The 115343-nt window shown below is 39.1% G+C and carries 120 protein-coding genes, 20 tRNA genes, 4 rRNA genes, 1 pseudogene and 1 other annotated feature (2 of these 146 only partly in view); of the genes and pseudogenes, 124 read left to right on the top strand and 21 right to left on the bottom strand.

From position 1 onward, the window contains the following. The 44 genes from rpoC to nhaC form a co-directional block, all read left to right on the top strand. Positions 1-2622, top strand: the 3' portion of a protein-coding gene (rpoC, locus tag RCG25_RS25560) for a DNA-directed RNA polymerase subunit beta' (protein WP_308081573.1). It extends 978 nt beyond the left edge of the window; the window shows 2622 of its 3600 coding nt (coding positions 979-3600); the start codon falls outside the window, past its left edge; it ends in the stop codon at positions 2620-2622. Between the two features lie 163 nt (positions 2623-2785). Continuing rightward, positions 2786-3034 (top strand): 50S ribosomal protein L7ae-like protein, encoded by a 249-nt coding sequence (locus RCG25_RS25555; protein ID WP_308081572.1) that lies wholly within the window; start codon positions 2786-2788, stop codon positions 3032-3034. 103 nt (positions 3035-3137) lie between these two features. Beyond that, positions 3138-3560 (top strand): 30S ribosomal protein S12, encoded by a 423-nt coding sequence (rpsL, locus tag RCG25_RS25550; RefSeq protein ID WP_026565517.1) that lies wholly within the window; start codon positions 3138-3140, stop codon positions 3558-3560. Positions 3561-3601: 41 nt separating this feature from the next. Then, positions 3602-4072, top strand: a complete 471-nt coding sequence (gene rpsG, locus RCG25_RS25545) for a 30S ribosomal protein S7 (RefSeq protein WP_308081571.1) — start codon at positions 3602-3604, stop codon at positions 4070-4072. 53 nt (positions 4073-4125) lie between these two features. Next, positions 4126-6207, top strand: coding sequence for an elongation factor G (fusA, locus tag RCG25_RS25540; RefSeq protein WP_308081570.1), 2082 nt, complete (start codon positions 4126-4128; stop codon positions 6205-6207). A gap of 128 nt (positions 6208-6335) precedes the next feature. Continuing rightward, the gene (tuf, locus tag RCG25_RS25535; RefSeq protein WP_308081569.1) at positions 6336-7523 is read left to right on the top strand and encodes an elongation factor Tu; all 1188 of its coding nucleotides are present in this window, start codon (positions 6336-6338) and stop codon (positions 7521-7523) included. Positions 7524-8121: 598 nt separating this feature from the next. Then, complete coding sequence (gene rpsJ / locus RCG25_RS25530) at positions 8122-8430, top strand: 30S ribosomal protein S10 (protein WP_066094693.1); 309 nt, start codon at positions 8122-8124, stop codon at positions 8428-8430. A 38-nt stretch (positions 8431-8468) separates the two neighbouring features. Beyond that, complete coding sequence (rplC, locus tag RCG25_RS25525; RefSeq protein WP_308081568.1) at positions 8469-9095, top strand: 50S ribosomal protein L3; 627 nt, start codon at positions 8469-8471, stop codon at positions 9093-9095. Positions 9096-9124: 29 nt separating this feature from the next. Next, a complete protein-coding gene (gene rplD, locus RCG25_RS25520; protein WP_308081567.1) occupies positions 9125-9748 on the top strand; it encodes a 50S ribosomal protein L4 in 624 nt (207 codons plus the stop codon). Continuing rightward, positions 9748-10032 carry a 50S ribosomal protein L23 gene (gene rplW / locus RCG25_RS25515; RefSeq protein ID WP_308081566.1) on the top strand — a complete coding sequence of 95 codons (285 nt, stop codon included), beginning with the start codon at positions 9748-9750 and terminating at the stop codon, positions 10030-10032. The genes rplD and rplW overlap by 1 nt, the downstream gene beginning before the upstream one ends. 29 nt (positions 10033-10061) lie before the next feature. Further along, positions 10062-10892, top strand: coding sequence for a 50S ribosomal protein L2 (gene rplB / locus RCG25_RS25510; RefSeq protein ID WP_308081565.1), 831 nt, complete (start codon positions 10062-10064; stop codon positions 10890-10892). Positions 10893-10952: 60 nt separating this feature from the next. Then, on the top strand, positions 10953-11231 hold the full coding sequence (rpsS, locus tag RCG25_RS25505; protein WP_026565526.1) for a 30S ribosomal protein S19: 279 nt from the start codon (positions 10953-10955) through the stop codon (positions 11229-11231). A 17-nt stretch (positions 11232-11248) separates the two neighbouring features. After that, the gene (gene rplV / locus RCG25_RS25500) at positions 11249-11590 is read left to right on the top strand and encodes a 50S ribosomal protein L22 (RefSeq protein ID WP_308081564.1); all 342 of its coding nucleotides are present in this window, start codon (positions 11249-11251) and stop codon (positions 11588-11590) included. A 3-nt stretch (positions 11591-11593) separates the two neighbouring features. Then, complete coding sequence (gene rpsC / locus RCG25_RS25495; protein ID WP_308081563.1) at positions 11594-12250, top strand: 30S ribosomal protein S3; 657 nt, start codon at positions 11594-11596, stop codon at positions 12248-12250. Positions 12251-12252: 2 nt separating this feature from the next. Then, positions 12253-12687: a 50S ribosomal protein L16 gene (gene rplP / locus RCG25_RS25490; protein ID WP_307282803.1), complete on the top strand. Its 435-nt coding sequence runs from the start codon at positions 12253-12255 to the stop codon at positions 12685-12687. Beyond that, the gene (gene rpmC / locus RCG25_RS25485) at positions 12677-12877 is read left to right on the top strand and encodes a 50S ribosomal protein L29 (protein ID WP_040203247.1); all 201 of its coding nucleotides are present in this window, start codon (positions 12677-12679) and stop codon (positions 12875-12877) included. Before rplP ends, rpmC begins: the two co-directional genes overlap by 11 nt. Before the next feature lie 22 nt (positions 12878-12899). After that, positions 12900-13163, top strand: a complete 264-nt coding sequence (gene rpsQ, locus RCG25_RS25480; protein ID WP_308081562.1) for a 30S ribosomal protein S17 — start codon at positions 12900-12902, stop codon at positions 13161-13163. Positions 13164-13202: 39 nt separating this feature from the next. Then, the gene (rplN, locus tag RCG25_RS25475; RefSeq protein WP_308081561.1) at positions 13203-13571 is read left to right on the top strand and encodes a 50S ribosomal protein L14; all 369 of its coding nucleotides are present in this window, start codon (positions 13203-13205) and stop codon (positions 13569-13571) included. Positions 13572-13607: 36 nt separating this feature from the next. Beyond that, entirely contained in the window at positions 13608-13916 is a 309-nt protein-coding gene (gene rplX / locus RCG25_RS25470; RefSeq protein WP_308081560.1) for a 50S ribosomal protein L24, read from the top strand. 28 nt (positions 13917-13944) lie between these two features. Further along, the gene (gene rplE / locus RCG25_RS25465) at positions 13945-14484 is read left to right on the top strand and encodes a 50S ribosomal protein L5 (RefSeq protein ID WP_308081559.1); all 540 of its coding nucleotides are present in this window, start codon (positions 13945-13947) and stop codon (positions 14482-14484) included. Positions 14485-14508: 24 nt separating this feature from the next. Beyond that, positions 14509-14694: a type Z 30S ribosomal protein S14 gene (locus tag RCG25_RS25460; protein ID WP_034676107.1), complete on the top strand. Its 186-nt coding sequence runs from the start codon at positions 14509-14511 to the stop codon at positions 14692-14694. A 29-nt stretch (positions 14695-14723) separates the two neighbouring features. Beyond that, a complete protein-coding gene (rpsH, locus tag RCG25_RS25455; RefSeq protein ID WP_283921071.1) occupies positions 14724-15122 on the top strand; it encodes a 30S ribosomal protein S8 in 399 nt (132 codons plus the stop codon). A gap of 31 nt (positions 15123-15153) precedes the next feature. Next, positions 15154-15690, top strand: a complete 537-nt coding sequence (rplF, locus tag RCG25_RS25450; RefSeq protein ID WP_308081558.1) for a 50S ribosomal protein L6 — start codon at positions 15154-15156, stop codon at positions 15688-15690. A 32-nt stretch (positions 15691-15722) separates the two neighbouring features. Continuing rightward, entirely contained in the window at positions 15723-16085 is a 363-nt protein-coding gene (rplR, locus tag RCG25_RS25445) for a 50S ribosomal protein L18 (protein WP_308081557.1), read from the top strand. Positions 16086-16109: 24 nt separating this feature from the next. Further along, positions 16110-16610, top strand: coding sequence for a 30S ribosomal protein S5 (gene rpsE, locus RCG25_RS25440; RefSeq protein ID WP_215047081.1), 501 nt, complete (start codon positions 16110-16112; stop codon positions 16608-16610). A gap of 13 nt (positions 16611-16623) precedes the next feature. Further along, positions 16624-16806 (top strand): 50S ribosomal protein L30, encoded by a 183-nt coding sequence (gene rpmD, locus RCG25_RS25435; RefSeq protein WP_308081556.1) that lies wholly within the window; start codon positions 16624-16626, stop codon positions 16804-16806. Positions 16807-16838: 32 nt separating this feature from the next. Beyond that, entirely contained in the window at positions 16839-17279 is a 441-nt protein-coding gene (gene rplO / locus RCG25_RS25430) for a 50S ribosomal protein L15 (RefSeq protein ID WP_308081555.1), read from the top strand. Then, on the top strand, positions 17279-18574 hold the full coding sequence (secY, locus tag RCG25_RS25425; protein WP_308081554.1) for a preprotein translocase subunit SecY: 1296 nt from the start codon (positions 17279-17281) through the stop codon (positions 18572-18574). Before rplO ends, secY begins: the two co-directional genes overlap by 1 nt. Before the next feature lie 56 nt (positions 18575-18630). Further along, positions 18631-19284, top strand: a complete 654-nt coding sequence (locus tag RCG25_RS25420; RefSeq protein WP_308081553.1) for an adenylate kinase — start codon at positions 18631-18633, stop codon at positions 19282-19284. Beyond that, positions 19281-20027: a type I methionyl aminopeptidase gene (gene map, locus RCG25_RS25415; RefSeq protein ID WP_308081552.1), complete on the top strand. Its 747-nt coding sequence runs from the start codon at positions 19281-19283 to the stop codon at positions 20025-20027. Before RCG25_RS25420 ends, map begins: the two co-directional genes overlap by 4 nt. A 183-nt stretch (positions 20028-20210) precedes the next feature. Beyond that, complete coding sequence (infA, locus tag RCG25_RS25410) at positions 20211-20429, top strand: translation initiation factor IF-1 (RefSeq protein ID WP_007085268.1); 219 nt, start codon at positions 20211-20213, stop codon at positions 20427-20429. A gap of 37 nt (positions 20430-20466) precedes the next feature. After that, positions 20467-20580, top strand: a complete 114-nt coding sequence (rpmJ, locus tag RCG25_RS25405; protein ID WP_000868344.1) for a 50S ribosomal protein L36 — start codon at positions 20467-20469, stop codon at positions 20578-20580. A gap of 22 nt (positions 20581-20602) precedes the next feature. After that, positions 20603-20968, top strand: a complete 366-nt coding sequence (gene rpsM, locus RCG25_RS25400; RefSeq protein ID WP_133371731.1) for a 30S ribosomal protein S13 — start codon at positions 20603-20605, stop codon at positions 20966-20968. A gap of 21 nt (positions 20969-20989) precedes the next feature. Further along, positions 20990-21379 carry a 30S ribosomal protein S11 gene (gene rpsK / locus RCG25_RS25395; protein ID WP_026574109.1) on the top strand — a complete coding sequence of 130 codons (390 nt, stop codon included), beginning with the start codon at positions 20990-20992 and terminating at the stop codon, positions 21377-21379. 177 nt (positions 21380-21556) lie between these two features. Then, positions 21557-22501 (top strand): DNA-directed RNA polymerase subunit alpha, encoded by a 945-nt coding sequence (locus RCG25_RS25390; RefSeq protein WP_308081550.1) that lies wholly within the window; start codon positions 21557-21559, stop codon positions 22499-22501. 54 nt (positions 22502-22555) lie between these two features. Next, on the top strand, positions 22556-22918 hold the full coding sequence (rplQ, locus tag RCG25_RS25385) for a 50S ribosomal protein L17 (RefSeq protein ID WP_307282758.1): 363 nt from the start codon (positions 22556-22558) through the stop codon (positions 22916-22918). Between the two features lie 361 nt (positions 22919-23279). After that, positions 23280-24119, top strand: coding sequence for an energy-coupling factor ABC transporter ATP-binding protein (locus RCG25_RS25380; RefSeq protein WP_308081549.1), 840 nt, complete (start codon positions 23280-23282; stop codon positions 24117-24119). After that, the gene (locus RCG25_RS25375) at positions 24095-24964 is read left to right on the top strand and encodes an energy-coupling factor ABC transporter ATP-binding protein (RefSeq protein WP_308081548.1); all 870 of its coding nucleotides are present in this window, start codon (positions 24095-24097) and stop codon (positions 24962-24964) included. The genes RCG25_RS25380 and RCG25_RS25375 overlap by 25 nt, the downstream gene beginning before the upstream one ends. Then, on the top strand, positions 24961-25758 hold the full coding sequence (locus RCG25_RS25370) for an energy-coupling factor transporter transmembrane component T family protein (protein WP_308081547.1): 798 nt from the start codon (positions 24961-24963) through the stop codon (positions 25756-25758). The genes RCG25_RS25375 and RCG25_RS25370 overlap by 4 nt, the downstream gene beginning before the upstream one ends. A gap of 12 nt (positions 25759-25770) precedes the next feature. Continuing rightward, positions 25771-26508, top strand: a complete 738-nt coding sequence (gene truA, locus RCG25_RS25365; protein WP_308081546.1) for a tRNA pseudouridine(38-40) synthase TruA — start codon at positions 25771-25773, stop codon at positions 26506-26508. Positions 26509-26768: 260 nt separating this feature from the next. After that, positions 26769-27206, top strand: a complete 438-nt coding sequence (rplM, locus tag RCG25_RS25360; RefSeq protein WP_308081545.1) for a 50S ribosomal protein L13 — start codon at positions 26769-26771, stop codon at positions 27204-27206. A 20-nt stretch (positions 27207-27226) separates the two neighbouring features. After that, positions 27227-27619: a 30S ribosomal protein S9 gene (gene rpsI, locus RCG25_RS25355; protein WP_098533175.1), complete on the top strand. Its 393-nt coding sequence runs from the start codon at positions 27227-27229 to the stop codon at positions 27617-27619. A 272-nt stretch (positions 27620-27891) separates the two neighbouring features. Next, positions 27892-28599, top strand: coding sequence for a hypothetical protein (locus RCG25_RS25350; protein ID WP_308081544.1), 708 nt, complete (start codon positions 27892-27894; stop codon positions 28597-28599). A gap of 699 nt (positions 28600-29298) precedes the next feature. Continuing rightward, positions 29299-30711 carry a Na+/H+ antiporter NhaC gene (nhaC, locus tag RCG25_RS25345; RefSeq protein WP_308081543.1) on the top strand — a complete coding sequence of 471 codons (1413 nt, stop codon included), beginning with the start codon at positions 29299-29301 and terminating at the stop codon, positions 30709-30711. Positions 30712-30768: 57 nt separating this feature from the next. Here nhaC and RCG25_RS25340 read toward each other — a convergent pair whose 3' ends face one another. Genes RCG25_RS25340 through RCG25_RS25330 form a run of 3 tightly spaced genes read right to left on the bottom strand, consistent with a single transcriptional unit; the run spans position 30769 to position 34420 of the window. Beyond that, the gene (locus RCG25_RS25340) at positions 30769-31830 is read right to left on the bottom strand and encodes a Ger(x)C family spore germination protein (RefSeq protein ID WP_308081542.1); all 1062 of its coding nucleotides are present in this window, start codon (positions 31828-31830) and stop codon (positions 30769-30771) included. Continuing rightward, positions 31827-32915, bottom strand: coding sequence for a GerAB/ArcD/ProY family transporter (locus RCG25_RS25335; RefSeq protein ID WP_308081541.1), 1089 nt, complete (start codon positions 32913-32915; stop codon positions 31827-31829). Before RCG25_RS25335 ends, RCG25_RS25340 begins: the two co-directional genes overlap by 4 nt. 17 nt (positions 32916-32932) lie before the next feature. Next, entirely contained in the window at positions 32933-34420 is a 1488-nt protein-coding gene (locus RCG25_RS25330; protein ID WP_308081540.1) for a spore germination protein, read from the bottom strand. Positions 34421-34604: 184 nt separating this feature from the next. On the opposite strand from RCG25_RS25330, the gene RCG25_RS25325 reads away from it, so the two are divergent. The 3 genes from RCG25_RS25325 (at position 34605) to RCG25_RS25315 (ending at position 37106) form a co-directional block, all read left to right on the top strand. After that, positions 34605-35048, top strand: coding sequence for a YbaK family protein (locus tag RCG25_RS25325; protein WP_308081539.1), 444 nt, complete (start codon positions 34605-34607; stop codon positions 35046-35048). A gap of 133 nt (positions 35049-35181) precedes the next feature. Then, positions 35182-35910, top strand: coding sequence for an N-acetylmuramoyl-L-alanine amidase CwlD (cwlD, locus tag RCG25_RS25320; protein ID WP_308081538.1), 729 nt, complete (start codon positions 35182-35184; stop codon positions 35908-35910). Between the two features lie 143 nt (positions 35911-36053). Continuing rightward, the gene (locus tag RCG25_RS25315) at positions 36054-37106 is read left to right on the top strand and encodes an Mrp/NBP35 family ATP-binding protein (protein ID WP_308081537.1); all 1053 of its coding nucleotides are present in this window, start codon (positions 36054-36056) and stop codon (positions 37104-37106) included. 55 nt (positions 37107-37161) lie between these two features. Here the strand turns inward: RCG25_RS25315 and gerD are convergent, their stop codons facing one another. Next, positions 37162-37797 carry a spore germination lipoprotein GerD gene (gene gerD, locus RCG25_RS25310; RefSeq protein WP_308081536.1) on the bottom strand — a complete coding sequence of 212 codons (636 nt, stop codon included), beginning with the start codon at positions 37795-37797 and terminating at the stop codon, positions 37162-37164. Between the two features lie 151 nt (positions 37798-37948). Here gerD and RCG25_RS25305 point away from each other — a divergent pair, with 151 nt between their 5' ends. Continuing rightward, a complete protein-coding gene (locus tag RCG25_RS25305) occupies positions 37949-38620 on the top strand; it encodes a KinB-signaling pathway activation protein (RefSeq protein WP_308081535.1) in 672 nt (223 codons plus the stop codon). Between the two features lie 32 nt (positions 38621-38652). Here the strand turns inward: RCG25_RS25305 and pdaB are convergent, their stop codons facing one another. Further along, on the bottom strand, positions 38653-39405 hold the full coding sequence (gene pdaB / locus RCG25_RS25300) for a polysaccharide deacetylase family sporulation protein PdaB (RefSeq protein WP_308081534.1): 753 nt from the start codon (positions 39403-39405) through the stop codon (positions 38653-38655). A 136-nt stretch (positions 39406-39541) separates the two neighbouring features. On the opposite strand from pdaB, the gene RCG25_RS25295 reads away from it, so the two are divergent. The 15 genes from RCG25_RS25295 (at position 39542) to rocF (ending at position 47407) form a co-directional block, all read left to right on the top strand. Next, positions 39542-39772: a hypothetical protein gene (locus tag RCG25_RS25295; RefSeq protein ID WP_308081533.1), complete on the top strand. Its 231-nt coding sequence runs from the start codon at positions 39542-39544 to the stop codon at positions 39770-39772. Positions 39773-40025: 253 nt separating this feature from the next. Next, a 16S ribosomal RNA gene (locus tag RCG25_RS25290) occupies positions 40026-41561 on the top strand. A 208-nt stretch (positions 41562-41769) separates the two neighbouring features. Beyond that, positions 41770-44703 (top strand): 23S ribosomal RNA (locus RCG25_RS25285). A gap of 126 nt (positions 44704-44829) precedes the next feature. Then, positions 44830-44946, top strand: a 5S ribosomal RNA gene (rrf, locus tag RCG25_RS25280). The 16S, 23S and 5S rRNA genes sit together here with 10 tRNA genes alongside, the layout of an rRNA operon. Before the next feature lie 14 nt (positions 44947-44960). Next, positions 44961-45035 (top strand) — tRNA-Asn (locus RCG25_RS25275). Positions 45036-45064: 29 nt separating this feature from the next. Continuing rightward, positions 45065-45137 (top strand) — tRNA-Thr (locus RCG25_RS25270). Positions 45138-45157: 20 nt separating this feature from the next. Further along, a tRNA-Glu gene (locus RCG25_RS25265) sits at positions 45158-45232 on the top strand. A 4-nt stretch (positions 45233-45236) separates the two neighbouring features. Further along, positions 45237-45312, top strand: a tRNA-Val gene (locus RCG25_RS25260). A gap of 18 nt (positions 45313-45330) precedes the next feature. Continuing rightward, positions 45331-45406: transfer RNA gene (locus tag RCG25_RS25255), tRNA-Thr, on the top strand. A 19-nt stretch (positions 45407-45425) separates the two neighbouring features. After that, positions 45426-45510: transfer RNA gene (locus RCG25_RS25250), tRNA-Tyr, on the top strand. A gap of 47 nt (positions 45511-45557) precedes the next feature. Beyond that, positions 45558-45632: transfer RNA gene (locus RCG25_RS25245), tRNA-Gln, on the top strand. A 1-nt stretch (position 45633) separates the two neighbouring features. Further along, positions 45634-45706, top strand: a tRNA-Lys gene (locus tag RCG25_RS25240). A 53-nt stretch (positions 45707-45759) separates the two neighbouring features. Continuing rightward, positions 45760-45834, top strand: a tRNA-Gly gene (locus RCG25_RS25235). A 5-nt stretch (positions 45835-45839) separates the two neighbouring features. Then, positions 45840-45915, top strand: a tRNA-Ala gene (locus tag RCG25_RS25230). A 592-nt stretch (positions 45916-46507) separates the two neighbouring features. Continuing rightward, on the top strand, positions 46508-47407 hold the full coding sequence (gene rocF / locus RCG25_RS25225; RefSeq protein WP_308081532.1) for an arginase: 900 nt from the start codon (positions 46508-46510) through the stop codon (positions 47405-47407). A gap of 41 nt (positions 47408-47448) precedes the next feature. Here the strand turns inward: rocF and RCG25_RS25220 are convergent, their stop codons facing one another. Next, a complete protein-coding gene (locus RCG25_RS25220; protein ID WP_308081531.1) occupies positions 47449-47634 on the bottom strand; it encodes an aspartyl-phosphate phosphatase Spo0E family protein in 186 nt (61 codons plus the stop codon). Between the two features lie 169 nt (positions 47635-47803). Between RCG25_RS25220 and sigW the strand changes: the two genes are divergently transcribed. The 14 genes from sigW to RCG25_RS25150 all read left to right on the top strand — a co-directional run bounded on the left by sigW (position 47804) and on the right by RCG25_RS25150 (position 67387). Continuing rightward, entirely contained in the window at positions 47804-48367 is a 564-nt protein-coding gene (sigW, locus tag RCG25_RS25215; RefSeq protein ID WP_308081530.1) for an RNA polymerase sigma factor SigW, read from the top strand. Between the two features lie 18 nt (positions 48368-48385). Further along, positions 48386-49009, top strand: coding sequence for an anti-sigma factor family protein (locus RCG25_RS25210; RefSeq protein WP_308081529.1), 624 nt, complete (start codon positions 48386-48388; stop codon positions 49007-49009). A gap of 190 nt (positions 49010-49199) precedes the next feature. Continuing rightward, the gene (gene cdaA / locus RCG25_RS25205; protein WP_308081528.1) at positions 49200-50027 is read left to right on the top strand and encodes a diadenylate cyclase CdaA; all 828 of its coding nucleotides are present in this window, start codon (positions 49200-49202) and stop codon (positions 50025-50027) included. Further along, positions 50020-51237, top strand: coding sequence for a CdaR family protein (locus RCG25_RS25200; RefSeq protein WP_308081527.1), 1218 nt, complete (start codon positions 50020-50022; stop codon positions 51235-51237). The genes cdaA and RCG25_RS25200 overlap by 8 nt, the downstream gene beginning before the upstream one ends. A 35-nt stretch (positions 51238-51272) precedes the next feature. Beyond that, positions 51273-52622 carry a phosphoglucosamine mutase gene (gene glmM, locus RCG25_RS25195; RefSeq protein ID WP_308081526.1) on the top strand — a complete coding sequence of 450 codons (1350 nt, stop codon included), beginning with the start codon at positions 51273-51275 and terminating at the stop codon, positions 52620-52622. Between the two features lie 498 nt (positions 52623-53120). Continuing rightward, the gene (gene glmS / locus RCG25_RS25190) at positions 53121-54923 is read left to right on the top strand and encodes a glutamine--fructose-6-phosphate transaminase (isomerizing) (protein ID WP_308081525.1); all 1803 of its coding nucleotides are present in this window, start codon (positions 53121-53123) and stop codon (positions 54921-54923) included. A gap of 516 nt (positions 54924-55439) precedes the next feature. Further along, positions 55440-57308 (top strand): TnsD family Tn7-like transposition protein, encoded by a 1869-nt coding sequence (locus tag RCG25_RS25185; protein ID WP_308081524.1) that lies wholly within the window; start codon positions 55440-55442, stop codon positions 57306-57308. A gap of 30 nt (positions 57309-57338) precedes the next feature. Continuing rightward, on the top strand, positions 57339-58151 hold the full coding sequence (locus RCG25_RS25180) for a TnsA endonuclease N-terminal domain-containing protein (RefSeq protein WP_308081523.1): 813 nt from the start codon (positions 57339-57341) through the stop codon (positions 58149-58151). Then, on the top strand, positions 58148-60301 hold the full coding sequence (locus RCG25_RS25175) for a Mu transposase C-terminal domain-containing protein (RefSeq protein ID WP_308081522.1): 2154 nt from the start codon (positions 58148-58150) through the stop codon (positions 60299-60301). Before RCG25_RS25180 ends, RCG25_RS25175 begins: the two co-directional genes overlap by 4 nt. Further along, entirely contained in the window at positions 60294-61886 is a 1593-nt protein-coding gene (locus RCG25_RS25170) for an ATP-binding protein (RefSeq protein ID WP_308081521.1), read from the top strand. Before RCG25_RS25175 ends, RCG25_RS25170 begins: the two co-directional genes overlap by 8 nt. Positions 61887-61895: 9 nt before the next feature. Further along, the gene (locus RCG25_RS25165) at positions 61896-63725 is read left to right on the top strand and encodes a TnsD family Tn7-like transposition protein (RefSeq protein ID WP_308081520.1); all 1830 of its coding nucleotides are present in this window, start codon (positions 61896-61898) and stop codon (positions 63723-63725) included. Positions 63726-63975: 250 nt separating this feature from the next. Then, complete coding sequence (locus RCG25_RS25160; protein ID WP_308081519.1) at positions 63976-65271, top strand: tetratricopeptide repeat protein; 1296 nt, start codon at positions 63976-63978, stop codon at positions 65269-65271. 291 nt (positions 65272-65562) lie between these two features. Further along, the gene (locus tag RCG25_RS25155; RefSeq protein ID WP_308081518.1) at positions 65563-67011 is read left to right on the top strand and encodes a ribonuclease H1 domain-containing protein; all 1449 of its coding nucleotides are present in this window, start codon (positions 65563-65565) and stop codon (positions 67009-67011) included. A 13-nt stretch (positions 67012-67024) separates the two neighbouring features. After that, the gene (locus tag RCG25_RS25150; RefSeq protein WP_308081517.1) at positions 67025-67387 is read left to right on the top strand and encodes a type II toxin-antitoxin system RnlB family antitoxin; all 363 of its coding nucleotides are present in this window, start codon (positions 67025-67027) and stop codon (positions 67385-67387) included. Positions 67388-67715: 328 nt separating this feature from the next. On the opposite strand, the gene RCG25_RS26140 is transcribed toward RCG25_RS25150, so the two are convergent. Continuing rightward, positions 67716-67823 (bottom strand): hypothetical protein, encoded by a 108-nt coding sequence (locus RCG25_RS26140; protein ID WP_374121097.1) that lies wholly within the window; start codon positions 67821-67823, stop codon positions 67716-67718. Between the two features lie 276 nt (positions 67824-68099). Between RCG25_RS26140 and RCG25_RS25140 the strand changes: the two genes are divergently transcribed. The 3 genes from RCG25_RS25140 (at position 68100) to RCG25_RS25130 (ending at position 70040) form a co-directional block, all read left to right on the top strand. After that, positions 68100-69155 (top strand): toll/interleukin-1 receptor domain-containing protein, encoded by a 1056-nt coding sequence (locus tag RCG25_RS25140; RefSeq protein WP_308081515.1) that lies wholly within the window; start codon positions 68100-68102, stop codon positions 69153-69155. A gap of 344 nt (positions 69156-69499) precedes the next feature. Continuing rightward, positions 69500-69754, top strand: a complete 255-nt coding sequence (locus RCG25_RS25135; protein WP_308081514.1) for a DUF7660 family protein — start codon at positions 69500-69502, stop codon at positions 69752-69754. A 55-nt stretch (positions 69755-69809) separates the two neighbouring features. Continuing rightward, entirely contained in the window at positions 69810-70040 is a 231-nt protein-coding gene (locus RCG25_RS25130) for a hypothetical protein (RefSeq protein WP_308081513.1), read from the top strand. A gap of 71 nt (positions 70041-70111) precedes the next feature. Here the strand turns inward: RCG25_RS25130 and RCG25_RS25125 are convergent, their stop codons facing one another. Then, entirely contained in the window at positions 70112-70315 is a 204-nt protein-coding gene (locus tag RCG25_RS25125; protein WP_308081512.1) for a helix-turn-helix transcriptional regulator, read from the bottom strand. 1 nt (position 70316) lies between these two features. After that, positions 70317-70619, bottom strand: a complete 303-nt coding sequence (locus RCG25_RS25120) for a hypothetical protein (RefSeq protein WP_308081511.1) — start codon at positions 70617-70619, stop codon at positions 70317-70319. A 204-nt stretch (positions 70620-70823) separates the two neighbouring features. Here RCG25_RS25120 and RCG25_RS25115 point away from each other — a divergent pair, with 204 nt between their 5' ends. From RCG25_RS25115 to RCG25_RS25105, 3 genes are all read left to right on the top strand, one after another. After that, complete coding sequence (locus RCG25_RS25115) at positions 70824-71087, top strand: hypothetical protein (RefSeq protein WP_308081510.1); 264 nt, start codon at positions 70824-70826, stop codon at positions 71085-71087. A gap of 86 nt (positions 71088-71173) precedes the next feature. Next, positions 71174-71548, top strand: coding sequence for a hypothetical protein (locus RCG25_RS25110; protein WP_308081509.1), 375 nt, complete (start codon positions 71174-71176; stop codon positions 71546-71548). A gap of 202 nt (positions 71549-71750) precedes the next feature. Beyond that, the gene (locus tag RCG25_RS25105; RefSeq protein WP_308081508.1) at positions 71751-72566 is read left to right on the top strand and encodes a lipid II flippase Amj family protein; all 816 of its coding nucleotides are present in this window, start codon (positions 71751-71753) and stop codon (positions 72564-72566) included. A 74-nt stretch (positions 72567-72640) separates the two neighbouring features. Here RCG25_RS25105 and RCG25_RS25100 read toward each other — a convergent pair whose 3' ends face one another. The 3 genes from RCG25_RS25100 to RCG25_RS25090 all read right to left on the bottom strand — a co-directional run bounded on the left by RCG25_RS25100 (position 72641) and on the right by RCG25_RS25090 (position 74947). Next, on the bottom strand, positions 72641-73480 hold the full coding sequence (locus tag RCG25_RS25100; protein WP_308081507.1) for a tyrosine-type recombinase/integrase: 840 nt from the start codon (positions 73478-73480) through the stop codon (positions 72641-72643). Positions 73481-73499: 19 nt separating this feature from the next. After that, positions 73500-73826, bottom strand: a complete 327-nt coding sequence (locus RCG25_RS25095) for a hypothetical protein (RefSeq protein ID WP_308081506.1) — start codon at positions 73824-73826, stop codon at positions 73500-73502. 518 nt (positions 73827-74344) lie between these two features. After that, positions 74345-74947, bottom strand: coding sequence for a hypothetical protein (locus RCG25_RS25090; protein WP_308081505.1), 603 nt, complete (start codon positions 74945-74947; stop codon positions 74345-74347). Positions 74948-75251: 304 nt separating this feature from the next. On the opposite strand from RCG25_RS25090, the gene RCG25_RS25085 reads away from it, so the two are divergent. The 7 genes from RCG25_RS25085 to RCG25_RS25055 all read left to right on the top strand — a co-directional run bounded on the left by RCG25_RS25085 (position 75252) and on the right by RCG25_RS25055 (position 80500). After that, positions 75252-75722 (top strand): DUF2691 family protein, encoded by a 471-nt coding sequence (locus RCG25_RS25085; RefSeq protein ID WP_308081504.1) that lies wholly within the window; start codon positions 75252-75254, stop codon positions 75720-75722. Between the two features lie 212 nt (positions 75723-75934). Next, complete coding sequence (locus RCG25_RS25080) at positions 75935-76270, top strand: outer surface protein (protein WP_308081503.1); 336 nt, start codon at positions 75935-75937, stop codon at positions 76268-76270. A 508-nt stretch (positions 76271-76778) separates the two neighbouring features. Continuing rightward, positions 76779-77099 carry a hypothetical protein gene (locus RCG25_RS25075; RefSeq protein ID WP_308081502.1) on the top strand — a complete coding sequence of 107 codons (321 nt, stop codon included), beginning with the start codon at positions 76779-76781 and terminating at the stop codon, positions 77097-77099. An 86-nt stretch (positions 77100-77185) separates the two neighbouring features. Beyond that, positions 77186-77899: a hypothetical protein gene (locus RCG25_RS25070; RefSeq protein WP_308081501.1), complete on the top strand. Its 714-nt coding sequence runs from the start codon at positions 77186-77188 to the stop codon at positions 77897-77899. Between the two features lie 2 nt (positions 77900-77901). Beyond that, positions 77902-78645 (top strand): hypothetical protein, encoded by a 744-nt coding sequence (locus tag RCG25_RS25065; RefSeq protein WP_308081500.1) that lies wholly within the window; start codon positions 77902-77904, stop codon positions 78643-78645. A 131-nt stretch (positions 78646-78776) separates the two neighbouring features. After that, complete coding sequence (locus RCG25_RS25060; protein WP_308081499.1) at positions 78777-79697, top strand: class I SAM-dependent methyltransferase; 921 nt, start codon at positions 78777-78779, stop codon at positions 79695-79697. 107 nt (positions 79698-79804) lie between these two features. Further along, positions 79805-80500: an AIM24 family protein gene (locus RCG25_RS25055; protein WP_308081498.1), complete on the top strand. Its 696-nt coding sequence runs from the start codon at positions 79805-79807 to the stop codon at positions 80498-80500. Between the two features lie 1084 nt (positions 80501-81584). Here the strand turns inward: RCG25_RS25055 and RCG25_RS25050 are convergent. After that, entirely contained in the window at positions 81585-82085 is a 501-nt protein-coding gene (locus tag RCG25_RS25050; protein ID WP_308081497.1) for a nuclease-related domain-containing protein, read from the bottom strand. A gap of 174 nt (positions 82086-82259) precedes the next feature. Between RCG25_RS25050 and RCG25_RS25045 the strand changes: the two genes are divergently transcribed. From RCG25_RS25045 to RCG25_RS25025, 5 genes are all read left to right on the top strand, one after another. Next, the gene (locus RCG25_RS25045; RefSeq protein ID WP_308081496.1) at positions 82260-83237 is read left to right on the top strand and encodes an ABC transporter ATP-binding protein; all 978 of its coding nucleotides are present in this window, start codon (positions 82260-82262) and stop codon (positions 83235-83237) included. Next, positions 83234-84037 carry an ABC transporter permease gene (locus RCG25_RS25040; RefSeq protein WP_308081495.1) on the top strand — a complete coding sequence of 268 codons (804 nt, stop codon included), beginning with the start codon at positions 83234-83236 and terminating at the stop codon, positions 84035-84037. Before RCG25_RS25045 ends, RCG25_RS25040 begins: the two co-directional genes overlap by 4 nt. 6 nt (positions 84038-84043) lie before the next feature. Further along, a complete protein-coding gene (locus tag RCG25_RS25035; RefSeq protein WP_308081494.1) occupies positions 84044-84826 on the top strand; it encodes an ABC transporter permease in 783 nt (260 codons plus the stop codon). Positions 84827-84927: 101 nt separating this feature from the next. Then, positions 84928-86424 (top strand): HD domain-containing phosphohydrolase, encoded by a 1497-nt coding sequence (locus tag RCG25_RS25030; protein WP_308081493.1) that lies wholly within the window; start codon positions 84928-84930, stop codon positions 86422-86424. A 156-nt stretch (positions 86425-86580) separates the two neighbouring features. After that, positions 86581-87153, top strand: a complete 573-nt coding sequence (locus tag RCG25_RS25025; RefSeq protein WP_308081492.1) for a TetR/AcrR family transcriptional regulator — start codon at positions 86581-86583, stop codon at positions 87151-87153. Positions 87154-87351: 198 nt separating this feature from the next. Here RCG25_RS25025 and RCG25_RS25020 read toward each other — a convergent pair whose 3' ends face one another. Next, positions 87352-87600, bottom strand: coding sequence for a hypothetical protein (locus RCG25_RS25020; protein ID WP_308081491.1), 249 nt, complete (start codon positions 87598-87600; stop codon positions 87352-87354). Between the two features lie 109 nt (positions 87601-87709). After that, complete coding sequence (locus RCG25_RS25015) at positions 87710-87967, bottom strand: alpha/beta-type small acid-soluble spore protein (RefSeq protein WP_308081490.1); 258 nt, start codon at positions 87965-87967, stop codon at positions 87710-87712. Between the two features lie 103 nt (positions 87968-88070). Next, positions 88071-88283 (top strand) — a binding site (T-box leader). 51 nt (positions 88284-88334) lie between these two features. On the opposite strand from RCG25_RS25015, the gene argS reads away from it, so the two are divergent. The 5 genes from argS to RCG25_RS24990 all read left to right on the top strand — a co-directional run bounded on the left by argS (position 88335) and on the right by RCG25_RS24990 (position 93511). Next, positions 88335-90029 carry an arginine--tRNA ligase gene (gene argS / locus RCG25_RS25010; protein WP_308081489.1) on the top strand — a complete coding sequence of 565 codons (1695 nt, stop codon included), beginning with the start codon at positions 88335-88337 and terminating at the stop codon, positions 90027-90029. A gap of 35 nt (positions 90030-90064) precedes the next feature. Further along, a complete protein-coding gene (locus RCG25_RS25005) occupies positions 90065-90532 on the top strand; it encodes a DinB family protein (protein WP_308081488.1) in 468 nt (155 codons plus the stop codon). Positions 90533-90622: 90 nt separating this feature from the next. Further along, positions 90623-91117: a methylated-DNA--[protein]-cysteine S-methyltransferase gene (locus RCG25_RS25000; protein WP_308084275.1), complete on the top strand. Its 495-nt coding sequence runs from the start codon at positions 90623-90625 to the stop codon at positions 91115-91117. Positions 91118-91344: 227 nt separating this feature from the next. Then, positions 91345-93171, top strand: coding sequence for an APC family permease (locus tag RCG25_RS24995; protein WP_308084274.1), 1827 nt, complete (start codon positions 91345-91347; stop codon positions 93169-93171). Positions 93172-93190: 19 nt separating this feature from the next. Continuing rightward, a complete protein-coding gene (locus RCG25_RS24990) occupies positions 93191-93511 on the top strand; it encodes a hypothetical protein (RefSeq protein ID WP_308081487.1) in 321 nt (106 codons plus the stop codon). 27 nt (positions 93512-93538) lie between these two features. Here the strand turns inward: RCG25_RS24990 and RCG25_RS24985 are convergent, their stop codons facing one another. From RCG25_RS24985 to mgtE, 3 genes and pseudogenes are all read right to left on the bottom strand, one after another. Beyond that, a complete protein-coding gene (locus tag RCG25_RS24985; protein ID WP_374121017.1) occupies positions 93539-94132 on the bottom strand; it encodes an undecaprenyl phosphate transporter UptA in 594 nt (197 codons plus the stop codon). A gap of 79 nt (positions 94133-94211) precedes the next feature. Next, positions 94212-95390 carry an FtsW/RodA/SpoVE family cell cycle protein gene (locus RCG25_RS24980; RefSeq protein WP_308081486.1) on the bottom strand — a complete coding sequence of 393 codons (1179 nt, stop codon included), beginning with the start codon at positions 95388-95390 and terminating at the stop codon, positions 94212-94214. Positions 95391-95525: 135 nt separating this feature from the next. Then, positions 95526-96883: pseudogene (gene mgtE / locus RCG25_RS24975) on the bottom strand (magnesium transporter). Positions 96884-97158: 275 nt separating this feature from the next. Here mgtE and RCG25_RS24970 point away from each other — a divergent pair. Further along, positions 97159-97935, top strand: a complete 777-nt coding sequence (locus RCG25_RS24970) for a hypothetical protein (protein WP_308081485.1) — start codon at positions 97159-97161, stop codon at positions 97933-97935. A 50-nt stretch (positions 97936-97985) separates the two neighbouring features. Here the strand turns inward: RCG25_RS24970 and RCG25_RS24965 are convergent, their stop codons facing one another. Beyond that, positions 97986-98648 carry a sulfite exporter TauE/SafE family protein gene (locus RCG25_RS24965; RefSeq protein WP_308084272.1) on the bottom strand — a complete coding sequence of 221 codons (663 nt, stop codon included), beginning with the start codon at positions 98646-98648 and terminating at the stop codon, positions 97986-97988. 226 nt (positions 98649-98874) lie between these two features. On the opposite strand from RCG25_RS24965, the gene RCG25_RS24960 reads away from it, so the two are divergent. From RCG25_RS24960 to uvsE, 5 genes are all read left to right on the top strand, one after another. Beyond that, positions 98875-99954 carry a D-alanine--D-alanine ligase gene (locus RCG25_RS24960; RefSeq protein ID WP_308081484.1) on the top strand — a complete coding sequence of 360 codons (1080 nt, stop codon included), beginning with the start codon at positions 98875-98877 and terminating at the stop codon, positions 99952-99954. Positions 99955-100029: 75 nt separating this feature from the next. Further along, positions 100030-101406, top strand: a complete 1377-nt coding sequence (gene murF / locus RCG25_RS24955; protein WP_308081483.1) for a UDP-N-acetylmuramoyl-tripeptide--D-alanyl-D-alanine ligase — start codon at positions 100030-100032, stop codon at positions 101404-101406. A gap of 39 nt (positions 101407-101445) precedes the next feature. Beyond that, positions 101446-102135, top strand: a complete 690-nt coding sequence (locus RCG25_RS24950; RefSeq protein WP_308081482.1) for an alpha/beta hydrolase — start codon at positions 101446-101448, stop codon at positions 102133-102135. Between the two features lie 230 nt (positions 102136-102365). Beyond that, the gene (locus RCG25_RS24945) at positions 102366-103856 is read left to right on the top strand and encodes a degradosome RNA helicase CshA (protein WP_308081481.1); all 1491 of its coding nucleotides are present in this window, start codon (positions 102366-102368) and stop codon (positions 103854-103856) included. A 95-nt stretch (positions 103857-103951) separates the two neighbouring features. Continuing rightward, positions 103952-104917, top strand: a complete 966-nt coding sequence (uvsE, locus tag RCG25_RS24940; RefSeq protein ID WP_308081480.1) for a UV DNA damage repair endonuclease UvsE — start codon at positions 103952-103954, stop codon at positions 104915-104917. A gap of 261 nt (positions 104918-105178) precedes the next feature. On the opposite strand, the gene RCG25_RS24935 is transcribed toward uvsE, so the two are convergent. Continuing rightward, positions 105179-105907: a rhomboid family intramembrane serine protease gene (locus RCG25_RS24935; protein ID WP_308081479.1), complete on the bottom strand. Its 729-nt coding sequence runs from the start codon at positions 105905-105907 to the stop codon at positions 105179-105181. A 91-nt stretch (positions 105908-105998) separates the two neighbouring features. Here RCG25_RS24935 and acpS point away from each other — a divergent pair, with 91 nt between their 5' ends. The 6 genes from acpS to RCG25_RS24905 all read left to right on the top strand — a co-directional run bounded on the left by acpS (position 105999) and on the right by RCG25_RS24905 (position 112421). Beyond that, positions 105999-106349 carry a holo-ACP synthase gene (acpS, locus tag RCG25_RS24930; protein ID WP_308081478.1) on the top strand — a complete coding sequence of 117 codons (351 nt, stop codon included), beginning with the start codon at positions 105999-106001 and terminating at the stop codon, positions 106347-106349. A gap of 348 nt (positions 106350-106697) precedes the next feature. Next, on the top strand, positions 106698-107711 hold the full coding sequence (locus RCG25_RS24925; RefSeq protein ID WP_308081477.1) for an outer membrane lipoprotein-sorting protein: 1014 nt from the start codon (positions 106698-106700) through the stop codon (positions 107709-107711). Positions 107712-107850: 139 nt separating this feature from the next. Then, a complete protein-coding gene (gene alr / locus RCG25_RS24920; RefSeq protein ID WP_308081476.1) occupies positions 107851-109023 on the top strand; it encodes an alanine racemase in 1173 nt (390 codons plus the stop codon). A gap of 178 nt (positions 109024-109201) precedes the next feature. Then, positions 109202-109483 (top strand): CopG family ribbon-helix-helix protein, encoded by a 282-nt coding sequence (locus RCG25_RS24915; RefSeq protein WP_071354167.1) that lies wholly within the window; start codon positions 109202-109204, stop codon positions 109481-109483. A gap of 4 nt (positions 109484-109487) precedes the next feature. After that, positions 109488-109838 carry a type II toxin-antitoxin system endoribonuclease NdoA gene (ndoA, locus tag RCG25_RS24910; RefSeq protein WP_007083556.1) on the top strand — a complete coding sequence of 117 codons (351 nt, stop codon included), beginning with the start codon at positions 109488-109490 and terminating at the stop codon, positions 109836-109838. A gap of 405 nt (positions 109839-110243) precedes the next feature. Next, positions 110244-112421 carry a Tex family protein gene (locus tag RCG25_RS24905; RefSeq protein ID WP_308081475.1) on the top strand — a complete coding sequence of 726 codons (2178 nt, stop codon included), beginning with the start codon at positions 110244-110246 and terminating at the stop codon, positions 112419-112421. A gap of 181 nt (positions 112422-112602) precedes the next feature. Here RCG25_RS24905 and cmpA read toward each other — a convergent pair whose 3' ends face one another. Beyond that, positions 112603-112716: a cortex morphogenetic protein CmpA gene (gene cmpA / locus RCG25_RS24900; protein WP_308081474.1), complete on the bottom strand. Its 114-nt coding sequence runs from the start codon at positions 112714-112716 to the stop codon at positions 112603-112605. A 96-nt stretch (positions 112717-112812) separates the two neighbouring features. Here cmpA and RCG25_RS24895 point away from each other — a divergent pair, with 96 nt between their 5' ends. The 12 genes from RCG25_RS24895 to RCG25_RS24840 form a co-directional block, all read left to right on the top strand. Next, positions 112813-113286, top strand: a complete 474-nt coding sequence (locus RCG25_RS24895; RefSeq protein ID WP_308081473.1) for a SprT family protein — start codon at positions 112813-112815, stop codon at positions 113284-113286. Positions 113287-113403: 117 nt separating this feature from the next. Further along, a tRNA-Asn gene (locus RCG25_RS24890) sits at positions 113404-113478 on the top strand. Positions 113479-113482: 4 nt separating this feature from the next. Continuing rightward, a tRNA-Ser gene (locus RCG25_RS24885) sits at positions 113483-113573 on the top strand. Between the two features lie 13 nt (positions 113574-113586). Continuing rightward, positions 113587-113658: transfer RNA gene (locus tag RCG25_RS24880), tRNA-Glu, on the top strand. 67 nt (positions 113659-113725) lie between these two features. Continuing rightward, a tRNA-Gln gene (locus tag RCG25_RS24875) sits at positions 113726-113800 on the top strand. 174 nt (positions 113801-113974) lie between these two features. Continuing rightward, positions 113975-114050: transfer RNA gene (locus tag RCG25_RS24870), tRNA-Lys, on the top strand. Positions 114051-114064: 14 nt separating this feature from the next. Next, positions 114065-114149: transfer RNA gene (locus tag RCG25_RS24865), tRNA-Leu, on the top strand. A gap of 66 nt (positions 114150-114215) precedes the next feature. Continuing rightward, positions 114216-114301 (top strand) — tRNA-Leu (locus RCG25_RS24860). Between the two features lie 60 nt (positions 114302-114361). Next, positions 114362-114438: transfer RNA gene (locus RCG25_RS24855), tRNA-Arg, on the top strand. Between the two features lie 9 nt (positions 114439-114447). Then, positions 114448-114524: transfer RNA gene (locus tag RCG25_RS24850), tRNA-Pro, on the top strand. Positions 114525-114548: 24 nt separating this feature from the next. After that, positions 114549-114622, top strand: a tRNA-Gly gene (locus RCG25_RS24845). Between the two features lie 114 nt (positions 114623-114736). Next, positions 114737-115343 (top strand): 16S ribosomal RNA (locus RCG25_RS24840) (it continues 928 nt past the right edge of the window).

Raw genomic sequence — 115343 nt, 5'->3', positions numbered from 1 at the left:
TTCCGTCAAAACTTGCTTGGTAAGCGTGTTGACTATTCTGGTCGTTCAGTAATCGTTGTAGGTCCAAACTTAAAAATGTATCAATGTGGTCTTCCTAAAGAAATGGCACTTGAACTCTTCAAGCCATTTGTTATGAAGGAGCTTGTTGAAAAAGGTTTAGCCCATAATATCAAATCTGCTAAACGTAAAATTGAACGCGTATCTCCAGATGTATGGGATGTACTTGAAGATGTTATTAGAGAGCATCCAGTTCTCTTGAACCGTGCCCCTACATTGCATAGATTAGGTATCCAGGCATTTGAACCAACACTTGTTGAAGGACGGGCGATTCGCCTTCACCCACTTGTATGTACAGCATACAATGCGGACTTCGATGGTGACCAAATGGCTGTTCACGTACCACTTTCATCTGAAGCGCAAGCGGAAGCTAGATTATTAATGCTTGCAGCGCAAAACATCCTAAACCCTAAAGATGGTAAACCGGTTGTTACTCCTTCCCAGGATATGGTGTTAGGTAACTATTACTTAACTCTAGAGCGTGAAGGTGCAGTCGGTGAGGGTATGATTTTCAAAGATACAAACGAAGCTATTCTTGCATATCAAAATGGATATGCTCATTTCCATACTCGTGTAGCGGTTCATGCTGGATCATTAGGAAATGAGACTTTCTCTGAAGAACAAAATAATAAGCTATTAATAACTACGGTAGGTAAGCTTATTTTTAATGAGATTCTTCCGAAGTCATTCCCATATATCAATGAACCAACTCGACATAACCTAGAAGTTGAAACACCTGCCAAGTATTTTGTTGAAAAAGGTGAAGATATTCTAGCTAAAATCAAATCAATGCCATTAGTAGATCCGTTTAAGAAAAAAATCCTTGGTAATATCATTGCAGAAGTATTTAAGCGATTCAAAATTACTGAAACGTCTAAAATGCTTGACCGCATGAAAGATCTTGGATTTAAACATTCAACAAAAGCTGGTATTACCGTTGGTGTAGCTGACATTGTCGTACTAGGCGAGAAACAGCAAATCCTACAAGAAGCTCAAGGTAAAGTTGATAACGTGACAAAGCAATTTAGACGCGGTCTTATTACCGAGGAAGAGCGTTATGATCGTGTGATTGCGATATGGTCTCAAGCTAAGGATGTTATTCAAGGCAAACTGATGAAATCCTTAAATAAGACGAATCCTATTTTCATGATGAGTGATTCTGGTGCCCGTGGTAACGCATCTAACTTTACACAGCTTGCTGGTATGCGTGGTCTGATGGCCAACCCGGCTGGTCGTATCATTGAGTTACCAATTAAATCAAGTTTCCGTGAAGGCTTAACCGTATTAGAGTACTTTATCTCTACGCACGGTGCGCGTAAAGGTCTTGCTGATACAGCCCTTAAGACTGCTGACTCAGGTTACTTAACACGTCGACTTGTTGACGTTGCTCAAGATGTCATTGTCCGTGAAGACGATTGTGGTACAGATCGTGGCTTTATAATTAGTGCATTAAAAGATGGTACAGAAATCATTGAAGGACTTGATGAGCGTTTAATTGGACGTTATGCACGTAATCCAATTAAGCACCCTGAAACAAAAGAAGTACTTGTTCCTGAAAATGGTTTAATTACAGAAGATTTAGCAGAAATCATTGTCGGTGCAGGAATTGAAACTGTAAAAATCCGTTCGGCATTTACTTGTAATACACGCCATGGTGTATGTAAGAAATGTTATGGCCGTAACTTGGCAACTGGTCAGGAAGTTGAAGTGGGTGAAGCAGTTGGTATTATTGCTGCTCAATCCATTGGTGAACCAGGAACACAGTTAACCATGCGTACCTTCCATACTGGTGGTGTTGCGGGAGACGATATTACCCAAGGTTTACCGCGTATCCAAGAGATTTTCGAAGCGCGTAACCCTAAAGGTCAAGCTGTTATCTCTGAAATTGAAGGTGTAGTTGTTGGAATTAATGAAGGACGTGACCGTCAGCATGAAATCGTCGTTCAAGGCGAAGTTGAATCACGTACTTATAACGCTCCATACACAGCACGTTTAAAAGTGGCGATCAATGATAAGGTTGCTCGTGGTCAAGAACTTACTGAAGGTTCAATTGATCCGAAAGAGTTAATCAAAGTCAAAGACGTTACATCGGTTCAAGAGTACCTATTGCGTGAAGTACAAAAAGTTTACCGCATGCAAGGGGTAGAAATTGGCGATAAGCACGTGGAAGTAATGGTTCGCCAAATGTTACGTAAAATCCGTGTTGGTGATGCAGGTGAAACAGAAGTACTTCCAGGTACACTACTTGATATTCATCAATTCACTGATGCTAACGAAAGGGCGTTACTTGAGGGCAAATTGCCTGCAACAGGCCGTCCGGTGTTACTTGGTATTACAAAAGCATCTCTTGAAACGGATTCATTCTTGTCTGCGGCATCCTTCCAAGAAACTACAAGAGTTCTTACAGATGCGGCGATCAAAGGCAAGCGTGATGAATTACTTGGCTTGAAGGAGAATGTTATCATCGGTAAGCTTGTTCCTGCTGGAACAGGAATGCAACGCTACCGTAAAGCGGAGCCAGTTCTTCGTGATACAACCTCTGAAGAGACCGTTTTGATTGACTAAGTAAGATAACGGTACCTGCATTATTGCAGGTACCGTATTTTAAGAAAAGATTACCAAATGCTATCTTGAATAAAATATCGAAACATTTGTTGACATCTATTTGGTAAGATGATACTATATCAAAGGTGCTCCTATTCATTTGATACTTTGGAGGATATGATTTATGTCTTATGAAAAAGTATTTCAGGCACAAAAGTTTGTTATAGGAACAAAACAAGCAGTTAAAGCACTTAAGGAAGGTAATGTACAAGAGTTAGTCGTTGCAAGCGATGCTGAACCAAAGGTTACAGCTAAAGCTGTAGAAGTAGCTCTTGGCATAGAAGTTCCGGTTCGATATGTAGATTCGATGAAAAAACTCGGAAAAGCATGTGGAATTGAAGTTGGTGCCGCAACTGTCGCAATTATCCGTTAAAAACTGTTTTTGTAGATAGAGTAGTCTGCAAAAACTTTGTTTTTGCAAAAAAATGAACCACCTGGATGTGTGGGCTTACAATTAATGAAGGGAGGAAAAATACATGCCTACTATTAACCAACTAGTGCGCAAGCCTCGTCAATCAAAAGAGGAAAAGTCAAAATCACCTGCGCTAAACAAAGGTTATAACAGCTTCAAGAAATCACAAACTAATGTATCTTCACCACAAAAACGTGGAGTATGTACTCGTGTTGGTACAATGACTCCAAAGAAACCAAACTCAGCGTTACGTAAATATGCTCGTGTACGTTTGACAAATGGTATCGAGGTGACTGCATACATTCCTGGTATCGGACACAATCTTCAAGAGCACAGCGTTGTTCTTATTCGTGGAGGACGTGTAAAAGACTTACCAGGGGTACGTTATCACATCGTACGTGGAGCTCTTGATACTGCTGGTGTAAACAACCGTATGCAAGGTCGCTCAAAATATGGTACTAAGAGACCAAAAGCAGCTAAGAAATAATAATAACTTTAATAAAAGCTTCTTTGAAAGGAGGAAAAAATATGCCACGTAAAGGTCCTGTAGCAAAAAGAGACGTGTTACCAGATCCGCTTTACAATTCAAAATTAGTTACTCGTTTAATCAACAAAATGATGGTTGACGGTAAAAGAGGTAAGTCACAAGAAATTCTTTACTCTGCGTTTGATACTATTCGCGAACGTACTGGCAAAGAGCCAATGGAAACTTTTGAAGCAGCTATGAAAAACATCATGCCTGTATTAGAAGTTAAGGCTCGCCGTGTAGGTGGTGCAAACTACCAAGTACCAGTTGAGGTGCGTCCTGATCGCCGTACAACTCTTGGTCTTCGTTGGTTAGTAAACTACGCTCGTCTTCGCGGTGAAAAGACGATGGAAGAGCGTTTAGCTAATGAAATCATGGATGCAGCTAACAACACTGGTGCATCTGTTAAGAAGCGTGAAGATACACACAAAATGGCAGAAGCAAACAAAGCGTTTGCTCACTATCGTTGGTAATCTAACCTTCAATATATAAAATTTCATTCCAAACTAGGAAGGAGAAAGACCAAATGGCAAGAGAGTTCTCCTTAGCAAACACACGTAATATCGGTATCATGGCTCACATCGATGCCGGTAAAACGACTACCACTGAGCGTGTTCTTTATTACACTGGTAAGATTCATAAAATCGGTGAAACACATGAAGGCGCTTCTCAGATGGACTGGATGGAGCAGGAGCAAGAACGCGGAATCACAATCACTTCCGCAGCAACAACTGCACAATGGAAAGGCCACCGCGTAAACATCATCGACACACCAGGACACGTAGACTTCACGGTTGAAGTTGAACGTTCCCTACGTGTACTTGATGGTGCGGTAGCTGTACTAGATGCACAGTCTGGTGTTGAGCCTCAAACTGAAACAGTTTGGCGTCAAGCAACAACTTACGGTGTACCACGTGTTGTATTCGTAAATAAAATGGACAAAATTGGAGCCGACTTCTTATACTCAGTAGGTACAATACATGACCGTTTACAAGCGAATGCACATCCAATTCAGTTACCAATCGGTGCTGAAGATGAATTCGAAGCTATCATTGACCTTGTGGAAATGAATGCTGTATTCTATGGTAACGATTTAGGAACTGATATTGAAGTTCGTGAAATCCCAGAAGAATATATGGCGCAAGCTGAAGAATATCGCGAAAAGCTAGTTGAAGCAGTTGCTGAATTAGATGAAGAGTTAATGGAAAAGTACCTAGGTGGGGAAGAACTCACTAAAGAAGAACTAAAAGCAGGGATTCGTAAAGGTACAGTTAACGTTGAATTCTATCCAGTAATCTGTGGATCAGCTTTCAAAAACAAAGGTGTTCAGTTAATGCTAGATGCCGTTATAGATTACCTTCCATCTCCACTAGATGTTCCTGCAATCAAAGGACACGCTGTTGATGATGAAGAAGAATTTATTGAACGTCATTCAAGCGATGAAGAACCATTCTCTGCTCTTGCGTTTAAAGTTATGACTGACCCATATGTTGGTAAATTAACGTTCTTCCGCGTTTACTCTGGTACTTTAGAATCTGGATCATATGTTCAGAACTCAACTAAAGGTAAGCGTGAGCGTATCGGACGTATTCTACAAATGCACGCGAACAGCCGTCAAGAAATCTCTAAGGTTTTTGCTGGTGACATCGCTGCCGCTGTAGGTCTGAAAGATACAACTACTGGAGATACTCTATGTGATGACAAAAACCCTGTTATCCTTGAGTCAATGCAATTCCCAGAGCCTGTAATTCAACTTTCAGTTGAACCTAAGTCAAAAGCTGACCAAGACAAAATGACTACTGCTCTACAAAAACTTCAAGAAGAAGATCCAACATTCCGTGCGCACACTGACCAGGAAACTGGACAAGTAATCATCGCTGGTATGGGTGAACTTCACCTAGATATCATCGTTGATCGTATGCGTCGTGAGTTTAAGGTCGAAGCAAATGTAGGTGCGCCGCAGGTTGCCTATCGCGAAACTTTCCGTGCTTCTGCACAAGTTGAAGGTAAATTCGCACGTCAATCTGGTGGTCGTGGGCAATATGGTCACGTTTGGATTGAATTCTCACCTAATGATGAAGGTAAAGGATTCGAATTCGTAAACGGAATCGTTGGTGGTGTTGTTCCTCGTGAATACATCCCGGCTGTTCAAGCTGGTCTTGAAGATTCACTTGACCGTGGAGTTCTTGCTGGATATCCATTAGTTGATATTAAAGCTCGTCTATTTGACGGTTCTTACCATGATGTTGACTCATCTGAGATGGCGTTTAAGATTGCCGCTTCAATGGCACTTAAAAACGCTGCGTCTAAGTGTAGCCCAGTTATCCTTGAACCTATGATGAGGGTTGAAGTTGTAATCCCTGAAGAATACCTAGGGGATATCATGGGACAAATCACTGCACGTCGTGGCCGCGTTGAAGGTATGGAAGCTCGTGGTAACGCACAAGTAGTTCGTGCAATGGTTCCACTTTCAGAAATGTTTGGTTATGCAACTGCACTTCGTTCAAGTACTCAAGGACGTGGAGTATTCTCTATGCACTTCGATCACTACGAAGAAGTTCCAAAATCAGTTTCTGAAGAAATTATCAAAAAAAATAAAGGTGAATAATTGATTTTCACCTTTGTTTAAAGTATAACTACTTATGTAAGAATAGAAACTGTGAAATATGGACAAACATATTCGCAGTTTCTACCTAATATACTTAAACTTTTATAATCCAAAGGAGGATTTTCCAAATGGCAAAAGCTAAATTCGACCGTTCAAAGCCACACGTTAACATTGGTACAATCGGACACGTTGACCATGGTAAAACTACTTTAACTGCTGCAATCACTTCTGTACTTGCAAAATCAGGTAAAGCAGAAGCTCGTGCATACGATCAAATCGACGGTGCTCCAGAAGAAAAAGAGCGTGGTATCACAATCTCTACTGCTCACGTTGAATATGAAACTGACGCACGTCACTACGCACACGTAGACTGCCCAGGACACGCTGACTATGTTAAAAACATGATCACTGGTGCTGCACAAATGGACGGCGGTATCTTAGTAGTATCTGCTACTGATGGTCCAATGCCACAAACTCGTGAGCACATCCTTCTTTCTCGTCAGGTAGGCGTACCTTACCTTGTTGTATTCATGAACAAGTGTGATATGGTTGATGACGAAGAACTTCTTGAATTAGTAGAAATGGAAATTCGTGACCTATTATCAGAATACGATTTCCCTGGCGATGACACTCCAGTTATCAAAGGTTCTGCTCTTAAAGCATTAGAAGGTGAAGCAGCTTGGGAAGAGAAAGTTCTTGAACTTATGACTGCTGTTGACGAATTCATCCCAACTCCAACTCGTGACACTGACAAGCCTTTCATGATGCCAGTTGAGGACGTATTCTCAATCACTGGTCGTGGAACTGTTGCTACAGGACGTGTTGAGCGTGGTGTAGTTAAAGTTGGTGACGTAGTTGAAATCGTAGGTTTCACTGAAGAGCCAAAATCTACTACTGTAACAGGTGTAGAAATGTTCCGTAAGCTTCTTGATTTCGCTGAAGCTGGTGACAACATCGGTGCACTTCTTCGTGGTGTAGCACGTGAAGATATCGAACGTGGTCAAGTATTGGCTAAACCAAAGTCAATCACTCCACACACAAAGTTTAAAGCACAAGTTTATGTATTATCAAAAGAAGAAGGTGGACGTCACACTCCATTCTTCACTAACTACCGCCCACAATTCTATTTCCGTACTTCTGACATTACTGGTATCTGTAATCTTCCAGAAGGCACTGAAATGGTAATGCCTGGTGACCATATCGAAATGACAGTTGAACTTATCGCTCCAATCGCGATCGAAGAAGGAACAAAGTTCTCTATCCGTGAAGGTGGACGTACTGTAGGTTCAGGTTCAATCACTACAATCACTGAGTAATTCTTAATAATGAAAGCAGATGGATGACGATCCATCTGCTTTTTTTGTGTCTTCTGATAGATATAGATCGAGTTTCTTCTATATAAATAGAATTGAATTTAAACTTTGAAAACTGTCCTGCTCCAACGCCTAGCGCCTCGGGTCAAATAACCTTCGGCAATAAAAGTAAAAAGGCGGACTTTTCTTGCCGAATTACATTTGCCTGGCTACAAAGGGCTAACGCCTTTTGTACGCATAAGTGCGACTAGGTCAAGTCTGCGCTCCGCTTGCCAATCGACCAGTCTTCTTTATCGGGGCTGACCAAGGCGTTTCCGCATTTCAAATTAGGATATTATTGGAGAATGATAATTTGTGTTGAAAAAGTATTTTTCAGCCGCTATAATAAGAAAAGTGTTCAGGACAGAAACATAAAGAAAAAAATCTTAATAGATGTTGCGTTTCTTTTATGTTTTATGTATAATAGACAATGTTGGTCTTTGACTGCGATGATGTGGAAGGTTGCTGACACACCCGGCCGCTTTGCCATGGCGAGTGTGTGAGGGAAATTTCCACTGAGAATGTCTATTTTTGAAAATAGGCGAATAAAGGAGGGAAAATAATGGCAAAACAAAAAATTCGTATCCGTTTAAAAGCGTATGATCACAGAATCCTTGATCAATCTGCAGAAAAAATCGTTGAAACAGCAAAACGTTCTGGTGCGGCTGTATCTGGTCCAATTCCGTTACCGACTGAAAAAACTATTTACACGATTCTTCGTGCGGTGCATAAGTACAAAGATTCACGTGAGCAATTCGAACAACGGACACATAAGCGTCTAATCGACATCGTTAACCCAACTCCACAAACTGTTGATGCGTTAATGCGTTTAGACTTACCATCTGGCGTCGATATTGAAATTAAACTTTAATCCAAATAAACAAACATTCTATAGGAGGTGTGACTTAAATGACCAAAGGAATCTTAGGAAGAAAGATTGGTATGACTCAAGTATTTGCTGAAAACGGCAACTTAATCCCTGTAACTGTGGTTGAGGTAGCTCCAAACGTAATTCTTCAAAAGAAATCAGTTGATAGCGACGGATATGTTGCGGTTCAAGTTGGTTTTGAAGACAAACGTGAAAAGTTAGCTAACAAACCTGAAAAAGGACATGTTGCTAAAGCAAACACTGCTCCTAAGCGCTTCATTCGCGAATTCCGCGGAGACGACTTAGCAGGATATGAAGTTGGTCAAGAAGTCAAAGTTGATATTTTCGCAGCAGGCGAAATCGTAGATGTAACAGGAATCTCAAAGGGTAAAGGTTTCCAAGGTGTAATTAAGCGCCACGGACAATCACGCGGCCCAATGGCTCACGGTTCTCGTTATCACCGTCGCCCTGGTTCAATGGGACCTGTTGCTCCAAACCGCGTATTCAAAGGTAAATTATTACCAGGACGCATGGGTGGAGATCAAGTTACTGTTCAAAACCTTGAAGTTATTAAAGTTGACGTTGAACGCAACTTACTTCTAATCAAAGGTAATGTTCCAGGCGCTAAAAAAGCATTACTAAAAATCAAAGGTGCAGTAAAAGCATAAATAGATTTTAAGAAAGGAGGAACAAAGGAATGCCTAAAGTAGCATTATTAAACCAAAACGGTTCACAAGTTGGTGAAATCGAACTTAATGAAGCAGTTTTTGGTATTGAGCCTAACCAACACGTATTATTTGAAGCAATTGTTATGCAAAGAGCTTCATTACGTCAAGGTACTCATAAAACAAAAATTCGTTCTGAAGTACGCGGCGGTGGTCGTAAACCATGGCGTCAAAAAGGAACTGGCCGTGCACGTCAAGGGTCAATTCGTTCTCCACAATGGCGCGGAGGTGGGATTGTATTCGGTCCAACACCACGCAGCTACAGCTATACATTACCTAAAAAGGTTCGTCGCTTAGCGATTAAATCTGCGTTATCTTCTAAAGTTCTAGAAGAAAACATTGTAGTATTAGAAAACTTAGCATTCGAAGCTCCAAAGACAAAGGACTTTAAAGCTGTATTAGCTGGTCTTTCTGTTGAGAAGAAAGCTTTGATTGTTACTGCTGACCTAGATGAGAACGTAGCACTTTCTGCTCGTAACATTCCTGGTGTAACAGTAGTAACAGCTAATGGAATTAACGTATTAGATGTTGTTAATCATGATCAATTAATCATGACTAAAGCAGCGGTTGAAAAAGTAGAGGAGGTGCTTGCATAATGGATGCACGCGATATCATTAAGCGCCCCGTTATCACTGAGCGTTCTACTGACCTAATGGCTGAAAAGAAATATACGTTCGAAGTTGATGTTAGAGCTAACAAAACACAAGTCAAAGATGCGATCAAAGAAATCTTCGGCGTTGAAGTTGAGAAAGTAAACATCATGAACTATAAAGGTAAATTCAAGCGTATGGGTAAATTCGGCGGATACACAAACAAACGTCGTAAGGCAATTGTAAAATTAACTGCTGACAGCAAAGAAATCGAATTCTTTGAAGCATAAGAACCTAACAAGAAGAGGAGGGAAAAAAAATGGCGATTAAAAAGTACAAACCTACCTCTAATGGTCGTCGCGGAATGACTACTTCTGATTTCGCAGAAATCACAACTAGCACTCCAGAGAAATCTCTATTAGCACCATTAACGAGAAAAGGCGGCCGTAATAACCAAGGTAAGTTAACTGTTCGTCATCAAGGTGGCGGCCATAAGCGTCAATATCGTATCATCGATTTCAAACGTAACAAAGATGGCATTCCAGGACGCGTTGCTACTATCGAGTACGATCCAAACCGTTCTGCAAATATTGCATTAATCAACTATGTGGATGGAGAAAAGCGTTATATCTTAGCTCCTAAAAATCTACAAGTTGGTATGGAAGTAATGTCAGGCCCTGAGGCTGATATTAAAGTGGGTAACGCTCTTCCATTAGCAAACATACCTGTTGGTACAGTTGTACACAACATTGAGTTAAAACCAGGTAAGGGTGGTCAGCTAGTTCGTTCTGCTGGTACATCTGCACAAGTACTTGGTAAAGAAGGTAAATATGTACTTGTACGTTTAACTTCTGGTGAAGTTCGTATGATCCTTGCTGAGTGCCGTGCTTCTATCGGTCAAGTAGGTAACGAACAACACGAACTTATTAACATTGGTAAAGCTGGTCGTTCTCGTTGGTTAGGCAAGCGCCCAACTGTACGTGGATCAGTAATGAACCCTAACGATCACCCACACGGTGGTGGTGAAGGACGTTCACCAATCGGACGTAAGTCACCAATGACTCCTTGGGGTAAACCAACTCTTGGTTACAAAACCCGTAAGAAGAAAAACAAATCAGATAAGTTTATTGTACGTCGTCGTAAAAAATAACGGGACTTTCCTACGGTTCAAAGATAGAACCGTAGAACAGTCACGAAGGGAGGTTCCTTCATGGGTCGCAGCTTGAAAAAAGGACCATTTGTTGATGATCATTTAATGGTTAAGGTCGAAAAGTTAAATGAAACTGAGAGTAAACAAGTTATTAAAACTTGGTCTCGCCGTTCTACGATCTTCCCACAATTTATCGGCCACACAATCGCAGTTTATGATGGTCGCAAACATGTGCCTGTTTATGTTACTGAAGACATGGTAGGACACAAGCTTGGAGAATTTGCTCCAACACGTGCTTACAAAGGCCATGGTAACGATGATAAGAAAACAAGACGTTAAGAGAGGAGGGCATCCAAATGCAAGCTAAAGCTGTTGCAAGAACAGTTCGTATTGCTCCTCGTAAAGCACGTTTAGTCGTTGATTTAATCCGAGGAAAGCAAGTTGGTGAAGCGGTGGCGATTTTAAATCTCACTCCTAAGGCTGCTTCTCCAATCGTAGAAAAAGTATTAAAATCAGCTATGGCAAATGCTGAGCACAACTACGAAATGGACGTTAATAACCTAGTTGTTACTCAAGCATTCGTTGATGAAGGACCGACACTAAAACGTTTCCGTCCTCGCGCTATGGGCCGTGCAAGCCAAATTAACAAACGCACAAGCCACATTACAATCGTTTTATCAGAAAAGAAGGAGGGATAAGCTGTGGGTCAAAAAGTAAATCCAGTCGGTTTGCGTATCGGAATCATCCGTGATTGGGAATCTAAATGGTACGCAGGTAAAGACTTCGCTACTCTTTTACACGAAGACCTTAAAATTCGTGAGTACATCACGAAGCGTTTAAAAGATGCTTCTGTTTCTAAAGTAGAAATCGAACGTGCTGCTAACCGTGTGAATGTTACAATCCATACAGCTAAACCTGGTATGGTTATCGGTAAAGGCGGTACTGAAGTTGAAGCACTTCGTAAAGCTTTAAATCAACTAACTGGCAAACGTGTTCATATCAACATTCTTGAAATTAAGAGAGCTGATCTTGATGCGAAACTAGTAGCTGAAAATATTGCTCGTCAATTAGAAAACCGTGTATCTTTCCGTCGTGCACAAAAGCAAGTTATTCAACGTGCTATGCGTGCTGGTGCGAAAGGTATCAAAACAATGGTATCTGGTCGTCTTGGCGGCGCTGATATCGCTCGTTCTGAACACTACAGCGAGGGAACTGTTCCACTTCATACTCTTCGCGCTGATATCGACTATGCTACAGCTGAAGCTGATACAACATATGGTAAGCTTGGCGTAAAAGTATGGATTTATAAGGGAGAAGTCCTTCCTACTAAGAAGAAAAATGCGGAAGGAGGCAAATAATCATGTTATTGCCAAAACGCGTAAAATATCGCCGTCAACACCGTGGTAACATGCGTGGTAACGCTAAAGGCGGTACTGAAGTAACTTTCGGTGAATACGGCCTACAAGCACTTGAAGCTTCTTGGATCACAAACCGTCAAATCGAAGCTGCTCGTATTGCGATGACACGTTACATGAAACGTGGCGGTAAAGTTTGGATTAAAATTTTCCCACACAAGCCTTACACTGCTAAGCCATTAGAAGTGCGGATGGGTTCCGGTAAAGGTGCTCCAGAAGGCTGGGTAGCTGTTGTTAAACCTGGAAAGATTATGTTCGAAATTGCTGGCGTTTCTGAAGAAATCGCACGTGAAGCACTTCGACTTGCAATGCACAAACTTCCTGTTAAATGTAAGTTTGTAAAACGAGAAGAAATTGGTGGTGAATCAAGTGAAAGCTAATGAACTACGTGACCTTACCACTGCTGAAATTGAACAAAAAGTAAAATCTTTAAAAGAAGAGCTTTTCAACCTTCGCTTTCAATTGGCGACAGGACAACTTGAAAACACAGCTCGTATTCGTGAAGTACGCAAATCGATTGCTCGCATGAAGACAGTTGTTCGTGAAAGAGAAATCAGCGTTAACAAGTAATGATTGAGAGGAGGTTCACACAATGAGTGAACGTAACCAACGCAAAGTTTACACAGGACGCGTAGTTTCTGACAAAATGGATAAGACTGTTACTGTTCTTGTCGAAACATATAAAAAGCATCCATTATACGGTAAACGCGTTAAGTACTCTAAAAAGTTAAAGGCTCATGATGAGCAAAACCAGGCTAAGACTGGCGATGTTGTTCGTATTATGGAAACTCGCCCACTTTCAGCTACAAAACGCTTCCGTTTAGTAGAAGTAGTAGAAAAAGCAGTAATTATTTAATGGTTCGGATTATGTTCATTCCGAAGGGAGGTTACACACATGATTCAACAAGAATCACGTTTAAAAGTTGCTGACAACTCTGGTGCTCGTGAAGTACTTACGATTAAAGTTCTTGGAGGTTCTGGTCGCAAAACTGCTGGTATTGGTGATGTGATCGTATGTACAGTAAAACAAGCAACACCTGGTGGCGTTGTTAAAAAAGGTGATGTTGTTAAAGCTGTTATTGTACGTACAAAGAGCGGTGCTCGCCGTAATGATGGTTCTTACATTCGTTTTGATGAAAACGCATGTGTAATTATCAAAGACGACAAAAGCCCACGTGGAACTCGTATCTTCGGACCAGTTGCCCGTGAACTTCGCGATAACAACTTTATGAAAATTGTTTCTTTAGCTCCAGAAGTATTATAATTTCAAATTTAATTGCCTTTAAGGAGGTGCGCACAGATGCATGTAAAAAAAGGTGATAAAGTAAGAGTCATCTCTGGTAAGGATAAAGGCAAAACAGGAGTAATCCTAGCTGCTTATCCTAAAGAAAGCCGTGTACTAGTTGAAGGTGTTAACATTGTTAAAAAACACGCTAAGCCTTCTCAAGTGAATCCACAAGGCGGAATTATCAGTTTTGAGGCTCCTATTCATGTATCAAACGTAATGCCTATCGATCCTAAATCAGGTAACCCAACTCGTGTAGGTTACACTGCGGTTGATGGCAAAAAAGTACGCGTAGCAAAATCCGGTGAAGTTTTAGATAAATAGTTTAAATTTTAGAAGGGAGGTACAATAAGTGAACCGCCTAAAAGAAAAATTTGTTAAAGAAGTTACTCCTGCTCTTATGAGCAAGTTCAACTATAAATCAGTTATGGAAGTTCCTAGACTTGAAAAAATCGTTGTGAATATGGGTGTTGGTGACGCAGTAGCGAACGCTAAATCTCTTGATAATGCAGTTGAAGAACTTGCAACTATCACAGGTCAAAAACCATTAGTAACTCGTGCGAAAAAGTCTATCGCTGGCTTCCGTCTTCGTGAAGGTATGCCAATCGGTGCAAAAGTTACTCTTCGCGGTGAGCGCATGTACGAATTCTTGGATAAATTAGTTTCCGTTTCTTTACCTCGTGTACGTGACTTCCGTGGAGTTTCTAAAAAAGCTTTCGATGGTCGCGGTAACTATACACTGGGAATTAAAGAACAATTAATCTTCCCTGAAATTGATTACGATAAAGTAACCAAAGTTCGTGGTATGGATATCGTTATCGTAACGACTGCTAACACTGATGAAGAATCTCGTGAACTTTTAACTCAATTTGGAATGCCATTCCAAAAGTAATCGTTAAATAATGGAGGCGAAAACGTGGCTAAAAAGTCAATGATTGCGAAACAAAAGCGCACGCCTAAATATGCAGTACAAGAGTATACACGCTGCGAACGTTGTGGCCGTCCACACTCTGTATACCGTAAATTTAAGCTTTGTCGTATTTGTTTCCGCGAATTAGCGTACAAAGGACAAATTCCTGGTGTTAAAAAAGCTAGCTGGTAAAACCCAAGTCTGGGAAGGAGGTAAAAATAATGGTCATGACAGATCCAATTGCTGATATGCTTACTCGCATTCGTAATGCGAACATGGTACGTCACGAAAAGTTAGAAGTGCCTGCTTCTAATCTAAAAAAAGAAATTGCTGAAATTTTAAAGCGCGAAGGTTTCGTACGTGACGTCGAATTTATCGAAGATAACAAACAAGGTATTATCCGTATCTTCTTAAAATACGGTGCAAATAATGAACGTGTTATTACTGGTCTTAAGCGCATAAGCAAGCCTGGACTTCGAGTTTACGCTAAATCAAATGAGGTACCACGCGTTCTTAACGGTCTTGGTATCGCTTTAGTATCAACATCACAAGGTGTTATTACAGATAAAGAAGCTCGTGCAAAACAAGTCGGCGGAGAAGTATTAGCTTACGTTTGGTAATCGAGTTTTTGAATGAATGGAGGTGCACTAAATGTCTCGCGTAGGAAAAAAACCAATTGAAATTCCAGCAGGTGTTACTGTTACTTTAAACGGTAGTACAGTAACTGTTAAAGGACCTAAAGGCGAATTAACTCGTACTTTTAATCCTGATATCACAATCAACGTTGAAGAGAACGTTGTAACGATCGCTCGTCCATCTGACGTGAAAGAACACCGCGCGTTGCACGGTACAACTCGTGCAGTGATTGCGAACATGGTTGAAGGTGTTTCCAACGGATTTACAAGAAACCTTGAGTTAATCGGGGTTGGATATCGTGCTCAAAAGCAAGGTAACAAGCTTGTATTAAACGTAGGTTATTCACACCCAGTTGAAATTGAACCTGAAGCTGGCCTTGAAATCGAAGTACCTGCTAATACAAAAGTTATTGTAAAGGGTACTGATAAAGAACGTGTTGGTGCATTAGCTGCCAATATCCGCGGAGTACGTCCTCCAGAGCCTTATAAAGGTAAAGGAATCCGTTACGAAGGCGAAAACGTTCGTCGTAAAGAAGGTAAAACAGGTAAGTAATGCCGCATAGGTAAACGAAAGGAGTGACGTAAATGATTACGAAGCAAGATAAAAACGCTACTCGCAAGAAAAGACATGCTCGTGTTCGTGCGAAACTTAGCGGTACTTCTGCTCGTCCACGTCTAAACGTGTTTCGTTCAAATAAGCATATTTATGCTCAATTAATCGATGACATGGCTGGAGTAACTTTAGCAAGTGCTTCTACTAAAGAAAAAGATTTCGGTCTTGAATCTACTAGTAACGTTGAAGCTGCACAAAAGATCGGTGAATTAGTCGCTAAACGTGCGGTAGAAAAAGGTATCACTTCAATTGTCTTTGACCGTGGCGGATACCTATACCATGGACGTATTAAAGCATTAGCTGATGCTGCCCGTGAAAACGGCTTACAATTCTAAAAGACAAAGGAGGGACACAAAAAGATGCGTCGTATTGATCCAAACAAACTTGAACTAGAAGAACGCGTAGTCACGGTTAACCGTGTTGCGAAAGTTGTTAAAGGTGGACGTCGTTTCCGCTTCACAGCCCTTGTTGTTGTAGGCGATAAAAACGGTCACGTTGGTTTCGGTACTGGTAAAGCACAAGAAGTACCTGATGCTATTCGTAAAGCCATCGAAGATGCAAAGAAAAACTTAATCGAAGTACCTATGGTCGGAACAACCATTCCTCACCAAGTAATTGGTCGCTTTGGTGCTGGTGAAATCCTTCTAAAACCTGCTTCTGAAGGTACAGGAGTTATCGCTGGTGGTCCGGTTCGTGCCGTTCTTGAATTAGGTGGAGTTGCTGATATCCTTTCTAAATCATTAGGAACTAACACACCGATCAACATGGTTCGTGCAACTATTGACGGTTTAACACAATTAAAACGCGCTGAAGACGTAGCTAAATTACGTGGTAAATCAGTAGAAGAACTGTTAGGATAAGGAGGGAAATCAAATGGCGAATAAACTTTTAATTACCCTCAACCGTAGTGTAATTGGTCGCCCTGAGGACCAACGCGCGACAGTTACTGCATTAGGTTTACGTAAATTAAATCAAACAGTTGAGCATCAAGATAACGCTGCGATTCGCGGTATGGTTAACAAAGTTGCTCACCTTGTAACAGTTAAAGAACAATAATTGATTCTTTTCTTTCATAAGGAGGTGCCAATATGAAACTTCATGAATTAAAACCTGCCGAAGGTTCTCGTAAAGAGCGTAAACGTTTAGGACGTGGTATCGGTTCTGGTCAAGGTAAGACCGCGGGTAAAGGTCATAAAGGACAAAATGCTCGTTCAGGCGGTGGTGTACGTTTAGGTTTTGAAGGTGGTCAAACACCTTTATTCCGTCGTTTACCAAAACGCGGATTTACAAATGTCAGCCGCAAAGAATATGCCGTTGTCAATCTTGATGCATTAAATCGCTTTGAAGAAGGTACAGAAGTTACTCCAGAACTTCTTATCGAAACAGGCGTTGTAAGTAACGAAAAAGCAGGAATCAAGATTCTTGCTAAAGGGAACGTAGAGAAAAAGTTGACTGTAAAAGCTCACAAATTCTCCTCTGCTGCTAAGGAAGCGATCGAAGCTGCTGGTGGAACTACTGAGGTGATCTAATGTTCCAGACAATCTCCAATTTTATGCGCGTGGGTGATATACGACGTAAGATCTTATTCACCCTCTTAATGCTAGTCGTCTTTCGACTAGGTACATTTATTCCTGTACCGAATGTTAATGCTGATGTACTTGCTAGTCAGGATAAGCTTAGTGTTTTCGGTATTTTAAATACCTTTGGCGGTGGAGCATTAAAACAATTTTCCATCTTTGCAATGGGTATTATGCCGTATATCACAGCTTCTATTATCATTCAGTTGTTACAAATGGACGTTGTTCCTAAATTTACGGAATGGTCCAAGCAAGGTGAATCTGGGCGTCGGAAGATTGCTCAATTCACTCGCTATTTCACTGTTGTGCTTGGATTTATCCAAGCATTAGGTATGTCATACGGCTTTAATAACTTAGCAAGTGGCCGTTTGATTGAAAGTCCTGGAATTGGCACGTATCTACTGATTGCCGTTACACTTACTGCTGGAACATCTTTCTTGATGTGGTTAGGTGAGCAGATCACTGAAAAGGGTGTTGGAAATGGAATTTCCATTATCATCTTTGCAGGGATCGTAGCTGGTATGCCTTCAACCATTAACCAAATTTATGTTCAGCAATTTGAAAATGCAGGAGATGCCTTATTTATACGTATTGTAACTGTTGTATTAATAGTACTCGCTATTATTGCAATTGTTGTTGGTGTTATTTTCATCCAACAAGCCAATCGTAAAATTCCGATTCAATATGCAAAACGTGTTGTTGCAGGAAAGAATCCTGTTGGAGGACAGTCAACACACATGCCGTTAAAAGTTAACGCTGCTGGTGTTATCCCTGTCATCTTCGCAGTTTCATTCATTGTAACACCAAGAACAGTTGCGTCATTTTTTCCAACAAATGATGTAACGCTTTGGATTAACAGAAACCTAGATTATTCTCATCCAATTGGGATGACGCTATATGCAGTATTAATAATCGCGTTCACTTATTTCTATGCTTTTATCCAAGTTAACCCTGAACAAGCAGCGGAAAACTTACAGAAGCAAAGCGGCTACATCCCAGGAATCCGTCCTGGTAAGAGCACGCAGGAATACTTAACTCGCGTTTTATATCGATTAACTTTTGTTGGTGCAATCTTCCTAACCATCATTGCAGTACTTCCAACTATTTTTATTAAAATAGCGAACTTACCGCAATCGGCGCAAATTGGAGGAACTAGTCTTTTGATCGTTGTCGGCGTTGCGCTTGACACGTACAAACAGCTTGAAGCTCAACTGGTTAAACGTCATTATAAAGGATTTATAAAGTAATGGTTTTGGGGACTAATGTTCCCTAAAACCTATTTATAGCACGAGGGGGAACACGTGTGAATTTAGTTTTAATGGGGCTACCTGGTGCAGGTAAAGGTACTCAAGCTGAACGAATCGTCGAAAAATACGGCATCCCTCATATCTCTACTGGAGATATGTTCCGTGCAGCGATGAAAGAAGGAACCGAACTAGGGTTACAAGCAAAATCTTTCATGGACAAAGGCGAACTTGTTCCTGATGAAGTAACAATCGGCATTGTACGTGAACGTTTAAGTAAAGATGACTGTCAAAAGGGATTTTTACTAGACGGCTTTCCTAGGACTGTACCACAAGCAGAAGCGTTAGAGAATCTATTAGCTGATCTAACTAAAAAGATTGACTACGTGATTAATATCGACGTTGATAAAAATATTTTAATGGATCGTTTGACTGGAAGACGGATTTGCAAGGACTGTGGCTCTACTTATCATTTAGTCTTTAATCCTCCTGCAAAAGAGGGTGTCTGCGACCGCTGCGGCGGGGAGCTGTACCAAAGAGCAGATGATAATGCAGAAACAGTTCAAAATCGCTTAGACGTTAACATCGAGCAATCTGCACCATTATTAGCTTTTTATGAGGATAAGGGTTATTTACGCACAATTGATGGTCAACAAGATATTAGTAAGGTACTTATTGATATCGAGGAATTACTTGGGGGCTTAGCTGAATGATCATTTGTAAAACCCCTAAGGAAATTGAGATCATGCGGGAAGCTGGTCGAATAGTTGCTTTGACTCATCAGGAGTTAAAGAAACATATCGCTCCAGGTATGACAACGCGTGAATTGGACAGAATTGCTGAAGAGTTTATCCGCAGCAAGGATGCTATTCCTTCGTTTAAAGGGTATAATGGTTTTCGCGGCAGTATTTGTACAAGTGTGAACAATGAACTTGTTCATGGAATTCCTGGGGACCGCGTCCTTCATGAGGGCGATATCATTAGTATCGATATCGGTGCTAAATATAATGGTTATCATGGTGATTCAGCTTGGACCTATGCTGTAGGTAAGATTGATGAAAATTCGCAACGTCTACTCGACGTAACAGAGGAATCACTTTATCAAGGCTTGAAGGAAGCTAAACCGGGCGAGCGACTCTCGAACATCTCCCATGCGATACAAAAGTATGTGGAAGCAAATGGCCTTTCTATTGTACGTGAGTATGTAGGGCACGGAGTAGGGCAAGACTTACATGAGGATCCAGATATTCCTCATTTTGGTCCACCAAACAAAGGTCCTGTATTAAAGCCTGGTATGGTCCTTGCAATTGAACCGATGGTGAATGCCGGAAGCCGGTATGTAAAAACATTGGCTGACGATTGGACGGTTGTTACAGTGGATGGAAAATTTTGTGCACATTTCGAGCACACGATCGCGATCACTGAAACAGGTTTTGAAATATTAACTAAAATTTAGTATTTTATTACTAGACCCATTCTAATCCGAAATATTTGTAATTTGTAATAGTTACTAGAGGACAGAATGCTACTCATTATGTTAAAATTGTAAGGTTGCAGGATTACGTATGAAGAATTGACCCAATGCGCCCTACTATGTATTGGCGAACGCTATTCTGAATAGAGAAGGGAGACGAGACCGATGGCCAAAGATGATGTAATTGAAATTGAAGGTAAAGTAATTGAAACTTTGCCAAATGCAATGTTTAAGGTAGAATTAGAAAATGGTCATACTGTGCTAGCTCATGTTTCTGGCAAAATTCGAATGCACTTCATTCGAATCCTTCCGGGTGACAAGGTGACTGTTGAGCTTTCTCCATATGACTTAACACGCGGAAGAATTACTTACCGCTTTAAATAATCAGCTTGCACTCCGTACCATTAAGGAGGTTAGGATAATGAAAGTAAGACCATCTGTTAAACCGATCTGCGAAAAGTGCAAAGTTATCCGTAGACGCGGAAAAGTTATGGTTATCTGTGAAAACCCTAAACATAAACAAAAACAAGGTTAATCTGAAGGAGGTGCGCTAAAATATGGCACGTATTGCTGGTGTAGATATTCCACGTGAAAAGCGTGTAGTTATCTCTTTAACTTACATTTATGGTATTGGTAAAAATACTGCACAAAAAGTATTAGCAGATGCAGGTGTTTCTGAAAATACTCGTGTGCGTGATTTAACAGAAGACGAATTAAACAAAATCCGTGACATCATCGACAAATTAAAAGTTGAAGGTGATCTTCGCCGTGAAATTTCTCTTAACATTAAGCGTTTAATGGAAATCGGCTGCTACCGCGGATTACGTCATCGTCGTGGTTTACCGGTTCGTGGACAAAATACGAAAAACAACGCTCGTACACGCAAAGGTCCTCGTAAGACTGTTGCGAACAAGAAGAAGTAATCGGCAAAGGAGGTTATTTAAATGGCACGTAAAACTAATACACGTAAACGTCGTGTTAAAAAGAATATTGAATCTGGGATCGCTCATATCCGTTCAACTTTTAACAATACGATCGTAACTATCACTGATGTTCATGGTAATGCAATTTCATGGTCAAGTGCTGGTGCTCTTGGATTTAAAGGTTCTCGTAAATCTACTCCATTCGCAGCGCAAATGGCAGCTGAAACTGCAGCAAAGACATCTATCGAACATGGTATGAAAACTTTAGAAGTTACAGTTAAAGGACCTGGTGCAGGCCGTGAAGCTGCTATCCGTGCACTTCAAGCTGCTGGTCTTGAAGTAACTGCAATCAAAGACGTTACACCTGTTCCTCATAATGGATGCCGTCCACCAAAACGCCGTCGTGTCTAATTTTTCTGTATAGAAGTTGTATCAAGCGTCTATAATGGATATGATACTAATTTTTTGAAGTTCATACAGAGAATTTATTCCAGTTGTTGTGCACAAAACGGGAACGTATACATGGGGGAATTTCAATTAGTAAATAAAACTAGTTGAGGTTTCGACGTTTTGAAGGAGGGTTATTTGATGATCGAAATAGAAAAACCAAAAATCGAAACGGTTGAGATCAACGATGATGCCAAGTACGGGAAGTTCGTCGTAGAGCCACTTGAGCGTGGATATGGTACCACTTTGGGTAACTCCTTACGTCGTATCCTATTATCTTCACTCCCAGGTGCCGCTGTTACATCGATTCAGGTCGATGGGGTACTTCATGAGTTCTCAACAATTGAAGGCGTCGTAGAGGATGTAACATCCATCATTTTAAACATTAAGAAATTAGCTTTAAAAATCTACTCTGACGAAGAAAAAACACTTGAGATTGATGTTCAGGGTGAAGGACCTGTTAAAGCTAGCAATATCACTCATGATAGTGATGTTGAAATCTTAAATCCAGACCTTCATATTGCTACATTAGCTTCAAATGGTCATCTTCGCATGCGCTTAACTGCAAGACGCGGTCGTGGTTATACACCGGCTGAACTGAACAAGAGAGAAGATCAGCCAATTGGTGTGATTCCAATTGACTCAATCTTTACACCAGTTTCTCGTGTGTCCTATCAGGTAGAAAATACCCGCGTAGGTCAAATGACAAATTTTGATAAGCTAACGCTAGATGTTTGGACAGATGGAAGCACTGGGCCAAAAGAAGCGATTGCTCTTGGTTCGAAAATTTTGACCGAGCATTTGAACATTTTCGTTGGGTTAACTGATGAAGCTCAAAATGCTGAAATCATGATTGAAAAAGAAGAAGATCAAAAAGAAAAAGTTCTTGAAATGACTATTGAAGAACTAGACCTTTCTGTTCGTTCTTATAACTGCTTAAAGCGTGCTGGAATCAACACTGTTCAGGAATTAGCTAATAAGACTGAAGAAGATATGATGAAGGTTCGTAACTTAGGCCGCAAATCACTCGAAGAAGTGAAGGCGAAACTAGAAGAGCTTGGATTAGGCTTGCGTAAGGACGACTAGTTCAAACGCTGCTTACGATCCGCTTAATGACTTCAACAAAGGAGGGAACCCTTCATGGCATACAGAAAGTTAGGACGCACAAGTGCACAGCGTAAAGCTATGCTACGTGATTTAACTACAGATTTAATTATCAACGAGCGCATCGAAACAACAGAAACTCGCGCGAAAGAACTTCGTGTGACTGTTGAAAAGATGATCACTTTAGGTAAACGCGGCGATTTACATGCTCGTCGTCAAGCTGCTTCTTACGTTCGTAATGAAGTTGCTAATGCTGAAAATGGTCAAGATGCTGTTCAAAAACTTTTCGCTGATATCGCTCCACGTTATCAAGAGCGTCAAGGTGGATATACTCGTATTATGAAACTTGGACCTCGCCGCGGTGACGGTGCACCAATGGTTATTATCGAGTTAGTTTAATACCTTTTAACAGACAACAAGGGCGCTGGACAGTTTACAAACAAACTTGTTCTTTGCCCTTTTTCTGTAAGAGAATATATTGTTCAACCCAAGCCAAGCGAGTGTTATGATGAGCGTGACTCCTACGTGTAGGAGCATGAAGGGTTTAATACACCTGGGATTGAAAACGATTCATATTCACTTTTGTTTTCTTTTTCACGTCTCGTCTAGCTCATGCACCTCCTCCCATTTCTTTATCGAAATTCCTTTTTTGCAGCCGTAGTAATTGCTGCCCGGGGACGAGGTGCAGGCTTTTTTTATATGTAAAAATATTGTCTTAGTAGAGCTTAGTTTAGTATGTTAGTCGAGAGGAGGAATTACAATGAATGAATCAATTGTTTCACTTAAGGGAGTTTCCTTTCAATATGAAGGACAAGAACGCTACGCACTTAATAATGTTACATTCGATATCTATGAAGGTGAATGGCTGGCCATCGTCGGTCATAATGGCTCAGGTAAGTCTACTATGGCAAAGCTCCTTAATGGGTTACAATTCCCACAAGAGGGCGAGATCACGGTATGCGGCATAGGTTTGAATGAAGAAACGATTTGGGATGTCCGTAAAAAATTAGGGATGGTATTTCAAAATCCCGATAACCAATTTGTTGGTACAACTGTACAGGATGATGTGGCTTTTGGTCTAGAAAATCATGGCATACCTAGAGATGAAATGGTCCAACGTGTGGAAGATTCATTGAAGAAAGTGAAAATGGATAAATTTCTATATCAAGAGCCCCACCATCTTTCAGGTGGACAGAAGCAGCGTGTAGCGATTGCTGGCATATTTGCCTTAAGACCTTCTATTATTATTCTAGATGAGGCTACCTCCATGCTTGATCCAAGAGGTCGTGAGGAGGTTTTAGAGACGGTTAGAGTATTAAAAGAAGAAAAGTCTTTAACTGTTATTTCTATAACCCATGACCTAGAAGAGGCAGCAAAAGCAGATCGCATTATTGTTATGAATAAAGGTGAGGTCTTTCGTGAAGGCGTACCTGAAGAGATTTTTTCAATGGACGAGCAGTTGATTCAATTAGGATTGGATATTCCTTTCTCGGTTAAAATGAGCAAAGCTTTTCGTCAAAAAGGGATTGACCTATCCAAGCATTATTTATCGGAAGAAGAGTTGGTGACAGAGCTATGGACATCTCGCTTAAACATATAGAATACCGTTATCAAGCAAACACTCCTTTTGAACATCTAGCGATTGAGGATGTATCTATCGATATTCCATCGGGAACATACTTGGCAATAATCGGTCATACTGGTTCTGGCAAGTCAACGGTTCTACAGCACTTAAATGCCATTTTACAACCAACTAATGGAACGGTTAAGATTGGGGAACATGAAATTAGAGCACAGCAAAAAAATAAGAATTTAAAACAAGTACGGCAAAAGGTAGGCATCGTTTTTCAATTTCCGGAACATCAGCTTTTTGAAGAAACAGTAGAAAAGGATATTATTTTTGGCCCGCTTAATTTTGGTGTTTCTGAAACTGAGGCAAAAAAGCGGGCGCGCCTTGCCTTGAAACAGGTAGGACTTGGGGAAGAGGTATTAGAAAAATCTCCATTTGATCTATCTGGTGGACAAATGCGTCGAGTCGCGATCGCTGGTGTGTTGGCCATGGAACCAGATGTTATTGTGCTAGATGAACCTACCGCAGGACTTGACCCACGCGGCCGGAAAGAAATTATGGATATGTTTTATACACTTCACGAGGAAAGAAATCTATCCACTATTTTAGTTACACATAGTATGGAAGATGCGGCTAGATATGCAGACCAGATTGTCATCATGCAACAAGGGAAAGTAGTAAATAAAGGAACACCAGAAGAAATCTTCTCTGCGCCTGCCCAGTTGGTACAAATGGGATTAGATGTTCCAGAAGTGGTTCGTTTCCAGCTAAAGCTTGAAGAGAAGATGGGTATTAAACTCGATAAAATGTATTTATCAATAGATGAGTTGTCAGAAGCAGTTACTGAAGCGTTAAAAAGAGGTGTCCGCTCATGATGGAGAAAATGATTTTTGGCCGCTATGTTCCTGCTGATTCTCTTATCCACAAAATGGACCCTCGATCTAAATTACTGGTTATCTTTTTATTTGTATGTGTTATCTTCTTAGCAAATAATGCAGTTACTTATGCACTTATAGGGATTTATACCTTTTTCATGCTTGGTTTGGCCCGTATTCCTGTTCGTTTCTTATATATTGGGCTGAAACCAGTTCTATGGCTTGTGCTCTTTACCTTAGCCTTACAATTGTTCTTTACGAAACAAGGTGACCTTTTGTATCATTGGGGACCGATTAAAATATACGAAGAAGGTGTCAGACAGGGGATCTTTATTTCTTTACGCTTCTTCTTCTTAATTTTAATGACTTCGTTGTTGACTTTAACAACCACTCCTATTGAAATTACAGATGGACTAGAAACTCTTTTACATCCATTAAAAAAGGTACATTTTCCTGTCCATGAAATGGCTTTAATGATGTCTATTTCCTTACGTTTCATCCCAACATTAATGCAGGAAACAGACAAAATCATGAAGGCTCAAATGGCCCGTGGCGTTGAGTTTTCAAGTGGGCCTTTTATGGAGCGGATTAAGGCAGTCATCCCGCTTCTTATTCCGTTGTTTGTCAGCGCCTTTAAACGTGCTGAAGAACTGGCTATAGCGATGGAAGCAAGAGGATATCGCGGTGGCGAAGGAAGAACAAAATACAGGCAGCTGGATTGGCAATTGGGCGATTCATTGCAATTAGTACTCTTAGGTGTTTTAACCATCTTTTTAATCTTATTACGTTCATAATGGAGCGAAACCATGCAAAGATACAAATGCATTATATCCTATGATGGCTCGGGTTTCTCCGGGTATCAAGTACAACCAAATAAGAGGACTGTACAACGAGAAATAGAAGCTGTCTTAGCAAAAATGCATAAGGGCACCTCTGTGAAGGTTGCAGGCTCTGGACGAACAGATGCAGGCGTTCATGCCAAGGGACAGGTAATTCATTTTGATTCTCCCTTGCCTATTGCTGAGGATCGTTGGGAAATCGCACTAAATTCGATGCTGCCGCAGGATATTTCAATTCTTTCGGTTAAAAAAGTGAACGACGGTTTTCATTCCCGGTTTGATGCGATAGGGAAAGAGTATCGCTATGTGCTGCACTTATCTTCAAAAAGGGATCCTTTTCAGAGGGTCTTTGCCTATCGGTACCCCTATCGTCTCAATTTAGAAGCTATGAGGAAAGCAAGTAAATATATCCTTGGCACCCATGACTTTACTAGCTTTTGTTCTGCAAGAACAGAAGTAGCAGATAAAATACGAACCGTTAAAGCAATTGATTTTTTGCTGGAAGATGACCAGCTTACGATTCGCTTTGTCGGAAACGGTTTTTTGTATAATATGGTTCGTATTTTGGTAGGTACTTTGCTTGAAGTAGGGGCAAGTGAACGAGACCCTGAAGACATCCCTGCGATTCTAGAAAAAAAAGATCGCCGCCTGGCAGGAAAAACGGCTCCAGCGCACGGACTTTACCTATGGGAGGTTTTTTATTAATAACTTTTTAATAAAACAACCCAACCAGGTGTAACATCCCCTTGACATATAGACCTAAAGTATTTATTATATTATATGTGTGTGTTTTTAATCCCACGATTAAGCCCCGGAAAGTCTTCATCGTGATTGAAAATATATGAATTAGAAAACTTAAGCGCACAAGGGCATTAGTGTTGATTCCCGGAACAGAATAAACATTAACTGCTTTATGAAGGTGCGAAAAAATAATCTTTAATGGATTTAAATTAGGAGGGAAACTCATGCGTACAACGTTTATGGCAAATGCCAACAATATCGAGCGTAAATGGTACGTGATTGATGCTGAGGGCAAAACTCTTGGACGTCTTGCTTCTGAAGTAGCATCAATTCTACGTGGTAAAAACAAACCAACTTTTACACCACATGTTGACACTGGTGATAATGTAATCATTCTTAATGCATCTAAAGTAGAACTAACAGGAAAGAAATTAACTGACAAGATTTACTACCGTCACAGCATGCATCCTGGTGGTTTAAAGCAAAGAACTGCTCTTGAAATGCGTACAAACTATGCTGAGAAAATGATCGAGCTTGCTGTTAAAGGTATGCTTCCAAAGAATTCTCTTGGCCGTCAAATAATTAAAAAATTACACGTATATGCTGGTAGCGAACATCCGCACCAAGCACAAAAACCTGAAGTTTACGAACTTCGCGGATAATTTAAAGGGAGGGAATTAACTTGGCACAAGTTCAATATATCGGTACTGGTCGCCGTAAGAGCTCAGTCGCACGTGTGCGTCTAGTTCCAGGCACAGGTAAAATTGTAGTTAACGGTCGTGAAATCGAAGATTATATCCCATTTGAAGCTTTACGTGTTGTTGTAAGACAACCATTAGTAGCTACTGAAACTGTAGGCAGCTATGATGTTCTTGTAAACGTAAGCGGCGGTGGATACACTGGTCAAGCTGGCGCAATCCGCCACGGTATTGCTCGCGCATTACTTCAAGCTGACCCTGAGTTCCGTCCAACATTAAAGCGCGCAGGTTTATTAACTCGTGATGCACGTATGAAAGAGCGTAAGAAATACGGTCTTAAAGGTGCTCGTCGTGCGCCTCAGTTCTCAAAACGTTAATTTTTGCGAACACTCAAAGACTCTCAACCATTTGGCTGGGAGTCTTTTTTATTGGTTGTGTTAAAGATCAGTGTTGCCTTTACACCCTGTTGATTGGAGCGGAAGGCACGAAGACTCCTGTGGGAGTATGGTTCAGGGGAGACCCCGCAGACGCTTTTCTCCGAGGAGGCTCGCCGAAACCCCTCTCTTTTTTTGTATTGCGTATCGCTAGGTGATATGACCCTTGCAAATACATTTAAAAACGTTCATATTTAATAAAAAGGAGGTGCGATATGCGACGTGATATACAACCTAATGAACAAGCTTTCTCTTCCAAAGAAGTGGCAGAAAAATTAGGAATTGCAACACCCACTGTTCGAAAGTATGGCCAAATCTTAGAGCGAAATGGATATGAGTTTTTGAAAGATGGAGATCGGCGTATTTTTGTACAATCTGACATCGAAGCTCTTATAGCATTACGCGATACGGACAAGCCCCTAGACGAAACGGCTAAAGACATAGTATATAAACAAAAAGAATGTTTAGAAGGACTCAATGAAACTGAGATTGCTATATCCGGTACATATGGTAATTTACCCCAAGACCCCAAACAATTGGAAGAGATCTTAATGATTTTAGCCAATGAACTCGCAGCCACACGTGAAATAAATGTTCAACTGACAAACGATATGTCTCAGCTTAAAACACAGATTTCCCGGCTCCAGCAAGATCACCATGTTATAAGTTCTAATATTGGAAATTCTGCACAAAAAACTCATGCTAAAATTGAGAAATTAACTGAACAACAAATAACCCATTACGAAACATTGTTGCAACAGGAGCAACAAATAAGCGATTTCTTACAAAAGGAAATACAAAATATGCGGGACGAACAGAAAAAAGAATGGATTTCACAAAATGGTTTTAATAAACGTTTAGAAGAAGCGATACAACAGCCTAAAGAAAAATGGGCGTGGCTTTTCTCCATATTCGGAAAATAATATGCCTGTTAAAGGCTTTTTTTTGTTCGTATCGCCGGGCGATATAACATTCAAATAAATCCCCAGAGCTATCTTCTTTAATAGAAAAAGAAGTCGATATGCGAGATGATATTTAACCTAGCGCATCAACTGTTTTTCCAATTTTTAACAAATTCCCGGGAAATATCGACAAATTCCGAATAGATGTCGACAAATAAAACAAATTGAGGTCAAGCTTGCGTTAGAAGGCTACGACCTTTGGAGTCAGGAATTCGTTGAATTAAAAGTAGAACTGGCTCCTTATCAATTCAAGTGGATTAAAAAATAAATGATTTTCCCCTGAATGTTTAAAGACTCTCAACCAATTTGGTTGGGAGTCTTTTTTATTATGTTTAAAAACCTTTTGACAAACAAAGAATGGCGGGGTATATTATTTACACATATACTTTAACGCTTAAAAGCGTTTTAGTGATATAGTGAATAACACGCCTACAGTTTTAGTAGAAATGTCATGAGCAGCAAATAGAGACCAGATGGAGGGTGAAAATCTGGGCAGTGACCATTTTGAAGTACAGCTGTTATATACGGGCATACTTTTTAAGAGGGCAAGGTGTACAAGATTTAACCTTGCCAATTAGGGTGGTAACGCGGAGTCCTTTCGTCCCTAGACGGAGGGGCCTTTTTGCGTTCATTTATATATTTACTAGGAGGAAATTTTCTATGGAACCAGAACAAAAAGTATTAACCATCAAACCAGCTGAAGCCATGTTGATTATAGCGGCTTTAATGGGGCTGGTTGGGTATTTGATCATTAGCCTTCAGGTGGTCCCGCACCTAGCGATAATTTCAGGCATAGCTCTATTACTGGGATATGGCGTATTTAAAAAAATAAGCTTTAAAGATTTGGAAGAAGCCATGGTTAATGGAGCTAAATCAGGCATCGCAGCTGTTATGATTTTCTTTTTTATTGGGATGCTGATAAGCAGTTGGATGGCCAGCGGTACCATTCCAACATTTATTTATATTGCGGTTGACTTAGTATCAGGGAGATTTTACTATGCCATTGTTTTTGTCGTAACTTCCATTATAGGTCTCAGTATAGGTAGCTCTTTAACCACTGCTGCAACAGTAGGAGTCGCTTTTGTTTCTGCAAGCACTGCACTAGGAATTTCGCCTGTGATCACGGCAGGGGCAGTAGTATCAGGTGCATTCTTCGGTGATAAAATGTCACCTTTATCCGATACAACAAACCTTGCATCCAGTGTTGCAGGAGCTGATCTATTTGAACATATAAAAAATATGGCATGGACGACCATCCCTGCTTTTATTCTTTCATTATTAGTGTATCTGGTTCTATCTCCAACGGAAACAGCAAGGAGCATTCAACAAATTACAGTTATTAAGAATACTTTACTAGATATGAGCCTAGTGCACTGGTATTCACTATTACCATTCATAATCCTTGCCATTTTGGCTGCTAAAAAGGTCCCTGCCATTGCAACGCTTTCCGCGGGCATTTTATCAGCTCTTATTATCTCGTTGTGGATTAAGGGAGGATTGGGCGGTAAAGGATTTTTAGACCTGCTTTACTCTGGTTACAAATCTGAAAGTGGGATAAAGGAAGTTGATTCAATTCTGACACGGGGCGGAATGGAAAGTATGATGTTTAGCATATCAGTTATTCTGCTTGCACTGAGTATGGGAGGCCTGCTGTTCAGATTAGGAATTATACCAGCGGTTTTATCCATGATCAATTCCCTATTAAACCGTGTGTCCATATTGATCAGTGCAACGGCCGGAATGGCGATTGCAGTAAATTTTATCCTTGGTGAGCAATACTTATCTATTCTTTTGCCTGGAAACGCATTTAAAGAGCATTTCAAAAAAGCAGGCTTGGAACCAAGGCATCTTTCACGGGTACTTGAAGATGCGGGGACAGTTGTTAATCCGCTCGTACCGTGGAGTGTATGCGGTGTATTTTTAGCCTCAGTCCTTGGGGTTTCCGTTACAGAATATTTTCCATTTGCGTTGTTTTGCTTATTTTCACCGCTACTCACGGTTTTTTACGGTTTTACTGGGATTACGCTTCCGAAGCCTGCTAAAATCTATTCCAATAGTCGCAATTTGAATTAACTAAAAGAGACTCCTAGCAATTGATGTGGCTGGGAGTCTCTTTTTAGCTTAGTTTATTTATTCAATTACCCCTGATTCCACAATGCTTACATCTGCATGAACATTGACTTTTAAATATTGATAGTCAGTGTCCCACTTTTTAAAATTGAAGTGTCGTGTTCTACTTTTAATAAAATGGCCAAATCCTACGGGATCAATTTTCTTATCCTGGAACGCTTTTATTAATTTAAGACATTCTGTTTCAATATCCTTTTCAACTTTACTTTCAATATTCTTTAAATCTTTTGGTTTTAAACTAGGCCCAGTGTATTCGTTTAATATGGCTTTCACTTTAATGTCCACATTTACTGTATAGGGATTTCTTGATGCAAGTTTCATCTTGAATTTTGAGCGAATACTTTCAACGGAAGCTATTTGTTTATCAACGGTTACCTTTAAGGTTCCTTCACTATAGTTGTCCACTAAGAGCTTGAAATAGAACATCTCAGCCGCTGGTATGGTTTCTACCACACGACCATATCTAAAAAAGCTCATGCCGCTAATTTCAATTTGGTCATCACTCAACGAACGAATTTGTGGCAGATAGGGGGATTTACCCTTTTGGTGAAAATCAGATAGAAACCGCTGTAGATTTGTTTTAGGCAAATCTTTCGACTTCATATTATGGCGAATTAGGTTAGATAGATAGACGGCATTACCTCTTTTTCCATATTTCCCTTCAATAATATTTTTTGCTTCTCCTTCAGTCACAGAAAGGTAAAGACCAGCACCAATACTGGGGTCCCGTTGAAAAGAATCAATCAGAGCCAAAATTCCTTTTTCTTTTGCAAGCTTTTCTCCAAAAAGGACTACCTTAAGGGAACCTGTTACGAGAGGATCCGACGATTGACGCTGTACATCTCTTAAAAAATCTCTGCTTAGACTAGAAGAGGCGCTAAAGGTCTTATTCTCTACCGACTTATCAGGCATGTATACAGGTACTAAGGCTGTCCCCCGTATTTGATTATCAATAAAATCATAGGCACTGCCAGTTTCTAGATTCACATCATCTAAGATCTCTTTCCGAACGCATCCAGTAAGACTAATCGTTACAATAAAAAAGGCAAGGAGTTTATTCACTTTTTCTTCACCTTCTTTACAATTAACACAAGAAAAAAGAGCAATGGAATATATCCGTAATTAAGGAAAAAAGCTATTTTACCTGTATAGTCGATAAGGGTATTTATTTGTTCCCGTGTCTTGAAAAAATTAATTAGAGTTAAAGTCATCAATGCTAAAAAGAGAACACCATATTTTTGTTTCACGTGGGTTACTCTTTTAATAATTCGACTACCGCACCATAGGGCAATGCAGAAATTAGGGAGGATAATGATATTCCAATTGGCAATTCCAATATATTCAAATCTTTCAACAAAGGGCATTTCTACCACTTTCCACACTGTCAAGGTGGCCCAAATATTCTTTTGAAGCTGGCCTTCTGAAAAATATGTAAATGTTACTATAGTTAGCAGTGTATAAAGAAAAGTTGTGTACAGCACTCCAATGTGAGCCCATTTTTTCGATTTTTGTGGATCTTTAATAAATGGATAGAAAAATAAAAGCACTTCATAGCCAAGAAAGGTAAGGGACATTTGATAAGATGCCATTGCCAAATCCTTAACGGAGTGATCAAAAATAGGAAGTAAATTTTGTACATCTGCATAAGGAATCGTAAAGAAAAAAGTTAAGACTAAGTAGGCAGGGAGGACGACTCCAAAGAAAGCCACCCCTGTGACTGTTCGAAAACCTCCGAAGACTATATATATGGCTAATCCACAAAAAGCAAAAGAATACCAAAAGGTGCTCATATCTTGGAACATCCATACTTGGACGACTTCAATAAATGTTCTTAGAAGGGTTAAGGCAATCATCAAAAAATAAAGGACAAAGGGAAGAGATAGGAGTTTCCCTATTTTCTTCCCGAAAACAAATGAATGGGCAGTAACGATATCACCATCGACTGTCTCAAGTATTTTATACATCATCCATATGATGATATGAATGCTTAAACCTGCAAAAATTACCGACATCCATGCATCATATCCTGCTGTTAAGGCGATAATGCGTTGAAAGCCAAGAACGCCTATGCCCACCTGCATTGAATGGACGAGAAAGAAAACTAAAAAAGGCGATACTTTTGCTTTTTCCGGCACTAATTGTTCCATAGCATTTCCTCCACGTTCTATTCGTCAATATCTCCTTTTTTCACTTTTTTTCTAGGAGTAAAACGAACGGGGTTTTGAGTCCTTAAAGTCTGTGGTCTTAAGGATTGCTTTGAGAATGGGAGCCTAATAATAGAATCCTTTAAGTCCGTCATTCTTGGTGGATAGATCGGTTCTAAAAAGGGTCTATTAAGGGAAGTTAGCCTAATTAAATGTGCCATTAACAGACAAAAACAAAAAACGATACCTAAGAGGCCCCACAGCTCGGCAAAAAATAAAAATGGAAAGCGGAGTAATCGAATGGCGTTGCCCATTTTATACACAGGGGTCGTAAAAGATGCCAGTGCCGCAAGAGCAACGATAATTAAGAGAACATTACTTGTCAGACCTGCTTCAACGGAAGCAGTCCCGATTACGATCCCGCCCACGATACCGATTGTCTGACCGACCTTGGTAGGAAGACGAGCTCCTGCCTCACGTAGCAGCTCGATGGTTAGCTCTAAAAACAGAGCTTCCAATATAGGAGGAAGCGGTATTTCTCGGCGAGACGTAACTAACGTATTCATTAAATCCTTTGGAATCAGTTCATAATGATAAGACAAAGTCGCTACATAAACTGGTGTAATCAAAATAGAAAAGGCAACGGCGAAAAGCCGAATTAATCGAAAGAATGAGGATAACATCCAATTTAAAAAGTAATCTTCAAAAGAACTGAAAAATTCAACGAGCGTTGTTGGGGTGATCAGCGCATGCGGAGACCCATCAACAAATATGGCAATTTTCCCCTCTGCCAAGATGGCAGTTACCCGGTCTGGCCGCTCGGTATCGAGAAGCTGCGGAAAGGGGGAATTTTTATTATCAGAGATTAATTGAACAATATAAGAACTATCGGTTATCGCATCAAAGTCAACATCCTTTAACCGTTTCATCACTTCTTGGATATTATCCGGGTCAGCGATTCCGTCTAAATACATAACCGAAATTTTTGTTTTCGATAGAGTGCCTAGTGTTAACTCTTCACTTATTAATTCTTTTACAGGCAGTCGTTTACGAATCAAGTTAACATTTTGTTCGAGAGACTCAACAAAAGCTTCCTTTGGTCCAATGACACTAAACTCAACCTCAGGCTGTGTAATACTGCGGACAATTTCTTTTTGCGCAGCCAGGAAGGCAAAATGACCTGGGTCTGAATCAAGCGTTAAAAGTACATAACCATTAAACAATTTCTGTTCTATAAGGCTCTCATCATTACTTACCTGCACGTCCGCAAGAGGAATGAGCTTCTTAACTTCTTCAATCTTTTCAAATGGTTTTTCAAGTAGATAGGGAAGGACATTTTCCTGTAAAATGCTCTCGTCAATGAGTGTAGATATAAAGGAAAAAGAAAATCGGCAATTAGTAGCTTGGTTTATATAATGAACTTTTGTATAATCATTCGATCGTTGGAGGTAATTTTCTAATGTTTCTCGTTCATTATGTTGTATCTTTTTTTTAGTAAACCAGTTCATGAGGACATTTCACCGCCGTATTTATACATTTAGATTAGTATTTCCTTAAGTGGAAGGTTTATGTAATCGTCCATTTGTAGTTATTGAATTTTGTCCTGTTCACTTACTTAAAAAAATTGGTAATAGTGTCTTTGCATTTCTTATGAACAAGGGATAAAGAATAGTTTTAAGAGGTGAAATTGAAGTGACTGTTATTACTACCTTTAAAGAAAAAAAACGTGAAAAACAGATTAAATATGAGCGTTCCGTACTTCGGGACTTATCCATCAATACGTTAAAAGAAAGAGTAAAACAATACTTTGGTTCAACAAAAATTGCCTCCAGTTTTGTCATGAATACAGGTATAGAAGAAGCTTGCTATGATGTAGCTTTAGAGGCCTTCCTATTAGGGGCAAAGTTCAGCAAATTTGGTTATTACGGCGAGGATTTAGAAGCAGTGCGTCTGAGGTGTTATAAAGAAGAGAAACACCTAATTGATACGTTATACAACTTTTTACTTTATTGGGGAAATGGCGAAGAAGGTACGATGAGTGAATCGCTTTATTATCTGTGTGAACAGTATATACATGTTTGGTGGAGAGAAGGGTTTGAAAAGGGTCAAAGGCGTCATAAACTCCGCCTTCATTAAAATGGAACATTTGATAGTGGCAGGGGTGCAAAGAGCATAAAGTGCACTTCTGCTTAACGCTTTCTTCTGTTCTATTTTTCCCTCTTGTCCCATATAGTTTATTGAACAGGGACGAGCGGGAAGGATGATTTGGGTGTCGAAGCGAAGAATAAAAATCATAAGTTTTATTGCAGGTTTGCTTGTTTTGTTTCTCATTTTACAACATGACTTTATAGAGGACGATTCGTGGAATACGTGGAATCTTCCGTTGTCGGGTAAAATTATTTTGTTAGATGCAGGCCATGGAGGCCCGGATGGTGGAGCAGGAACAGGGAAAACCCTTGAAAAGGACATAGCATTAGAAATCACCTTAAAAGTAAGGGATTATCTCCAACAGCAAGGAGCCCTCGTTATTATGACGCGGGAAACGGATACTGATTTAGCCGATTCTGATACAAAAGGGTATAGTAGAAGAAAAGTGGAAGACTTGAAAAAAAGATTAAAGATGATTAATAAAACTGATAATGATCTCTTTGTAAGTATCCATTTAAATGCCATACCGTCCTCCAGATGGAGCGGAGCTCAAACCTTCTATGCACCACATCATCAAGAGAATGCAAGGGCAGCTAAATTTATTCAAGAAGAGCTACGCAAGAATTTAGAAAATACAAACCGAAAAGCAAAACCTTTGAACCAAGTATATATTTTAAAAAATGCAAAAAAACCTGGAGCACTAGTGGAGGTCGGCTTTCTTTCAAATCCTGGTGAAAAAGCGATGTTAAAAAAGGATTCCTATCAGGAAAAAGTAGCGATTTCTATTTATAAAGGAATTATGCGTTATTTTACTAATGAAAAAGAAATTAAAGAAATTGATGAAGGATGATGGGGGATTCTTCCATCCCTTTTTTTTGTTTATATACTTTTCTGTGTTTTAATGGGTAGTACGTGTGATTCATTTAACTGTATCCTGACATGATTATGGTATACTGAAAGATGGAAACGAATTCATAAGGTGAGGTGCTTTTCATGTTAACAGAGGTAAAGATCCAGGAGGTTCTTGGCAGCCTTAAAGAGCCATTTTTACATAAAACATTAGCTGAATTACATGCAATTGAAGAAATTAAAATAAAAGAAGAGAAAAATCACGTTAGCGTGAAAATAGCCATTGCAAGAACAGGGACGTCTGAACAGTTACAGTTGCAAACACAAATTGTCAATCTTTTAAAAGAAGCAGGAGCAGCAACTGTTGGAATACGTTTCAATCAACTACCTGAAGAAGTATTAGCGCAGCATCGCAATAAAGAACCAGAAAAAGAAAAAAATCTGCTTCATTCAAATAATACGACTTTTATTGCCATTGCCAGTGGTAAGGGTGGAGTAGGGAAATCGACTGTATCAGTAAACCTAGCTGTAGCTTTAGCTCGTCTAGGCAAAAAAGTGGGTCTTATTGATGCTGATATTTATGGGTTCAGTGTACCTGATATGATGGGAATTACAAAAAGACCGGTTGTAAGGGGAGAAAAAATTATCCCTGTAGAACGCCTTGGTGTTCAAGTCATTTCGATGGGATTCTTTGTGGAAGATAATGCCCCAATTATTTGGCGTGGTCCTATGTTAGGGAAAATGCTGAATAGTTTCTTTAATGAAGTGGAATGGGGAGAAATTGATTATTTACTGCTAGATTTACCACCGGGTACAGGGGATGTTGCATTAGATGTACACACTATGCTGCCTGCTTGTAAAGAAATTATCGTGACGACTCCACATCCAACAGCGGCCTTTGTAGCTGCACGTGCGGGAGCGATGGCGATCCGAACTGAACACGAGGTGCTTGGGGTAATTGAAAATATGGCTTATTTCGAAAGTAAGCTAACAGGTGAAAAAGAATATGTGTTTGGGCAAGGCGGCGGTGACAAATTAGCCGATGAATTGAATACAGAAGTCCTTGGAAGACTGCCGTTAAATCAGCCGGACTGGAATGATGCGGATTTTGCTCCATCCGTCTACCAAGAAGATCACCAAATCGGAAAAATTTATTTAGAAATTGCTGAAAAAGTGACTAACTTGCTGAAAAAATAATAATAAAGCCTCTTCGTTTTGAACGAAGAGGCTTTATTATTATGGTTGTTACTCTTTATTGTCCGCCGCCAGTTCCGCTTTGACCACCCCCAGAGCTTTGTTCGCCACTAGATTGGCCTCCTCCTTGCTTTGAACTGGATTTTCCTTGTGTTTCTTCTGCTGCTTTTAAGAGTAGCTCTTGCATTTTAGCTTTAAACAGCGGACTTTCTATCGTCTCTGAAATGACTGACTGAAGGTGTGCCCGGTATTCCTTGCTTTTCAATGCGTCTGCCATTTCTTTTTGAATTTCCGGTTCCTTGAAGACTTGAATCATCATGCCACGATATTCCGGGTCATTCATTAAATCCTTAAGCAACTTTTCATTTTCGCTTCTCATATTCTTGGCTACACCTTTAGCAAATTTAGGGTCACTGAAGGTTTTTTTCCAAAAGTCTGTTGCTTTATCGGAGGTAAGTGTTTGTTCAATGGTGTCAGAGACCACTTTTTGGTCCATAACCAACTTTTCTTTCATTTTATCGTCTGCCATTACATCTTGAATTGCCTTCTTACCATCATCTGTCTTTAAAATATCGACAACCATTTTTTTCGTTTGTTCGTAATCAATTTGCCCTCCGCTACTTGATTCACCAGAAGAACAGCTTGTTAGGAACAACATGATAGGTAGGAGGAGCAACATACTTTTTGTTTTCATAATTAAAGCTCCTTTCACATAAGATTCCTTAATTTTAGAATGAAGTAAAAGGCAAGAGATTATTCGTATGTAAATGAAATTATGGATTTTTCAAAATTAGCTTGGTACAATCAGTATGGTATTCATTTTTTGTAATATGGAGGTTTATAGTGTGACGAGCCGTAATTGGGTAAGACTTTTTATGACCACATTATTAATAGGCGGGATCACAACGGCTATTGTGGGTTTTATTGTTCGCTGGAATGAATTTCAGCCTTATTTTGTTGAACTTAGAATCATTGATATTTTATCAACCTTAATTTGGTTAATTGTTATGGGCTTTCTTTTTAGTGTTATAAGTCAAATGGGCTTTTTTGCTTATTTAACGGTTCATCGTTTTGGTTTAGGGATTTTTAAATCCGCATCTCTTTGGAATGCGGTTCAAATGGTACTTATTCTTTTTGCTCTATTTGATTTGATCTATTTACGATACGATAATTTTGCTAAACAAGGGGATTCAGTCTTACCTTATTTTGGCCCTGCCCTCATTCTTTTAGTGCTTGGTCTAATCGTTGCTTGGTATAAAACGAAACAGACCAGTCGGGAGGCATTTATTCCTGCTCTTTTCTTTATGATTGTGGTTACCCTAGTTGAGTGGGTTCCTGTTCTTCGGGTAAACGAAAGAAGCTGGCTCTATCTCATGATGTTTGCTTTAATGGCATGTAATGCGTATCAGCTATTAATTCTTCATAAATTAAATACACAATCTGCACAAGAACGTCAAAACCGTGCAAAAACAGCTAGTCCTAATGTGAAAAATAAAAAAATAAAACCGTCCAATTAATTAAATGGGCGGTTTTTTTCTGTAAATTTTTTTTACCTTATTTCTTTTGAACGGGCTTCACCGTTTGCAATCATTTCTGTTACGGAAACAAATTTTAATCCTTTTTGACGAATATCCGTTAAAATGAGCGGCAGTGCTTTCGCAGTTTGTTTGGCGGAATCTGATGCATGAAGAAGAATGATATCCCCCTTCTTCGCTTTTTTTGTATTTTCGACGATAGTAGATACACCTGGATTTTGCCAATCCTTTGAATCAACACTCCAATGAACGACTGTGTAGCCATATCTCTTGGCAATTTTTAAAGTACGTTCATCAAAGTGCCCAGTTGGGGAACGCAACAGTTTGATGCTTTTTACATTTAATTTTGTGAAGACTTCTTGTGCTTTAGATATATCCTTAGCAATCTTCACATCCTCTAATTCGGTATACTCTTCATAATTGTATCCAAGAATCCCAATTTCATATCCTTCTTTCACAATCCGACTAACTAGGTCGGGGTGTCTTTCTGCCCAAGAACCTGCTAAGAAAAAGGTAGCTGATTTCACATTTTCTTTCTTTAACGTGTCTAAAATTGGCTCTGCCTTTTCATCACCCCAGCCGATATTAAAGGTTAAAGCTAAATCCCTTTCCCCTCGATAGACTGCTTTGGGGCCATCTTTCGTTGAAAAAACGGGAATTTGTGCATGGTTTTCCATATAAAGAAACCAAGCAGTAAAAAAGGCTGCAATTAATACCAATGATACATTTTTTAAAGACTTCCCATTCAATACAAAAAAGAAATTCATCCTTCCCACCTCGTCCAATACCATCCTTGTCTCAACCTATGCTTGTTTTTTTGAAAATATGATTAAAAATTCGTTTATAAAATCACATAAATTGGAAAAGACTACTATAACTAGATTATTTGCTGGAGGTTATTCGATGTTTGGTCTTCTGATCAATGAAAAAGAAGTAAAGGAAATGGAATACCTTATTAAAAGAGAAATGGATGAAATTCTATTTGATTTAAGAGATGAGCGAATTGATCATATTGTAAAAAGAGCAATGGAAGAGAGATATAAAGTATTGTTTACATTGTTTAGACGAGTGGCCTCACCACATGAATGTTTGAAATATATGAGGAGAGGAAAGAAAGATAGAAAAAAAGGATAGATTTTTTTATAAATACCGTTGACAATTATATGCGGCCTTGGTATATTAATAAACGTCGCTGCTGACATAAAAACAACTTACTGAGATTTAAAAAGTTGTTGACATGATGTTTTGCAGATGATATATTAATAAAGTCGCTTTTGGGCGATGACGAAATTGTCCTTTGAAAACTAAACAAACAAAAACGTCAACAAACAAAAATTATTAGTTTCTTATGAAACTAAGCCAACGTAACAAAATGAGCTAATCAACTTTCTTGGAGAGTTTGATCCTGGCTCAGGACGAACGCTGGCGGCGTGCCTAATACATGCAAGTCGAGCGAACCACTTCGGTGGTTAGCGGCGGACGGGTGAGTAACACGTGGGCAACCTGCCTGTAAGACTGGGATAACTTCGGGAAACCGGAGCTAATACCGGATAATCCTTTTCCTCACATGAGGAAAAGCTGAAAGACGGTTTCGGCTGTCACTTACAGATGGGCCCGCGGCGCATTAGCTAGTTGGTGAGGTAACGGCTCACCAAGGCGACGATGCGTAGCCGACCTGAGAGGGTGATCGGCCACACTGGGACTGAGACACGGCCCAGACTCCTACGGGAGGCAGCAGTAGGGAATCTTCCACAATGGACGAAAGTCTGATGGAGCAACGCCGCGTGAGCGATGAAGGCCTTCGGGTCGTAAAGCTCTGTTGTTAGGGAAGAACAAGTACCGGAGTAACTGCCGGTACCTTGACGGTACCTAACCAGAAAGCCACGGCTAACTACGTGCCAGCAGCCGCGGTAATACGTAGGTGGCAAGCGTTGTCCGGAATTATTGGGCGTAAAGCGCGCGCAGGCGGTCCTTTAAGTCTGATGTGAAAGCCCACGGCTCAACCGTGGAGGGTCATTGGAAACTGGGGACTTGAGTGCAGAAGAGGAAAGCGGAATTCCACGTGTAGCGGTGAAATGCGTAGAGATGTGGAGGAACACCAGTGGCGAAGGCGGCTTTCTGGTCTGTAACTGACGCTGAGGCGCGAAAGCGTGGGGAGCAAACAGGATTAGATACCCTGGTAGTCCACGCCGTAAACGATGAGTGCTAAGTGTTAGGGGGTTTCCGCCCCTTAGTGCTGCAGCTAACGCATTAAGCACTCCGCCTGGGGAGTACGGCCGCAAGGCTGAAACTCAAAGGAATTGACGGGGGCCCGCACAAGCGGTGGAGCATGTGGTTTAATTCGAAGCAACGCGAAGAACCTTACCAGGTCTTGACATCCTCTGACACTCCTAGAGATAGGACGTTCCCCTTCGGGGACAGAGTGACAGGTGGTGCATGGTTGTCGTCAGCTCGTGTCGTGAGATGTTGGGTTAAGTCCCGCAACGAGCGCAACCCTTGATCTTAGTTGCCAGCATTCAGTTGGGCACTCTAAGGTGACTGCCGGTGACAAACCGGAGGAAGGTGGGGATGACGTCAAATCATCATGCCCCTTATGACCTGGGCTACACACGTGCTACAATGGATGGTACAAAGGGCTGCAAGACCGCGAGGTTTAGCCAATCCCATAAAACCATTCTCAGTTCGGATTGTAGGCTGCAACTCGCCTACATGAAGCCGGAATCGCTAGTAATCGCGGATCAGCATGCCGCGGTGAATACGTTCCCGGGCCTTGTACACACCGCCCGTCACACCACGAGAGTTTGTAACACCCGAAGTCGGTGGGGTAACCGTAAGGAGCCAGCCGCCTAAGGTGGGACAGATGATTGGGGTGAAGTCGTAACAAGGTAGCCGTATCGGAAGGTGCGGCTGGATCACCTCCTTTCTAAGGATATAAGCTGGACGTATGAGCCAGACAAAACATGTTTGTTTGATTGTTTCTTGTTTGTTTAGTTTTGAGAGTGCAATCTCTCAAAGCTTTTTTAATCGTTCTTTGAAAACTAGATAATCGTAATGAAGAAGTCAAGTAAATACATCGAGTAATCGCCATTTTAGTTTTCTCTCTTATTAAATTAAGAGAAACAAACCTTTCAGGTTAAGTTAGAAAGGGCGCACGGTGAATGCCTTGGCACTAGGAGCCGATGAAGGACGGGACTAACACCGATATGCTTCGGGGAGCTGTAAGTAAGCTTTGATCCGGAGATTTCCGAATGGGGGAACCCACTGTTCGTAATGGAACAGTATCTTTACCTGAATACATAGGGTATTGAAGGCATACCCGGGGAACTGAAACATCTAAGTACCCGGAGGAAGAGAAAGCAAACGCGATTCCCTGAGTAGCGGCGAGCGAAACGGGACATAGCCCAAACCAAGAGGCTTGCCTCTTGGGGTTGTAGGACACTCAACATGGAGTTACAAAGGAACGGGGTAGATGAAGCGGCCTGGAAAGGCCCGTCAGAGAAGGTAAAAACCCTGTAGTCGAAACTTCGTTCCCTCCTGAGTGGATCCTGAGTACGGCCGGACACGAGAAATCCGGTCGGAAGCAGGGAGGACCATCTCCCAAGGCTAAATACTCCCTAGTGACCGATAGTGAACCAGTACCGTGAGGGAAAGGTGAAAAGCACCCGGAAGGGGAGTGAAATAGTTCCTGAAACCGTGTGCCTACAAGTAGTTAGAGCCCGTTAATGGGTGATAGCGTGCCTTTTGTAGAATGAACCGGCGAGTTACGATCCCATGCAAGGTTAAGTTGAAGAGACGGAGCCGCAGCGAAAGCGAGTCTGAATAGGGCGATTGAGTATGTGGTCGTAGACCCGAAACCAGGTGATCTACCCATGTCCAGGGTGAAGTCCAGGTAACACTGGATGGAGGCCCGAACCCACGCACGTTGAAAAGTGCGGGGATGAGGTGTGGGTAGCGGAGAAATTCCAATCGAACTTGGAGATAGCTGGTTCTCTCCGAAATAGCTTTAGGGCTAGCCTCACGTAGTTAGAGTCTTGGAGGTAGAGCACTGTTTGGACTAGGGCCCTCATCGGGTTACCGAATTCAGACAAACTCCGAATGCCAAAGACTTATCCGTGGGAGTCAGACTGCGAGTGATAAGATCCGTAGTCAAAAGGGAAACAGCCCAGACCACCAGCTAAGGTCCCAAAGTTTACGTTAAGTGGAAAAGGATGTGGAGTTGCTTAGACAACCAGGATGTTGGCTTAGAAGCAGCCACCATTTAAAGAGTGCGTAATAGCTCACTGGTCGAGTGACTCTGCGCCGAAAATGTACCGGGGCTAAACGTAACACCGAAGCTGTGGATTGACATCTTAGATGTCAGTGGTAGGAGAGCGTTCTAAGGGCGTTGAAGCTAGACCGTAAGGACTGGTGGAGCGCTTAGAAGTGAGAATGCCGGTATGAGTAGCGAAAGATGAGTGAGAATCTCATCCACCGTATGCCTAAGGTTTCCTGAGGAAGGCTCGTCCGCTCAGGGTTAGTCGGGACCTAAGCCGAGGCCGAAAGGCGTAGGCGATGGACAACAGGTTGATATTCCTGTACCACCTCTTTATCGTTTGAGTGATGGGGGACGCAGGAGGATAGGGTAAGCGCGCTGTTGGATATGCGCGTCTAAGCAGTTAGGCTGGAAAGTAGGAAATCCGCTTTCCGTAAAGGCTGAGCTGTGATAGCGAGGGAAATTTAGTACCGAAGTTCCTGATTCCACACTGCCAAGAAAAGCCTCTAGCGAGATAAAAGGTGCCCGTACCGCAAACCGACACAGGTAGGCGAGGAGAGAATCCTAAGGTGAGCGAGAGAACTCTCGTTAAGGAACTCGGCAAAATGACCCCGTAACTTCGGGAGAAGGGGTGCTTTTTGAGGTGAATAGCCTCGAAGAGCCGCAGTGAATAGGCCCAGGCGACTGTTTAGCAAAAACACAGGTCTCTGCGAAGCCGCAAGGCGAAGTATAGGGGCTGACGCCTGCCCGGTGCTGGAAGGTTAAGAGGAGGGGTTAGCCTTAAAAGCGAAGCTCTGAATCGAAGCCCCAGTAAACGGCGGCCGTAACTATAACGGTCCTAAGGTAGCGAAATTCCTTGTCGGGTAAGTTCCGACCCGCACGAAAGGCGTAACGATCTGGGCACTGTCTCAACGAGAGACTCGGTGAAATTATAGTACCTGTGAAGATGCAGGTTACCCGCGACAGGACGGAAAGACCCCGTGGAGCTTTACTGTAGCCTGATATTGAATTTTGGTACAGCTTGTACAGGATAGGTAGGAGCCTGAGAAACCGGAGCGCTAGCTTCGGTGGAGGCGTCGGTGGGATACTACCCTGGCTGTATTGAAATTCTAACCCGCACCCCTTATCGGGGTGGGAGACAGTGTCAGGTGGGCAGTTTGACTGGGGCGGTCGCCTCCTAAAGAGTAACGGAGGCGCCCAAAGGTTCCCTCAGAATGGTTGGAAATCATTCGTAGAGTGTAAAGGCACAAGGGAGCTTGACTGCGAGACCTACAAGTCGAGCAGGGACGAAAGTCGGGCTTAGTGATCCGGTGGTTCCGCATGGAAGGGCCATCGCTCAACGGATAAAAGCTACCCCGGGGATAACAGGCTTATCTCCCCAAGAGTCCACATCGACGGGGAGGTTTGGCACCTCGATGTCGGCTCATCGCATCCTGGGGCTGTAGTCGGTCCCAAGGGTTGGGCTGTTCGCCCATTAAAGCGGTACGCGAGCTGGGTTCAGAACGTCGTGAGACAGTTCGGTCCCTATCCGTCGTGGGCGCAGGAAATTTGAGAGGAGCTGTCCTTAGTACGAGAGGACCGGGATGGACGCACCGCTGGTGTACCAGTTGTCTTGCCAAAGGCATCGCTGGGTAGCTATGTGCGGACGGGATAAGTGCTGAAAGCATCTAAGCATGAAGCCCCCCTCAAGATGAGATTTCCCATAGCGTCAAGCTAGTAAGAACCCTGAAAGATGATCAGGTTGATAGGTCAGAGGTGGAAGCGTGGTAACATGTGGAGCTGACTGATACTAATCGTTCGAGGACTTAACCAATTTTTAAAGCGAACTCGTAGTTTACAAACACTTCTTCTGCATTATCTAGTTTTGAGGGAATGAAAAAAATTTTTTCCTCTTGAAAAAATTAAAAAAGACATTATAATAAATAGTGTCAAATAATAGTCTGGTAATTATGGCGAGAAGGTCACACCCGTTCCCATACCGAACACGGAAGTTAAGCTTCTCAGCGCCGATGGTAGTTGGGACGAAAGTCCCTGTGAGAGTAGGACGTTGCCAGGCTGTTATCTTATTGTTCCGCAGTAGCTCAGTGGTAGAGCTATCGGCTGTTAACCGATCGGTCGTAGGTTCGAGTCCTACCTGCGGAGCCATTTTTATGTCATCAAGAAAATTCAGCTGTGCTTCCATAGCTCAGTAGGTAGAGCACTTCCATGGTAAGGAAGAGGTCAGCGGTTCGAGCCCGCTTGGAAGCTTACCTATTTTTATGAATATCGGCCCCTTGGTCAAGCGGTTAAGACACCGCCCTTTCACGGCGGTAACACGGGTTCGAATCCCGTAGGGGTCACCATTTTGGAGGATTAGCTCAGCTGGGAGAGCATCTGCCTTACAAGCAGAGGGTCGGCGGTTCGATCCCGTCATCCTCCACCATTTTTATACTAATCTTACGCCGGGGTAGCTCAATTGGTAGAGCAACTGACTTGTAATCAGTAGGTTGGGGGTTCAAGTCCTCTCGCCGGCACCATCTTTTTAAAAATAAATATGGAGGGGTAGCGAAGTGGCTAAACGCGGCGGACTGTAAATCCGCTCCCTCCGGGTTCGGCGGTTCGAATCCGTCCCCCTCCACCATTTATATTTTTAAAAAAGTTGGACAAACTAGATTTAACATTCAATATTGGGCTATAGCCAAGCGGTAAGGCATCGCACTTTGACTGCGACATGCGTTGGTTCAAATCCAGCTAGCCCAGCCAAGAGCCATTAGCTCAGTTGGTAGAGCATCTGACTTTTAATCAGAGGGTCGAAGGTTCGAGTCCTTCATGGCTCATAATTTAAGATAAAACCCTGGGATATATATCCTCGGGTTTTATCTTCGAATATGCGGAAGTAGTTCAGTGGTAGAACACCACCTTGCCAAGGTGGGGGTCGCGGGTTCGAATCCCGTCTTCCGCTCCATAGATGGGGCCTTAGCTCAGCTGGGAGAGCGCCTGCTTTGCACGCAGGAGGTCAGCGGTTCGATCCCGCTAGGCTCCACCATCACACTACATACTTTGCCTTAAATCAGACGATGATTTAAGGCTTTTTTTATGACCTGTATTTTTTATGAGCTTGAATTCTAGCTTATAATAATAGAGAGGTCGCATAGAGAGGTTCTATGAGACCTTTATCATGAATTTTAAGTAAGAAAGGTCGTGTAGAGCGGTTCTATGAGCCCTTAATCATGACTTTTAAGTAAAAAAGGTCGAGTAGAGAGGTCCTATGAGCCCTTAATCATGACTTTTAAGAAAAAAAGGTCGCGTAGAGGGGTCCTACGAGCCCGTAATCAGGATTAATAAGAAAAAAAGGTCGCATAGAGGGGGGCTATGAGCCCTTGATCATGACTTTTAAGAAAAAAAGATCACGTAGAGAGGTCCTATGAACCAATAATCATGATTTTTAAGTGAAAAACCGTCCGCAGGCTCACATAAGAGCTCCATTTCATCGATATCAGAACCAGCACAGTGAATAGAGTACCATATTCCCAAACCCCCACATCCCCACCGCATATATATACAAAATTTTGTCGAGTTGAGTCATCTGGATGAAAGCGGTTAAAATAGTATTGATAAAGGGTTAGGGAGGAATTGCTTTGACTAAGAAACTATCTATTATTGGAATGCCTATGGACTTAGGCCAAATGCGGCGTGGAGTGGATATGGGACCTAGTGCCATCCGCTATGCAGGAATCTACGAACGGTTAAAACCGCTGTTCGATGAAATTCACGATTTGGGTGATATCCCAGTTGGAAGACCTGAAGTAGTCGTAGATAAAGAATCAAACTTACGAAATCTCGACCTAGTGGCAGAAAAAAGTACGCTGCTAGCAGAAAAAGTAGACGAAGTCCTTCAATCAGGGGCATTTCCACTTGTATTGGGTGGAGATCATAGCATTGCAATTGGTACATTAGCTGGCGTTTCTAAGCATTATAAAAACCTAGGTGTCATTTGGTATGATGCACATGGTGATTTGAATACAGCGGAGACAAGCCCTACAGGAAACATCCATGGGATGCCTTTAGCAGTCAGCCTTGGATGGGGGCACTCTTTATTAACCCAAATCTTAAACTACTCTCCAAAAGTAAAGCCTGAGAATGTTGTCATCATTGGAGCAAGGGCACTAGATGACGGCGAAAAAGAATTAATAAAGGAAAAAGGTATAAAAGTCTATACTATGCATGAAATTGACCGCTTAGGTATGACGAAAGTAATGGAAGAAACGATTGGCTATCTAAAGGAAAAAACAGATGGCGTTCACTTATCACTAGATTTAGATGGTCTAGATCCTAGTGATGCACCAGGGGTAGGTACACCAGTTATGGGTGGAATCAGCTACCGAGAAAGTCATCTTGCTATGGAAATGCTAGAAGAAGCAAAAATTATTACGTCTGTAGAATTTGTAGAAGTGAACCCAATTCTAGATGAAAAAAATAAAACTGCGGTATGCGCAGTTGAGTTAATGGGTTCATTATTTGGTGAAAAACTCTTATAAATAGCGAAGGCAGCTGGAAAAACCACAGCTGCTTTTTTTATTTAGTAATCCAATGTATGATACTGATAAAGCAACACATCAAGCTTTTTACTTACTGCAATGACATGGGGATGTGATAAAGAAGTCTCAGATGCAAGTTTTACCATTGCATCTCGGCATATTTCTATTTCCTTCATTAACTTAGGACGTTGAAGACCCACTTTGCACATGACCTCTCTTCTTTTCAAATGTTAATATCTTTTTACCCCCAAGGAAAAAACTTTAAACTATTTCCTTAACAGTAATAGTAAATTTTTGTTAATATTATAGGTATTGAAAGTTATTTCGTTTTAAAGCGAAACTTTTTTGCTAGCGATTCGTATTATCGTATAGCAGCATTGGAGCTGAGGTAATTTAATGGAAGCTATAATTAAAAAAAGAATAAAGCAAGTCATTAAAGGCGACCAGGATGCCTTTGGTGAAATCGTCGAGATATATAAAAATAGTGTCTACCAGCTTTGTTTTAGAATGCTGGGAAACCGACACGAAGCGGAAGACGTGGCACAGGAAGCTTTTATCCGAGCTTATGTAAATATTAAATCGTTTAATCAAGATTTAAAGTTCTCTACCTGGCTTTTTCGGATAGCCACAAATTTATGTATTGACCGCATGAGGAAAAAGAAACCTGATTATTATTTAGATTCGGAAGTGGCAGGAACAGAAGGATTAACTATGTATGCACAGGTCCCATCTAATACTCCGCTGCCTGAAAATGAGGTAGAAAGTTTGGAGCTGCATGAGACCGTTCAACAGGAAATCTTAAAACTACCTGAAAAATATCGTTCTGCAATTGTACTAAAATACATTGAAGAGCTGTCATTAAATGAAATTAGTGAAATTCTTGATTTGCCGCTTGGAACGGTTAAAACAAGAATTCACCGAGGACGAGAAGCGTTAAGACAACAATTAAGATATGTGTGATAAGAGGTGAAACGTTAAATGTGTCCAGAACATATCATTGAACTAATGCACGAATATTTAGATGAAGAAATTGAACCAGAAAAAGAACAAAAACTACGAGAGCATCTCAAAAGCTGTTCAGAATGTGATGCTATTTTTAATGAACTGAAAAGGACCATTGCTTTTGTACAAAGCATTTCTCATATGCAAGCTCCGGACGATTTTACAGCAAATGTATTAGCTCGTCTTCCTAAAGAAAAGAAAAAGATAGGAATGCAACGGTGGTTGAAAAATCATCCTATCCTTGCTGCAGCATCCGTATTCGTAGTCTTAATGTTAGGAAGCCTATTTTCCACTTGGAATCAAGACAAGGAATTTGCCGTAACCAAGCAAAAGAACTTAGTGGTGAAAAATAATACCGTCATAGTTCCTGAAGGAGAAGTAGTAAAGGGCGATGTGGTGGTTCGTAACGGAAAACTTAAAATAGAAGGCGAAGTTCAAGGAAACGTTACTGTTATCCATGGGGAGCAGTACCTGGCTTCAGCGGGACATGTAACCGGACAAATTGAAGAGGTTAATGAGGTCTTTGACTGGATATGGTATCATATGAAAAAGGCAGGACAAGATGCTGTCCAACTTTTTGAGCAACCTGAAACTGAATAAAAACAAATCACTCGATGCATGAGTGATTTGTTTTTTTAACCAAGAAGATTTTACTTGAAATATCCGTGAAGTCCATGGTTGAAGGGAGTTATCGTATAAAGATATACATATAATAAGTGTATGTTGAATTTATGGTATAATAATTAAGTTGTGATGAATAAGGTCTTTATAAAATTACGGAGGAAAAACAATGCAGTTTGCTGATTTCACTGTATGGAAGTATTTAGCTAGTATTGTTGATATTGTCCTCGTATGGTATGTCATTTATAAACTGATTAATGTGATAAAAGGAACAAAAGCCGTTCAGTTATTAAAAGGGATATTGGTTATCCTTCTAGTCAGAGTTGTCAGTGAGTACCTTGGCTTAGTCACATTAAGCTGGATGATGCAACAGGCCATAAATTGGGGATTTCTTGCTATAATCATTATCTTTCAGCCTGAACTCAGAAGAGCACTTGAGCAATTAGGGAGAGGGCGCTTCTTTTCAAGAAGCAGTAACTCAGATGATGATGATCAAGAAAAAACAGTTGAAGCGATTATTAAGGCCACAGACTATATGGCGAAACGCCGTATCGGTGCTTTGATATCGATTGAGAAAGAAACGGGTATGGGTGATTACATAGAAACAGGTATTCCATTAAATTCCACGATTTCTTCGGAATTGCTCATTAATATTTTTATTCCAAACACCCCCCTCCATGATGGGGCTGTAATTATTCAAAAGAATACTGTTGCAGCTGCTGCCTGCTATCTTCCTTTGTCTGAGAGTCCATTTATTTCAAAGGAGCTAGGCACAAGGCATCGAGCGGCACTAGGAATTAGTGAAGTTACGGATAGTATTACCGTGGTTGTTTCGGAAGAGACGGGTAGTATCTCTCTTACAAGGAATGGAGAACTACATCGTGATTTGAAAGCAGATGGATTAAAGGAATTACTTACGAGTGAATTAATCATTCATAATAAAGCAAAACAAGCTTCTTCCGCTCGTTGGAACTGGAGGGGGAAGAATAATGGATAAATTGATGGATAACCCATGGTTTATAAAAATTCTTGCGTTATTATTGGCTGTTCTATTGTATTCCTCCATCCCAAACCCAGGTGATGTGAATGTACCAGGAAAGCAATCGTCAGTTACCATTAAGGATTTTCCTGTAAAAGTGTATTATGATACAGAAAATTTAGTGGTATCTGGTATCCCAGAGACAGTGGATATTACCCTAAAAGGTCCAATGACACATGTTCAGTCTGCCAATACTTTAAGAAATTTTGAAGTATTCGTAGATTTAACGAATGCAAAAATTGGGAAACAAAAAGTGAAACTAGAGGTAAAAGACCTTTCCGATAAACTAAAGGCAACCTTGAAACCAGATACGGTTACAGTATCTGTGCAAGAAAAAATCACCAAGGAATTTAAAGTCGAAGCAGAATTTAACAAGGGACAAATTGAGGATGGCTATTCAGCCGGACAACCTATTGTAGAACCAAATAAAGTAAAAATCACAGGTGCCAAGAGTGCCATTGATCGAATCACTTATGTAAAAGCGACTGTAGAGGCAAAAGAGAAATGGAAGGAAACCGTTACGAAAGAAGCCACGGTTCAAGTTTTAGATAAGGATTTAAATAAGTTGGATGTAACGGTGGAGCCAGGTACAGTAAAAGTCACCATTCCAATTAAAGATAATAGTAAGACGGTCCCGATTACGGTGCAAAAGAAGGGAACACCGCCAACGGGAGTAACAATAGAATCCATTGATTTAGATGTAAAAGAGGCGACCATTATCGGTCCGGAGGATATTCTCAAGGATACCGAAAGTGTACGTGTAGAAGTTGACGTTAGCAAAATTACGGAGAATACCACGCTCGACTTACCTGTCATCATTTCGAATGGAATTACGAAGGTTACACCGCAGATGGTAAAGGCAACAGTTGTCGTTAAAAAGATGGAAGAAAAAACAGTTTCGGAAATCCCTTTAAAAATTCGAGGATTATCCGAAAATTATGATGTGGAGATTAACGACCCGGTGAATCAGATGATCAGTTTATTGGTTACTGGTCCTAGTGCTGCTGTAAATGGGTTAAAGCCTGAGGATTTTTCCGTGTATGTTGACCTCTCCAGCCTTTCTGAAGGGGATTACGATGTGAATATCCGTATAGAAGGCCCTAAAGATCTCAACTGGAAACCGGATAAAGCAAAGGCGAAAATCAAAATTACAAATAACAATGCATAAGATCCAGCCTATATATTGAAGGAGCGATTTTTGAAATGGGAAAATATTTTGGTACCGATGGGGTACGCGGAGTAGCAAATAGTGAATTAACACCTGAATTAGCCTTTAAATTAGGCCGATTTGGCGGGTATGTTTTAACGAAGGATAAAGATCGTCCCAAGGTACTAATTGGGCGTGATACACGTATATCTGGTCATATGCTTGAAGGTGCCCTCGTAGCAGGATTATTGTCTACTGGTGCTGAGGTTATGCGTTTAGGTGTCATTTCTACACCAGGTGTATCTTATTTAACAAAAGCATTAGGAGCTCAGGCGGGTGTAATGATTTCTGCCTCACATAACCCTGTAGCGGATAACGGAATTAAATTTTTCGGTCCAGACGGTTTTAAACTTTCGGATGAGCAGGAAAATGAAATTGAAGAATTAATGGACTTATCTGAAGATCAACTACCACGTCCAACGGGTGGTGACCTTGGACAGGTCATGGATTATTTTGAAGGCGGACAAAAGTATCTGCAATACTTAAAAAATAGTGTAGATGAAGATTTCGCCGGTATCCATATTGCGTTGGATTGCGCACATGGGGCAACATCTTCATTGGCATCTCACCTATTTGCTGATTTGGATGCAGACCTTTCAACCATGGGGGCATCTCCTAATGGATTAAATATCAATGCGGGAGTGGGTTCTACTCACCCCGAAGCCCTTGCTGCTTTAGTAAAAGAAAAAGGTGCCGATGTTGGTTTGTCGTTTGATGGGGATGGCGACCGTTTAATTGCGATTGATGAAAAAGGAAATATTGTCGATGGCGATCAAATTCTCTATATTTGTGGAAAATATATGAAGGAACATGGACGCTTAAAGCATGGAACGATTGTGTCTACAGTCATGAGTAACCTTGGTTTTTATAAGGCCTTAGAGAGCCACGGAATTAACAGCGTACCGACTGCTGTTGGTGACCGCTACGTGGTAGAAGAAATGAAGAAAAATGGATTTAATCTAGGTGGAGAACAATCCGGTCATATTATTTTCTTGGATTACAACACAACAGGTGACGGTCTATTAACAGGATTACAATTAGTAAACATTATGAAGGCAACACAAAAGCCATTATCTGAGCTTGCAAGCGAAATGAAAAAATTCCCTCAAAAGCTCGTGAATGTTCGCGTAACGGATAAGCACCACGTAACAGATAATGTGAGAGTGAAGGAAGTTATTGATCAGGTAGAAGCAGAAATGGCTGGGGACGGAAGAATCCTTGTTCGTCCATCAGGAACAGAGCCGCTTGTTCGCGTAATGGCAGAAGCACCAACACAGGAACTATGTGATGCTTATGTAGATCGTATTGTTGCTGTTGTGAAAGAAGAAATGGAATTAAAAGAATAAATGGGAATGAGGCTCCAGCATAAAAGCTGGAGCTTTTCCAATTTAGGGGAACTAAGCAGTAGCTCTCTGCATACTTTATTATGTATTATCGGTTGTATATGGAAAATATTTATAATTTTAGGTTATTAGTTGACGGACTCTGCCAATCATAGTAGTATAAACATGCTTTGTTTTTTAAAGCAAGTTGACCATTCTAATATAGAAAGGTGGATAGGTGTTAAGAGTGAACAATAAAAGCGCCTGAACTAATCTTCAGTGGATAGATTAGTTGACGAGGAGGAGGTTTATCGAATGATCGGCGGATACCTCCCGGTTGAGACGCACAACCGAAAAAATTCTTCTTTAAAACATAGGGGCAACTCTGTGCACAAAGAGAAGAATATGCGCATACTAATTGTAATGTTTAAAACGGTATAGACAGATACCTAAAAAACAGAGATAAGGGGGCAAGTACGCCTCCAAAGAGCCTTGCCCCCTGTATCAGGGAGGAAACAGAAAATGTGTGGAATTGTTGGATATATTGGAAATAACGACTCGAAAGAAATTTTATTAAAAGGGTTAGAAAAACTTGAATATAGAGGATATGACTCAGCAGGTATTGCTGTTAAGAACGCAAATGGCATTCACGTGTTCAAAGAAAAGGGCCGCATTGCTGATTTACGTAACATTGTAGACGAGGACGTCATGGCTAACATCGGGATTGGTCATACTCGCTGGGCAACACATGGTGTTCCAAGCAAAGTAAACTCTCACCCACACCAAAGTGCATCTAGCCGTTTTACGTTAGTTCATAATGGTGTCATTGAGAACTATGACCTGTTAAAGAACGAATACCTAACAGACGTAACCTTTGTTAGTGAAACAGACACAGAAGTTATCGTTCAGATGATTGAACTTTTTGTTAACGAAGGCTTAGACGTTTTAGAAGCTTTCCGTAAAACACTAACATTGTTACACGGTTCTTATGCGCTTGCGCTTTTAGATGCTGAGGACAATGATACCATTTATGTTGCGAAAAACAAAAGTCCGCTTCTTGTCGGTCTTGGAAATGGCTTTAATGTAGTAGCAAGTGACGCCATGGCTATGCTTCAAGTAACTGATCAGTACGTAGAATTAATGGACAAAGAAATTGTTATCGTAACGAAGGATGAAGTGACAATTCAAAATCTTAACGGTGAAGTCATCAACCGTGCTCCATATAAAGCAGAACTTGACGCAAGTGATATTGAAAAGGGTACGTACCCACACTATATGCTTAAAGAAATTGATGAACAGCCGCTAGTAATGCGTCGTATTATCCAAATGTACCAGAATGAGCAAGGTGAATTAACGATTGGTCGTGAAATCATCGATGCGGTCAATGCTGCAGACCGGATCTACATTATTGCTGCTGGTACTTCTTATCACGCAGGTCTAGTTGGAAAGCAATTTATTGAGAAAATGGCAAAAATCCCAGTTGAGGTTCATATTTCAAGTGAATTCGGCTATAACATGCCATTGCTTTCTGAAAAGCCGTTATTTATTTTCATTTCACAAAGTGGAGAAACTGCGGACAGCCGTGCCGTTCTTGTCAATGTGAAAGAAATGGGTCACCCTGCCTTAACGATTACAAACGTTCCCGGTTCTACGCTTTCTCGTGAAGCAGACTTTACGCTTTTATTACATGCTGGTCCTGAAATTGCTGTTGCTTCTACAAAGGCTTACACTGCACAATTAGCTGTTCTTGTTATTTTAGCGGAAGTTGCAGCGAAGAGCCGTAACCTAAGTGTTGATTTTGATCTTGTAAAAGAGCTAGGTATTGTGGCGAACGCGATGGAAGTTCTTTGTGATTCAAAAGAAATCATTGAACAGATCGCAAGAGAATTTTTATCCGTTACACGCAATTGCTTCTTCATCGGCCGCGGAATCGACTTCTATGTTGGTTTAGAAGGTGCCTTAAAGCTGAAAGAGATTTCTTATATTCAAGCAGAAGGCTTTGCTGGCGGTGAATTAAAGCACGGTACCATCGCTTTAATTGAGGAAGGTACACCAGTAATCGCTCTTGCAACACAAGAAAGTGTCAACCTAAGTATTCGTGGAAATGTAAAAGAAGTTGTAGCCCGCGGTGCAAACCCATGTATCATATCAATGAAGGGTCTAAACCGTGACGAAGACAGCTTCGTGATTCCAGAAGTAAATGATTTATTAACACCACTTATCTCTGTCATTCCATTACAATTACTTTCTTACTACGCAGCCCTACACCGCGATTGCGACGTAGACAAACCGCGTAACCTTGCTAAATCAGTAACGGTTGAGTAATTGTTGTAAAAGGAAAAATTGAAGCTGTAATTTGAAAAAAAAGTTGTTTACTTGAAAAAAAAGTCGTTTACTTGAAAAAAAAGTTGTTTACTGAGTGTATGTCTTTAATTAGAATTTCACCAGTAGTTAAATTCGTGAAAGTTGGTAATAATCAGTAAAATTTGTGGGAAATAGGAACAAATAACAATGGGAGATAGCCATTTCTAAAATGGCTATCTCCGGTTACCCACAAATTGCTTTAGAGCAAATAGTTTAATGGGGCAATTGTTGCTACAGTGAATTCTTAATTCCATTAGCACCAATTAATTAAAAAACTTTAAGAAAGACAAAAACTAATAAATAAGTATTAAAGAAATTAGTTTAACTACTAATGCTTATTTATTTTTGTCTCTTTTTAGTTTTTTAATTAATTGGTGCTTTTTTGTTGTTATGAAATGAAGGAGGTGATGAAAGAATTTGAAGAGCGACGCAGAATCAAATGGAAATATTCGTTAAGTAAAGTGAGGTTAATAAGGTATGATTGTATATTTTCCATTTCCTTACAAAGGTGAAACTATCTACAGTATAATAGCTAGATATTCACGACATATTGGAGTTGGTTCCAGATATTTTGTGCAAAAGGAATTTTTTAACAATAAAAGAATAGAAATTGATTTCGAATATATAACATATATAAAACGACTATCAGAAAAGATACACCATTTTTCCAAAGAATACACAATAGATTATTTTTTTAAAAGTCATACCACTCTCCCTTTTTATTTGCCTTTTGAAGATACAGGAACATCTATTGAAATGATTAGAGGTTCGACCATGCGAAAGCAAAGAATAATAGAAGAGGTGAATGTGCCTCAAAAGGAACATTTGTATTACTGTGCTTCATGCTTAAAAGACCAATTAAAAAGATATGGTGAGGGATATTGGGATAGGCTGTTTCAGATACCTGGAGTTTTTGTATGCCCTCGCCATCTTGAAGTATTAATGATGTCTTCGGTTAATAATAACAGACAATCAGTAAATAGGTTTGAATTTCCTGAGAACTGTGTTCCTAATTCAACTATCAATAAGGTTGATGAAGAAGTAATCAAGGAGCTTAGTATTATTACTAAAAACATAGAGTATTTTTTAGATCACTCACCCAAGGCAATTGGCACAGAAAATTTATATGTAAAGTATCTAGAATTTATAAAAATTGCTGGGCTATCAATTCCTCTGTCTAAAATAAAGGGGAATTTATATGACTTAATACACCAGAAATTTAAACAAGAGACCTTAATGCTACTAAATTCCCAACCAAAGCAACACAATTGGCTAAAAGATTTTTCAGAAAAGGGTATTAAAAAAATTCATCCTGTTCGGCAAGTATTATTAATGATTTCGCTAGCTGGTTCTGTACAAGAGTTTATAGAAAGCAGTCCTGAGTTCAAACCCTTTGGAAAGGGACCATGGGTTTGTATGAATCCGCTATCTGACCATTATTTACAAAACGTTGTAAAAAATATTGAGATTAGTGTTCATCTTGTTAATAGAGATTATCAAGGTGATTTTATATGTCATTGTGGTTATGTATATAGGCTGCGAATCGGAGAAAAAGAACCAGTGGAGGTTCAATACTTTAGTAATAGAGTAATGAAAAAGGGGCATGTTTGGGAAAAGGAATTTAAAAGGTTAATCCAAACGGGCATATCCCTTCAGGAATTGTCAAAAAAGACCAAACTAAGTGTAATGACGTTAAGGAAAATAATTAAGGAGGGACCAGACCCTATTATAAATGGAATCAAATGTAAGGCGGAAAAAATAACAAAAGCAAGAATAGATAAAACTAAAAACTATAGAATAATTTGGAAGAAATTAAGAGAAGATAATCCTAATTTTACACGAACCGAAATAGCTTCATTAAATCGAGGTGTCTTTAGCTGGTTACATATTTATGATCAGGAATGGTTATTTGCAAATTCCCCTGATTCAAAAAAAGGGATTAAACCTAAGGCAAAAGGTGAAAGTGATATATACGAAGAGGATTTAAAACTATTAAGGCGAGCCAAATTTGCAAATAAAAAATGGAAAAAATATGAAGAAATAGCTGGAAAACAGCTTAGAAAATCACATCACGCTTTTTCCAGGCAATGTGGGCACTATAGAATTGATGAAAGATATCCTAAAACATTATTTTTTTTAAAAAAAATTGTTGAGTCTGCGGTCGATTTTCAAAAAAGAAAACTTGAAAAAACATTAAAAGAACTATTTGAAGATACTCCAGTAAGTAGATTCAAACTGTTAGAGGTTACAGGTATAAGAAAAACTCTTAAGAAGGAAGTGATACCTTATTTAGATGAATTATTAAAAGAACATTATAAAAAGTTATGTCAAAGCTATGACAAATAAATTCATTTTTAAAATAGGAGTTTTAAAATTATGGCTAAAAGAAATACAACTTGGACTGAACAAAAAATTGAAAAATATATAAAAGAAGGACGAGGAAGCGGGGAGCTCGAAAACTATAAACCTTGGTTAACCAATCAGGACTTCGCATCAAAAGGGAGGACCCATAGGCCAAAAAGTTGGAAAACCAATAGAATAATGCAATTGTTCTCAGATATAGAGGAAAGTTATATGTATATTTTAGATTGGGCTGATAATGTTTTTGATATCAGAGAACAATTTCCCTTGGAGAGAGAATTAACTTTAAAAATAGCTGATCAAAAAAAGATTAAACACCCAATTGACAAAAATACCGGTACTCCTATTGTTATGACAACGGATTTTTTAATTACAGTTAAGAAAGAAAATGGATATATTTTTTTTGCAAGGTGTATAAAGCCAGCTCAGGAATTAAATGATAAGCGAGTTATTGAAAAGCTTGAAATAGAAAGACAGTATTGGGAGAACAAAGGAATAGATTGGGAAATTGTAACAAACGAGGACATCTCTAAGAACTTGTGGAAGAACATTGAGTACATTCATCAAAGTTACAGAATAGATGAGGATAACAGATTTTTAGCAAGGTTGTTGTATAACGAGTTATGTAATAACGAAGGAAAGATATTAAGAATCATTAACTTTTTTGAAAAGAAATATAAGTTAGAAGATGGATTAGGAATTAGCCTTTTTAAATATTTACTTGCCACAAAGAAAGTTCGAGTGAATATGTTAGATAGTATTAATCTTAGAGAAGATGTCAGTATATTATCGTTTAATGATCTACAGGACGAGGGAAAAATATCATGAATTTTTATGGAAATGAATTAATTGTAGATTGTGAAACGGGAAAAGAATTACGTGTGCTATGGATAAGTGAAGATAATAAATATGTATTTGTTATTGATACAAAAGAACCTAATGCTTTTCCTTTATTAAGAAAGGTAGAAGAAATAAAGGACGGGATTATTGAAGGAGGTCTATTAAAAAAACTATCAGAGTCGCCATCAAAAACATGTGGAATAGTCAGTGATAAAGCAATCGCAGGTAAAGACAACGCATGGAACATTATTAAAGATATTGTTAACCAAGAACCTGATATTTACTTTGATAAACCAAGAGGGAAATTAATTAACGAGGTAATGAAAAAGCATAAAATTAGCAAGCCTTCGGTTTATAAGTATTTACGTAAATACTGGCAAAGGGGTAAAGTTCCTAATGCGTTGCTACCTGATTTCTCCAATTGTGGGGCAATAGGACAAAGTAAGCAAAATAAAAATAAAAATGGAAGACCTGGAAAGTATAAAGAGTTAGTATCAAAGGTTGTTATTACTGAAGAAATTAGGAAAATATTCAGATATACTTTGCAGAAATATTACTTTAATCAAAAGAAAAATCAACTACCTTTTGCTTACAAGATGATGCTGAAGGAATTCTATTTAGAAGATACATATTACGAGAACGGAGAAGAAAAAGTTATTTTAATGGATACGGAAGAGATACCATCAATTAATCAACTTAGATATTTTCTTAAAAGCGAGTATTCCCCAAAACAAATAACAATACCAAGAATAGGAAAAACAAAGTACGAACAACTTTATAGGGAAATGATGGGCAATTCAACAAGTGAATCCTTTGGACCGGGTTCTAGATTTCAAATCGATGCAACTATCGCTGACGTCTATTTAATTTCAGAATATAATCCGGATTGGATAATTGGAAGACCAGTTGTTTATTTGGTGGTTGATGTTTTTAGTCGTCTAATAGCAGGGATGTATGTAGGACTAGAGGGACCATCATGGATTGGCGCTATGATGGCTATTGCTAATACTTCTAGTGATAAACAAATGTATTGTGAAGAGTATGGTATGAAAATTTCAAAGGAACAGTGGCCATGTGAACATTTGCCGCAAAAGTTACTAGCAGATAGAGGGGAATTTGAGGGTTATAATGTTGAACGTTTAACTAATGCATTTAATTTAGTGCCTGAAAATGCAGCTCCATACAGACCTGACTGGAAAGGAATCGTTGAAAAATACTTCGATGTTATTCAGAGAAGAGTAAAACCTTTACTCCCTGGATATATAGAGAAAGATTTTAGAGAGAGGGGAGCTAAGGATTATCGTTTAGATGCGAAATTGACTTTGAAAGATTTTACAAAGATTATTATAGCAGAAATTATATATCATAATAATCATCACTTAATAAAGGACTACCCAAGGAATAAAGATATGATTGCTGATGAAGTTATGCCAATCCCTATCCAATTATGGAATTGGGGCATAAAAAACAGTTCGGGGAAATTAACCTATTACCCACCAGAACAAATTAAATTAAATTTGCTACCACATGGTGTGGCTACGGTAACTGAAAAGGGTATTAAGTTTAACAAAATGCATTATTCATGTGACAAAGCTGTGAAAGAATCATGGTTTTCTTCAGCAAGAATAAAAGGTACATGGAACGTTGATATCGCTTATGACCCTCGCAATATGTCTACCATCTATTTAATCAGCAATAATCGGATGTCATATGAAGTGTGCCGATTATTAGATTATGAAGAAAAGTACATGGGTATGGCGGAGGTTGATATAAAATATTTGCATGAATACGATGACCTTCAGCAAAGAAAATATCAACATCAGGAGATAACAGAGGAAATAAATTTAATAAACCAGATAGAAAACACTGTTTCCTCTGCAATTCAGAGATCTGAAGAATTGCAAAGTAATGATCTGAGTATTAATGAAAGAGTTAAATCAATTAACGAACATCGTTCAGTAGAAAAGGAACGTTTAAGAGAACAAGAACAATTTAACTTAGCTGCAAATGAAAAAAACTTAAAATATCAGCAAGATATAGTGATAAAAAATGTAGAACCATCAGAATCTGAATTTAAAAGAAAATCAATTAAAGAATTACTACAACAAAAGAGTATAGGTGATAAGATACATGGATAATACGAATAAAAAAGATAAGCATTTTCCGGAGGCGGTATACAATCCACAAGAGATTGTTGAGTATAAAGGTAATCCATTAATTGAAGCACTGCCACCTATTTTATCATTGGGTGATGCTTATGGAAAAATGCGTTTTGAGCCACTTTATCATGAAAAAGAACGAGAATTATCTGAGGAAATAAGATACCATATGCTTTTTCGCCTTCAACAATTTTTCCAACCAGTTACCCAACATCTTGATTTGGAGCGTAGAATTTCAAGATTAATACGTTCAGGCTATATAGCAAGGAACCCTTTAGATAGTAAGGAAGCTGGATATTTAAGTAATAATAATCCCATTGTACCGACATCAGCATCAAGTTTTACCTTAATGGGATTCTCTGGTATAGGAAAAACATCAGCAATTGAAAAAGTTCTTTCTTTATATCCTCAAGTGATTTTACACAAGCATCCGATTAATCGAATACAAGTAGTATGGGTAAAATTAAATTGTCCACACGATGGCTCTTTGAAAACCCTTTGCATGGATTTTTTTTTAAAGTTAGATGAAATATTGGGTACCAATTATTTAAGTAAATATGGGAATCCTAGAAATTCTATAAGTGCCTTGGTTATTCATATGGGGCGCATTGCAAGAATTCATTGTATAGGAACTCTTATTATTGATGAAATTCAACATTTGCTTACAACAAAGGACAGTGGATCAGAAAAAATGATGAACTTTTTTGTTACGCTAATTAATGAAATTGGTATCCCGGTCATATTAATAGGGACTATGAAAGCAAAAGCGGTATTACAAAAAGATTTTAGGCAAGCAAGACGGGGGAGCGGCCAAGGTGACATGGTTTGGGAACAGATGAAATTCGATGATGATTGGAAGATGATGATAGAGGAAATGTGGAAATACCAGTGGACATCAATTTTTACTCCACTAACTGATGAACTAATGGAGGTTCTATATAAAGAAAGTCAAGGGATTTTAGATATTGCAGTCAAGCTGTTTTCTCTTGCCCAGAGTAGAGCAATTGAAACAGGAAATGAAAGAATAACACCAAAAGCAATAAAACAAGTAGGTAATGAAGATTTGAAACTAGTTCAACCAATGTTAAAAGCGTTGAGGACTGGAAGAGAATCAGAAATAATAAAATATGAAGATATAACACCTATGGACCTTAAGGAATTTCTAGAACTAAGAAAAAGTAAAATTGATCTAAGAGCTAGTATCCAAAAGAAAAAAGATGAACAAGAGAGACAAAAGAAAGAATTTGAAGTTTCTCAAATGGAAAAGGCAATCCATGCACTTATTACATTAGGAGTAGATGCCAACGATGCAGAAAAAGCTGTTAGAATTGTTTTAAAGGAACCAAACGTTGTTAATTCAACAGATATCATGGTAAAGGCATTAAATCAACTTGAAATGAAAAAGAAAAATAAAGAATCACAATTGAAAATGATCAATGAAACTAAATCAGAAAACTTATTAGCAAAAATAATTGAAAAAGGTAAAAAGGATAAAAAATCAGCTTATGAAATTCTTTTAGAACAAGGATATATAGGGTCTCCGGTAGATGAATTCATAATATAAGGTGATAATATGATTGGTTTTATTCCTAAGCTATATTCAAACGAATTACTATACAGCTTTGTTGCTAGGTATCACCAATATTGTGCTAATAAAAGTCCAAAGCATACTTCAATAGACTTATTTGAACATCCGATGCAATTAGCAGTCCCTGATTTACCATTAAAAATAGGTAAATTAATAAACCACCTAAGTCTTTTTATTGATTTAGATGAAGAGGAATTGATAAATAGTCATACTTTCTATAATTACTACTCCAACTTTATTTCGTTGGATAAAAAAGCATTTGTTAAAGATGCCATGATTTCAGGTAATAATAAAGGCGCTGTACATATGATGACTGGAGTAATGGCTAGCGCTATAAAGGATAAAAAGTTCTTTCATCACTGTCCTCTATGTCTTGATGAGGATATAAATTTATATGGAGAGACTTATTGGAGAGTAGACCATCAGCTTCCGGGAGTATTCGTCTGTGTAAGGCATAATATTGTTTTACATGAAAGTTCAGTTCCATATCGTTCTAAACAAAGAAACCTATTTGTTGCTGCTTCAAAGAATCATTGTATTAAACCTTGTCTAAATAATATTAGTCTTAAAACACTTGAACATTTGTGTTGTTTAGCTAGGCATTGTATAAAAATAGCCACAAAATCATATAATTTTGAAATAAAGATACTCCAGTCAAAGTATAAAAACTTATTAAGGCAAAAAGGTTTATTAACTATCAATGGAATTGTTAAACAGAAGGAACTGAGCGAGCAGTTCAAGTTGTTTTATGGTGAGGAAGTATTAAACATTTTACAATCAAATGTCTGCTATGAAGATTCAAATTGTTGGTTAAAAGCTCTCACCAGAAAGCATAGAAAAACTTTTCACCCTGTTCGGCATATATTACTTATACATTTCCTTGGAGAAACACTTGAATCAATACAACATATTGAAAACATAAAGGATAATCCGTTTGGAGATGGCCCATATATCTGCTTAAATAAGGCCGCAGACCATTATGAAAGACCAATAATAACCAAAATAGAGATAACATCCTGTTCGAAGACTAAACAGTTAATAGGTACCTTTAAATGTGAATGTGGATTTTATTATACAAGGAAGCAAGAATTTAGTAACGTTTATAAAATTAGTCGGATTAAACAATTCGGAACAATATGGTTAAATACCGTGCATGATTTAATACATACCAAGAAAATGAGTTATAGAGCTGTTGCTCGGCAATTAGATGTAGATACCAACACAATTATTAAATATTCAAAAGAGAAACATCTAATTGCCAATAAGGAAAAACCAGTAGACAATGATGTATGTAAAATTAAAAAACAAGAATGGGTTGCATTAATTGAGAAGAACAAAGATCATAGTATCACCCGGATTAGGAGGGAAAACCCTGCGTTGTATTTATTCCTTTATCGAAACGACAAGAAATGGCTAAATGACAATTCTCCTAAAAAGGTAAGAGATTCTAATAAAACAATAATTGATTGGGATAATCGCGATCTTATTATAAAGAATGAAATTCTTATGGCCGCAAGTCATATTTTGAAACATGAACCACCACGACGAATTACTATTTCTAGTATCGGCTCAGAAATAGGTAAGCGTACTCTTTTACAAAAGCACATGCATAAACTACCTAAGAGTAATGCTATTTTAAATAATTATTTAGAGGATACTTCTGTATTCCAATTAAGAAGAGTTAGATTCATCTTAAGTAAATTAAAGGAACGAAATGAGGAAATAACTGAATGGAAAGTAAAAAGGGTGGCTGGTTTAAAAACACCACTTAAACCAGAAGTGAAATCATTGATAAAAGAGATTCTAGAGAATTGATGATGATATTATTAATAATTTTGGTTTTGGAATAAAAATGGCCTTCGCAAAAGGTCATTTTTTTTTGAGGTGAATTCACAAAAATTATTATTGTTTTGATGAATTGAATAGTAAGTTATTGTAAATTTTATGATAATATTGTAAAAAAGGATAATATGTTCTCATCACATATAACAGTAGTTGGCGGATGTTGCTAAACTTCATGTATTAAAATAAATGGAAAAGTAATGAAGACAAAGGTGATATACCCATGAGTAATTTACAACAGCAAAAACAACAGGCAAACTCTTTAAGAAAACAAGGGCTATTAAAAGAGGCCCTGCCTATTTACCATGAATTGTGGAAAACCACCACAAAGGATAAATTTGATGCAGCTGGTTACTTGCATTGCCTTCGTAAGCTAAATATGAATGAAGAAGCTTTGTCCTTGGTAAAGGAATGCGAAAAAGATTATTCGGATTTTAATTGGTGTCGAAATGAAATAATTTGGACCTATATTGGCAGCTTAAAAATGATGAATGAAACCGCATCCATAGGAAGTGTTTTGCCGATAGCAAATAAAATCATGAAATTAAATCCGGATGAGTTGCCTAAGAATACAACCGTTTTATTTGTTTTAAAGAAGGCAAAACAGTTTAAAAAATGGGACATTGCTACCCTATGGGTTGATAGAATAAACCCAGATACCTTGGATAAAGAACCAATAACTCTATCTAAAGGAACAACAGGTTGGAGTAACTTCTTAATTTGGCATCATCATAAAGTAAGATGTTTGATTCATCAAAAGAAATATCAAGAAGCGATTGAAATGGTGAATAGTATCATTAACAAAGCTAATCAAGAAAAAAAATTCTTTCAATGTTTGGCAGCTCAAGCGTATGAACAAATGGGTAAATCCGATAAAGCAATACAGGTATTAACGGACCTCAGTAAACATAAGAAAGTGGACTGGTGGATTGTTCACCAATTAGCAAATGTATTAAAAAATAAAGGCGAAAAAGAAAAAGCCTTAAAGAAGATGTATCAGGCAGCAACACTTTCTTATAGGTTGGAAAGCATAGTAACTTTACTTCATGATATCGCTCTGATATGCAAAGAATTAAATAGATTGGAAGAATCATATTATCACCTGTTGTTGCTTAAACTTATTCGTGAAAAGAAGGAATGGGTGGTAAAAGGTGATGTGGAACAGTTAATAAAGGAAACTGGTAATTATTTAAATCTCACCAATATGATGAATTATAAAGATGTCCTTCATCAATGCCGAACGTATTGGAATACGATAGCTGCCTCAGATAATAAAAAAACTATTGAAGGAAATTCAAAAAGGGAGTCTAAAAATGCTTTAAACGGGACCCTTATACAAGTCAAAGATGAAAAACCCTTTTGTTTTATAAAAACCCCAGACGAATCATTTTTTTGTTATAAATCCGATATTAAAGGTGAAGCAAAAGAAGGGTTAAAGGTAAAATTTGATGCTATTCCATCCTTCGATAAGAAGAAACAGCAAGAATCTTGGAAGGCAATTAATATTGTATTAATGTAAAAATTTTCACCTATACAGTTTTAGTTTTTGTGAACATTAAGGGATATATCAAGGAAATAACTCAGTTCTATGCTACTACCATTTCATTTGCCTTTTTAGAAGCTCTATTTACCCTTGTGTTCAAATTTCTTATATCAAAAGTTCAAGTAACTTTTAACAAATATTGTATCCAAGTGGTTTTATAGTGGTATTATAAATGAAGTGAAATAAGTAAACATAATGGGTTAAGTTTAAGATTTGAACTAAGATTTTTATCATAGATAGAGAATGTAATGATTTGGGGGATAAACATTGGCTAAGAAAAAATATTATGCAGTAAAAGCTGGTAGAGTGGCGGGTATTTACGAAACATGGGCTGAATGTAAAGAGCAAATAGATGGCTTTTCTGGAGCGGCTTATAAGGGATTTACAACTAAAGAGGAAGCTGAACAGTTCATCGGTGTTATATCTTCTTCCTCTTCATTGCCTATTAATCAAAGCGAAAATAGTAGCGCAGACATCAATACATATATTAGTGCTATTGACGATACAACGTTAGTTGCATTTGTAGATGGAAGTTACGATCATCAATCAATGGTTTATGGATATGGTGTAGTTTTAGTAGGTAAAGATGGGACAACAGAAGAAATAATTGGTTCAGATAATAATAAGGATTACGTGGATTCACGGAATGTAGCTGGTGAAATAGAAGGTGTACAAAGTGCCATTACTCATGCCGTTGGTAAAGGATATAAGAAAATAGCTATTTTTTATGACTATACGGGTATTGAAAAGTGGGCTGTAGGAGAATGGCAAGCAAAAACCGCTATTGCAAAGGATTATGTTGTCTTTGTTACGGACATGAGACGGTGTATAGATATTGAGTTCCATAAGGTAAAAGCACATTCTGGTATAGAGTATAATGAGAAGGCAGATGAATTAGCTAAAAAGTCTTTATTAAAAAAGGGCATTAAAAATAATTCTGATGGTTGTGTTACTGTAACAGGTATCGATAAAGGAGAGTTCGTAAGTATTTTTGAACTTCTTGAATTAAGTAACGCTGAAATTAGAATTCAGGAAGCTGGAAAAGCAAAAAAATGTACAAATTTTATCCTATCGCTTAATAATGATAAGATTGTTGTTTCCTGTTATAATAATGGAACAACAACAATTCAAGGTAAGCAATCTAAATTGCTTGAAGAATTAATGATGCTGGTTGTAGAGCTTTTACCTAACAAAGGTGAAGTTGTTGAATTGCTGAATGATTATTATGAAGTAAATATTGAAGAAAGTGAAATATTTACGAAATTTAATCATTTGCTACCTAATTTTGATAAAAATAAAACTAATGATCAGAAGTTAATAAATACACTTAATCAGGCAGTTTATAATACAATGCTAAAAGGAAAAAGGCCTGATTATACCGATTTAGCGACACCTTCTCTTAGGGTTATTGAATATTATATGTATAAGATACTTGTAAGTAAGGGTATAGTGAGACTAGATGATAATGTGCATGGATTTAAATGCTTTGATAAAATCGATGATGTTTATTACCTTCAACAAGCACATCAAATTCATTATACAGCGGAACAGGTATCTCATATAAATGATCTTTATAATTTTTACCAAAATCACAGGAATACTTTAAATCATTGGGATAAAAATGGCGTTACAAGGGTTCTTAAAACAATGGAAGAAGCAAGAATATTAATATTTGATAATCTAGAATTAATTGATAAATATTATACTGTATTTTAGGAGGTGTTGATTTATGAAGAAAGTCTCAATTGAATTTTTGAATGACTCTTCTTATTCTGCTCTTCTAACTACTTTAAGTTCGGAAAGTCCAATTGATTTACTTAGGGACTTTGAAGAAGAAAATAGTTTTGTTTGCTCTGGTAAAATAATTGTGGACAATATTTTGCATTCAGGGAATAATTCAGATCGCTTTATAGAATTACTCTGTGAAAACGGAAAAATAAACTATAGTTCTGTAAATTTTATCCAAATCGAAAGAAAAAATGATTTAAGGGTTAAGGCAAATAACACTTTAAGACAATATCCAAATATAATTAACAACTCCATTTTAAATAATAGCCAAAAAAAATTGCTACTTCACGGTATCTCTATTTAGGACTAATAGGAAGTAATATGAGTTGGTTATTATTGTTTTGGAAAGCCACCAATAAAGGTGGCTTTTTGATTATTATAAGAATTCCAAAGGAGCAGCATTTTCTTATATTATTTTGTATAATATAGGAAAATGCTGTTTTCTATATTTAGAAGATGCCTAATTGTAGTGTAAATATGAAAGAATAAAGTTAGTAAATTCTATTTGAATATATTCCTGTGTCCTGATTAAATTATTTGATTTTTATTCAAGGAGTTGAAAGTATGAGAACGGAATCTTTTTCTATAGAAATACCTACTGATTCTGATGAATATTTTAGAGTATGTTGTCCCTATTGTAGAAATAAATTTAAGATATCGGCTCCAGAGTTTCGAGAAACAGATGTGATAAATATATTTTGTCCAATTTGCGGATTAGTAGACGAATTTAATTCTTTTATTTCAGAAGAAGTAATCGAAAAAGCACTTGCTATTGCCCAAAATTATGTCGAAGATGCTATTTATCAAATGTTTAAAAGTTTGGAAAGAAAAACTAAAGGAAATTCATTATTTAAATTCAATGCGGGTAAAAAACCTGTAGCCTATGAACCTGAACTTTATGAACTCGATGATCACTTAACCATGGTCCATAAAAAATGTTGCGATTCTCATTTTAAAGTAACTGAACTTGATAAGTGGCTTGACCCTTATTGTGTTTACTGCGGGAGGAAGTAGAGATGGATATAAAACAAATTAATAAACTTAGCAGAGATTTTAGAACAAATTCTTCAAGATTACTTTCAACAAAATTCGGGTCAGAACAAACAGATTTATCAAGGTTTTTATTATTTATAGAAAATAGCCCATTAATCATGAAATTTATAAATGAATGTACTGTAGAAACGATTAATTTTGAAGAGATAATAGGACAAAAAGGATGGAATGATAAATTAGTATTGCCATTAGACACAAAAGAGGAAGTTTCATACATCTATCAGTTGTTAAAATATATTGAAGCGAATCAGTCGTTTATTCACGTTAGTATGGGGTATGGAGATGGTAAAAAATACCAAGAACATATAGATGCATTTAACCATCAAGTAACAATTCAATTAGTAAACCATATTAGAGAGTATTTTGAAGATATTATTGTTGGAATTGAGCCAGTTACACCTGAAGTTGTTGAGGAAATGAAACCAAAGATTTTTATTTCATATTGTTGGGCGGATGCAGCATTTGCTGATTTGATTGACAATGATTTTAAAGCAATGGGATATACTTTAACACGAGATATTCGGGGATTGAAATTTAAGGACAGTATAAAAGAATTTATGGAATCAATCGGTAAACACGATTTTGTCATTAGTATTATAAGCGATAATTATTTAAAATCTGTCAACTGTATGTATGAAATTTCAGAGGTCATGCGTTTACGTGAATACAAAGAAAAAATGCTGTTAGTAATTCTAAAGGATACAGATATTGACTTATTACCTTCTCAATCTGAAAAGCAGACTCAATTTGCAGTGAATATTTACTCTCTTCTAGAGAGAGTTAAGTACATTAATTATTGGGCAGAAGAGTATAAAAGAAATGAAGATATTATTAATACAATCGATGACGATTTACATAAAATTCAACCCTTACAAGAACTAAAAAGAATACGAAGCATTTCTGATAATGTTAGTGATTTTCTATCAGCAATCAGTGATTGGAATAATACCGATTTAAATAAATTAAAAAAATCTAATTACGCTGCTTTTATAGAAGAAATGAATTCAACTGTAAAATGAATATTTGGTGGACAATAATTAAATTTACCATTTCCATTTTTATGTGGATATTTGTCTAAAACTTTTTTCCACATTACTACGAAGGCGTTTGTCCAACTAGGATTTACGCTTTTTTTTGTAGAACTTATTGTACTATCAGGCAAGTTAGTTGAAGAGTGTTGTATAATTTTCGTTCAACAATCGGGCCAGTTTGTTGAGGATCGTATTCAATAAAGAATGGATATTTATGTTGAAATATAATGTAATGATTGTGAAAGTTTTCACTTAAACTAACGGAGCAGGATAGTTGAAGAAGGGAAAGCCTAACCTTTTGGAGAAATTTATTATAAAAAGGTGGTTTAAAGATGGAATTATATGAAAAAGTAGAAAACGTAAAGAGTCGAGCAGACTTAATCAAATTCATAAAACACTTGAGAATGGATTTACAAAGTAATAGGGCTGAGTGGGAGAATATAACCCTTGAAGATTATTTAGAAGCTATGGAGGCTTGGGTTAATGATATGGAAGGATATTATTTAAATACAAATCACCCAGTGCCTAAACAACCATCTTGGAAGACTATTGCTGACATTCTATATGCTTCAGGTATGTATGAATGATATTTAACTAATGAGTGCTTTAGTAAAAAATCATTAAGAAGAATGGTGCATATTCATGGAAAGCTTTAAAGAAATTTTATCTGTTAACAAAAAATATAAGGCTGTCATTTTTAAAAGTGAAAGGACTTATGAAATCAGGTTGTTTCAATATTTTCCTGAGTGTGTCGATGAAGAAGGAGATACTTGGGAAGAGTTTTGGCAAGAAATTACTACTACTAAAACTAAAACTGATACCGAACAGTATGCAGCAAAACTTGCAATAGAGGAACTAGCCTTATTGAAGTAACGGGGGCAATAGTTAAAGAAATGATCGCTGCGGCGGTCTTTTTTCTTGTTGTGCTAACGGTGCCGGTTAACTTAATATGATTTTATTTTATTCATGAATAACTCATCGACTGTTGTTTCTAAGTGTTTAGCCACCTCAAATGAAAGTGACAAGGTAGGGTCATATTTATTGTTTTCAATAGCATTTATAGTTTGCCTTGTAACTTTGCACAGTTGAGCAAGGTCATCTTGTGATAATTTCTTATTTTTTCTCAGATGTCTGATCTGGTTCTCCATTTTAAACTCCATATTTCTTTTTATTAGTCATTAAAGATAAAAGAAAATAAACTGAAATCAACGCTAAAACAACAAAAGGATTTAAACCGAATTTGCCGCCTTTAATAAAATCTACATACAACATTTTAGGAATAGATATAATTACTAAATAAAATATTGTAAAGTAAAATGTTTGTATAACTGATTTGTCCTTTATGTGTTTTTGAAGTTCATCTCCTTGTTTCGATAAAGAAATAAATAAATACACTATTAACACCAGTGCAATTAAAATAACGATAAAACTAATAAATATAGAGGTATTCATTAATTTTACTCCTCTCTAATATGTAAAAAGAATTTTACATTATTAGTGTATCATTTTTATATTTTTTTTTTCAAAAACCTTTTACATTTTAGTGTAAATATCCTTTTTCCTTCTTGAGGTAAAGGGGCAGTTTAGCACAAGAAGGAGATATAAGAAAAGCAGCGAATTCATAAAAGTATTGAGTGAAGCTGGGGGTAAAATGCTTTGAATAAAACTGATTATGTTTGGATCATATTTGTTGCCGAAAATACAAATCGGTTTCCTAATTTCTTTCCAATCGGCGTATATACAACTGAAGTGAAAGCTAAACAGGAATTACAGGATCTACCGAATGACAACAACTATCAGCTGTTTAAATTTCCAGTCGATGAGTTCTTCGGTTATTTTAATAAAAAAGGCGAATTGGTTGGAATGGATATAGGTAATCATTGGCATTACCATTTTAAGGATGACTTGGAAGGCCAATAATAGCCATATCCCTTTTTATTAAGCAAACTGGGCAGGATAGTTAAACAAGAAACTGTTAAAATAGTAATAAAAAAGGTGATAGGAAAATGGCTATATTTCCAGAAGAAAATGACTTTCTTTCGTTATTCGAATGTGAACCAACGTTATTAGATAACACTTCGAAAGACTTGCCCTTTTATTATAATAAAGCAACATACCGATTTTCTAATGGAGAGGAAGACTTTATTGTTACTCTTTCTCCCTCTTATGGTGAAGTCAAAATACAAGTAAATCAGCGTGCTACAAAAAGATTGTTATCACTTTTGGACCTAAAAAGGGTTGATAAATTTGAAATTACAGCAGATAAGAAAGACCATTCAAGTGTGCTATTAACAGTTGTTAATGAGGACACTCAACAAATGATTGAATTTGAATTTAAGCCTTATTTTAAACTGATTTTTAAAGAACATTTTACTCGTTAAGTACAAATTCTTATTAAGTTAACAGGTGCAAGAGTTGAAAATCCATCTGTAAACCAGGTGGATCTTTTCTTGTTGAGCTAACGTAAGCAGGATAGTTTAATAAGAACTGATAAAAATTATAGCTTTGGGTCCTTCTAAATAATTCCAAAACAAAAGATTTAGTTTATAATACAGCTATAATAAATTTTTTAAGGGGCTTTTTATGGAGTTAATTACAGGTAAGGTCATAATAATATCTCTATTTCTATTGATAATTACAATGATTGAGACATTGGCTTATTCAACAAGGATTTCAGGAGCAAGGGTAAAATTAATTGCAACTGCATTATCTTTGTTTAGTACACTGGTAATTGTTTCAAGGTTTTCTACAATGATACAACAACCTCTTACTGCAAAACTTATCGCAGAAGCACCAGATTTAGACAAATTACACTACATAGAGGAACAATACAGGATTTTAATCGCAGTAACCTCGATTGGAGTGTTGTTGGGGATACTTCTTTTTCCAACGTTCATAAATATCTTTTCAAGAGCCATTATTCAACTTTCAAATCAACGTGGTTCAATAATTGCACTGTTTGTTAATCAATTCAATCGAAATAGCATTAAAAAAATATTGCTGTGTTTTAGGCTACCAAGATTTTCGTATCTAAAGGGGATTACGTTAAAAACCATTCCAAAAAGACTCTTTGTGATTAATGTTATCATTTCTGCTGTATTTACAATCGGGGTACTATCTTCCATTTATGCATCAATGATAGTACCGAAAGATTATGCTCAAGCAGCATTAATGTCATCTGGTATTATTAATGGTATAGCAACTATTTTATTGACTTTGTTCATTGACCCTAAAGCTTCCGTATTAGCTGATAGAGTAATGAAAAAACAAACTGATTATATTTACTTAAAAAGTTACTCTTTAACGATGATTAGTTCTAAATTTCTGGGTACAATTGTGGCTCAACTTCTACTTATCCCTGCTGCATATTATGTAGCTTGGTTTGCCAAGTGGATTTAATGGGTTCTTGTTCAACTAACAGGGGCAATAGTGGAAAGGCAGCGGAGTTATTCCGTTGCCTTTTGCCATCCAATCTAAAAGTATTTTCTATAAAACTCCCTTCTAAGGCTCCCGCTTAACTGAGCATAAATCCTTGTAGTCTCGCTTTTTTCGTGTCCTAATAAACTTTGAATAACATCAATGGGAGCTCCGTTGTTCAAAAGGTGTGTGGCATAGCTGTGGCGTAGTTGGTGAGGATGAATTTCTTTGTTAATTCCTGCCCGACTTGATATTCGTTTTATGATGTACCTCATCTGTCCAATACTCATCCTATGTGGGTGCCGTTCAGTAACAAAAATAGCGGGATCTTTATCCTGGCGAAGGTCTAAGTAACGTTTGAGCCAGATTTCACATTTTATATTAAAGTATACCTCTCTCTCCTTGTCACCCTTTCCAAGCACAATGGCTGAACGATTTGACCAATTAATACAATTTTTATCTAGAGAAACAATTTCACCTATTCTACAACCTGTTGAAAACATAAATTCAAATAATGCCTTTTCCATTGGATTTAAACAGGCTTCCCTTAAATGTTCAATTTCTCTCTCCGTTAGAAACTTCGGAATCCGTTTACCTTGTTTAGGTTCTTTTACTTTTGCTGCTGGGTTTCTAGGTAAATGCCCTTCCTCGTGTGACCAACGAAATAAAGATTTTATAAAGCGAATTCGATGAGCTAGACTTGATGGCTTTAGGTGTTCACTGGATTTTGCTAAGTATCCTTTCAGTTGATCAGTCGTCAATGACTGAATATCCACATCGTTAAAGTGTTGTATCAGTAACTTGGACTGGAGCTTATATGCATTTAATGTCTGAGGAGAGAATCCTTCAATCCTTTTGTCCGATTCATATAATTCCCAGGCTTTTGATAATAACAAAATAATTCCTCCTTTTCGGTTATATTAGAGGAATTATTGCCCTGATTATAGAATTGAAAACGTGGTATTGAAGTAACGGGGCAGGTTTGTTCAATAAGATGTTGGATAGACTAACATGCATGGTACCTGCGAATCCATTTAATGAACGGAACTCGTGAGCGGAGAACTCTTCTGCTGGACAGTATGCAGTTACTCCATTTTCAAGTAGTAAAAACGTAATTTCCTTATCTTTAATGATAGAGATTGATGTAACGACTCTACGAACAATCTCCCTATCTCTCTTAAATCTTGCTAGGTCATCTAGTTGCGCGTCGTTTGACCATGATTTTATTGTAAATTCAGCCATTTGTTTTTCCTCCTGTTATTCAATAAACTGATTGAATAAACCAATAACAACGCAAAAAAGACCCCAAAAACCAGAGGAGTCAAAAGTGACTACTCCGTTTTTGGGGTCTTCCCATTAGTTATTCATTTATTCGTACATTAATTCTTACCTAGAGTGTATAACAGGATAAAAGATAATTCATTATTAATTTTCGATGTTCTACATTATTGCCCTATTTTGGCATAGAAAGATATTGCGTTGCCTATTATTTTTCTGAGACCAGTTTACTCCATTCGTGATCTAATTGTACGAATTTTATTAACTGGCGTTTCTTTAAAAGATGCTAATTTGATTGCAAATTGATTCACCGAAGATGTTGCTTGAAAAATAAGAAACTATGGATAAACAACCAGCACATTCATTGCTGGTTGTTTTTTTATAAGGCTGTTTTGGAATAGGTTGTTACTATTCGACCATACCATATTCTTTGAACTTTAAATTTTCCTTTGAAGCATATACCCAATTCTTTTTGATATAAATTAATACAAGTTCTCTGTGTTTCCTGTTTTTCCAGTATATTTTTTCTCTACCCATAAGAACACATTCACGATCTGCTTGGCAACTAGAGCGACGATTAGATATACAACCAACAAATGGTAGTAAGTGAACCCCTCATAAAATCTAAACAATCCCAATTGGACGAGTATGGGTTTGAGTCCGAAACTGAATATTCCACAAGTGATGGAAGCATATAGATAGTAATTCTTTTTATGGTTAATCGACCACTGATAGATGAGCATAAACGTTACGGGTGCAAGACTCGCATCAATCGACAAACTAGGTAGTAGGGGAATTAATTGAAATGGATAGTGCCAGTTTCCCTGATTCATCCCAATTAAATCCCCATAGGCAAAGGTCGTATGATAGCTATATCCAAAGAAACCAATATGAAAGAGTTTGGTTTTATCAATTTTAAAATATAGTACAATCAAGGGGATGACCAACATGCCGACCATCATCCAGTATTCCAATGAGGTATATAAATGATAATCCTTCCATACCCCTAAAAATACCTCACTCGATTCCTCTCTAAGTTGAACACCATGATCAAAACGTTCTAAACGCTTATCCAAATCGGACACATTACTCACCCTTTATTTCTTTCTTTTATACGTATTCTTAACTATGGAGGTGAGCCTTATTCTTTTGCAGGATAAATAATGTTTTCTAGTCGAACAGTTTTACATAATTAACAGTGTACATTAGAATTCAGTCCTATTAATAAATACGTGACAAGTTTGTATAAGTGAATATATTGTGAAATTTTTCACTTAAAGTAACGGGTGCTTTACTTTAATAAAGAGTAAAGCCTTTTTCTTATTCAACAAACGGGACTGGTTAGCTAAAGAGTAGTAAAGTTAAACTAAAAACAAAGGAAGTTCAAATATGGAACGAATTGGTGTCTTTTTTATAGTTCCGCAGGAGTATGAAGATTTAAAGATAGAATCTATATTAAAATTTATCAACATTGAAGATTACAAATGGCATATTACAACCAATGATGTATTCGTAAGGAATGATGATTGGAAACAAACTTTTTTGGAAGGTGAGGAGGTTGTTTCAGGTCTTAAGCTAAAAGAAGAGTTGCGAGAAAAGGATTATTACCCAATATTCTTAAATCTCCGAGCATATCCTAATGACCTTCCAATACAAGAGATACATAAAACTCCAATCACAAACCTTCAAGAGTTTATACAAAGTAAATGTGTTCTAATGTTGGTCATAATAGATTGCGGTGAGGTAGGTATCTTTGTAAAAGATCCATCATATTTAACATTCCTTAATCAAGATATTTTGTCAAAAGGATATGAAGAATTCCGATTCATTAAAACATCAGAAGATTGGTATTTTAGTTAAATACTGTATAATCTGTGCGGTTTGGTTTCTTGAACTGATGGGGGCAAGTGTTAAAGATGGAGATCGCTACGGCGGTCTTTTTTCTTGTTGCACTATCGGAGCAGGATAGCTGAATAAGAGGTAGGGAAATTTATCTACTAAATCTTCAAAAAATGTTAAAATTAGGTATGTAAAAATCTATATATGGAATTGAAAGGGGGATAAAAATTAATATGGAGAGAAATTCAATGAATAGAATAAGATTATTCATATATCTATTTCTTTTTACGCTTGTATTAGGAACTTGTCTTTATGTTAGTTTCGGAAAAGAATCAAAGATTCAGGATTTTCCCGTTCCGTTTTTTGCGAATTACATAAATGATGATAATCCAAAAGATTTGAAATACTCTTCTAGTGGTTTTCTTTATTGGTTAACATTGCGAGTAAATGGGTGGAAAGAAAATTATCACGAAGGAGAATTAAAAGTATTTGAAAAAAATAATAGAGAAGTGCTTGTTTTTCAGCCTCCAGGAGAGAAAGCTATTTATCTGTTTGAAAATTTCAAGTAGTATCCAATAAAGACCAGAGTATTAAACACCTTTACTCAACTAACGGGTGCGTTAGTTGAACAAGGGTTCACCTAAAATTCGGCAGCAGAGTAAACAACTTTTTTATTATGTAGCAGGTCTGTTTTATTACAATTATTACATTGAGTAAACGACTTTTATTAAATTGAAATAGCTCGGGTGTTAAAGTAGTAGGGTTTTATAACTGCTGGAGTAAACGACTTTTTTTTCAAACAACAGAAGCCTCGTTCCAATTCTTATTGGAGCGAGGCTTTTTATTTTTGACTAAGTTGTAACGCAGAAAACCTTCCCCTCTATTCAAAAATTGGAAGGGAATACCGGCATTTCATATAAATATTGGAATATATAATTAAAGGTACTGTTTCTAATTTTAATAGATTAATTGGTTAATAATGGGGAGGTTGTTTATGAAAAGAGTCATGAGTTTGTTTACAATTTTTATCTTAGTTTTTGGGGTGTATCAATCCGCTAATGCTGCAAGGTTAACGATGTGATTACACTTGGTTCACCACATCATGGCACAAACAGCGCCTACTACGGCTTCTTTACCGCAGGTGCAAGAGAAATGATGCCAGATGGCCGGTTCCTACAGGACCTAAATAGTGGGGATGAGACTCCAGGTGCTTTTGTTAAATATACCTCTATTTATAGTACAACTGATGAAGTCATAGGTCCTTATACCAGTTCGATATTGAATGGGGCTAAAAATGTTGAGGTTAGCGGTGTCAGCCATAGCGGATTACTTAGTAGCGAGGCGCCAAAACCAGCCATATTGGATGGCTTAAATGGTAAGGGCGATAATAGCAACTAGCTTTAAGGCAGGAGTTTAGATTCCTGCATTTTTATTAAAGGAAATTTGTATATTATTGGAGAATTATGTAAGTGGGAGGCGAATGGATGAATATTTCATATAATTTTTCGTTTAATCTAATAGAGTTCATTTTTGAACTTATATCGTGGGCCATAATCGGGCTATTTGCCTATCGGCTTTACAGACGTATACCTGAGAAATCAAAGGTCTTGAAGATTCTTGTTTGTACATATATTGGACTCTTTTCATTTTCTATCAATTGGAATGTAGCGGACACCCAGGTGAAATTTTCTATTTTACCATTAGGTGTTTGGATTTTGTATTTGATTTTAAGAAGAAAGGAAGGAAGATGGGAGAGATACCGATCATTTGCCTGGCTGGGCTTTTTTGCTAATTACATCTTTTTAGCAAATACGTTACTTTCTATACCAGTTCATCAATTTTTTTACTCGGAAGATGAACTTTCGACCTATATCTCTCATGTGGTGGATGCTTCCATAATTGCAACTTATCCTTCGGCAAATGAGCAAACTTTAGATAAGGAAAGTTTACAAAAACAAATACATAATATGAGGCCTGCAGCTAACCATGGAATCGAGTGGTATAACGAAATTGAAATGGAATCTACTAAAAAAAGTGAAAAATTCCCTTATCAACTTATTGGTTTTTCTCCTAAATGGGGAAGTAATCTTAATGCCATTATCTACATAGAAGATGATGGAAAAGGTTTGTTAGTATCTACGCCGAAAAAGCAGCTCTATTACCGATCTAAAGAGTCAATGTTAATGGGAGGGAACTAGCATTGAATAAAAGATTATTTATTTTCCCTTTATTAGCTGTAGTCATTATCGCATCTAGTATATTGGCTTATTGGTATTATTTTTCGAAACCAACTGAGTTTCCCAAAAGTGACCAATTACTTGAGAAGATTCATCGTGTTTTCCCAGAGGCTTCACCAAAAGTCATTCAGGATTCCATCGCTATAGATGAGCGGCATCGGTTTGTCCCTTTTATTTCGAAGGATGATAAATATGGAGTGAGTTATTGGCAATGGGAAAATCATAAGTGGAAAGTAGTTTCCATTGAAACGACAGGGGATGTGCATGTTTGGAAAATAGACAATAATGACCCATCTACGTTTTACCTATTATGGAACTTTCATCCGGATGACCAGGTGAATCAATTGAAATTTTATATGATAAGGGATAGAGGCTATCATGGTGCTAATAGGCAACTATGGTATGAACCTAGGATTCAAATTGAAAAGAAAGTTGAACAAAAAAAGTCTTATGGGGTGTTGAAAATGCCTAAAGAATGGGCTGCGTCTATGAGTTCATTCTCACAAGCTGGTCCTATGGAACAAACTGGACTGTTCTCTAACGGAATCCTATTTAATGCAGGTATGTATTTCGGCTATATTCCTTACGATCAGTCGGGGAAAGTTGCGAGAACGATGAATTCTGCAAATGGGAGCGGCTTTCAAAATGGTAATTTTAATCAAGAGTATGTCAGGCAGTTAAGTGAATCAGAAATTGAAAAACAATAAAAATTATTGACAAAATAATTTATTTGTGCTATAATTTAACATTATTGTAAATGGTTATAATGTGTCATATAATAAACTCCTGGCAGAATCCTGCTGGGAGTTTTTTGTTTCTATAGGAAGGGGGAATTTCTTTGGAGAAAAACAAGGAAAGCTTAACTGCATTAGTCAGCTGCTATGCTAGGGGGTATCATGCCTTACAAAGTAATCAACCCATTTTTAATGATTTTGTTGCCAGTACTCTTTTAAAGGAGGAAGAAAAGCAGCTAATCAGCACGAATTGGGCGAATGCGATTGCTTTTTTTTCACCAGAGAAGAGTGAGTCCTTGAAGACATTCGAAGAAAAATTGCAGTGGGTGATGAATAACCAAACCGTTCCCCAATTAGTCAGCCGCGCTCGTTATGCAGAGGATGGATTGCTATCAGCTATTGAACGAGGTGTCAGACAGTATGTGATTTTAGGGGCAGGCTTTGATACATTTGCATTAAGACAACAAGAAAATCTCCCAGATGATTTTATCATCTATGAAGTCGATCACCCCGCAACGCAAGCTTTTAAAATCAGCCGCCTCCAAGAAATGGGGATTGAAATTCCTAAGAACGTACACTTTGTCCCTTTTGATTTTAAAAAGGACTCACTTCGGGACGAGTTAAAGAAGGTTGTTTACAATGAACAAACCTTAACCTACTTCAGCTTACTGGGTGTGGTGATGTACCTTGAGAAAAAAGATTTCTATCAACTTCTTTCTACTGTTTCTGATTTGTCTGTGAATGGTAGTTCTTTCATCTTTGATTACCTCGACGATACTGCATTTAATGATGAACTAGCCTCTAAGAAATTAATCCAAATGCGACAGATTACAGCCCACACAGGCGAAGCTATGGTAACTGGCTTTGATCCGTTCACGCTTGACCTGGAACTACAGGATTGCAATATGTTAGTCTATGAAAATCTATCCCCGGCTAATATTGAAGAATGGTACTTCGAGGATAGAGAGGATGATCTGCACGCCTTCGATCATTTTCACTTTGCGCATTTAGTGGTGAGGAAATAGGCTGGGGACACCGTTCAAATTACTTGGACGGTGTTTTTTGTGTGCTTCCTAAAAGGAAAAGTATGGTAAAATTTTAAAAGAATGGCGGATGTTTAGGAGGGGAAAGGTTGAATAAGTATTCGATTAATGAATTTATTACTAAAACAGAGCAGGTAGATAAGGGTGAGGGGTTCTTTGAATTGGAGACTCCTAGAATGCTAGAGGTGAACCTCGACGGTCAGGTTTGGGCGAAGGCTGGGTCTATGGTTGCCTATCATGGAAAAATCAAGTTTGAACGCGAAGGGATTTTGGAGCATGGTCTAGGTACGGCTTTCAAGAAGGCGATCACCGGTGAAGGTGCCTCGTTGATGAAAGCCGGCGGCCAAGGAAAATTGTATTTAGCGGATGAGGGCAAAAAGATTATTATTCTACATTTGAATAATGAATCCATCTATGTGAACGGCAATGATCTGCTCGCATTTGAACCGAGCATTAAGTGGGAGATCAAGTTAATGAAAAAGATTGCCGGGCTAATGGCTGGCGGCTTATTTAATGTTCGTTGTGAAGGCACGGGTATGATTGCCATTACGACTCATTATGAACCGCTCACGCTAAGGGTTACACCAGGACAGCCTGTTATTACGGATCCAAATGCAACGGTTGCGTGGTCAGGTAATCTGCGTCCGGAGTTTCAGACGGATATCAGTTTGAAGACATTCTTTGGAAGAGGAAGCGGCGAGTCCATCCAAATGAGATTTGAGGGAGAAGGATTTGTTGTAGTGCAGCCATACGAAGAGGTTCGGAGGATTGAGAACAAGAGCTAGCGATTTATATGAGATGCCGCCGTTTAGGGAATAAGCTAAAACGGCGTTTTTTCTTTGAGTGGGGAGGCTATTTGACTGTGTGGAGTGCAAAAGAAGAGGATGGTTCCGCAGAGAGGTGATTCTATGCGACCGAGGTCAAAGGGGGAAAAAGCAAAAGGTCGTGTAGAGGTGTTCTATGCTACCGAAGCCAGAGGGGGAAATGGCAAAAGGTCTCGTAGAGAGGTTTTATGCGACTGAAGCCGGAGGAAAAAGAAGCAAAAGGGTTCGTAGAGAGGTTCTATGCGACCGAAGCCGGACGAAAAAACAACAGAAGGTAGCGTAGAGGGGTCCTATGCGACCAAAGCCGGACGAAAAAACAACAGAAGGTAGCGTAAAGGGGTCCTATGCGACCAAAGCCAAAGGAAAAAGAAGCAAAAGGTAGCGTAGAGGGGCTCTATGCGACCAAAGTCAAAGGAAAAGGTAGCAAAAGGGTTCATAGAGGAGTTCTATACGACCGAAGCAAAAGGAGAAAACAGCAAAAGGGTTCGTAGAACGGTTCTATGCAACCGAAGCCAAAGGAAAAAAAGGACAAGCGGTCTCGTACAGTGTATTTACGAGACCGCGGACAAGGCAATGGCACAAAACAGTCGCTTACAAAAGTTTTACTTGTTTAAAAATGTTGCTCACTCATAGTAAATCCATCTCCCGTACCCCTTAGCACAAAGGTTTTTTCTTAAAATCCTAACAAACCTCTTTCGTGAACCACCTTCACCTTCACCCTCACCACACCACTCGTAAACAAGATTAGTAGTAATCTTCCTCTCCGGAAAAAGCAGCCTTAACTCCGCCACAGCTCGGAGGACAGCGGCATCTATAGTTTCTTCATGGCCGCAAACATCACAAACCAAACGTCTTTCTCCTTGGAAAGTAGAAACGGAATGACACGTTGCACATAGTTTCCCCTTTTTCAGTTGGTCAAATTGATAGGGAGGAAATTTGCAAAAGGGATACTCATTTTGGTGCGCAGCCATTAATTGGTCAGCGAGATCTTTATGTCTTTTTGATAGCTTCGAAGGAATAGTGTTTAATCGCTTGAAAAGTTGATTTAACTGCGTTGGAAATACAATGGGCTTGTCATGGGGAGCTTGATATAAGGTGAACTCAGGGTTAATGAAGACAATGTGACTATCAATAGGTAACTGATAGCCGAGTTTTTCAAAAATTGGCGAAGTAATGTTTCACACCGTTCCAATTGGTGTAATGGATTTTTAATATCGTTGCCACCCTGAAGCCTCCGAAACTTTTCAGCTTCGTACAAATAGTCGCCTTCAGAATTTTTCACATCGTATACGTAAATCTTTTGGGGAGCAATCAGTAAGGTGTCGATTTGGAAATAAGAGTTGTTAATTTCAAAGAGTAGACCGTTCAAAATGTAAACATCACATTGAAGCCCCTTTGTCAGCTTATCGAACATCAACTCACCTTCATATCCCTTTTCAAGGGTGCGATAGTAATATTTTTCATCCGATGTTAATTCACTTCGTGCATGTAAATTCCTCCAGACTAATAATTCCTTTGATTCGGTACGAGGCTTTAAAACATCCATGGGCCACTTCCTTTCTTTAAAAGAACACTCAAGTCTATTTTACAAAAATTCACCTATAAACACGTGTTGCACAAATGAACATTTAGTTAACTTTCACTATTCAGAATATTGTTGACAACAATTAACACAGAATGTTATTATTTTCCTCTGTGACTCAAAAAGGAGGGACGCGTTTTGATTAGGTTAGAAGGAATCTCGAAATCCTATAAGGTTGCCCAGCGCACATCAGGAGTGAGGGAGGCGGCAAAAGCTCTATTCTACCGAAAACATACGATAGTAGAAGCACTGAAGGATATCTCTTTTTCTATTAATCCAGGAGAAATAGTCGGTTACATCGGTCCAAATGGGGCAGGGAAGTCCACCACCATTAAAATTATGAGCGGAATCCTGGTGCCGGACACCGGCAGCTGTAGCATTATGGGCTACACACCTTGGAAGGACCGAGTGCAATATGTAAAAAACATCGGGGTTGTTTTTGGCCAGCGTTCTCAGCTCTGGTGGGATGTTCCCGTACTAGATTCATTTGAACTGTTAAAAGATATATACAAGATTCCACCGCAAGAATATAACACCACCATTGATCTACTTATTGAAACACTAGAACTGCAAACAATAGTCCAATCACCCGTCCGCCAATTAAGCTTAGGGCAGCGGATGCGCTGTGAAATTGCAGCTTCCCTCATTCACAATCCCAAAATTTTATTTTTAGATGAACCGACCATTGGCCTTGATGCTGTTTCAAAAATTGCCGTCCGTCAGTTTATTAAAACGATTAACAAGGAGAAAGGCGTAACGGTCATCCTCACTACACACGATATGAACGATATAGAAGCATTGGCTGATCGGGTCATTCTGATCGGAAAAGGGAGCTTGTTATACGATGGCAATCTAAATGAGTTAAGAAACCAGTTTGGTACCCATAAAACGATCACGGCTGATTATGAAAAAAATCCAAAGCAAATTCAAATACGAGGGACATCAACCCTTTCATGGTCACCTGAACGGGTTGTTCTAAGTGTAGATACCGAGGCGATCAAAACATCTGATGTGATTACTCAGCTGTCCAAACAGGTTGAGCTCCAAGATGTGACCATAGAGACACAACCGATCGAGGATATTATTGTCCAGCTATATAAGGAGTACCAAATATGAGACCATATGTATCCTTTTTGAAGCTGAGGCTTAACATGGGGATGCAGTATCGAACAGGTGCATTTGCGGGAGTAGCCACACAATTTTTTTGGGGTATTATCATTATTATGGTGTTCGAAGCCTTCTATCAACATGCGACCAAAACACCGCCCATATCCTTACCACAAATAATTACATATGTTTGGCTGCAACAGGCCTTTCTTGTTTTTGTTACCATGTGGTTCCGCGATAATGAACTGTTTGAACTGATTACAAGTGGGAACATTGCGTATGAGCTTTGCCGTCCTTGGGAGCTCTATGGATTTTGGTATGCGAAGCTGCTAGCCCAACGGCTGTCGAGTGCGCTGCTGCGCTGCTTTCCCATACTGATCATTGCTCTCTTTCTGCCTGCCACTTACAGACTGACGATACCGCCAAGTGTCACTACACTTATACTATTCATCATCACCTTATTATTAGGATTGCTTCTGTTAATTGCTATTTCTATGTTCTTATACATATCCGTATTTGTAACGATGTCACCAGTCGGCTCTCTTCTATTATTTAGTGTACTCGGGGAGTTTTTTGCAGGTTTAATCATACCAGTCCCGCTCATGCCGTCATGGCTTCAGACTATTGCCAATATCCTTCCGTTCCGCTGGACAGCTGATTTTCCGTTCAGAGTCTATTCGGGGCATATCTCCGGGCAGGCTGCCATCAACGGAATCCTCATTCAGCTTGCCTATTTAGCTGTACTGGTCGTATTAGGAAGATGCGCACTTAACCTGATTTTAAGGAAAGTCGTCGTTCAGGGAGGTTGATGTAGGTTGCGACTATACTTTAAATACTTACAAATACTCTTTAAATCTCAAATGCAGTATCGTACGTCTTTCTTGCTGCTGTCGTTAGGGCAATTTTTTATTCCTTTCGCCATTTTTGCAGGTTTGTACTTATTGTTTGAGCGATTTGGTCAAATAAAGGGGTGGCAGTTATTCGAGGTAGCCCTTTGCTTCGGGATCATTCACATGGCCTTTGCCTTAAGTGAATGCTTTGCTCGGGGCTTTGATACCTTTTCAAGCCTCATCATAAAAGGAGACTTTGACCGGCTACTGGTTAGACCAAGAAGTACCTTTGTCCAAGTATTGGGCTCCCAATTCGAGTTTACGAGATTTGGAAGACTGCTTCAAAGTTTGTTTGTATTAATTTGGGCAGTAATGAATCTACCGATCGATTGGACGCCAATAAAAATGTTGACACTTATATTTATGATAATTAGCGGGGTGCTTATCTTTACCGGGATTTATATGCTGGCAGCAACCATGTGTTTTTGGACCGTACAAGGTTTAGAGGTAGCAAATATATTTACCGATGGAGGCCGGGAGATGGCCCAATATCCTCTTAATATCTATCAAAAATGGGTCTCCCGTTTCTTTACCTATGTGATTCCATTTGGCACCGTCAATTATTTGCCCCTACTGTATATTCTCGGAAAAAGTGAGGGGGATGGGGTTCTTTACCTGCTCACACCAGTAGCCGGGAGCCTCTTTATTCTGCCGTGTTTTCTGGTCTGGCAGTTTGGGGTAAGGCATTATCGGTCCACGGGATCCTAAATTTTCCCCCCTATTTAAGATAGTTGTAGATACAAACGATAGGGGATTCGTTTATAATAATTGGTACAAATCTAGTTTTGCTGAAAGCAGGCCCATAATGTATGAATGAATATAGACGATTTCGACAGCAATTGTTAAAAAACTATTTAATAGGATCATCGCTAGCGGTTGGAGTCGTTGGCGGCGTCTTTATCTTTTTCACTTTAACACTTACAAGAACTGAATATTTGTATATGTTAGGGATTTTAGGAACTTCTTTTATCATTATGATGATACTAGAATTCCTTCGATTTTCTAAGGACATGAAGCCTATTTCTGATGTATTCACGAAAGAAATACACGAATTTGCAGGTTTGCAACGTGTGTTTGATTATTTGCATGAGTTTCCACTTGTGACATTCAAGCGAATTATGGGGCCACATTTATTAGGCCTATCCATTCCTGCCATGGTTCTAACAATCCTTGCCATTAAACTGCAGTTATTACACCTTCATTATTATTATATTTTGCTAGCAATGGCCGGGGCTACGCTTGTGGCAGGGATGCACGGAATTATTGAATTCTTCCTGGCCATCAAGGCCGTTCAGCCCTTATTAAAAAAAGTGGAGAAAATAGCCATCAACCAATTTGGAGAAAAGCAAACGCTAAAAGGGAAAATGGTTCTCTCAATCAAGCGCAAGTTTCAGTTTAGTTTCCTCTACATTTCAGTGTTTCCGATTCTTTTATTCGGGTTAGCTACCCAAGTAAAACTGGGTATTACGGAAAACTCAAGCCAAAGCTTCTGGAGTTGGGCAGCCGTTATTATTGTGCTGGGTCTTATCTTTGCCTACTATGGAGCCAAGCTGCTGTTTCTAGATGTTCATCAGCCAATCGTCCAGCTCAGGAAATCCATGCGAGAGGTCCAGGAAGGGTCCTTGGTGAAAACCGATGCCTTGTACTCTGATGAATTCGCAGGGCTAGTAAACGGATTCAACCATATGGTTGATGCGATCCAGAGTCGCGATGAAAAAAACAAGGCCATGTTTGCGAGTTTTTTAGAGAGTATGACAGCTGCGTTAGATGCGAGGGACCAATATACATTTGGTCATTCTACCCGAGTTGCTGCTTATTCACTAGAAATAGGGGAGAAAGCAGGATTAGATGAGGAAGAGCTAAGGCTTTTAAAAACCTCGGCACTTTTACACGATATTGGAAAAATTGGAGTTGCGGACCGAATCCTCTTAAAGGATGGGAAATTAACGGATGAGGAATACGCGGCAATTAAAAGACATCCCGAAATAGGCAGAAATATTATTAAACAGGTTCAGGGATTTTCTGACCTTCAACCTGTAGTAGAAGGTGTGCTGTACCATCATGAGCGATATGATGGAAAAGGCTATCCTGAGGGCCTCAGTGGTGAAAATATTCCTCAATTTGGAAGAATTATCGCGGTTGCAGATGCCTTTGATGCGATGACATCCAATCGTCCTTACCGCAGTGGGATGCCGGTCGACAAAGCTTTAACGATTATTCATGAAGGTAAAGGTACGCAATGGGACCCGCTGTTCGCTGAAATTTTTGTAGAATTAAAAAGAGGGATGGCTCGAAACCTAGCATAAAAATCAATGAAACATGACCGGTATTTGGATTGGTCACGTTTTTTGTCATTTTTACAAACAAATTTCCAGAGGTTTGAAACCACTATGGAGCTGTGCTATAGTGAAACTATCCATATGACCGTAGAACTAAAATAGTCAAAAAGGAGGGAGGTCTGAATGGCACCCGATAGAAGAAAGATGATTGTAGAGGCTGCAACAAAGTCTTTTTCATTATTTGGCTACAAAGCGACAACCATGGACCAGGTCGCGAAGCTCGCCAATGTGGGGAAAGGGACCATCTATACCTTTTTTAAAAATAAAGAGGAATTATTTGAAGAAATCATTTCCACGCTAGTAAAAGAAATGATAGCAGAAGCAGAGGCCGTCATTCAACCGGATCTGCCGTTTACAGAAAAAGTTCATCGTGCCCTCTATCGCTTATTAGAATTCCGTTCACAGCACCAGCTAATGATTAAGCTCGTTCAAGAGGAATCGGAAATGGGAACGATCGCGGTTTCCGAGATGCTGCAGCATGTGGAAAATGAGATTATCACCTATTTAAAGGAGAAAATTGAAGTTGCCATTGCAAAAGGATCTATACCTGCAACAAACATCGAGTTAACGAGCTTCCTTCTGTTAAAAATGTACATCGCTCTTGTTTCCGATTGGGAGCGACATCATGAACCGCTAAGCTCCGAGCAAATAGCGGAAGTGATTAAGGTATTCTTTTTAAAAGGCCTAACCATATAGAAAAAAAGACTTGTGCATCCAACCTGCACAAGTCTTTTGTGGTTAAAAGAAAGTATTAAATGACTTCGAGAATTGTCCAGCTCCAGTGCCTAGCCCCTCAGGTCAAATAACCTTCTGCAATAAAAGTCAAAGAGAGACTTTTTTTTGCAGAAGAACATTTGCCTGTCGGGGCTGATCAAGGCACTTCCGCTTTTCTTATCACTTTATCTTAGTAGGTGCCACTTTGCTGTTGGCAATGTATTCTTCCATTAAACTTAAAAAGGTTCCAAACAGGTAATTGACTACTGAGCCTAAGAGGATACCAAATCCAAGCGCAGTTAAAAGATAAGCATTATTGGAACCGTTTACAAATTGTCCGAACAATATAAGAATAATGCCTAACATACTCCCGAAAATAGCGGTCCTCTTAAAAGTAAAAATGCTTTTTAAATGTATTTCACGCATCATTATCAACTCCTTGTTAAGAATATTCTATCAATTGTCACAGAATTGTCAAACTTTTTTTCAAAAATAGGGAGGTCAGACCAAAAATGGGGTCTGACCCCCTTAGACACATTTACTGTTTTTTCGTTAGGTTTTCCTGTGCCATTTTTACAAGTTCGCGGACCATACTGCCGCCAAGCCTTCCGCCTACTTTTCCTGCCTGTTCAGAGGTGAGCTTGCCGTTGTAGCCTCTTTGTAAAGGAACGCCCATCTCTTCGGCCGCTTCAAACTTCGCCTCCTCCGGGCTTTGTGATTGAACGACTTTTGCCTTAAGGGCATCTAAGCCGCTCCGTGCCTCAGGAACGAGTATTTTATTTCTTCTTCTAGCCAAGTAAATCCCTCCTTTAGGTATAGAATTTCCTTATTAAAAAAAATAATCAGTAATGAGTGGATAAATCCTTTTCCTTCCAGTATAATAACTGATAATAAAGTCGGAAAAGTCAATGAAAAAGAGAGTAGTTACCTAGGATGTTGCAGCGAATCAGGGGTGGTGGAAGCCTGATACGGAATAGATAACGAAGCGCACTTTTGAGATGTGGACCCGAATGGAGTAGGGTTCGCCGGAGAATTCTCCGTTACCAAGGGAAAGCTGGTTCAGTACGAACAATTAGAGTGGTACCGCGGGAAATTCAACTCTCGTCTCTTTTATAGAGACGGGGGTTTTTTGTTGTATAAAGATAAATTAGGAGGTCTTCAGAATGAATTTTAAAAAAGAGCTTGCGTCCATTCTTCACGAACTGCTCGATCAAGAAATTTCATTAACCGAACTAGAACTCATGATTGAAAAACCTAAAAACACATCACACGGTGATCTTGCCTTTCCATGCTTTACACTAGCTAAGCTAAAACGTAAATCGCCAAACCTCATTGCTCAAGAATTAAGTGAGAAAATCCAGTCAGCCACATTTGAAAACGTAGAAGTAGTGGGTGCCTACTTAAATATCTTTTTAAATAAAAAGCTTGTTTCTGAAAAACTAGTGAAGGATGTCCTCGCTCAAGAAGAAAATTTCGCCTCACAGGATTTCGGCGGCGGAGGCAACATCACGATTGATATGTCATCACCCAATATCGCCAAGCCGTTTTCAATGGGGCATTTACGTTCAACGGTAATCGGCAATGCTCTAGCTCATATTGTTGAAAAATGCGGGTATCAACCGATTAAGATCAACCATCTGGGGGACTGGGGTACACAATTCGGAAAATTAATTACCGCTTATCAGCTGTGGGGAGATGCCGAAAAGGTCAAACAGAACCCTATTAAAGAGCTGCTTCAACTGTATATTCAGTTCCATGCGGAAGCAGAAAAAAATCCCGCATTGGAAGACCAGGGACGCAGCTGGTTTAAGCGGCTTGAAGACGGAGACGAAGAGGCATTAATGCTTTGGAAATGGTTCCGTGACGAGTCTTTAAAGGAGTTCTCAAGAATTTATGAGCTGATGAACGTCCAGTTCGATTCGTTCGCGGGAGAAGCTTTTTATAATGATAAAATGGATCGCATTGTAAAGCTCCTAGAGGAGAAACAGTTATTAGTGGAATCTGATCAAGCGCAGGTGGTTGAACTAACGGAGGAGCAGCTGCCACCGTGCTTAATTAAAAAATCCGATGGGGCAACACTTTATGCAACGCGGGACTTAGCAGCGGCCCTCTATCGTAAAGAAAACTACGGCTTTGTTCAATCCCTTTATGTCGTAGGACATGAACAAAGTCTTCATTTTAAACAGTTGATAGCTGTGTTAGGTAAAATGGGATATGACTGGGCGGAAAAAATGGTCCATGTACCATTTGGGATGATGCTGAAAGACGGCAAGAAGATGTCGACTCGTAAAGGGAAGGTTGTTTTACTAGAGGAAGTCCTAAATGAATCGATTGCGATGGCAAGACATAATATTGAGGAGAAAAATCCAAACCTCGGGAACAAAGATGAAGTAGCCAAACAAGTTGGGGTTGGAGCTGTTATCTTTCATGACCTAAAGAACAACCGAATGAATGATATCGAGTTTTCGCTCGAGGAAATGCTGAGATTTGAAGGGGAGACAGGACCTTATCTCCAATATACGTATGCTCGGGCGTGTTCCATACTAAGAAAAGGAAATGGGTATTCTAAAATGGATTCCCTAGCATATGATTATTCCTGGGAGAGGGAATGGAAGGTGACAAGCCTGCTAATGGAATTTGCACCAGCGATTAAAAGGGCCTGTGAGAATTTTGATCCATCACAAGTAGCGAAATATAGTGTTGACCTTGCCCAAGCCTTTAACAAGTATTATGCAGAAGTAAAAATCTTAGAAGAGAATCCAGCTAAACAGTCTCGATTGGCGCTTGTCTTGGCAGTCACAGTCGTTCTAAAGGAAGGCCTGCGTTTATTAGGAATAGAAGCACCGGAGGAAATGTAATAAAATAGAGATATGGAAAAAGGGAGGGCAATGAAATGAGTGAATTATTATTTAAGAGCTATGAGGTTGCAAGGGGAAATTTTGTTAAGAATGTAGAAGCGCTGGAAGAGAGTATGGTCGATGTGCAGCCAGAAGGCTTCAATAATACCCTTCACTGGCATGTTGGCCATGTTCTAACAGTGGCAGAACAATTTATGTTTGGCTTTCCTAAAAAATCAACCAACTTACCAGTTAACTACGTAGAGGTATTTGGAAATGGAACCAAACCAGCTGATTGGCAGGGAGAAGTTCCGTCCGTACAGGTGTTGGTAGAGCAGTTAAAAGAACAACTGGGTAGAATCAAAGAAATTCCAGTAGAAAGTTTTGATGCCAAGCTAAAAACGCCATTCCTTGGTCAAGAAACCTTTGGCGAGCTAACCAATTTTGCTATTTTTCATGAAACCCTTCACTTGGGCCAGATGCAAGCAATGAAACGGATGATTAAAGCAGTCCAAGTAAAATAATAGGGCCAACTAAAAGAGGAAGAGTCGTATACCGATTCTTCTTTCTTTTTGTATAATGGGAGTATAGAAAACAAGAGAGGCAGTGAAATGATGACTCTAGGTTATGCCGAGTATCAGTCTCCATTTGGAAAAATAAGAGTGATTGCAGATACTGATGGGATTAAGCGAGTGGAATTATTTGAGGAAGATTGGGAAAAGTTTTTGAACGATCATCCGGACATGGTTGAAGACCAGGCACTATGTAGCGAAGCGATTCGTCAGTTGGACGAATACTTCAACGGAAAAAGGAAGGATTTTGATCTGCCGCTATCCATAGAGGGGACAGATTTTCGAAGGCAGGTTTGGCAGGCACTTCAATCTATACCTTATGGTGAAGTAAAGAGCTATGCAGAAGTAGCAGAAATGATTGGAAATCCGAAAGCAGTTAGAGCGGTTGGACAAGCCAATCGAGCGAACCAGCTGCCCATTTTTATTCCCTGTCATCGTGTGATTGGAAAAAGCGGAAGTCTGGTAGGGTATGCAGGGACGAATACGCCTATTAAAAAAATGTTGTTAGAGATTGAAGGCTGCCTCATTACCCAATAAAATTTACTTAATCGTACACTAAGCATGAAGATTATTTTCTTCATGCTTTTCTTATGCGAGAATGGCCGAAACGGGTTAATGGCGCTAAAAGAGGGTACTCTAAACTAGAAAAAGGGATGAAGGTTAATTGGAATAGTTACTTGTCAAAAAGAAAACACTTCAACTTCGCTGTTATCTTGTGATAAAATCAATCGGTAATTCTACTTTGAATGTGGTGGGTGAATCACGTGCTCTCTTCTTTTAAGAGGCTGTTAATTGGCCGGCCGTTAAAGTCAACGGCATTAGGTGAACAAAAATTAAACGTACTTAAGGCACTAGCGATCTTGTCCTCAGATGCTCTTTCATCTGTAGCATACGGGACTGAACAGATATTAATTGTACTGGCAACGATTAGCGTAATTGCTTATTGGTACTCGATTCCTATTGCGGTGGGCGTTTTGTTTCTTTTAGCTGCACTCATCTTATCTTATCGACAAATTATCTATTCCTACCCACAGGGTGGCGGAGCCTATCTTGTATCAAAAGAAAATATTGGGGAGAAAGCGGGATTAATTGCTGGAGGCTCCTTGCTAGTTGATTACATATTAACCGTGGCTGTTAGTGTATCCGCAGGAACGGACGCGATTACTTCGGCGTTTCCTGCCCTGCATACCCATACAGTGCTAATTGCGTGTGTATTGGTTGTTCTCATAACCATCCTAAACTTGCGGGGGCTAACGGAGTCAGCATCAATTTTAGCCTATCCAGTCTATTTGTTTGTGGTTGGTCTCTTTGTTTTAATAGGAGTTGGAATTTATAAAATTATGACTGGTGATGTGTCTCCAACTGCTCAGCATGCGGCGATTGGGGCACCGGTTCAAGGGATTACCTTATTCCTGCTGCTCCGAGCATTTGCTTCGGGATGCTCTGCCTTGACGGGTGTGGAAGCTATCTCCAATGCCATTCCAAACTTTAAAGATCCTGCTCCAAAGAATGCGGCCAAAACACTAGTCCTAATGGGTACACTTTTAGCGATCCTGTTTTCTGGAATCACTTTTCTGGCGTATTATTACGGAATTTCGCCAAAGCATGATGAAACAGTCGTTTCTCAAATTGCCAAAGAAACGTTTGGTCGAAACTATCTTTACTTTTTCGTCCAGGGTACAACTGCCCTGATATTGGTGCTTGCGGCCAATACCGGTTACTCTGCTTTTCCGTTACTAGCTTTTAGCATGGCAAAGGATAAGTATATGCCAAGGATGTTTACCATTAGGGGGGACCGTCTCGGTTACTCAAATGGGATCGTTTCTTTAGGAATTGCTTCGATCCTGCTCATTATTGCCTTTCAGGGGAAAACGGAGAGCCTTATTCCACTCTATGCGGTTGGGGTATTTATTCCATTCACCTTGTCGCAAACGGGAATGATCTTAAAGTGGATCAGGGAAAAACCATCAGGTTGGTTAGCAAAATTGACATCTAATTTAATTGGAGCTCTAATCACGTTAACGGTTTTAATCATTTTCTTCGTAACGAAATTAAATCAAGTCTGGTTTGTTATCATCTTTTTGCCGTTGATTGTCATAGGTTTCCTAAGAATTAAAAATCACTATGAAGCGGTAGGAGAACAATTAAGAATTCAACCGGGGGATTGTGATTATAACATTTCAGGTAACGTCATCATCGTGCCTGTCGCAGGGATTACGAAGGTCGTTGCCAATTCAATTAACTACGCCAAGTCGATTACTGATCAAATTTTTGCTGTGTATATTTCCTTTGATCGTGAAGATGAAAAACGATTTGAGGAAAAATGGCAGCAATGGCAGCCTGATGTACGGCTGGTGACACTGCAATCACATTATCGCAGTGTGTTACAGCCATTATCGAAGTTTATTGATACGGTAGAACACAAGGCGAGTGAAAACAATTACCGAGTAACGGTGCTGATTCCGCAATTCATTACCAAGAAAAGCTGGCATAACATATTGCATAATCAATCAAGCTTATTAATCCGTACCTACCTCATTTTTAAAAAGAGAGTGATTGTGGCCACCTTGCCATTTCATTTTAAAAAATAAAAGAAGGTGGAGAGGGACTTTGAATTTTTTGGTGGAGAACAAGTGGATGATCTTGGTTATTCTTGAAGTGTTGGCGTGGTCTTCTACCTTTTTCTTGCTCTATGCAAGATATGGGTTGAAATCAAGCTTTTGGTTTAAGGTTGCTACGGTTCTCTTTGCGTTAACCGGCGTGATTCCACAGGTATTAATGGGGATTGTTAACTTTATTGCGACTAAAAAAATTGATTTGTTTACCTTAATTATTTTATTACTGATTTTATATGGTTTTACGATTGGGAAAAAACATGTGAAAAAGCTCGATGCCTGGGCCCAAGCGAAGTTTTTCAAGCAACCGTCGTAAAGCCCATAAAGAAAGAAACCACCGATTCTAATCGGTGGTTTTCTTTGTCTTTTTGATTAAAAAGTAAATAGCACCTAAAACTACTGCTGCAATGATGATTGGCATTACGTAGGGCTGTGCGTATTCCTTGATATGTGACCAGTTGCTACCAAGCACCTTACCTAAGTAAAGGAAAAGAATCGACCAAGGTAACACCGCTGCCACAGTGTAAAGCGTAAATTTTGTTGGAGACATTTTAGCAATACCAGCAGGAATCGAAATGGCATGTCTCACAACCGGAATGAAACGTGCAGAGAAAATAACGCCCGCTCCATATTTCTCAAACCATTGTTCAGCAATATCAATATGACTCTTTTTAATTAAGACAAACTTCCCATATTTTTCTAAAAATGGCCGGCCGCCATAATAACCTGCCCAATATAAAAACAACTGAGCGATTGTTCCCCCGATGGTACCAGCAATAACTGCACCAATAAAATTGAGATGACCCTGTGCAATCATATAACCGCCATAGCCTAACACAATTTCACTAGGAATAATCTCAATCATTAATCCTAAGGCAATTCCAAAGTAGCCTAACTGTGATAAAAATCCTAAAACGCTATTAATAAAATCAGCCATAATTCACCTTCGCTTATGTAAAAAGTATTTTGTCTACACCTATTTTATCTTAGATTGTCTCATTAAGAAATAAATTAGGTTAACTACTTAATGATTTACTTGAAGAAAATAAGTAGGATTTATGATGATAACGGATGCTATAAACAAGGCCCATTGCGAACATATTACCCATGAGGGAGCTGCCTCCGTAACTGATAAATGGCAGCGGAATGCCTGTAATCGGAAGGACTTGGATGGTCATTCCGATATTTTGAAACACATGAAAGGTTATCACGCTAATAATTCCTGTACATATATACGTGTTAAAAGGGTCATTGGTTTCAAGTGAGGTTTTAATTAAATGATAAATTAATAGAAAGAAAAGACCAATGACGATACTTCCGCCGACAAAACCATACTCCTCACCGATCACACTGAAAATAAAATCAGTATGTGCTTCAGGAATATATACCTCGCGATGGGTAAAACCTTTACCAGTAATTAAACCTGATCCGATCGCACTTAATGATTTTAATAGATGGTAGCTTGATCCTGATGAATGATTGCTTGGGTCAAGCCAGGTGTAAATTCGATTGAATTGATAGGTCTTTACATGGAGGTATTTTTCAAGTAATTCAGGTTTTTGTAATACAAGATAGAAAATCAGGGCACCGGTGGAAATTCCAGCACTATAGATAGGAATAATAATTTTCCATGTAATCCCTGAGACAAGGATAAACCCTGTTAATATGGAAAGAATCACAAGTCCAGTTCCGAGGTCTGGCTGCATCATAATTAAAGCGAGTGGAGCAGCAGTGGTTACACCTAATTTTAGCAATAAGAGAAAGTCGGTTTTCAATGATTTATCTATGTATTTATCTTGGTGGCTGGTGGTTAAACGACTTAAGGCCAATATCAAGAAGATCTTAACAAACTCGGACGGTTGAATAGATCCTATGCCCTTAATAATGAACCAGCTCTTTGCGCCGTTTCTGACGGGTGCAATAGACTCAGGGGCAACGTATACCGCAAGGAGTAACAATAAACCCAATCCATATAAATACCAGGAAAGCCGCTTGTACTGATAGGCATCAATAAAGATGGAAACAGATATAATGGCGGCTCCGACCACATACCAAAATACTTGCATGACTAAGAAGTCTTTTTCACCATATTGCTCTGAAGCTTGTGCACTATAGATGGCCGCACAGCTGACAAGGAAGAAGAGAAAAAGTAATAATGTTAATGTCCAGTCAAATCGATCGGCTTTTTTCATCATTGCCACACCCAATATATAATTATTAACTTTATGCAAGCAACCAAGGGTTTATCCCACAATACTAATTAGGGGAAATATTACAACTCTTATAATAAATGACGTTTAATTTAGAAAAATGTTTCCATTTTTCAAAAACTACATAAGGTGCTTTAAAAACATGGTCGCAATACCGAAATAGGTAAGCAAGGAAAAGATGTCGTTTAAGGTGGTAATCAACGGCCCTGATGCCACCGCAGGGTCAATCTTGAGACGATAAAGAATGAGGGGAATAACTGTCCCCGCAAGTGTTCCGATATAAGAGTGAAGAAGAGAGAGCAACCGACAACCGCGCCTAAAATTAGATTTCCCTGCCAAACATAAGCGATAATCGAGATCAGGATGGCACAGGTAACCCCAATCGTAATGCCGACCCCGAGTTCTCTAATAATAAGGCGGGTAATCACACCGCGGTCAATATCATGTGAAATTAACCCCCTCACGACGACCGCAAGGGACTGAGTGCCTGTATTCCCTGTCATCCCCGCAATCATAGGCATGAAAAAGGCAAGGGCTACAACTTGCTGTAAGGTATTCTCAAAACTGCTGATAATCCTGCCTGAAATAAGTCCAATAAACAAAAGCAAAATCAACCATGGTAACCGCCGCGCGGCCGCCACTAACATTTTTGTCTCAAAATCAATGGATTTTCCTGTTGCTGATAATTTTTCAATATCTTCATTCGCTTCTTTGATGACAATGTCGATAATGTCATCGACAGTGACAATCCCGACAAGAACATCGCTTTCATCGACAACAGGGATGGCTAAAAAGTCATATCGTTCTGCCATCCGGGCGACCACTTCTTGGTCGGTGGTCACTGTGACAGAAATAACTCGTTCATACATAATCGTTCGTATTTTCTCTTCAGGCTCGGCCAACAGGAGATCTCGATAGGAAACAACACCAACGAGTTTTCGTGTTTCGTCTATGACATAGATATAGTTAATCGATTCGGCAAACCCCGCAAAGACCTTAAATTTTTCAACTGCTTCTTTAACAGTAAAATAGTCCCGAATCCATACAAAGCGGTTGGTCATGATTCGCCCAGCAGTTTCCGGAGGGTAATTCATAATGCCTTTAACGGCATTTGACTCTTCGGCTTTCATCCCTGATAACAGATCATCCTTTTTTTCGGGAGATAATTCGTCTAATAAAAGGGCCAAATCGTCATTATCCATTAAATCGAGAACCTTACTGGATTTTTCAATTCCAAGCTTGTTTAATAAATCCAGTTGTTCCGTTTTGGGTAACTCCTCCATTAAGTCTGCCAAGAGGTCAAATTTTAAAAAGAGGAGAAATCGAGCTTTATGCTTCTCGGGTAATTCCTCATAGATTTTTGCCACATCATAAGGCTGAAGTTCTTCTATAATGGATTCAAACTCAGCTTTTTTGTTTTCTTTTAACGTTTTTATGATATAAAGATTAATTTCATCTTGTGTCATATCTTTAATCACGCCGGCCACACTCCTTTCCTCAGGTGCGGTGTTGATGATTTTCATAAAATAAATCAATGAAATAGAGGGGAAACTGAGATAATAATAAGAAGTGCTATATACTAGTATGTGTAATTCTGAAAAAGCAAAATAGGTGTTATTCAAAAATATTATTTGTAAAAGAATTGAAATAAGCTATTTGACCTATTATTTGATAAAATAAGTAAGTATGAAAAATGGTATAGCAATTTTCTTTAAGACATAAATAACATGTGTTTGATCGGAGGAGTTTGGCTTTGAAGAAGCATCATCAAGACATACGGGATCTCATCTATGTCCATTTAAACCAAACAGACCAGTATGTTATGTCCTACGGTATTGAATTCGATGAATTTGCTGCTGCTTTTTCAGGCTCATTAAATCATCTGCTTTTATTAAAGCACCGTTTTGATGATGCTGATTTTAATATGCATACACTACTCGAATATTGTCCGGAAGATAGAATAAATAAATTAGCTGGCGAAGATGTATACAGTTATGGGGACTTTTGTTGGATTGATTTTATTGAAGAAGAGGTCTTAAATGAACTATCAGGGCAAGAGTTGGCTGAATTATTGTATCTTGGCCATCAAAAACATCATTTAAAGCTGCCTTTTTATAATAAGCTAGGGAATCGTTTTGTTTATTTAGCGCATGATGATGGCTGGTTTAACAAAATTTATTACCGAAGCTTTAAGGATTTTTTCCATTTACTTAGTGAAGTGGTTGCTGGCAAGGTAGGCGAGCTGAAGAAAGAAAAGTCCCTTCTTGGTATTCGAAAGAAACGGATCTATCCACCGGTGAATAAAGAAATTCTGCTCTCATTAACCCCGTTCATTAAGGAAGGAATCTGTATTTCTTTACGGGATGCCGATCATCAACGCGGACGTTTGGAAATTCCAATCTGGGTTATTGGTGATTTTGCGAATATGGATGACATGTATGAGGAATATGAAAATCTATCAAATAAACCATACCATGCCAAGCTAATCTTTGATAAAAAGACAAAAGAGTGGAAATTGAATGTAATATAGAAGGCTGACTCCTTGTGAGTCAGCCTATGCTTTTAAACGTGATGGGTTTCTTATGAAAACCAAATGAAAAATAATCCTTCGTTCACACCTAAGTTATACATATAGTAAAGTCCGAATAATATGCTGATAATTCCCGTTATGTGGTTTAAGTAGCGATTCACTTGTTTACCAGAGGTTAGCACAAACGGGAGGCCGATTACGGTGGAGAAGCTAAGCATACCAGCAACGGTACCTGCACCAAATATTAGGATATATAGGGAACCCTGCCAAGCCGTTGATACCGTACTCATGGTTAAAAGTACCATGGCCGCACTCCCGGCGAGACCATGAACAAGTCCAATAAAAAAGGACTTTACATTTGAGCGTGTTTTTCTGTTGTGTTCAGATGGTGTATATGTATGATGGTGTCGATGTGTAATGAGGGATAATAAACTGTTAAAACCTAAGGTAACCAGCATGATACCAACGAGAAACTCGAGGTTCATGGCAACCGTATCGTTGATCGTATTTTTCGCTACAAGTAAGAACATACCCACTATAAACAACGTGGCGGTATGCCCGATCCCCCAATACACGCCGGCAAAAAGTGATCGTTTAATATTTTTGGATTCACTAACAATAGTGGAAACTGCAATGACATGGTCAGGCTCAATGGCATGCTTGATTCCGAGTACAAAGCCTAATAATAATATAGATAATAATGAACCGGTTATCATATGTGTCGCCCCCGTATGGTTTGTCAAAATTATCATAACAGGAAAAACAAGCGCAAATGGCATGAAATAGTGACAAATTACCAATAGATTGTTTTTAAGCAAGCTATTGGAAACATACAATAATCAATAGAAAAAAACATTACTAAATAGGATGACTACATTTCCTTTCTTATTTAATAAAGTGTTAAAATAAAACCGTGAAAGAGAATATGGAGGTTTTGGTATGAAGACAAAACTAGGGTTATTATACGGAGGAAAATCCGCCGAGCATCAAGTATCCTTACAGACAGCTCTTGCTGTTATAAAAGCGTTAGATCTTGAGAAATTTGAAATTCATCCTATTTACATAAATGTCGATGGTCAATGGGTTAAAGGGCCTCAACTCAGTGAGCCGGTAGAGAACGTGCAAGCACTTGCGTTTTCTCAGGGAAACCAATTATCCCCGCTTTCGTTAGCACCAGCGCTATTCCAAGCGGAACCGCAGGCGGCTGCCCCGCTTGATGTAATTTTTCCATTGCTTCACGGACCAAATGGTGAGGACGGAACTGTTCAAGGATTATTAGAATTATTAAACCTACCATATGTAGGAAATGGTGTCCTAGCCTCAGCCGCAGGAATGGATAAAGTAATGATGAAAAATGTCTTTGCACAAGCAGGTCTCGCACAAGTAGACTATGTTGCTTTTATTAAAAGCGAATGGGAAAAAGGGGCAGACGATGCATATAGCAAGGTGGAGGCAGAACTAGGTTATCCATGTTTTGTCAAGCCTGCGAATTTAGGCTCAAGTGTAGGGATTAGCAAATGTACCAATCGCACTGAATTAGCGGCAGCTTTTGCGGAGGCTTTTCAATTCGACCGTAAAGTCATTATTGAAGAGGGAGTAGTTGCCCGTGAAATTGAGATTGCTGTCCTAGGAAACGATGCCCCAGAATGCTCTGTTGCTGGAGAAATTGTTCCGAAAAAGGATTTTTATGATTACAAAGCGAAATATGAAGATGGGGATACCGCATTAATTATCCCTGCTGATATTACAGAAGATGAATACCTTGAGTTGAAAGAAATGGCGGTTCAAGCATTTAAAGCGTTGGATTGCTCCGGACTTGTTCGGGCTGATTTCTTTTTAACAAAAGAGGGTAAATTATTAATCAATGAAGTGAACACGATGCCTGGCTTTACTCCGTTTAGCATGTTCCCGCTTTTATGGAAGCATACAGGACTTGAGTATCCGCAATTAATTGAGCGTCTTGTTCAACTGGCAATCGAAAGACATACAGAAAAACAAAACATAAAATATACATTCTAGTGAAGAAAAGACAACGGAGACACGGCTGTAATGCCGTGTCCGTTTCTGTTTAATAATTGGAAGGAGGGGTATTAAATGATCAAGCGTACTTTAAAACAAATTTCTGAGATGGTTTCAGCTAGAAATGATAGCAGTGCATTCTCAGATGTTGTAATCAATGGTGTGACCATTGATTCTCGAAAAATTGGGGCAGGAAATCTATTTGTCCCATTTAAAGGTGAACGTGTGGATGGGCATAAGTATGTAGTGGAATCGATTGAAAAAGGAGCAGCAGCTGCCCTTTGGCAGAAGGATGTTCCTAATCCACCGGAAAACCTGCCTATCCTCATTGTGGACGACTGTCTCACCGCATTTCAGGAATTAGCCCGGAATTATCGGAAACAGTTACCTGTTAAAGTGGTCGGAATTACTGGAAGTAACGGGAAAACAACGACTAAAGATATGACAACAAGCCTATTATCGACCCAATATAAAGTACAAAAAACAGAAGGTAACTATAACAACCATATTGGTCTTCCATTAACGGTGTTAGGTTTGCATGAGGATACAGAAGTGGCTGTACTTGAAATGGGGATGAGCGGAAGAGGAGAAATTGAATTCCTTACCAAGCTTGCATGCCCTGATGCGGTTGTGATCACGAATATTGGTGAATCCCATCTTCTGGACCTTGGTTCTCGTGAAGGGATAGCAGAAGCAAAATTAGAAATCCTACAAGGACTTCAGGATGGTGGACTGGCTGTTCTTCATGGAGATGAGCCACTTTTAATGGAGCGGATTAAACAATATAAAGGCAATGTTCAAGTGAAAACCTTTGGCCGAAATGAAACAAACGACTTATACCCAACAGAAATTACCCAAATGGCTCAAGGAAACTGTTTTAAAATGAATGCCTCAACAGAAAGCTTCGAACTTCCAGTGCTAGGAACTCATAATATTTTAAATGCATTAGCAGCTATGCACATTGCCCACTATTTTTCCATTCCATATGAAAAAATGAAGGCCGGCTTATCAGGAATTAAGCTAACGAATATGCGTATGGAGCTAGTTGAGGGCAAACGTGGGGAAAAAATAATTAACGATGCCTATAATGCGAGTCCTACTTCCATGATGGCGGCGATCGAACTAGTGTCAAATCTCCAAGGATATGATCGAAAAATCCTTGTTCTTGGTGATATGCTCGAGCTTGGGCCTCAAGAAGAGCAATACCACTTGCAAATTGGAGAAGGCCTGGATGCAGAAAAAACGGATATTCTTTTTACTTTTGGCCCTCTAGGGGAACACATTGCCAAAGGGGCAAAGAAGATTTTAGGGGAGCAGCGTGTATTTGCCTTTCGTGATAAAGCAGAACTCATTGAGAAATTAAAAAGGCATGTGAATGAACAGACTTTAATCCTTGTAAAGGCATCACGAGGGATGAAGATGGAGGAAATCGTCACCGCGTTACAAAAATAGGGTAAGGGAAAATTTGGAGTATATGGCAGGTGAAACGGGATGATTGGCTGTTTATGTATTCATGGCTTTACTGGTGCTCCCTATGAGGTAGAACCCTTAGTTGAATTTTTACAAAAACATACGGATTGGGAATTTCGTGTTCCTACTCTACCAGGACATGGTGAAACGAGTTCACTAAAAGGAGTTCATTACCAGGAGTGGATTAACCATGCAGAGACAGAGCTGAAAAAACTCATCGAAACCTGTGATGAGGTATATGTGGTGGGTTTTTCCATGGGCGGAATGATCGCCAGTTATCTAGCTGCCAATTATCCTGTTGATAAGCTAATTCTCCTTAGCGCAGCTGCCTATTATATGAATCCAAGGCAGCTGGTTGCTGATATTAAGCTGACCTTAATTGACGCTTTCAAAGGAAACTTAAAAGAGAATGAATTATTTCACCGCTATAAAAGAAAAATAACAGAAACACCTATAGCGGCTACTCTGCAATTCCGCCAACTTGTTGCTTTTATTAAACCTCTTTTAAAACAAGTGGAAGTCCCGACATTGATTGCACAGGGTGAGTGTGACGGTATTGTGCCGCTTAAGAGTGCTGAATATTTATATCAAACAATAGGTGCGAAACATAAAAAACTTACCTATATTAAGCAATCGAAACATCATATCTGCCATTGTGAAGAACGTGGTGCCCTGTTTAATCAAGTGTTAGACTTTTTGATGGAGCAATAAGACTGTTGGAAATAGTAAGCAATGTGTCTTTATTGCAAAATACTAGTAAGAGTGGTATGATAATCATCAACGTGTCTAAAGAACGAGCAAAAAGGGCATACTCCTTTGGAGAATGTCTTTTTTTTGGTAAAATAAAGATGTTACCTGATTACTACGGCATTTTGATGCGTATCGGACGAAAATATTCAGTACTATAAATATTTTCAAATAGATGAAGGAGAATGAAAACATTGACAAAGTTTGAAGATTTAGGTCTAAGCCAGGCCACTTTAAAAGCTGTACTCAAAATGGGTTTTGAGGAGGCAACACCAATCCAGTCAGAAACAATTCCATTGAGCTTAGAAAATAAGGATTTGATCGGTCAAGCTCAAACAGGAACTGGTAAAACAGCTGCATTTGGAATTCCATTGGTGGAAAAAATTGATACAAAAATGGATGCTATTCAAGGGATTATTATTGCACCAACCCGTGAGTTAGCGATTCAAGTTTCAGAAGAGCTTTATAAAATTGGAGCGGGTAAAAGAGTTCGTGTCCTACCTATTTACGGAGGTCAGGATATCAGCCGCCAAATCCGTTCACTCAAAAAGGCTCCTCATATCATTGTTGGTACCCCTGGACGTGTGTTAGACCATATTAACAGAAAAACAATGCGCTTAGATACAGTAAATACTGTGATTCTTGATGAAGCAGATGAAATGCTAAACATGGGATTCATTGAAGATATTGAATCCATTCTTGCTGCAACTCCAGAAGAGCGCCAAACATTGCTTTTCTCTGCGACAATGCCAGGACCGATTCAAAGAATGGCAGAAAAATTCATGAAGAACCCGCAAATTGTGCGTGTTAAAACGAAAGAAATGACTGTTCCTTCCATTGAACAATTCTATCTTGAAGTTCAAGAAAGAAATAAATTCGATGTGTTAACAAGACTTCTTGATATTCAATCACCAGAATTGGCCATTGTATTTGGTCGTACAAAACGCCGTGTGGATGAGTTGTCAGAAGCATTAACTTTAAGAGGATATACAGCAGAAGGTATTCATGGTGACTTAAGCCAGGCAAAACGGATCTCTGTTCTTCGCAAGTTTAAAGAAGGAACAATTGATGTACTTGTTGCAACTGATGTTGCTGCGAGGGGACTTGATATTTCTGGCGTAACGCATGTATATAACTTTGATATTCCACAGGATCCAGAGAGTTATGTTCACCGTATTGGACGTACAGGTCGTGCGGGTAAAAAGGGTGTAGCACTAACATTTATTACTCCGCGTGAAAAATCTTATCTTGCTGTTGTGGAAAAGACGACTAGAAGCAAGATGGAAAAAATGAAGACTCCTACGCTTGATGAAGCATTAGAAGGCCAACAAAAAGCAGTGGTTGAAAAAATCGTTCAGACGATTGAATCAAATAATCTTCATTACTACAAAGCAGCTGCTCAAGAATTGCTTGAAGAAAACGATGCAGAAACAGTTATCGCAGCTGTCCTTAAGATGCTTACGAAGGAACCTGATACGACACCGATTAAGCTGACAGAAGAACAGCTTCCACAAAAAAGAGAAAGAAAATCTTACAATGATCGTGACCGTAAAAGAAGAGATGATTCTAGAGGATCTTATGGTGGTGGCGATCGTAACAGAAAAAAGGCACCGGTAAAACCAAGAAGCGGTGAAAAAAGAACGGGTGGCAAGCCATCTAAGCCAAGATCGTTTCAAGAACGTTAATTCATAAACAATAAGAAGCATGGACTTTATGTTCATGCTTTTTTCTATGTCCATTAAGGGAATACTAATAAAAACTCTTACGATGGAGTGATGGTATGACAATTGTTCGTCTTGGATACGTAGCAATGAGCGTAGAGGTAGCCAATGCTTCCCCCTCTCAAACGATGACCTTTGCGCAATTCAGCCGGATTAAAGACCGAGAGGCAGGCATTCGGAAACTAGAAAGAATTGCAATCTCAAACATAGAAAATTGTTTGCGGTTATTAAAACATACTGCGGCCAACGAAATTCACTTTTTTCGCTTAAGTTCTCGTCTGATTCCGCTTGCGAATCATGGAGAATTATTAGATTGGAACTATATGGAGCCCTTAAAAGAGGCGCTCGGAAATTTGGGCAGTTATAGTAAAGAAAAGAACATGAGGATCGATTTTCATCCCGACCATTTTGTCGTTTTGAATTCGCCCGATAAGGAAATTTTAAAAAACTCATTAAAAACCCTTGTGATGCATGAAGCGCTGCTTAGAGGGATAGATATAGATACCGAACACCGATGTGTTCTCCATGTCGGTGGTGGATATGAGGATAAAGAAAAGGCATTGGAGCTGTTTATTCATAACTGGGCGTACATTAAGCCTTCACTTCAAAAAATGATTATGCTGGAAAATGACGATACTACTTTTACTGTAAAGGATACATTATATCTTTGTGAAAAGTTAGGGATTCCGATGGTGTTTGATTATCACCACCACTTAGCGAATTTTGAAGATTTGGATTGGGTTTCAGATTGGGAGCGGATTATTAGCACCTGGGCACATTCGCCGTTACCGGTGAAAATGCATATCTCTAGTCCTCGTTCGGAAAAGGAATTTCGCGCACATGCAGACAATGTTAATCCTGAAATGTTCATGGATTTTTTAAAAGAAATAAAAGGCACGGTTCCGGAGATTCACTGCATGATAGAAGCCAAACAAAAAGATGCTGCGCTTTTTCAATTGGTGAAGGATTTAAAGGAGTATGAGGGGGTAAATTGGCTCGATCAGTCTAGTTTTCAGATGAAATAGGCCTGGGAAAACGAAATGAAGGACAATTTTACAGGAATGAAGCAGGATTTTGTCCTTCATAAGCGGGATGAAGGACAATTTTATAGGAATGAAGCAGGATTTTGTCCTTCATAAGCGGGATGAAGGACAATTTTATAGGAATGAAGCAGGGTTTTGTCCTTCACGAGCGGGATGAAGGACAATTTCATAGTAATGAAGCAGGATTTTGTCCTTCATTCGATTAATAAACTCATTCATCCACCTATAAATATACCAGCCCTGTTATTTTTGACTCCAAAATCCAAGAACGGCAATAATAATGATGACGGCCCATACCAAAACCTTCACTGGGGATTGAAAAGACAGATTTTTCTTTCTGCTGTTTGCCCAGTTGGCGGTTCCTTTAATAGAATCAGAAAGATCTTTTTTATTATAATAAGGAATGGCGCCTAGTAAAAAGCCGCCTAACAAACCAAAAAGATGCGCCGTAATATTAATATTTGGCTGAAGAAAGGTCATAATTAAACTGACTACACTGAGTGTGATGATAATTTGTGAGTTTTGTTTTGTCATCATATTTTTTCGGAAGATAACGATGGCTATATAATAGCCGAAAAGCCCAAAAATCGCTCCACTTGAGCCGACATGAGTATATGTTAATGGTTCTAGCAGCAGTGTAGCCACATTGGCTATTAGTCCGGAGAGAAGATACACAAGTAAAAATCTTCCTCCACCTAGCATCCGCTCCAGTGCAGGTCCGAATAGTACCAATGAAAAACTATTAAATAGCATATGAGAGAAACCACTGTGCATAAAAGTCGGTGTAATTAGCCTCCAAAATTGCCCTTCCATAATATAAAGATTGACTCCAGAAAAATTTTCAAAAAACCAATAGTTTGGGAATATGGGTAAGATGGTTAAAAGATATAATACTAAGTGAATGCTGACGATAATTGAAACAACGGGATAGAAACGAATAAACTCACGTACGTTTTCAGTCCTTGTAAACATGAACACCCTCCTCTCACTATCATGATAACCTTAATTTCTGTCTTGTACACTATTATGCCGATGACAATATAAATAGAAGGAATGATGCACGATGATTAAAGGAATTGGAATTGATATTATTGAACTTTCAAGGGTTCAGGACATATTGAATAGACAAACGAAGTTAATTGACCGCATATTAACTGCTCGTGAAAGGGATACATTCGAAACCCTTTCAGAAAGGCGCAAGGTGGAGTTTCTGGCAGGGAGATTTGCAGCTAAGGAGGCATTCTCAAAAGCGGCAGGAACAGGGATTGGAAAAGAACTATCCTTCCTAGATATTGAAATAATTAGCGATCAACTCGGCAAACCTCATATAGTAAAACCAAACGTCCAAGCACATTTATCGATTTCACACAGCAGGGAATATGCTGTGGCACAAGTGGTGATTGAGGAAGTTTAGTGGGCTATATTAGTCTGTTGATTTCCGCTCCAGGCGCTTCGCTTTCCGTGGGCGTTTCGGCGAGCCTCCTCGGCGCTTGCGCCTGCGGGGTCTCCCCTGACCCGTACTCCCACAGGAGTCTTCGCGCCTTCCGCTCCAATCAACAGGATGCCAAAATAACAATGAGGTTTCACATATCCTCTATCTAAAAAAATAGACAGCTTGGCAACTTCGTTATCATAAACCCTAAGGTTGTCTCATATATTCATAGGGAAATAGGAGAGACAAGGTCAGCTTTGGTCGTTTGCCTGATCCCTGCCTTTCTCTTCTCTATAATCATATGAAATGAGACAAGAAGGGGTTGAAGGAATGAAGAAAAAGTTAGTGCTGCTCATGACAGGACTGATGGTCATCTTTTTACTAGCTGCCTGTGGCTCTAAATCACAAGATGACGTGGTGAAAGAGTTAAATGGTAAATTAGGAGATTTATCGAGCTACAAAGTGAACGCAAAGATGACATTGAAAATGGGGGCAGATTCACAAGTTTATAACGTGGAAATCTGGCATAAGGATCCTACTTTCTATCGCGTCAATTTAAAGAATGCCGAAAAAGACCAAAGTCAAATGATTTTAAGAAATAACCAAGGGGTATTTGTTCTTACACCTGCCCTAAATAAAAGTTTCCGTTTCCAAAGTGATTGGCCGCAAAACAGCAGCCAGGCATATTTATATGAATCACTAATTAAGGATATTGTTGCGGACAAAGAGGCCAAGTTCTCCTCTACTAAAGACTTTTATGTGTTTGAAACAAAAACTCGTTATCAAAATAATAGTATGCTTCCAATCCAGGAAATTAAACTAAATAAGGGTGACCTATCACCGGCTGTTGTAAAGGTAATGGATCCGGATCGAAATGCGCTTGTGACTGTAGAGTTTTCGAAGGTCAAATTTAATGCGAGCTTCGATAAAGACGATTTCGATATGAAGAAAAATATGACACGTGCCCAGCTTAATTTGCCGGCAATGGCAGAGGGCGGCGACAAATCCTTTAGCGTAAAATATCCTACTTTAGAGCTGAAAGGTACCAAGTTAATTGGTGAAAAAGAAGTAGCGATTGAAGATGGAAAACGAGTAGTCCTCACTTATGATGGTAAAAAATCATTTACACTTGTACAAGAGAAAGTAACTGCTAAGGTAGCCTCTACCACACCAACCAATGTTGAAGGCGATATTGTGGATTTAGGTCTCACTATTGGAGCGGTATCAGATCACTCGATTTCTTGGTCGCATGGTGGTGTCGATTACATGATCGCATCGAAAAACCTAACGAAGGATGAAATGATCGAGATAGCAAAATCCGTTCAGGGTGATGCTGTAAAATAATAAGGAATCAATGAAACAGGCCCATTTATGGGTCTGTTTTCTTTTTGTAAAAGTTGTTATATAGTAACTTGAAAAAGCAGTCTGTTATTTTTTGTGATAAAATAATTTAATGTGTTAAATACAATTAGGAAGTGGAAGTATGGAAGAGCAAGGATATTTCTATCGGGATACATGGGCAGAAGTGGACCTAGATTGTATCTCAGAGAATGTCACCTCCGTTAAAAAACATCTGCCTCAACAGATTTCAATTATTGCAGTAGTAAAAGCGAATGCTTATGGTCATGGGGATGTACAGGTCGCAAAAACAGCTTTGGCTGCAGGTGCATCTTATTTAGCGGTTGCATTTATGGATGAAGCGATTGCCTTGAGAAATAAAGGGATTGACGCACCTATTCTTGTTTTAGGAGCGACGAGGCCTGAAGATATCAGTATGGCAGCTAAGTTTTCAATCACCCTTACTGTTTTTCAAAAGGAATGGCTAGAAGAAGCAAAAAAACATCTAACAACAGATGAATCAGTGGCTCTTCATATCAAAGTAGATACGGGTATGGGGAGAATTGGTGTCCGAAGTGTAGAGGAGCTACACACTATTCATCGACTCATCGGTGAGGATGAACGCTTGGTGCTAGAAGGCGTGTATACACATTTTGCAACGGCGGATGAACTGGATCAAAGCTATTTTCAGCAGCAGCTGGAGTTATTTGAAAAAATGATTGCATCATTGCCTGAACGTCCGAAATACGTTCATTCAAGCAATAGTGCCGCTGCTATACGGTTTCCAAAAGCCTATTTTAACGCGGTTCGAATAGGGATTGCGATGTACGGACTGACCCCATCTTTAGAAATGGAAAAAGAAATCCCTTTTCCGATAAAAGAAGCCTTTTCCTTACATTCACGGCTTGTCCATGTAAAAAAACTGACAAAAGGTGATAAAGTGAGTTACGGGGCGACGTACGAAAGTGAAGAGGAAGAGTGGATTGGTACTATTCCTATTGGTTATGCAGACGGTTGGCTTCGTAAGCTACAAGGTCAGGAAGTGCTGGTCGCAGGTGAACGTTCGCCAATAGTTGGCAGAATCTGTATGGATCAATGTATGATACGTCTCCCTAAATATGTACCGGTTGGAACCACGGTTACTCTAATTGGAAAGCAAGAAAACCAATTCATATCTGTGAATGAAATCGCTCAAAAACTCGAAACAATCAACTATGAAGTGCCTTGTATTATAGCTAATCGAGTTCCTCGTCTTTATAAGAAGGGCGGAAAAATTGTCGATTTAAAAAATGATTTATTGAACAATTATCAGTCCTAAATAAAGAAATTCAAACATATTTATGTTATTGCGGTAATTTGTGCATAAAAGCATCTTTTATTGGCTTATAATACAGTAGAATTATATTTAGTCTATGAATTAAGGTTGAATAGTGTTATTATTAAAAATGGTACAGATAAATTATATTGGTGTGTAGTGATGGTGGAGGTGTATGTTTGTGTCTGAATCCGGCGCAACTACGGAAATCTTGGTGAAATTACCGCAACATCTTTTAACGGAATTAGATGGTTTCGTTAAGCAAGAAAATGTGAACCGAAGCGAGTTTATCTACCAGGCAACAAAAATGTATCTACGCGAACGTAAAAAGAGACAAATTCGCGAGTCTATGAGACGTGGGTACATGGAAATGGCTAAAATTAATCTTAGAATTGCGTCAGAAGCATTTCAAGCAGAATATGAGGCAGAACACACAGTTGAACGTCTTGTAAGCGGAGGATAATCCTTTGATTGTCAAGCGTGGTGACGTTTATTTCGCGGACCTATCCCCAGTTGTTGGTTCTGAACAAGGCGGCGTCCGACCAGTACTTGTCATCCAAAACGACATCGGGAATCGGTTTAGTCCCACAGTGATTGTTGCAGCGATTACAGCTCAAATTCAAAAAGCTAAGCTTCCTACTCATGTAGAAATTGATGCGAAGCGCTACGGATTTGAACGAGATTCGGTCATTCTGTTAGAGCAGATTCGTACAATTGATAAGCAGCGGTTAACCGATAAAATTACCCATCTCGATGACGAAATGATGGAGAAAGTGGATGAAGCCTTGCAAGTAAGTTTAGGTCTCATCGAATTTTAGTTTTACAGCACGCTCTTTACTAAAAGAGCGTTTTTTCATACATATTCTGACCTCATACTATAATTCTGCCTAAAGCAAGCTACGCCAGCTTGCTTTTCTTTTTTTTAGGCTGTGTTAAAGAACTTGTTGATATTTATACTCTGTTGATTGTAGCGGAAGGCACGAAGACTCCTGTGGGAGTATGGTTCAGGGGAGACCCCGCAGGAGCATGCGCCGAGGAGGCTCGCCGAAACATCCATGGAAAGCGAAGTGCCTGGAGCGGAAATCAACAGGCAAGTTTAACAGAGCATTTATTTAAAAACTGCTTTTGGTAGCTTTGATGAAACGCTTCCTGAATTTTGGTACAATATGTAAGGGAAGCAATAACACACTTGATATATATATACGAAAATGGAGGATTGTTTTGTGAATGATACGGTTGTAAAAGATGATCAATTACTAAGAAAAATCGCTACTGAACAAGCAATTTCTTATAAACAAGTGAAGAGCGTCATTTCATTACTTGACGAAGGTAACACCGTTCCCTTCATCGCTCGTTACCGCAAGGAAATGACAGGAGCTCTTGATGAAGTTCAAATCCGAAATATTTTAGAGAGATGGCAGTACATACAGAATCTTGAACAAAGAAAAGAAGAGGTCCTTCGAATTATTGGGGAGCAAGGAAAACTAACGGACGAGCTCAATCAAGCTATTACAAAAGCTGAAAAGCTTCAAGAAGTGGAAGATTTATACCGCCCGTATAAACAAAAGAGACGGACAAAAGCGACAGTTGCGAAAGAAAAAGGACTAGAGCCTTTTGCGGAGTGGTTGATGACTTTTTCAAAAGAGAGTATCGAAGGAAAAGCAAAGGAATTCTTATCCGAGGAAAAACAAGTTCTCACAATTGAAGAGGCAATTGCTGGTGCGAAAGACATCATTGCAGAAATGGTTTCAGATGATGCGGAAAGCCGCAAATGGATTCGCAAAGAGACATTTAAATCTGGCACCGTTGCCTCAGTTGTAAAAGATGCGGAAAAAGATGAGAAAAACGTGTACGAAATGTACTATGAATATGAAGAACCCGTTAATAAAATTGTGCCTCACCGCACGCTTGCTTTGAATCGCGGGGAGAAGGAAGACATCCTGAAGGTATCAATCAAAATGAATGTCGATTTAATTTTGACCTACCTTTCAAAAAAATGGATTCGCAATCAACACTCTCCAGTAGCACAGGTTGTAGTAGAGGCGCTTGAAGATAGTTATAAGAGACTTATTCAGCCATCGATCGAACGCGAAATTCGTAGTGAGTTAACCGAAAAAGGGGAAGAACAAGCCATACATATTTTCTCTGAAAACTTAAGGAATCTGTTATTGCAGCCGCCGTTAAAAGGAAAAGTGGTTATCGGTGTCGACCCTGCATACAGGACAGGCTGTAAATTAGCAGTCGTTGATGAAACGGGTAAGGTATTAAAGATTGATGTAATTTATCCGCATCCACCGGTTTCGAAAACAAAAGAAGCCCGTGAAAAGTTTATTTCTATTCTGCGCGAGTATAAGGTAGAGATGGCTGCAATCGGAAATGGAACAGCTTCAAGGGAAACGGAACAGTTTGTTGCTGATATCTTAAAAGAAATGAATGAGGAAATCTTTTATTTAATTGTGAATGAAGCGGGGGCTAGTGTGTACTCTGCCTCTGACATTGCTAGAGAAGAGTTTCCTAATTTCCAGGTTGAAGAAAGAAGTGCTGTTTCTATAGCAAGACGTTTGCAGGATCCGCTTGCCGAGTTGGTGAAGATTGACCCGAAATCAGTGGGTGTTGGTCAGTACCAGCATGACGTAACGCAAAAACGTTTATCCGAATCACTCCATTTTGTCGTTGAGACAGCAGTTAACCATGTAGGTGTAAATGTAAATACTGCTTCTTCCTCCTTGCTACAGTATGTGGCAGGTCTTAATAAAACAGCTGCAAACAACATTGTTAAGAAGCGTGAAGAGGAAGGGAAATTCACCAGCAGGGTTCAATTAAAGAAAGTCCCTCGTCTAGGTGCAAAAACTTATGAGCAAGCGATTGGTTTCTTAAGGGTATTAGATGGGAAGCAGCCGCTAGACCGCACGGGCATTCATCCAGAGAACTATGATGAGGTTAAGAAGTTATTATCAAAGTTAGGCTTTACAACGGATGACTTAGGAACGGAAGCATTAAAAGTCGCACTTAGCGGACTTGATCTAAAGTCTGTTTCTGAAGAGTTATCGATTGGTGAGTTAACCTTAAAGGATATTATTGATGCTTTAGTCAGACCTGAACGTGATCCACGTGATGATTTACCAAGACCACTACTGAAAAAAGACGTTTTAAAGCTCGAAGACTTGAAGGCGGGAATGGAGCTTCAAGGTACAGTTCGAAATGTCGTTGATTTTGGTGCGTTTGTAGATATCGGCGTGAAACAGGATGGCCTTGTTCACATATCTAAGCTAAGTAACCGCTTTGTCAAACATCCACTAGATATTGTTTCTGTTGGTGACGTAGTAACGGTATGGGTAGATTCAGTTGATATGAAAAAAGGCCGAGTGGCGTTAACGATGCTGCCGCCGTCAAAACAATAATGAAAAAAGGAAACACTGCTTTTTTATATAATAAGAAAGGACAAACTCGACTTCGAGAATTGTCCAGCTCCAGCGCCTAGCCCCTCGGGTCAAATAACCTTCGGCAATAAAAGTCAAAGAGCGACTTTTTTTGCCGAAGAACATTTGCCTGTCGGGGCTGACCAAGGCGCTTGCGCATTTCTTATGAGTAGTGTTTTTTTCTGTAAAAAAACCAGCACTGGTTTAATAGTTTGATCTGGTAGCGGTCCTTCTCATAGAAAGCCCTTTTCATTTGGTTTTGCAACCAATTTGGCATAATGAAACCTCCCGAAAAGTTCGTCACCATTAATGGTATAAACAATATATGCTATAATAGGTTGTCACGTTCGCAATAAAAGGGGTGAAAGGTAAAATGACCGAGCAGGAATTGCAAATATTAGTCGAAAAGATTTCTTATGAGTCATTTGGAAAACCTTTTTGTCACCAAGCGACCTTTAATCCGAGATTACGGTCTACAGGAGGAAGATATCTACTAGGGACACATAATATAGAAATCAATAGAAAATATTTAGAGCAGTTAGGGGAAGATGAGCTAATCGGCATAATTAAACACGAGCTTTGTCATTATCATCTTCATCTTGAGGGGAAAGGTTATCAACATAAAGATGCAGACTTTAAGGCTATGTTAAAAAAAACAAAAGCTCCTCGATTCTGTTCTCAGCTCCCGGATAAAAAGGTAAAACGTTCAGCGAAAAAACTCCTAATATACCAGTGCTCCAATTGCGAGATCACCTATACAAGAAAAAGAAGTATCAATACCAGCAGATATGTATGCGGCAAATGCCGAGGCAAGCTTGTGAAAGCTAAGGAAATAATAGTAGGCTAGAGTGAAAAATCTGTAATTAAATTTTATCTAAAATCTATGTTGACTTTCTGTTGAACCGTCATTATAATGTAAAGAGTCGACAGGGCAAACACCTTGTTGAAACGAAATAATCAATATTCCGCAGTAGCTCAGTGGTAGAGCTATCGGCTGTTAACCGATCGGTCGTAGGTTCGAGTCCTACCTGCGGAGCCATTATGGGGAAGTACTCAAGAGGCTGAAGAGGCGCCCCTGCTAAGGGTGTAGGTCGGGTGACCGGCGCGAGGGTTCAAATCCCTCCTTCTCCGCCATAATATATTTTATGGCCCTTTGGTCAAGCGGTTAAGACACCGCCCTTTCACGGCGGTAACACGGGTTCGAATCCCGTAAGGGTCATCAGGGACGGGGAGTGACATTGACTCATTTCCTGTTTTTTAATCTTTATAGTTACTTCTTATAATATTGGGCTATAGCCAAGCGGTAAGGCATCGCACTTTGACTGCGACATGCGTTGGTTCAAATCCAGCTAGCCCAGCCATTTTTCTTTAATGAGCCAATTGCTCAGTTTTAGATGAAATGAGCCATTAGCTCAGTTGGTAGAGCAGATTGCTTACTGCATTGATAAGCTTCTGCGACAATCTGCGAAAAAGTACGGAAGTTCTTTTGAGCATCTGACTAAGGGTTATTAAAGATTAGTGAAACATCTTAGTATGAGCCATTAGCTCAGTTGGTAGAGCATCTGACTTTTAATCAGAGGGTCGAAGGTTCGAGTCCTTCATGGCTCACCATTTTAACTAAATATGCGGGTGTGGCGGAATTGGCAGACGCACCAGACTTAGGATCTGGCGCCGCAAGGCGTGGGGGTTCGACTCCCTTCACCCGCACCAACCAAACATTTCCTCTTGAAATAGAGTAGCTATCGTGTTATGATTGTTTTTGTCGCTAATTATAATGCGGTCGTGGCGGAATGGCAGACGCGCTAGGTTGAGGGCCTAGTGGGGGCAACCCCGTGGAGGTTCAAGTCCTCTCGGCCGCACCAAAAACTTTATTGACAAACTAAACTGGGTATGATATACTTTGAAAGTTGATTTTAAAAGTTGCGCCCGTAGCTCAATTGGATAGAGCGTCTGACTACGGATCAGAAGGTTATGGGTTCGACTCCTTTCGGGCGCGCCATTCTTATTACGGGAAGTAGCTCAGCTTGGTAGAGCACTTGGTTTGGGACCAAGGGGTCGCAGGTTCGAATCCTGTCTTCCCGACCATTTAACAAACTTTAATAATTATATGCGGGTGTAGTTTACTGGTAAAACCTCAGCCTTCCAAGCTGATGTAGTGGGTTCGATTCCCATCACCCGCTCCAAAACTTGTTTCGAAAATTGTTCTTTGAAAACTAAACAAACAAAAACGTCAACAAACAAAAAAATATTAGTTTCTTATGAAACTAAGCCAACGTAACAAAATGAGCTAATCAACTTTCTTGGAGAGTTTGATCCTGGCTCAGGACGAACGCTGGCGGCGTGCCTAATACATGCAAGTCGAGCGAACCACTTCGGTGGTTAGCGGCGGACGGGTGAGTAACACGTGGGCAACCTGCCTGTAAGACTGGGATAACACCGGGAAACCGGTGCTAATACCGGATAATCCTTTTCTCTCATGAGGAAAAGCTGAAAGTCGGTTTCGGCTGACACTTACAGATGGGCCCGCGGCGCATTAGCTAGTTGGTGAGGTAACGGCTCACCAAGGCGACGATGCGTAGCCGACCTGAGAGGGTGATCGGCCACACTGGGACTGAGACACGGCCCAGACTCCTACGGGAGGCAGCAGTAGGGAATCTTCCACAATGGACGAAAGTCTGATGGAGCAACGCCGCGTGAGCGATGAAGGCCTTCGGGTCGTAAAGCTCTGTTGTTAGGGAAGAACAAGTACCGGAGTAACTGCCGGTACCTTGACGGTACCTAACCAGAAAGCCACGGCTAACTACGTGCCAGCAGCCGCGGTAATACGTAGGTGGCAAGCGTTGTCCGGAATTATTGGGCGTAAAGCGCGCGCAGGCGGTCCTTTAAGTCTGATGTGAAAGCCCA

Origin of the sequence: Neobacillus sp. PS2-9 (assembly GCF_030915525.1) — a bacterium.
GTDB lineage: Bacteria > Bacillota > Bacilli > Bacillales > Cytobacillaceae > Neobacillus.
This window is presented reverse-complemented; position numbering and strand designations above follow the sequence as displayed.

Coding starts and splice junctions, on each gene's coding strand:
- RCG25_RS25555 (WP_308081572.1), top strand. CDS start 2,786: ATGTCTTATGAAAAAGTATTTCAGGCACAAAAGTTTGTTATAGGAACA.
- rpsL (WP_026565517.1), top strand. CDS start 3,138: ATGCCTACTATTAACCAACTAGTGCGCAAGCCTCGTCAATCAAAAGAG.
- rpsG (WP_308081571.1), top strand. CDS start 3,602: ATGCCACGTAAAGGTCCTGTAGCAAAAAGAGACGTGTTACCAGATCCG.
- fusA (WP_308081570.1), top strand. CDS start 4,126: ATGGCAAGAGAGTTCTCCTTAGCAAACACACGTAATATCGGTATCATG.
- tuf (WP_308081569.1), top strand. CDS start 6,336: ATGGCAAAAGCTAAATTCGACCGTTCAAAGCCACACGTTAACATTGGT.
- rpsJ (WP_066094693.1), top strand. CDS start 8,122: ATGGCAAAACAAAAAATTCGTATCCGTTTAAAAGCGTATGATCACAGA.
- rplC (WP_308081568.1), top strand. CDS start 8,469: ATGACCAAAGGAATCTTAGGAAGAAAGATTGGTATGACTCAAGTATTT.
- rplD (WP_308081567.1), top strand. CDS start 9,125: ATGCCTAAAGTAGCATTATTAAACCAAAACGGTTCACAAGTTGGTGAA.
- rplW (WP_308081566.1), top strand. CDS start 9,748: ATGGATGCACGCGATATCATTAAGCGCCCCGTTATCACTGAGCGTTCT.
- rplB (WP_308081565.1), top strand. CDS start 10,062: ATGGCGATTAAAAAGTACAAACCTACCTCTAATGGTCGTCGCGGAATG.
- rpsS (WP_026565526.1), top strand. CDS start 10,953: ATGGGTCGCAGCTTGAAAAAAGGACCATTTGTTGATGATCATTTAATG.
- rplV (WP_308081564.1), top strand. CDS start 11,249: ATGCAAGCTAAAGCTGTTGCAAGAACAGTTCGTATTGCTCCTCGTAAA.
- rplP (WP_307282803.1), top strand. CDS start 12,253: ATGTTATTGCCAAAACGCGTAAAATATCGCCGTCAACACCGTGGTAAC.
- rpsQ (WP_308081562.1), top strand. CDS start 12,900: ATGAGTGAACGTAACCAACGCAAAGTTTACACAGGACGCGTAGTTTCT.
- rplN (WP_308081561.1), top strand. CDS start 13,203: ATGATTCAACAAGAATCACGTTTAAAAGTTGCTGACAACTCTGGTGCT.
- rplX (WP_308081560.1), top strand. CDS start 13,608: ATGCATGTAAAAAAAGGTGATAAAGTAAGAGTCATCTCTGGTAAGGAT.
- rpsH (WP_283921071.1), top strand. CDS start 14,724: ATGGTCATGACAGATCCAATTGCTGATATGCTTACTCGCATTCGTAAT.
- rplF (WP_308081558.1), top strand. CDS start 15,154: ATGTCTCGCGTAGGAAAAAAACCAATTGAAATTCCAGCAGGTGTTACT.
- rplR (WP_308081557.1), top strand. CDS start 15,723: ATGATTACGAAGCAAGATAAAAACGCTACTCGCAAGAAAAGACATGCT.
- rpsE (WP_215047081.1), top strand. CDS start 16,110: ATGCGTCGTATTGATCCAAACAAACTTGAACTAGAAGAACGCGTAGTC.
- rpmD (WP_308081556.1), top strand. CDS start 16,624: ATGGCGAATAAACTTTTAATTACCCTCAACCGTAGTGTAATTGGTCGC.
- rplO (WP_308081555.1), top strand. CDS start 16,839: ATGAAACTTCATGAATTAAAACCTGCCGAAGGTTCTCGTAAAGAGCGT.
- secY (WP_308081554.1), top strand. CDS start 17,279: ATGTTCCAGACAATCTCCAATTTTATGCGCGTGGGTGATATACGACGT.
- map (WP_308081552.1), top strand. CDS start 19,281: ATGATCATTTGTAAAACCCCTAAGGAAATTGAGATCATGCGGGAAGCT.
- infA (WP_007085268.1), top strand. CDS start 20,211: ATGGCCAAAGATGATGTAATTGAAATTGAAGGTAAAGTAATTGAAACT.
- rpmJ (WP_000868344.1), top strand. CDS start 20,467: ATGAAAGTAAGACCATCTGTTAAACCGATCTGCGAAAAGTGCAAAGTT.
- rpsM (WP_133371731.1), top strand. CDS start 20,603: ATGGCACGTATTGCTGGTGTAGATATTCCACGTGAAAAGCGTGTAGTT.
- rpsK (WP_026574109.1), top strand. CDS start 20,990: ATGGCACGTAAAACTAATACACGTAAACGTCGTGTTAAAAAGAATATT.
- RCG25_RS25390 (WP_308081550.1), top strand. CDS start 21,557: ATGATCGAAATAGAAAAACCAAAAATCGAAACGGTTGAGATCAACGAT.
- rplQ (WP_307282758.1), top strand. CDS start 22,556: ATGGCATACAGAAAGTTAGGACGCACAAGTGCACAGCGTAAAGCTATG.
- RCG25_RS25380 (WP_308081549.1), top strand. CDS start 23,280: ATGAATGAATCAATTGTTTCACTTAAGGGAGTTTCCTTTCAATATGAA.
- RCG25_RS25375 (WP_308081548.1), top strand. CDS start 24,095: ATGGACATCTCGCTTAAACATATAGAATACCGTTATCAAGCAAACACT.
- RCG25_RS25370 (WP_308081547.1), top strand. CDS start 24,961: ATGATGGAGAAAATGATTTTTGGCCGCTATGTTCCTGCTGATTCTCTT.
- truA (WP_308081546.1), top strand. CDS start 25,771: ATGCAAAGATACAAATGCATTATATCCTATGATGGCTCGGGTTTCTCC.
- rplM (WP_308081545.1), top strand. CDS start 26,769: ATGCGTACAACGTTTATGGCAAATGCCAACAATATCGAGCGTAAATGG.
- RCG25_RS25350 (WP_308081544.1), top strand. CDS start 27,892: ATGCGACGTGATATACAACCTAATGAACAAGCTTTCTCTTCCAAAGAA.
- nhaC (WP_308081543.1), top strand. CDS start 29,299: ATGGAACCAGAACAAAAAGTATTAACCATCAAACCAGCTGAAGCCATG.
- RCG25_RS25335 (WP_308081541.1), bottom strand. CDS start 32,915: ATGGAACAATTAGTGCCGGAAAAAGCAAAAGTATCGCCTTTTTTAGTT.
- RCG25_RS25330 (WP_308081540.1), bottom strand. CDS start 34,420: ATGAACTGGTTTACTAAAAAAAAGATACAACATAATGAACGAGAAACA.
- RCG25_RS25315 (WP_308081537.1), top strand. CDS start 36,054: ATGTTAACAGAGGTAAAGATCCAGGAGGTTCTTGGCAGCCTTAAAGAG.
- gerD (WP_308081536.1), bottom strand. CDS start 37,797: ATGAAAACAAAAAGTATGTTGCTCCTCCTACCTATCATGTTGTTCCTA.
- pdaB (WP_308081534.1), bottom strand. CDS start 39,405: ATGAATTTCTTTTTTGTATTGAATGGGAAGTCTTTAAAAAATGTATCA.
- RCG25_RS25295 (WP_308081533.1), top strand. CDS start 39,542: ATGTTTGGTCTTCTGATCAATGAAAAAGAAGTAAAGGAAATGGAATAC.
- sigW (WP_308081530.1), top strand. CDS start 47,804: ATGGAAGCTATAATTAAAAAAAGAATAAAGCAAGTCATTAAAGGCGAC.
- RCG25_RS25210 (WP_308081529.1), top strand. CDS start 48,386: ATGTGTCCAGAACATATCATTGAACTAATGCACGAATATTTAGATGAA.
- cdaA (WP_308081528.1), top strand. CDS start 49,200: ATGCAGTTTGCTGATTTCACTGTATGGAAGTATTTAGCTAGTATTGTT.
- RCG25_RS25200 (WP_308081527.1), top strand. CDS start 50,020: ATGGATAAATTGATGGATAACCCATGGTTTATAAAAATTCTTGCGTTA.
- glmM (WP_308081526.1), top strand. CDS start 51,273: ATGGGAAAATATTTTGGTACCGATGGGGTACGCGGAGTAGCAAATAGT.
- glmS (WP_308081525.1), top strand. CDS start 53,121: ATGTGTGGAATTGTTGGATATATTGGAAATAACGACTCGAAAGAAATT.
- RCG25_RS25185 (WP_308081524.1), top strand. CDS start 55,440: ATGATTGTATATTTTCCATTTCCTTACAAAGGTGAAACTATCTACAGT.
- RCG25_RS25180 (WP_308081523.1), top strand. CDS start 57,339: ATGGCTAAAAGAAATACAACTTGGACTGAACAAAAAATTGAAAAATAT.
- RCG25_RS25175 (WP_308081522.1), top strand. CDS start 58,148: ATGAATTTTTATGGAAATGAATTAATTGTAGATTGTGAAACGGGAAAA.
- RCG25_RS25170 (WP_308081521.1), top strand. CDS start 60,294: ATGGATAATACGAATAAAAAAGATAAGCATTTTCCGGAGGCGGTATAC.
- RCG25_RS25165 (WP_308081520.1), top strand. CDS start 61,896: ATGATTGGTTTTATTCCTAAGCTATATTCAAACGAATTACTATACAGC.
- RCG25_RS25160 (WP_308081519.1), top strand. CDS start 63,976: ATGAGTAATTTACAACAGCAAAAACAACAGGCAAACTCTTTAAGAAAA.
- RCG25_RS25150 (WP_308081517.1), top strand. CDS start 67,025: ATGAAGAAAGTCTCAATTGAATTTTTGAATGACTCTTCTTATTCTGCT.
- RCG25_RS25140 (WP_308081515.1), top strand. CDS start 68,100: ATGGATATAAAACAAATTAATAAACTTAGCAGAGATTTTAGAACAAAT.
- RCG25_RS25135 (WP_308081514.1), top strand. CDS start 69,500: ATGGAATTATATGAAAAAGTAGAAAACGTAAAGAGTCGAGCAGACTTA.
- RCG25_RS25130 (WP_308081513.1), top strand. CDS start 69,810: ATGGAAAGCTTTAAAGAAATTTTATCTGTTAACAAAAAATATAAGGCT.
- RCG25_RS25125 (WP_308081512.1), bottom strand. CDS start 70,315: ATGGAGAACCAGATCAGACATCTGAGAAAAAATAAGAAATTATCACAA.
- RCG25_RS25120 (WP_308081511.1), bottom strand. CDS start 70,619: ATGAATACCTCTATATTTATTAGTTTTATCGTTATTTTAATTGCACTG.
- RCG25_RS25110 (WP_308081509.1), top strand. CDS start 71,174: ATGGCTATATTTCCAGAAGAAAATGACTTTCTTTCGTTATTCGAATGT.
- RCG25_RS25105 (WP_308081508.1), top strand. CDS start 71,751: ATGGAGTTAATTACAGGTAAGGTCATAATAATATCTCTATTTCTATTG.
- RCG25_RS25095 (WP_308081506.1), bottom strand. CDS start 73,826: ATGGCTGAATTTACAATAAAATCATGGTCAAACGACGCGCAACTAGAT.
- RCG25_RS25085 (WP_308081504.1), top strand. CDS start 75,252: ATGGAACGAATTGGTGTCTTTTTTATAGTTCCGCAGGAGTATGAAGAT.
- RCG25_RS25080 (WP_308081503.1), top strand. CDS start 75,935: ATGGAGAGAAATTCAATGAATAGAATAAGATTATTCATATATCTATTT.
- RCG25_RS25070 (WP_308081501.1), top strand. CDS start 77,186: ATGAATATTTCATATAATTTTTCGTTTAATCTAATAGAGTTCATTTTT.
- RCG25_RS25050 (WP_308081497.1), bottom strand. CDS start 82,085: ATGGATGTTTTAAAGCCTCGTACCGAATCAAAGGAATTATTAGTCTGG.
- RCG25_RS25040 (WP_308081495.1), top strand. CDS start 83,234: ATGAGACCATATGTATCCTTTTTGAAGCTGAGGCTTAACATGGGGATG.
- RCG25_RS25030 (WP_308081493.1), top strand. CDS start 84,928: ATGAATGAATATAGACGATTTCGACAGCAATTGTTAAAAAACTATTTA.
- RCG25_RS25025 (WP_308081492.1), top strand. CDS start 86,581: ATGGCACCCGATAGAAGAAAGATGATTGTAGAGGCTGCAACAAAGTCT.
- RCG25_RS25020 (WP_308081491.1), bottom strand. CDS start 87,600: ATGATGCGTGAAATACATTTAAAAAGCATTTTTACTTTTAAGAGGACC.
- argS (WP_308081489.1), top strand. CDS start 88,335: ATGAATTTTAAAAAAGAGCTTGCGTCCATTCTTCACGAACTGCTCGAT.
- RCG25_RS25005 (WP_308081488.1), top strand. CDS start 90,065: ATGAGTGAATTATTATTTAAGAGCTATGAGGTTGCAAGGGGAAATTTT.
- RCG25_RS25000 (WP_308084275.1), top strand. CDS start 90,623: ATGACTCTAGGTTATGCCGAGTATCAGTCTCCATTTGGAAAAATAAGA.
- RCG25_RS24985 (WP_374121017.1), bottom strand. CDS start 94,132: ATGGCTGATTTTATTAATAGCGTTTTAGGATTTTTATCACAGTTAGGC.
- RCG25_RS24980 (WP_308081486.1), bottom strand. CDS start 95,390: ATGATGAAAAAAGCCGATCGATTTGACTGGACATTAACATTATTACTT.
- RCG25_RS24960 (WP_308081484.1), top strand. CDS start 98,875: ATGAAGACAAAACTAGGGTTATTATACGGAGGAAAATCCGCCGAGCAT.
- murF (WP_308081483.1), top strand. CDS start 100,030: ATGATCAAGCGTACTTTAAAACAAATTTCTGAGATGGTTTCAGCTAGA.
- RCG25_RS24950 (WP_308081482.1), top strand. CDS start 101,446: ATGATTGGCTGTTTATGTATTCATGGCTTTACTGGTGCTCCCTATGAG.
- uvsE (WP_308081480.1), top strand. CDS start 103,952: ATGACAATTGTTCGTCTTGGATACGTAGCAATGAGCGTAGAGGTAGCC.
- RCG25_RS24935 (WP_308081479.1), bottom strand. CDS start 105,907: ATGTTTACAAGGACTGAAAACGTACGTGAGTTTATTCGTTTCTATCCC.
- acpS (WP_308081478.1), top strand. CDS start 105,999: ATGATTAAAGGAATTGGAATTGATATTATTGAACTTTCAAGGGTTCAG.
- RCG25_RS24925 (WP_308081477.1), top strand. CDS start 106,698: ATGAAGAAAAAGTTAGTGCTGCTCATGACAGGACTGATGGTCATCTTT.
- alr (WP_308081476.1), top strand. CDS start 107,851: ATGGAAGAGCAAGGATATTTCTATCGGGATACATGGGCAGAAGTGGAC.
- cmpA (WP_308081474.1), bottom strand. CDS start 112,716: ATGCCAAATTGGTTGCAAAACCAAATGAAAAGGGCTTTCTATGAGAAG.
- RCG25_RS24895 (WP_308081473.1), top strand. CDS start 112,813: ATGACCGAGCAGGAATTGCAAATATTAGTCGAAAAGATTTCTTATGAG.